At 67.2% G+C, this 114267-nt stretch carries 108 protein-coding genes and 3 pseudogenes (1 of these 111 cut by a window edge); 87 read left to right on the top strand and 24 right to left on the bottom strand.

What is annotated here, in order from left to right:
* The first annotated feature begins 112 nt into the window (after positions 1–112).
* From KME82_RS06590 to KME82_RS06530, 13 genes are all read left to right on the top strand, one after another.
* Positions 113–580, top strand: coding sequence for a DUF4087 domain-containing protein (locus KME82_RS06590; protein WP_215497810.1), 468 nt, complete (start codon positions 113–115; stop codon positions 578–580).
* A 52-nt stretch (positions 581–632) separates the two neighbouring features.
* A complete protein-coding gene (locus KME82_RS06585; RefSeq protein WP_215497809.1) occupies positions 633–1886 on the top strand; it encodes a mechanosensitive ion channel family protein in 1254 nt (417 codons plus the stop codon).
* A gap of 240 nt (positions 1887–2126) precedes the next feature.
* The gene (locus KME82_RS06580; RefSeq protein ID WP_215497808.1) at positions 2127–3560 is read left to right on the top strand and encodes a hypothetical protein; all 1434 of its coding nucleotides are present in this window, start codon (positions 2127–2129) and stop codon (positions 3558–3560) included.
* Between the two features lie 144 nt (positions 3561–3704).
* Positions 3705–4085: a thioredoxin family protein gene (locus KME82_RS06575; RefSeq protein ID WP_215497807.1), complete on the top strand. Its 381-nt coding sequence runs from the start codon at positions 3705–3707 to the stop codon at positions 4083–4085.
* Positions 4086–4273: 188 nt separating this feature from the next.
* Positions 4274–4921 carry a LysE family translocator gene (locus KME82_RS06570; RefSeq protein WP_215497806.1) on the top strand — a complete coding sequence of 216 codons (648 nt, stop codon included), beginning with the start codon at positions 4274–4276 and terminating at the stop codon, positions 4919–4921.
* Positions 4922–5098: 177 nt separating this feature from the next.
* Positions 5099–5815, top strand: a complete 717-nt coding sequence (locus KME82_RS06565; protein WP_215497805.1) for a tellurite resistance TerB family protein — start codon at positions 5099–5101, stop codon at positions 5813–5815.
* Between the two features lie 271 nt (positions 5816–6086).
* Positions 6087–6614, top strand: a complete 528-nt coding sequence (locus tag KME82_RS06560; protein WP_215497804.1) for a hypothetical protein — start codon at positions 6087–6089, stop codon at positions 6612–6614.
* Between the two features lie 710 nt (positions 6615–7324).
* Complete coding sequence (locus tag KME82_RS06555; protein ID WP_215497803.1) at positions 7325–8056, top strand: DUF4829 domain-containing protein; 732 nt, start codon at positions 7325–7327, stop codon at positions 8054–8056.
* Positions 8053–8799: a hypothetical protein gene (locus tag KME82_RS06550; protein ID WP_215497802.1), complete on the top strand. Its 747-nt coding sequence runs from the start codon at positions 8053–8055 to the stop codon at positions 8797–8799. The genes KME82_RS06555 and KME82_RS06550 overlap by 4 nt, the downstream gene beginning before the upstream one ends.
* A gap of 22 nt (positions 8800–8821) precedes the next feature.
* The gene (locus KME82_RS06545) at positions 8822–9292 is read left to right on the top strand and encodes a PIN domain-containing protein (protein WP_215497801.1); all 471 of its coding nucleotides are present in this window, start codon (positions 8822–8824) and stop codon (positions 9290–9292) included.
* A gap of 31 nt (positions 9293–9323) precedes the next feature.
* On the top strand, positions 9324–10148 hold the full coding sequence (locus KME82_RS06540) for an AraC family transcriptional regulator (protein WP_215497800.1): 825 nt from the start codon (positions 9324–9326) through the stop codon (positions 10146–10148).
* Between the two features lie 215 nt (positions 10149–10363).
* The gene (locus KME82_RS06535; protein ID WP_215497799.1) at positions 10364–11338 is read left to right on the top strand and encodes a DMT family transporter; all 975 of its coding nucleotides are present in this window, start codon (positions 10364–10366) and stop codon (positions 11336–11338) included.
* Positions 11339–11666: 328 nt separating this feature from the next.
* Positions 11667–13751: a TonB-dependent receptor family protein gene (locus tag KME82_RS06530; protein ID WP_215497798.1), complete on the top strand. Its 2085-nt coding sequence runs from the start codon at positions 11667–11669 to the stop codon at positions 13749–13751.
* A gap of 234 nt (positions 13752–13985) precedes the next feature.
* Here the strand turns inward: KME82_RS06530 and KME82_RS06525 are convergent, their stop codons facing one another.
* From KME82_RS06525 to KME82_RS06510, 4 genes and pseudogenes are all read right to left on the bottom strand, one after another.
* Entirely contained in the window at positions 13986–16241 is a 2256-nt protein-coding gene (locus KME82_RS06525; protein WP_215497797.1) for a DUF5916 domain-containing protein, read from the bottom strand.
* Positions 16242–16575: 334 nt separating this feature from the next.
* On the bottom strand, positions 16576–17694 hold the full coding sequence (locus tag KME82_RS06520; protein ID WP_252255772.1) for a DUF3734 domain-containing protein: 1119 nt from the start codon (positions 17692–17694) through the stop codon (positions 16576–16578).
* Between the two features lie 1044 nt (positions 17695–18738).
* Complete coding sequence (locus KME82_RS06515) at positions 18739–19524, bottom strand: 3-hydroxybutyrate dehydrogenase (RefSeq protein ID WP_215497795.1); 786 nt, start codon at positions 19522–19524, stop codon at positions 18739–18741.
* A 540-nt stretch (positions 19525–20064) separates the two neighbouring features.
* Positions 20065–20529, bottom strand: a pseudogene (locus KME82_RS06510) (SET domain-containing protein); the annotation flags it as partial.
* A gap of 277 nt (positions 20530–20806) precedes the next feature.
* Here KME82_RS06510 and KME82_RS06505 point away from each other — a divergent pair.
* The 16 genes from KME82_RS06505 (at position 20807) to KME82_RS06430 (ending at position 36903) form a co-directional block, all read left to right on the top strand.
* Positions 20807–21268, top strand: coding sequence for an SUF system Fe-S cluster assembly regulator (locus KME82_RS06505; protein ID WP_215497793.1), 462 nt, complete (start codon positions 20807–20809; stop codon positions 21266–21268).
* A 16-nt stretch (positions 21269–21284) separates the two neighbouring features.
* The gene (gene sufB / locus KME82_RS06500; RefSeq protein ID WP_036110385.1) at positions 21285–22760 is read left to right on the top strand and encodes a Fe-S cluster assembly protein SufB; all 1476 of its coding nucleotides are present in this window, start codon (positions 21285–21287) and stop codon (positions 22758–22760) included.
* Positions 22760–23416 carry a hypothetical protein gene (locus tag KME82_RS06495; protein ID WP_215497792.1) on the top strand — a complete coding sequence of 219 codons (657 nt, stop codon included), beginning with the start codon at positions 22760–22762 and terminating at the stop codon, positions 23414–23416. Before sufB ends, KME82_RS06495 begins: the two co-directional genes overlap by 1 nt.
* Positions 23417–23495: 79 nt before the next feature.
* Positions 23496–24260 (top strand): Fe-S cluster assembly ATPase SufC, encoded by a 765-nt coding sequence (gene sufC / locus KME82_RS06490; protein ID WP_215498994.1) that lies wholly within the window; start codon positions 23496–23498, stop codon positions 24258–24260.
* Between the two features lie 34 nt (positions 24261–24294).
* Positions 24295–25584, top strand: coding sequence for a Fe-S cluster assembly protein SufD (gene sufD / locus KME82_RS06485; protein WP_215497791.1), 1290 nt, complete (start codon positions 24295–24297; stop codon positions 25582–25584).
* A gap of 126 nt (positions 25585–25710) precedes the next feature.
* Positions 25711–26949, top strand: coding sequence for a cysteine desulfurase (locus KME82_RS06480; RefSeq protein WP_215497790.1), 1239 nt, complete (start codon positions 25711–25713; stop codon positions 26947–26949).
* On the top strand, positions 26946–27488 hold the full coding sequence (locus KME82_RS06475) for a GNAT family N-acetyltransferase (RefSeq protein WP_215497789.1): 543 nt from the start codon (positions 26946–26948) through the stop codon (positions 27486–27488). The genes KME82_RS06480 and KME82_RS06475 overlap by 4 nt, the downstream gene beginning before the upstream one ends.
* Before the next feature lie 103 nt (positions 27489–27591).
* Complete coding sequence (locus KME82_RS06470; protein ID WP_036110399.1) at positions 27592–27915, top strand: Rieske (2Fe-2S) protein; 324 nt, start codon at positions 27592–27594, stop codon at positions 27913–27915.
* Between the two features lie 644 nt (positions 27916–28559).
* Positions 28560–30860 (top strand): TonB-dependent receptor, encoded by a 2301-nt coding sequence (locus KME82_RS06465; RefSeq protein ID WP_215497788.1) that lies wholly within the window; start codon positions 28560–28562, stop codon positions 30858–30860.
* 120 nt (positions 30861–30980) lie between these two features.
* On the top strand, positions 30981–31667 hold the full coding sequence (locus tag KME82_RS06460) for a Fe2+-dependent dioxygenase (protein WP_215497787.1): 687 nt from the start codon (positions 30981–30983) through the stop codon (positions 31665–31667).
* Between the two features lie 71 nt (positions 31668–31738).
* Entirely contained in the window at positions 31739–32386 is a 648-nt protein-coding gene (locus KME82_RS06455; RefSeq protein WP_215498993.1) for a PepSY-associated TM helix domain-containing protein, read from the top strand.
* Positions 32387–32418: 32 nt separating this feature from the next.
* On the top strand, positions 32419–32934 hold the full coding sequence (locus KME82_RS06450) for a DUF2271 domain-containing protein (RefSeq protein WP_215497786.1): 516 nt from the start codon (positions 32419–32421) through the stop codon (positions 32932–32934).
* A gap of 122 nt (positions 32935–33056) precedes the next feature.
* Positions 33057–33872, top strand: a complete 816-nt coding sequence (locus KME82_RS06445; RefSeq protein WP_215497785.1) for a DUF4198 domain-containing protein — start codon at positions 33057–33059, stop codon at positions 33870–33872.
* Positions 33873–33966: 94 nt separating this feature from the next.
* Positions 33967–34881, top strand: coding sequence for an FAD:protein FMN transferase (locus KME82_RS06440; RefSeq protein ID WP_430538832.1), 915 nt, complete (start codon positions 33967–33969; stop codon positions 34879–34881).
* Positions 34878–36530, top strand: a complete 1653-nt coding sequence (locus KME82_RS06435; RefSeq protein ID WP_215497784.1) for a sulfite reductase subunit alpha — start codon at positions 34878–34880, stop codon at positions 36528–36530. The genes KME82_RS06440 and KME82_RS06435 overlap by 4 nt, the downstream gene beginning before the upstream one ends.
* A gap of 52 nt (positions 36531–36582) precedes the next feature.
* Entirely contained in the window at positions 36583–36903 is a 321-nt protein-coding gene (locus KME82_RS06430; protein WP_215497783.1) for an Imm1 family immunity protein, read from the top strand.
* A gap of 12 nt (positions 36904–36915) precedes the next feature.
* On the opposite strand, the gene KME82_RS06425 is transcribed toward KME82_RS06430, so the two are convergent.
* Positions 36916–37530 (bottom strand): HutD/Ves family protein, encoded by a 615-nt coding sequence (locus tag KME82_RS06425; protein ID WP_215497782.1) that lies wholly within the window; start codon positions 37528–37530, stop codon positions 36916–36918.
* Between the two features lie 431 nt (positions 37531–37961).
* A complete protein-coding gene (locus KME82_RS06420) occupies positions 37962–38300 on the bottom strand; it encodes a ComEA family DNA-binding protein (protein WP_036110418.1) in 339 nt (112 codons plus the stop codon).
* A gap of 221 nt (positions 38301–38521) precedes the next feature.
* On the opposite strand from KME82_RS06420, the gene KME82_RS06415 reads away from it, so the two are divergent.
* Positions 38522–40015 (top strand): M20 family metallopeptidase, encoded by a 1494-nt coding sequence (locus KME82_RS06415; RefSeq protein WP_215497781.1) that lies wholly within the window; start codon positions 38522–38524, stop codon positions 40013–40015.
* A gap of 77 nt (positions 40016–40092) precedes the next feature.
* On the opposite strand, the gene KME82_RS06410 is transcribed toward KME82_RS06415, so the two are convergent.
* Positions 40093–40932, bottom strand: coding sequence for an outer membrane protein (locus KME82_RS06410; RefSeq protein ID WP_215497780.1), 840 nt, complete (start codon positions 40930–40932; stop codon positions 40093–40095).
* Positions 40933–41261: 329 nt separating this feature from the next.
* Here KME82_RS06410 and KME82_RS06405 point away from each other — a divergent pair, with 329 nt between their 5' ends.
* The 10 genes from KME82_RS06405 to KME82_RS06360 all read left to right on the top strand — a co-directional run bounded on the left by KME82_RS06405 (position 41262) and on the right by KME82_RS06360 (position 49987).
* Entirely contained in the window at positions 41262–42068 is an 807-nt protein-coding gene (locus KME82_RS06405; protein ID WP_215497779.1) for a hypothetical protein, read from the top strand.
* A gap of 130 nt (positions 42069–42198) precedes the next feature.
* Positions 42199–43152: an acyl-CoA desaturase gene (locus tag KME82_RS06400; protein ID WP_215498991.1), complete on the top strand. Its 954-nt coding sequence runs from the start codon at positions 42199–42201 to the stop codon at positions 43150–43152.
* A gap of 1 nt (position 43153) precedes the next feature.
* A complete protein-coding gene (locus tag KME82_RS06395; RefSeq protein ID WP_215497778.1) occupies positions 43154–44458 on the top strand; it encodes an NAD(P)/FAD-dependent oxidoreductase in 1305 nt (434 codons plus the stop codon).
* Entirely contained in the window at positions 44455–45261 is an 807-nt protein-coding gene (locus KME82_RS06390) for a DUF1365 domain-containing protein (protein ID WP_252255642.1), read from the top strand. Before KME82_RS06395 ends, KME82_RS06390 begins: the two co-directional genes overlap by 4 nt.
* Complete coding sequence (locus KME82_RS06385; protein WP_215498989.1) at positions 45261–46541, top strand: SAM-dependent methyltransferase; 1281 nt, start codon at positions 45261–45263, stop codon at positions 46539–46541. The genes KME82_RS06390 and KME82_RS06385 overlap by 1 nt, the downstream gene beginning before the upstream one ends.
* Positions 46542–46554: 13 nt before the next feature.
* Positions 46555–47109, top strand: coding sequence for a DUF2878 domain-containing protein (locus KME82_RS06380; protein WP_215497777.1), 555 nt, complete (start codon positions 46555–46557; stop codon positions 47107–47109).
* 11 nt (positions 47110–47120) lie between these two features.
* Positions 47121–47903 (top strand): DUF1295 domain-containing protein, encoded by a 783-nt coding sequence (locus KME82_RS06375; protein ID WP_215498988.1) that lies wholly within the window; start codon positions 47121–47123, stop codon positions 47901–47903.
* 8 nt (positions 47904–47911) lie between these two features.
* Positions 47912–49069, top strand: coding sequence for an SAM-dependent methyltransferase (locus KME82_RS06370; protein ID WP_215498987.1), 1158 nt, complete (start codon positions 47912–47914; stop codon positions 49067–49069).
* Complete coding sequence (locus KME82_RS06365; RefSeq protein WP_215497776.1) at positions 49023–49562, top strand: lipocalin family protein; 540 nt, start codon at positions 49023–49025, stop codon at positions 49560–49562. Before KME82_RS06370 ends, KME82_RS06365 begins: the two co-directional genes overlap by 47 nt.
* A gap of 179 nt (positions 49563–49741) precedes the next feature.
* On the top strand, positions 49742–49987 hold the full coding sequence (locus KME82_RS06360; RefSeq protein ID WP_036110429.1) for a GlsB/YeaQ/YmgE family stress response membrane protein: 246 nt from the start codon (positions 49742–49744) through the stop codon (positions 49985–49987).
* Between the two features lie 437 nt (positions 49988–50424).
* Here the strand turns inward: KME82_RS06360 and cysN are convergent, their stop codons facing one another.
* Complete coding sequence (cysN, locus tag KME82_RS06355) at positions 50425–52446, bottom strand: sulfate adenylyltransferase subunit CysN (RefSeq protein ID WP_215497775.1); 2022 nt, start codon at positions 52444–52446, stop codon at positions 50425–50427.
* Entirely contained in the window at positions 52446–53354 is a 909-nt protein-coding gene (gene cysD, locus KME82_RS06350; protein WP_215498986.1) for a sulfate adenylyltransferase subunit CysD, read from the bottom strand. The genes cysN and cysD overlap by 1 nt, the downstream gene beginning before the upstream one ends.
* A 377-nt stretch (positions 53355–53731) precedes the next feature.
* On the opposite strand from cysD, the gene KME82_RS06345 reads away from it, so the two are divergent.
* From KME82_RS06345 to KME82_RS06330, 4 genes are read left to right on the top strand one after another with little or no spacing between them, the layout of a single operon-like run.
* Positions 53732–55579, top strand: coding sequence for an assimilatory sulfite reductase (NADPH) flavoprotein subunit (locus KME82_RS06345; protein WP_215497774.1), 1848 nt, complete (start codon positions 53732–53734; stop codon positions 55577–55579).
* Positions 55579–55848, top strand: coding sequence for a hypothetical protein (locus KME82_RS06340; RefSeq protein ID WP_215497773.1), 270 nt, complete (start codon positions 55579–55581; stop codon positions 55846–55848). Before KME82_RS06345 ends, KME82_RS06340 begins: the two co-directional genes overlap by 1 nt.
* Positions 55845–57599 carry an assimilatory sulfite reductase (NADPH) hemoprotein subunit gene (gene cysI, locus KME82_RS06335; RefSeq protein ID WP_215497772.1) on the top strand — a complete coding sequence of 585 codons (1755 nt, stop codon included), beginning with the start codon at positions 55845–55847 and terminating at the stop codon, positions 57597–57599. The genes KME82_RS06340 and cysI overlap by 4 nt, the downstream gene beginning before the upstream one ends.
* Positions 57596–58348, top strand: a complete 753-nt coding sequence (locus tag KME82_RS06330) for a phosphoadenylyl-sulfate reductase (RefSeq protein ID WP_215497771.1) — start codon at positions 57596–57598, stop codon at positions 58346–58348. The genes cysI and KME82_RS06330 overlap by 4 nt, the downstream gene beginning before the upstream one ends.
* Positions 58349–58604: 256 nt before the next feature.
* Here the strand turns inward: KME82_RS06330 and KME82_RS06325 are convergent, their stop codons facing one another.
* A complete protein-coding gene (locus KME82_RS06325) occupies positions 58605–59588 on the bottom strand; it encodes a LysR family transcriptional regulator (RefSeq protein ID WP_215497770.1) in 984 nt (327 codons plus the stop codon).
* A 335-nt stretch (positions 59589–59923) separates the two neighbouring features.
* Between KME82_RS06325 and cysG the strand changes: the two genes are divergently transcribed.
* The 8 genes and pseudogenes from cysG to KME82_RS06285 all read left to right on the top strand — a co-directional run bounded on the left by cysG (position 59924) and on the right by KME82_RS06285 (position 67493).
* On the top strand, positions 59924–61378 hold the full coding sequence (gene cysG, locus KME82_RS06320) for a siroheme synthase CysG (RefSeq protein ID WP_215497769.1): 1455 nt from the start codon (positions 59924–59926) through the stop codon (positions 61376–61378).
* Positions 61379–61409: 31 nt separating this feature from the next.
* The gene (cysK, locus tag KME82_RS06315; RefSeq protein ID WP_215497768.1) at positions 61410–62393 is read left to right on the top strand and encodes a cysteine synthase A; all 984 of its coding nucleotides are present in this window, start codon (positions 61410–61412) and stop codon (positions 62391–62393) included.
* Between the two features lie 668 nt (positions 62394–63061).
* The gene (locus KME82_RS06310; protein ID WP_215497767.1) at positions 63062–64099 is read left to right on the top strand and encodes an aminoglycoside phosphotransferase family protein; all 1038 of its coding nucleotides are present in this window, start codon (positions 63062–63064) and stop codon (positions 64097–64099) included.
* Positions 64096–64824: an N-acetylmuramate alpha-1-phosphate uridylyltransferase MurU gene (gene murU, locus KME82_RS06305; RefSeq protein WP_215497766.1), complete on the top strand. Its 729-nt coding sequence runs from the start codon at positions 64096–64098 to the stop codon at positions 64822–64824. Before KME82_RS06310 ends, murU begins: the two co-directional genes overlap by 4 nt.
* Positions 64825–64907: 83 nt before the next feature.
* Entirely contained in the window at positions 64908–65462 is a 555-nt protein-coding gene (locus tag KME82_RS06300) for an RNA 2'-phosphotransferase (RefSeq protein ID WP_215497765.1), read from the top strand.
* Positions 65463–65507: 45 nt separating this feature from the next.
* A pseudogene (locus tag KME82_RS06295) lies at positions 65508–66060 on the top strand (RNA 2'-phosphotransferase).
* A gap of 14 nt (positions 66061–66074) precedes the next feature.
* Positions 66075–66575 carry an O-acetyl-ADP-ribose deacetylase gene (locus tag KME82_RS06290; protein WP_215497764.1) on the top strand — a complete coding sequence of 167 codons (501 nt, stop codon included), beginning with the start codon at positions 66075–66077 and terminating at the stop codon, positions 66573–66575.
* 342 nt (positions 66576–66917) lie between these two features.
* Positions 66918–67493: a hypothetical protein gene (locus tag KME82_RS06285; RefSeq protein ID WP_215497763.1), complete on the top strand. Its 576-nt coding sequence runs from the start codon at positions 66918–66920 to the stop codon at positions 67491–67493.
* Between the two features lie 140 nt (positions 67494–67633).
* On the opposite strand, the gene hda is transcribed toward KME82_RS06285, so the two are convergent.
* Genes hda through KME82_RS06270 form a run of 3 tightly spaced genes read right to left on the bottom strand, consistent with a single transcriptional unit; the run spans position 67634 to position 70646 of the window.
* Entirely contained in the window at positions 67634–68362 is a 729-nt protein-coding gene (hda, locus tag KME82_RS06280) for a DnaA regulatory inactivator Hda (RefSeq protein WP_215497762.1), read from the bottom strand.
* Positions 68359–69567, bottom strand: a complete 1209-nt coding sequence (locus KME82_RS06275; RefSeq protein WP_215497761.1) for an AI-2E family transporter — start codon at positions 69565–69567, stop codon at positions 68359–68361. Before KME82_RS06275 ends, hda begins: the two co-directional genes overlap by 4 nt.
* A 2-nt stretch (positions 69568–69569) precedes the next feature.
* Positions 69570–70646, bottom strand: a complete 1077-nt coding sequence (locus KME82_RS06270; RefSeq protein WP_215497760.1) for a DUF2066 domain-containing protein — start codon at positions 70644–70646, stop codon at positions 69570–69572.
* 510 nt (positions 70647–71156) lie between these two features.
* On the opposite strand from KME82_RS06270, the gene purM reads away from it, so the two are divergent.
* The 11 genes from purM (at position 71157) to KME82_RS06215 (ending at position 79206) form a co-directional block, all read left to right on the top strand.
* On the top strand, positions 71157–72224 hold the full coding sequence (purM, locus tag KME82_RS06265) for a phosphoribosylformylglycinamidine cyclo-ligase (RefSeq protein WP_215497759.1): 1068 nt from the start codon (positions 71157–71159) through the stop codon (positions 72222–72224).
* Positions 72225–72244: 20 nt separating this feature from the next.
* Positions 72245–72847, top strand: coding sequence for a DUF2238 domain-containing protein (locus KME82_RS06260; protein WP_215497758.1), 603 nt, complete (start codon positions 72245–72247; stop codon positions 72845–72847).
* Between the two features lie 132 nt (positions 72848–72979).
* Positions 72980–73462: a hypothetical protein gene (locus tag KME82_RS06255; protein WP_215497757.1), complete on the top strand. Its 483-nt coding sequence runs from the start codon at positions 72980–72982 to the stop codon at positions 73460–73462.
* 76 nt (positions 73463–73538) lie between these two features.
* The gene (locus tag KME82_RS06250; protein WP_215497756.1) at positions 73539–73979 is read left to right on the top strand and encodes a hypothetical protein; all 441 of its coding nucleotides are present in this window, start codon (positions 73539–73541) and stop codon (positions 73977–73979) included.
* The gene (locus KME82_RS06245; protein ID WP_215497755.1) at positions 73979–74161 is read left to right on the top strand and encodes a hypothetical protein; all 183 of its coding nucleotides are present in this window, start codon (positions 73979–73981) and stop codon (positions 74159–74161) included. Before KME82_RS06250 ends, KME82_RS06245 begins: the two co-directional genes overlap by 1 nt.
* Before the next feature lie 31 nt (positions 74162–74192).
* Positions 74193–74633, top strand: coding sequence for a hypothetical protein (locus KME82_RS06240; protein ID WP_215497754.1), 441 nt, complete (start codon positions 74193–74195; stop codon positions 74631–74633).
* A 68-nt stretch (positions 74634–74701) separates the two neighbouring features.
* Entirely contained in the window at positions 74702–75115 is a 414-nt protein-coding gene (locus KME82_RS06235; protein WP_215497753.1) for a DUF4259 domain-containing protein, read from the top strand.
* A gap of 309 nt (positions 75116–75424) precedes the next feature.
* Positions 75425–75856, top strand: coding sequence for a hypothetical protein (locus KME82_RS06230; protein WP_215497752.1), 432 nt, complete (start codon positions 75425–75427; stop codon positions 75854–75856).
* Between the two features lie 186 nt (positions 75857–76042).
* Positions 76043–76741: an HAD family hydrolase gene (locus tag KME82_RS06225; RefSeq protein ID WP_215497751.1), complete on the top strand. Its 699-nt coding sequence runs from the start codon at positions 76043–76045 to the stop codon at positions 76739–76741.
* Positions 76738–78033, top strand: coding sequence for a DUF5690 family protein (locus tag KME82_RS06220; protein ID WP_215497750.1), 1296 nt, complete (start codon positions 76738–76740; stop codon positions 78031–78033). Before KME82_RS06225 ends, KME82_RS06220 begins: the two co-directional genes overlap by 4 nt.
* A gap of 18 nt (positions 78034–78051) precedes the next feature.
* The gene (locus KME82_RS06215) at positions 78052–79206 is read left to right on the top strand and encodes a TIGR03364 family FAD-dependent oxidoreductase (RefSeq protein ID WP_215497749.1); all 1155 of its coding nucleotides are present in this window, start codon (positions 78052–78054) and stop codon (positions 79204–79206) included.
* Positions 79207–79735: 529 nt separating this feature from the next.
* Here KME82_RS06215 and KME82_RS06210 read toward each other — a convergent pair.
* The gene (locus KME82_RS06210; protein ID WP_215497748.1) at positions 79736–80269 is read right to left on the bottom strand and encodes a hypothetical protein; all 534 of its coding nucleotides are present in this window, start codon (positions 80267–80269) and stop codon (positions 79736–79738) included.
* A 405-nt stretch (positions 80270–80674) separates the two neighbouring features.
* On the opposite strand from KME82_RS06210, the gene KME82_RS06205 reads away from it, so the two are divergent.
* A complete protein-coding gene (locus tag KME82_RS06205) occupies positions 80675–81109 on the top strand; it encodes a hypothetical protein (RefSeq protein ID WP_215497747.1) in 435 nt (144 codons plus the stop codon).
* 84 nt (positions 81110–81193) lie between these two features.
* On the opposite strand, the gene KME82_RS06200 is transcribed toward KME82_RS06205, so the two are convergent.
* The 3 genes from KME82_RS06200 to phnF form a co-directional block, all read right to left on the bottom strand.
* Complete coding sequence (locus KME82_RS06200) at positions 81194–83401, bottom strand: tetratricopeptide repeat protein (RefSeq protein ID WP_215497746.1); 2208 nt, start codon at positions 83399–83401, stop codon at positions 81194–81196.
* A gap of 177 nt (positions 83402–83578) precedes the next feature.
* Positions 83579–85603 carry a hemopexin repeat-containing protein gene (locus tag KME82_RS06195; RefSeq protein ID WP_215497745.1) on the bottom strand — a complete coding sequence of 675 codons (2025 nt, stop codon included), beginning with the start codon at positions 85601–85603 and terminating at the stop codon, positions 83579–83581.
* A 100-nt stretch (positions 85604–85703) separates the two neighbouring features.
* Positions 85704–86570, bottom strand: a complete 867-nt coding sequence (gene phnF / locus KME82_RS06190) for a phosphonate metabolism transcriptional regulator PhnF (protein WP_215497744.1) — start codon at positions 86568–86570, stop codon at positions 85704–85706.
* Between the two features lie 122 nt (positions 86571–86692).
* On the opposite strand from phnF, the gene KME82_RS06185 reads away from it, so the two are divergent.
* The 5 genes from KME82_RS06185 to KME82_RS06165 all read left to right on the top strand — a co-directional run bounded on the left by KME82_RS06185 (position 86693) and on the right by KME82_RS06165 (position 92894).
* On the top strand, positions 86693–87829 hold the full coding sequence (locus KME82_RS06185; protein WP_215497743.1) for an alpha-D-ribose 1-methylphosphonate 5-triphosphate diphosphatase: 1137 nt from the start codon (positions 86693–86695) through the stop codon (positions 87827–87829).
* Between the two features lie 334 nt (positions 87830–88163).
* Positions 88164–90476 carry a TonB-dependent receptor gene (locus KME82_RS06180; protein WP_215497742.1) on the top strand — a complete coding sequence of 771 codons (2313 nt, stop codon included), beginning with the start codon at positions 88164–88166 and terminating at the stop codon, positions 90474–90476.
* A gap of 221 nt (positions 90477–90697) precedes the next feature.
* Complete coding sequence (gene purN / locus KME82_RS06175; protein ID WP_215497741.1) at positions 90698–91381, top strand: phosphoribosylglycinamide formyltransferase; 684 nt, start codon at positions 90698–90700, stop codon at positions 91379–91381.
* Between the two features lie 89 nt (positions 91382–91470).
* Positions 91471–92190: a DUF3108 domain-containing protein gene (locus KME82_RS06170; protein ID WP_215497740.1), complete on the top strand. Its 720-nt coding sequence runs from the start codon at positions 91471–91473 to the stop codon at positions 92188–92190.
* A complete protein-coding gene (locus KME82_RS06165; RefSeq protein ID WP_215497739.1) occupies positions 92187–92894 on the top strand; it encodes a DUF3108 domain-containing protein in 708 nt (235 codons plus the stop codon). The genes KME82_RS06170 and KME82_RS06165 overlap by 4 nt, the downstream gene beginning before the upstream one ends.
* A 332-nt stretch (positions 92895–93226) precedes the next feature.
* Here KME82_RS06165 and murA read toward each other — a convergent pair whose 3' ends face one another.
* Positions 93227–94483, bottom strand: coding sequence for a UDP-N-acetylglucosamine 1-carboxyvinyltransferase (murA, locus tag KME82_RS06160; protein ID WP_046655779.1), 1257 nt, complete (start codon positions 94481–94483; stop codon positions 93227–93229).
* Between the two features lie 113 nt (positions 94484–94596).
* Complete coding sequence (locus tag KME82_RS06155) at positions 94597–94836, bottom strand: BolA family protein (protein WP_046655778.1); 240 nt, start codon at positions 94834–94836, stop codon at positions 94597–94599.
* A 235-nt stretch (positions 94837–95071) separates the two neighbouring features.
* Here KME82_RS06155 and KME82_RS06150 point away from each other — a divergent pair, with 235 nt between their 5' ends.
* From KME82_RS06150 to KME82_RS06115, 8 genes are all read left to right on the top strand, one after another.
* A complete protein-coding gene (locus KME82_RS06150; RefSeq protein WP_215497738.1) occupies positions 95072–96085 on the top strand; it encodes a KpsF/GutQ family sugar-phosphate isomerase in 1014 nt (337 codons plus the stop codon).
* 108 nt (positions 96086–96193) lie between these two features.
* Positions 96194–96742 (top strand): KdsC family phosphatase, encoded by a 549-nt coding sequence (locus KME82_RS06145; RefSeq protein ID WP_215497737.1) that lies wholly within the window; start codon positions 96194–96196, stop codon positions 96740–96742.
* On the top strand, positions 96739–97302 hold the full coding sequence (gene lptC / locus KME82_RS06140) for an LPS export ABC transporter periplasmic protein LptC (RefSeq protein WP_215497736.1): 564 nt from the start codon (positions 96739–96741) through the stop codon (positions 97300–97302). The genes KME82_RS06145 and lptC overlap by 4 nt, the downstream gene beginning before the upstream one ends.
* On the top strand, positions 97283–97810 hold the full coding sequence (lptA, locus tag KME82_RS06135; RefSeq protein WP_215497735.1) for a lipopolysaccharide transport periplasmic protein LptA: 528 nt from the start codon (positions 97283–97285) through the stop codon (positions 97808–97810). Before lptC ends, lptA begins: the two co-directional genes overlap by 20 nt.
* Positions 97810–98529, top strand: a complete 720-nt coding sequence (gene lptB, locus KME82_RS06130; RefSeq protein ID WP_036102299.1) for an LPS export ABC transporter ATP-binding protein — start codon at positions 97810–97812, stop codon at positions 98527–98529. The genes lptA and lptB overlap by 1 nt, the downstream gene beginning before the upstream one ends.
* A 91-nt stretch (positions 98530–98620) precedes the next feature.
* Positions 98621–100057 (top strand): RNA polymerase factor sigma-54, encoded by a 1437-nt coding sequence (locus KME82_RS06125; RefSeq protein WP_215497734.1) that lies wholly within the window; start codon positions 98621–98623, stop codon positions 100055–100057.
* Positions 100058–100485: 428 nt separating this feature from the next.
* Complete coding sequence (gene hpf / locus KME82_RS06120; protein ID WP_036102305.1) at positions 100486–100812, top strand: ribosome hibernation-promoting factor, HPF/YfiA family; 327 nt, start codon at positions 100486–100488, stop codon at positions 100810–100812.
* A 52-nt stretch (positions 100813–100864) separates the two neighbouring features.
* Positions 100865–101329 (top strand): PTS sugar transporter subunit IIA, encoded by a 465-nt coding sequence (locus tag KME82_RS06115; protein ID WP_215497733.1) that lies wholly within the window; start codon positions 100865–100867, stop codon positions 101327–101329.
* A 109-nt stretch (positions 101330–101438) separates the two neighbouring features.
* Here KME82_RS06115 and KME82_RS06110 read toward each other — a convergent pair whose 3' ends face one another.
* Positions 101439–102089: an IS1595 family transposase gene (locus KME82_RS06110; protein ID WP_215497525.1), complete on the bottom strand. Its 651-nt coding sequence runs from the start codon at positions 102087–102089 to the stop codon at positions 101439–101441.
* A gap of 514 nt (positions 102090–102603) precedes the next feature.
* On the opposite strand from KME82_RS06110, the gene hprK reads away from it, so the two are divergent.
* The 7 genes from hprK to ptsP all read left to right on the top strand — a co-directional run bounded on the left by hprK (position 102604) and on the right by ptsP (position 108393).
* Positions 102604–103554, top strand: coding sequence for an HPr(Ser) kinase/phosphatase (gene hprK / locus KME82_RS06105; protein WP_036102310.1), 951 nt, complete (start codon positions 102604–102606; stop codon positions 103552–103554).
* A 95-nt stretch (positions 103555–103649) separates the two neighbouring features.
* Complete coding sequence (rapZ, locus tag KME82_RS06100; protein WP_036102735.1) at positions 103650–104516, top strand: RNase adapter RapZ; 867 nt, start codon at positions 103650–103652, stop codon at positions 104514–104516.
* Positions 104517–104771: 255 nt separating this feature from the next.
* A complete protein-coding gene (locus KME82_RS06095; RefSeq protein WP_252255641.1) occupies positions 104772–105176 on the top strand; it encodes a hypothetical protein in 405 nt (134 codons plus the stop codon).
* Between the two features lie 82 nt (positions 105177–105258).
* On the top strand, positions 105259–105537 hold the full coding sequence (locus KME82_RS06090; RefSeq protein ID WP_215497732.1) for a hypothetical protein: 279 nt from the start codon (positions 105259–105261) through the stop codon (positions 105535–105537).
* Between the two features lie 338 nt (positions 105538–105875).
* Complete coding sequence (locus KME82_RS06085) at positions 105876–106268, top strand: PTS sugar transporter subunit IIA (RefSeq protein ID WP_215497731.1); 393 nt, start codon at positions 105876–105878, stop codon at positions 106266–106268.
* 132 nt (positions 106269–106400) lie between these two features.
* Entirely contained in the window at positions 106401–106670 is a 270-nt protein-coding gene (locus KME82_RS06080; RefSeq protein WP_036102321.1) for an HPr family phosphocarrier protein, read from the top strand.
* A 13-nt stretch (positions 106671–106683) separates the two neighbouring features.
* Positions 106684–108393, top strand: a complete 1710-nt coding sequence (ptsP, locus tag KME82_RS06075; RefSeq protein WP_215497730.1) for a phosphoenolpyruvate--protein phosphotransferase — start codon at positions 106684–106686, stop codon at positions 108391–108393.
* A 106-nt stretch (positions 108394–108499) separates the two neighbouring features.
* On the opposite strand, the gene KME82_RS06070 is transcribed toward ptsP, so the two are convergent.
* The gene (locus tag KME82_RS06070) at positions 108500–109729 is read right to left on the bottom strand and encodes a hypothetical protein (protein WP_215497729.1); all 1230 of its coding nucleotides are present in this window, start codon (positions 109727–109729) and stop codon (positions 108500–108502) included.
* Positions 109730–110101: 372 nt separating this feature from the next.
* On the opposite strand from KME82_RS06070, the gene mgtE reads away from it, so the two are divergent.
* Both mgtE and KME82_RS06060 read left to right on the top strand, forming a co-directional pair.
* Positions 110102–111463, top strand: a complete 1362-nt coding sequence (mgtE, locus tag KME82_RS06065; RefSeq protein ID WP_056117139.1) for a magnesium transporter — start codon at positions 110102–110104, stop codon at positions 111461–111463.
* A 335-nt stretch (positions 111464–111798) separates the two neighbouring features.
* Positions 111799–112491: a hypothetical protein gene (locus KME82_RS06060; RefSeq protein WP_215497728.1), complete on the top strand. Its 693-nt coding sequence runs from the start codon at positions 111799–111801 to the stop codon at positions 112489–112491.
* A gap of 55 nt (positions 112492–112546) precedes the next feature.
* On the opposite strand, the gene KME82_RS06055 is transcribed toward KME82_RS06060, so the two are convergent.
* Positions 112547–112738 carry a hypothetical protein gene (locus KME82_RS06055; protein ID WP_215497727.1) on the bottom strand — a complete coding sequence of 64 codons (192 nt, stop codon included), beginning with the start codon at positions 112736–112738 and terminating at the stop codon, positions 112547–112549.
* Here KME82_RS06055 and KME82_RS06050 point away from each other — a divergent pair.
* Complete coding sequence (locus tag KME82_RS06050) at positions 112737–113465, top strand: prolyl oligopeptidase family serine peptidase (RefSeq protein ID WP_215497726.1); 729 nt, start codon at positions 112737–112739, stop codon at positions 113463–113465. The genes KME82_RS06055 and KME82_RS06050 overlap by 2 nt on opposite strands.
* A 237-nt stretch (positions 113466–113702) precedes the next feature.
* On the opposite strand, the pseudogene KME82_RS06045 reads toward KME82_RS06050, so the two are convergent.
* Together KME82_RS06045 and KME82_RS06040 are read right to left on the bottom strand one after the other, a co-directional pair.
* Positions 113703–113912 (bottom strand): annotated as a pseudogene (locus KME82_RS06045) (alkylphosphonate utilization protein); the annotation flags it as partial.
* A 48-nt stretch (positions 113913–113960) separates the two neighbouring features.
* On the bottom strand, positions 113961–114267 hold the final stretch of the coding sequence (locus KME82_RS06040; RefSeq protein WP_215497725.1) for an aspartate carbamoyltransferase catalytic subunit. Its footprint extends 626 nt past the window's final position; only the last 307 of its 933 coding nucleotides appear in the window; its start codon lies beyond the right edge, outside the window; it ends in the stop codon at positions 113961–113963.

The raw sequence follows: 114267 nt of genomic DNA, 5'->3' as shown, positions 1-114267 counted from the left end.
CGCGACATTTCCCCCGCCATCACACTCCAGCACGAACAATCGCGATGGCGAGGCTCACACCCGGCCGCCTGTCTCGTTACCATCGAAAGACATCGACCCGAAGGACACCGCGATGCCGCACAACGCCCCCGGCCACAGCCCGACCCGTCCGAACCTGCGCGATCCACGCCGCGCGCACCGGCGCGCGATCCTCGGCGCCTGCCTGACGCTCTGGCTCGTCGTACTGCCTGGCACCGTCTGGGGAAAAACCGCTGCGAAGGGCTCGGCCGTCGAGAACCGCTGCGGTTGGTTCGCCAACCCCAGCCCCGGCAATGCATGGCTGACCGATCGCGACGGCGAATGGACCGTAGCGATACAGGGCGGCCATCAGGCCGACGGCGACTGGCCGCCGCCCAGGGCCGAGAAGGAATGGGTGCCGGCCGGCGGCGAAGGCGACCCGCGCGGCTACGGTTACGGCTGCGCCTGCATGAAAGTCAAAACCGACCGTGCACAGATGCTGATCACCCGGATCGTGTCCTCGCAGGGCAAACCCCTGAGCCAATGCCGCCGCGATCGCAAGCTCGTCGAACCGCGCGATTGATCCGCGTCCGGACCTGTCACCCTCTCCGATCGATCCCCCGACCACCGAACCGATGACCGCCGACACCAAGCCCTCCCTGGAGACCGACCCCGAACTGTCCGAGATCGTGTCCGATGCCCTGGACGTGGTGTCCAATCCGACCGACCTGATCATTACCGTGCTGGTGTTGCTCGGCGCGCTGGCGATCGCGGTGCTCATCACGCGCAAGATCAAGGCCAGACTGGGTCATCAACGGCCCATCGTGCTGATCCTGGTCGAGTACCTGTGCATGCCGCTGATCATGCTGCTGAGCCTGGGCGCGATCAGCCTGATCGGCGGCAGCTTCGACAATCCGCTGATCGGCCTGGCCGGGACCTTGCTGTTCTTGTTCGTGATCATCCGCGTAGTCGGCGCGGTGGTGGAACTGCTGTTCCGCCCGACCATGCTGCTGCGGATCATGCTGCGGCTGGCCACGGTGGTGTCGTGGCTGGCCGTGGTGTTCGCCGTGTTCAAGGACCGCAGCGCGCTGATCGCCAAACTCTACTCGGCCAAGCTCAGCTTCGGCGGCATCAACCTGTCCAGCGAGGGCGTGATCCGGGGCCTGGTGGTCGGCGTGGTGATCGCGATCATCGCGCTGTGGGGCGACAAGGCGGTCACCAACCTGCTGCGCCGCAGCCGCACCTTGCAGCCCAATTTCGTGCTGGCGCTGTCGCGGATCTTCAGCGTGGCGGTGTGGATCACCGCGACCGCGGTGATCTTCTCGATCAGCGGCATCAACCTCACCGCGCTGGCCGCGTTCAGCGGCGCGCTCGGCATCGGCCTGGGCCTGGGCCTGCAACGGCTGGCGGCGAGCTACATCAGCGGCCTGATCGTGCTGTTCGAACAATCGGTGCGGGTCGGCGACAACATCGCGACCAACAACATCGTCGGCCGGGTCACCCGCATGACCGTGCGCTACACCATGATCCGCACCCGCGACGGCGTCGAGGCCATCGTCCCCAACGACAGCCTGACCAGCAACGTGATCGTCAACCAGTCCTGGTCCGACCGTAACCTACGCCTGGTCTGCGGGGTGCTGGTCAAGGGCGACGCCGATCTCGACCTGGCGCGCAAACTGTTCGTCGAGGCGATGACCGCGCAATCGCGCGTGCTGCAACAACCGCCGCCGCATATGTACATCACCGGCGTCAACGACAAGGGCATCCAGCTCGACGGCCACTTCTGGATCAACGACCCGGAAAACGGCCAGCACAACGTCATCTCCGACACTTACGACGCGGTGCTGGCGGCGTTTCGCAAGAACGCGGTGCAGTTGGTCGCGCAGTGACGGCGCGGGCGTGGCCCGCTTTTGCTTTGTCCGTCGCGACCGGGCGGCAACGGCGGTCTCCACGCCTGACGCGATGAATCGACGACGCACGGCCTGAGACACGCGAATGGTGCAATAGCGTTCGCCGGCCCAAGCCGGCAGGCGCGGTCATCGCTTGAGCATGCGATGCCGCCCACGCGATGTTCTGCAGCTCGAAAGCCCCCAAACGCAATCAATACCGACTATGGAACGTGCAAGCCCATGAAAAAACGCCCCCTGTCCGCGCTGCTGCTGTCGGCAAGCCTCGCGTTCCAATCCTCCCACGCGGCCGAATTCGTCGACGGCACCTTCGCGTTCATGACCGCCGAGATGTGCTACACGACGCCGGCGGGCAGCGGCTGCTACCGCAACGATCCCGTGCAGGCGCGCAAAGCCGTCAACGCCCTGGCGGATCTGGGCGTTACCAAGTTCCTGCTGCCGCCCACCGACACCCTCGCCGCCGCCCGCCTGATCGCCGCGCCGATCAAGGAGCGCGGCCTGAGCTTCTACACCTACGAAGGTTTCGACTGGTACAGCACCCGCGGCCCGGATGGCGCCGCGGATTGCGCGAGCTACACCCAAAAGCGCATCGACCCGCTGATCGCGCCGCTGCGCGCCGAATTCGGCGATACCTACGCTGGCCTGCATTTCGCCGACGAACCCGCGCTGGACGATATCGCCCGTCTCCAGCAGCAGACCAACTGCGTCAAGAGCGATCCGCGCCTGGTCGGCATGAAGATCTTCGTCAACCTGCTTCCGCTGCACGCCAACGACGCGTCGTTCAACGGCACCGGGCATGCCGGCGCGCTCGCGCCTCACGAGTACGGCGTGGACTGCGCCACGGGCACCATCTCCCAGCCCGCGTTGACCACGGCGATGGTCAACCGCTATTCCAACTACGCCCGCGATGCGGTCGACAAGATCCGGCCGGACTACCTCGCGTTCAACCTGTACCCGTTCGTGCCGTCGCTGCAGAACTGCGCGACCGCGCGCGATCTGCTGATGTCGGAAAACATGTCGATCGTCTCCAACATGGCGCGCAGCCGCGGCCGCACCTCGGTGGCGTACATGCAGAACGTGCGGACCGCCGATCCGGCCAACCATCCCGATCCGTTCGATTACGCAAACTTCAACAGCCTGCGCTGGTCGGCGAGCTGGTTCTATGTGTTCGGCGGCGATGGCCTGGCCAATTTCGCCAGCCACACTCATCGCTACAAGGGCGGGTTCAATAACCTGGGCGGTTGGCAAACCAGCATGCTGGACTGGAACAACGACCCCACCGCCATCGCCGGCGACGCGCTGAACCTGCACAGCTACAGCCGTCAGTTCCAGCGCGAACTCAGCGCCTACGCCTACCGCGGTTTCGTCGACAACGCACTGGGCGTAGGCAGCGGCGATCTGGTCGGTTGGATTTCCTCCAACCAGGTGCTGGCCGGCGAATACGGCAAATCCACCGACACCCGCGCCCTGGTGGTATTCGCCCGCCGCTTCCCGACTGTCTCCGGCACGGCGACGATCGGACTCAACCGCTGGTGGACGCAGATCGAGAAGCTCAACCTCGACACCGGCCTGTGGACGACCGTGGGCACCAGCACCAACCGTATCGATGTCTCGCTGAGCACCGATCCGGGCGCGCTGTATCGCCTGACCCTGTAAGCGGCGGCCGCATCGGGGCGATCGTGTATCGCCCCGATGTCGCCCCTGTTCGGCGGCACCGGGCTTTCCCGGTCCGTCCGGCGAGAACTCCGCGCCGGGCCCGTGTTGGCCGCCGTCCCGCCGCGACTGGAGTAGCATGACCGGGTGACCGAGACCACCCACCCGCGGTTCTTCTGGCAGTTTCCGATGAAGCTGGTGCGCGAGGCGCGCCTGGACGAATTCCTGCCCGACGACGGCCACCTGCGCATCTTGTTCCTGTGGGGCAAGGACTGTCCGAACTGCGATGTCGCCAAGGGCCAGATGTTGCTCGCGCAGGAGCGCTTCAGCTGGCCGGACGTGGAGTGGCTGCACGACAACGTCTACGAAGATCCGGCGATGGGCACGCGTTTCGGCTTGCACGGCATTCCGGCGTTCCTGGTGTTCCGCGGCAGCAAGAAGCTCGGGCGGATCGGTCAGTGGCCCGGCACCGAGGCGTTCGTGTCGGCGATCGAGAAGATCCAGAGTCAGTCGCCGGCGTCGGCCTGACCGTTCGGCCTGCCTGATCGGCCCGACCATTCGAGCCGATCAACCGCGCTGCACGCGACGCTATCCGGACGCCGGCCGGCATCGCCGCAAACACGCAACACACACTCGCGTCGGTGCGATCGCGCGGGACTTGGCGGCCGCCGTCGCCGCGGCGCAGACTGCGGCTCCGCCCTTCGCCCGCCGCCGCCATGTTCGACACCGCCACCCTTACCGCCTACCTGATCGCCGCCGCCGTGCTGGTGTTCATTCCCGGCCCCGGCACCGCCTGGATCATCGCCCAGAGCGCGGCCGGCGGGACCGCGCGCGGGGTGCAGGCGGCGTTCGGGCTGGAAACGGCGACGCTGATCCACGCGCTCGCCGCCGGGCTCGGGTTGTCGGCCTTGCTGGCGACCTCGGCGCTGGCCTTCGAAGTGCTCAAGTACGCCGGTGCGGCGTATCTGATCTGGCTCGGGATCAAGGCCTGGCGCAGCGCGCCGGCGCCGGCCGACGCGGCGGCCGAGCCCATCGCCGAAGCCGTGCCGGCAGCGCGCGTGTCGGCCCGCCATGTCTATCTGCGCTCGGTCGTCACCGGCGTGCTCAATCCCAAGGTCGCCTTGTTCTTCCTCGCTTTCCTGCCGCAGTTCGTGCATCCCGAGCGCGGCATGGTGTGGCTGCAGTTCCTGGTGCTCGGCGCCTTGCTGTCGATGATCGGCATGCTCAACAGCCTGATCCTGAGCTTCGCGGTCGGCCGCTTCGGCCGCCGTTTCGCCGCCGGTGGCGGCCGCTGGAAGGAGCGCCTGACCGGCAGCGTGTTCATCGCCCTGGGCCTGCGTCTTGCGGTGCAGCAGCGCGGCTGAGGGTCGCGCAGCGTCGCGCGAATTCATGGAGCACTGCATCGCGCGAGCTTGAATCGCGGATGTACGTCGTCGCCGTCGCGAGGCGGCGCCGGCCGCGCTCGCCTTGAAGGCCGGCGTCGCGGCCCATAGGTCGTTTGGTCACGACACTCGATCACGACCTCGCTACGGAGCGACCGCATGAAGACTCACGGCTTTCTCGACCAGTTGTTGAAGACCGCGCAGAACAGCCTCGGCGCGGGCGGGCTGGACGGCCTGCTCGGCGGCGGCAAGCCGCCGGTGCGTTATCAGGGCGAGGAGAGGAAAGAGGAAAAGCGCGGCCTGCTCAATGCCGACTTCGGCAAGGGCGCGCTGACCGGCGGCGCCCTGGGCCTGCTGCTGGGCAACAAGAAGCTGCGCAAGCACGCCGGCAAGATCGCCTTGTACGGCGGCGTCGCCGCGGTCGGCGTGCTGGCCTACAAGGCCTATGGCGACTACCGCCGCCAGCAGGGCGACAGCGCGGCCGAGCCGCAGACCGTCGATCGCCTGCCGCCGCCGCAGGCCGAGCTGCACAGCCAGGCCATTCTCAAGGCGCTGGTCGCCGCCTCCAAGGCCGACGGCCACATCGACGCGCGCGAACGCGAAGTGATCGAGGGCGAGTTCACCCGCATCGACGGCGATCCGGAACTGCGCCGCTGGCTGCACGACGAACTGGAAAAGCCGCTGGACCCGGCCGAAGTCGCGCGCGCGGCGACCACTCCGGAGATCGGCGCGGAAATGTACCTGGCCAGCCTGCTGGCGACCGACGATCAGACCTACATGGAACGCGCGTATCTGGATGAACTGGCGCGTCAGCTCAAGATCGACGATGCCTTGAAGGCGCGTCTGGAACAGCAGTTGCGCGACGCGCAGGCCTGAGCGACGCGCAAGCGCTCAGGCGCCGTTGCATGCGCCCGCGTTCCGCGCCGGCGCATGCAGCCGCATCGGCATCCAGGGCCGGCGCCGAATCGGCAAGCAAAGCGATCAGCCCGGTCGGCCAGCCCCGTCATCGCGTCCATGACAGGCTTTTTTGCGACGCTGCGTCCGCTTCATGCCGGCCGATGCCGTCGCCGCTTCCTCCCCATGGCCGACAAACGCTAGCATCGCCTGCGGCCGCAATCGCGCGGCCCCTGCTGGATGGACTACGCCGATGCGCCTGTTGATTCCCGCCCTGCTCGCACTGAGCTTCGCCGGCTGCTCCTGCCAGCGCCAACCCGACCCGGACGCGTCGGTCGCGCCGCCCGCGGCGCAAACGCCCGATGACGCGCAAACCCGCGCACAGGCCGCCGCCGCGCAGCGCGCGCAGGCGCAAAGCCAGCAACGCCTGGACGCGATGACCGAGGCGGTCGACGAACTGCACCAGTACCTGCAGCAACTGGGCAGCGGCAAACGCGAACAAGCCGACAAGCACTGGGCCTATCAACGCCTGCCGCGCGGCAACGAAGAAGCCGACCTGCGCGCGCTCGACAACCTGCGCGCGATCCGCATCGAAAACGACACGCCCAAGCAGCTCGACCAGGAAGCGCAGCCGGAGATGCTGGAGATTCCGGTCGACTTGCGGGTGAGCCTGCAGGACGGCGAGAACCGCCGTTACAAGGGCTGGTACCGGATGAAACGCAATCCGGTGGATCGGCGCTGGGAATTGATCGGGGTGTCGATCGCGGTGGTTTTGCGCTGAGTTGGGATGTGCGCTTTTTTTGTCCGTAAAGGCGCAAAGCAAAAGCAAATCTCCCCTGCCCCCTTTTCCAAAGGGGGGAAAAGCGGTTGCGGAAAGAAAAGTTACGTCGATGGTTGCGGCGAGATTCGATCCGGTAGTGCGATCCTGTCGCGCAATCTTTCGGTGCAATTTTGTTGCGCCGTCCCTCGACGCAATCTTGTCGCGCCAACCTGCGACGCGATACTGCTGCGCCATCCTGCGACGCAATCATATTGCGCAAACTTAAGGCGCAATTTTGTTCCGCCGTCCTGCGACGCAATCTTGTTGGCTATCCCGCGAAGTAATCTTGTTGCGCCGTCCTGCGTGACCCAACGTCGCCGGCCATGCCGCCACGGCCGCCCTGATTCGCCCCCTCGCCCTTGCTGTTCCCCCCTTTGAAAAAGGGGGGCAGGGGGGATTTGCTTTTGCTTTTTTACCTCCCTCAGCACCCACGCGAAACCCGCCCCACAAACCGAACACCCCCTACCGCACCCCAACACGCCGACGTTCGCCCACACACACGCACGCCCAAGTCAGCCCCCGTCCAGCTAGCTGAGTGGCCCCCCGCCCGCCACTTCCGGCACGTCGCCGCCATTACGGCCGCGCCTATACACTCGCCCGATCGCGCACCGTCCCGATCGAACCGGCATGATCGAAAACCAAGCGCGCCTCCAACCACCTCGGACTCCACCATGCGCCCGTCCCGCCCGCTGATCGCCCTGCTCGCCGTCCTGACCTGTCCGCTGTGGCTGATGACGGGCTGCAAGGACAAGGGAACCGCCGCGAACGGCGGCAGCGAAGGTGAGGCCGGCCAATCCTTGCCGACGCCCGAAGGCGCGAACCGCGGCGGCGTGACCGGCATGCCCGACCGGCCCGGCCCCGGCCAGATCGGCCTGCCCGAGGCCGACCCGAACGTACCCCCGGCACTGGACGAAAACGGCAACCCGATCGCGCCGGTCGCCCCCACCGACCCGGCCGCACTGCCGTTCGACGGCACCCTGCCGATCGCCGCGCCGGTCGATCCCAACGCACCGCCCGCCGCCCCCGCCGAGCCCAGCGCCGAAGACGCGGTCGCCGTGGTCCGCGACTACTACGCCGCGATCAACGGCAAGAACTTCGAACGCGCTTACGCGCTGTGGTCCGACGGCGGACGCGCCAGCGGCCAGACCCCGCAGCAGTTCGCCGACGGTTTCGCCGAAACCGCGGGCGTGTCGGTCGAAGTGATGCCGCCGGGCCGCGTCGATGCCGGCGCCGGTCAGCGCCATATCGAAGTGCCGGTCGCGATCACCTCGACCCAGCGCGACGGCAGCCAGCACAAGTACGTCGGCGCCTACACCCTGCGCCGCACCGTGGTCGACGGCGCCAGCGACGCGCAGCGCGCGTGGCGCATCGGCAGCGCCGACATCCGCGAAGTGAAGCAATGAACTCCACCGTTGCGCACGCGGCGATCGCACTGAGCCTGTGCGCGCTGCTGAGCGCCTGCGAGCGGCACGCCGCGATGCCGGCGCCCGCGCCCGCCGCCGCGACCACGCCATCGCCCGCGACCACCGCGAGCGCGCAAACCGCGGCCGCGATCACCACCGAACCCGCGGCCCAAGCGGTGTCCGAGTACGTCCTGCCCGGCGCGCTCGCACCGGACGTCGGACCCGAACGCCTGAAGCAGTTGTTCGGCGCGGCCAATGTCCGCATCGACGATCACCTGCCCGGCCCGGAAGGCGAAGATTTCCGCGGCGTGATCCTGTTCGCCGACGACCCCGGCCGCCGCGCGGTGCTGCACTACCAGGACGAACAACAACTGCGCGGCCTGGCCTTCGTGAGCGTGCGCGAATCGGACACACGCTGGCGCCTCGATAACGGCATCGTCATGGGCATGCGCCTGAGCGAGCTGGCGCGGCTCAACGGCAAGCCGATCCGCTTCAGCGGCATGGGCTGGGATTACGGCGGCACCGTCACCGACTGGAACGGCGGCAAGCTCGCCAGCCGCGACGGCGACCCGGTGATGCGCGGCGCACGCCTGGGCATGGTGCCCGGCTCGTCCACGCAGGCCGACGCGGTGCCGTCCAGCGACGCCGACTATGCCAGCGACGATCCCAAGTTCCCCAGGCAGGGCGAATTGCTGCGGGTCGAAGAATTGAGCGTGTCGTTTCCCGGCGAGGACGATCTTTGAGTCACGCCACGGCCGCCCGCGCATGAGCGCGCAACCGCCGCGCATCGTCCTCGACAGCAACGTCTGCCTGGACCTGTTCGCGTTCCGGGCGCCGGATCTGGCGCCCTTGCTCGAAGCCCTGCGCAGCGGCGCGATCGAAGCGGTCACCGACGCCGAGTGCCGCGCCGAATGGCAGCGCGTGCTCACCTATCCGCAACTCAAGCTCGACCCGGCTGCGCGCGAACGCAGCCTGCTCGACTACGACCGCTGGCTGCGCGTGTTCGAGCACGATGCCGAAGCGCAGACCGTCGCCCTGCCCCGTTGCGCCGATCCGGACGACCAGAAATTCCTCGAACTGGCGTTGGCGGCGAACGCACGCTGGCTGCTCAGCCGCGACCACGCGCTGCTGGTGCTCGGCCGCCGCACCGCGCGCGCCGGGCTGTTCGAGATCCTGACCGCGCACGCCTGGGTCGCCGTGCAGAATTTGCGCGGCGACGCCGCCGCGCCCGCCTGAAGCCCGCGCGGACGCATGCCATACTCGGCGCATGCAAGGCGTACCCGCCCAATTCGTCGATGCCTTTGACGCGGCCGAGTTCCGCCAGCCGGCGCATCGCCGCGGCATCGAGCTGTATCGCGCGCACATCGTCCGCCATGCCTTCGAACCGCACACCCACGAGGCTTACGGCCTGGGCGCGATCGAGTCCGGGGTCGAACGCTTTCGCTACCGCGGCAGCGATCATCTCGCGCCGCCCGATTCGCTGGTGCTGATGAACCCCGACGTGCTGCACACCGGCCGCGCCGAAACCGAGGGCGGCTGGCGTTACCGCATGATCTACGTCGATCCCGACGTGGCCGACGAGATCACCGGCGAAGCCGGCTGGTGGTTCGATCAGGCGGTGCAACACGATCCGCTGCGCGCGCGCCGCATCACCGCGCGCCTGGATCGCTTGTGGCAGGCGCGCGAACCGCTGGATTTCGACAGCCAGCTGCATGCGCTGCTCGACGAGTTCCGCGATCACGCGCGCATCCCGCAGCGCTTGCGCGACGAACCGGCGCATCGCTTCGGCCGCGTGGTCGAATACCTGCGCGCGCATCTGGCCGAGCGCATCACCCTGGACGAACTCGCCGCGATCGCCGGCCTGAGCCCGTTCCATTTCCTGCGCCGGTTCCGCGCGCAGTACCACGTCACCCCGCAGCAGATGCTGATGGCGTTACGCCTGTACCAGGCCAAGCGCCTGCTCGCCGCGGGCGCCACGCCGGCCGGTATCGCCGCCGACACCGGCCTGACCGATCAGGCGCACCTGACCCGCGCGTTCGTGCGACGCTATGGCATTACTCCTGCGCGGTATCAGAAGCAGGTTCGCGGCTGACGGTCGGCGACGACGTTTTCGCAATGGCGCAGTCGCGGCTCGCGCCGCTCCCACACACAGAGCCATTGCATCCGAAGCCCCTGTAGGAGAGGCGCAAGCCGCGACCACGCCACCGCGCACACGACGCCAACCCGCCACGCCCGCGAACCCGCCAAAACCGCCAAAACCGCAATCTGCTACAAGACCGCGCCGCCCTCGCCCGCCACACTGCGCGCATGCTGACAGGAACCCTCTACGCCCTGCTCGCCGGCCTGATCTGGGGCCTGGTCTTCATCGGCCCGCTGCTGCTGCCCGAATACCCGGCCGCGCTGCAATCGGTCGGGCGCTACCTCGCCTTCGGCCTGATCGCCCTGCCACTGGCCTGGCTGGACCGCAGCGCCTTGCGCCAACTCACCCGCGCCGACTGGATCGAAGCGCTCAAGCTGTCGGCGGTCGGCAACCTGCTCTATTACCTGTGCCTGGCCAGCGCGATCCAGCGCGCGGGCGGCCCGCTGCCGACCATGATCATCGGCACCTTGCCGGTGGTGATCGCGATCAGCGCCAACCTACGCGACGGCAAGCGCGACGGCCGTCTGCCGTGGCGGCGGCTGGCGCCGTCGCTGCTGCTGATCGCGCTGGGCATCGCCTGCGTCAACCAGGCCGAACTCGAGGCGCTGCGCGCCGACGCCAATGCCGACCTGCGCCGTTACGCGATCGGCGCACTGCTGGCGCTCGGCGGCGTCGTCTGCTGGACCTGGTACCCGCTGCGCAACGCCGACTGGTTGCGCGCGCATCCCGATCGCAGCCCGCGCAGCTGGGCCACCGCGCAGGGCGTGGCGACCTTGCCGCTGGCCTTGCTCGGCTACATCGCGCTGTGGCTGTACATGAGCGCGAGCGGCGCATCGTTCGCGATGCCGTTCGGGCCGCGCCCGGCGTTCTTCATCGCCTTGATGGCGGCGATCGGATTGCTCGCATCATGGGTCGGCACGCTGTGCTGGAACGAGGCGAGCCAACGCCTGCCCACCGCCCTGGCCGGGCAACTGATCGTGTTCGAAACCCTGGCGGCGTTGAGTTATGCCTTCATCCTGCGCGGCCAGGCGCCCAAGCCGCTGACGCTGATCGGGGTCGGGCTGTTGATTGCGGGGGTGATCTGGGCGCTGCGGGTCAAGCCGGTGCATGCGTCGGCGACGTCGGCAAGCGATACGACGTGAGCGATCGGAACGATCGATCGGTGAGGTTCGCTGTTGAAACGCGGTTCGCGGTCGCGTCGATGCCGGCCGTCGACTACCCGCGTCGTGCGCCGTGGCCGCGTGGCCGCGACTGGTAAACCTAGGAAGTTCCGTGCGACGACGCTCCAGCATCGGAGCGACAACCTCGCCGCCCGCTGCGACAAACGCGGTATGCGCGACAGCTGAAAACGTCAAAGCAACGCCGCAACGGCCATCGCCGGGCATCATGCCCCACTGCGGCGATATGCCGCACTCGCATGCGAAAAACGCCGCCTAAGCTTCCCGGCTTTACGCCTGCGATCACCCCGCCATGCGCATCGTCACACTTCGTATCGCCGCGCTCGCGCTCGCGACCGCCGTTGCCTTCGACGCCGTCGCCTTCGACGGCGTCGCGCAGTCCGATGCCGCGCCGACACCGGACGACGCGCCGGCCAAGACGCTCGGCACGGTCCGCGTCCTCGGTCGCTACGCGCGAGGCCGCGCGGTCGACAGCCCCGAGGCCGCACGCACGCGCCTGGATCAGCGCGCAGGCGCGACCGCGCTGGTCGACGGCGAGTCGTACCGCGACGGCCGCGTCAGCACCTTGACCGATGCGCTCGGCTACGCGCCGGGCGTGTTCGTGCAACCGCGCTTCGGCGCCGAGGAAGCGCGCCTGTCGATCCGCGGCTCGGGCCTGCAACGTACCTTTCATGGCCGTGGCCTGGAACTGCTGCAGGACGGCAGCCCGCTCAATCTCGCCGACGGCGGTTTCGATTTCCAGGCGGTCGAACCGCTGGCCACGCGCTACATCGAGGTCTATCGCGGCGCCAACGCGCTGGAGTTCGGCGCGGCGACGCTCGGCGGCGCGATCAACTTCGTCTCGCCGACCGGTTACGACGCCGCGCCCGTGACCGCGCGCGCCGAAGCCGGCGCCTTCGGTTATCGCCGCGGCCAGATCGCGCTCGCCGGCGTGCGCGGCGACGCCGACGGCTATCTGAGCCTGAGCGGCATCAATCAAACCGGTTACCGCGATCACGCCGAGCAGGAAAATTACCGTTTGTTCGCCAACGCCGGCTATCGCTTCAGCGACACGCTCGATGCGCGCGTCTACCTGACCCACGTCGACACGCGCTCGGCGCTGCCCGGCAATCTGACCCTCGACGAATCGCGCCGCGATCCGCGCCTGGCCGCGCCCGGCAACCTCGCCCTGAACCAGCGCCGCGACTACCGCCTCGACCGCGTCGCCGGCAAGCTGGCCTGGGCCGCGTCCGAGCGCAGCACCCTGACCGTGTCGGCCTATTACGCCGACAAGTCGCTGCATCACCCGATCTTCCAGGTATTGCAGCAGGACAGTAGCGATGTCGGTATCGATCTGCGCTGGCGCCACGAGTCGCAATGGCTGGACCGGCGCAATGTGCTGATCGCCGGCGCCGCCTTCGCTCGGGGCGACATCGACGACGACCGCTACTTCAACGTCGCCGGCCGCGCCGGCGCGCGCAGCAACCGCTTCGATCAACGCGCGCGCAATCGCAAGCTCTATCTGGAGAACCAGACCTGGCTTGCGCCGCAATGGGTGCTGTCGCTGGGCGCGCAGGCGCTCGACGCCGACCGCCGCTCGCGCGATCGCCTGATCACCGGCGGGCGCGACGAGAGTTTCGCCGCCGACTATTCCGGCCTCAGCCCCAAGCTCGGCCTGCGCTACGTCATCGACGAGCATGCCCAGCTCTACGTCAACCTCAGCCGCAGTCTGGAACCGCCGAGCTTCGGCGAACTCAGCGGCGGCCCCGGCATCACCCCGGTCGACAAGCAACGCGCGGACAGCGGCGAAATCGGCCTGCGCCTCAATCGCGACGCGCTGTCGCTGGACCTGGCCGTGTATCGCGCACGCGTCCGCGGCGAACTGCTCTCGCTCAGCGACGGCAACGGCAATCCGCTGGGCACGGTCAATGCCGATCGCACCGTGCATCAGGGCATCGAGCTGGGCCTGGGCTGGAAACCCGCGGCGCAGTGGACCGTGTCGGCGAACTACCTCTACAACGATTTCCGTTTCGACGGCGATCGCGTCTACAGCGACAACGATCTGGCCGGCGTGCCGCCGCAACAACTGCGCGCCGAACTGCGCTGGTCGCCGGGCGAGTATCTCTACCTCGCGCCGAGCGTGGAGTGGACACCGCAGGCTTATTACATCGACCACGCCAACAGCTTCAAGGCGCCGGGCTACACCATCGCCGGCCTGCGCGTAGGCGGCAGGCTCGCGAAACAATGGTCGTGGTTCGCCGATGCGCGCAACCTGGGCGACCGCAAGTGGATCGCCAGCACCAACGTGATCGCCGATGTGCGCGGGGTGGATGGGCGCAATTTTCTGCCGGGCGATGGGCGGGCGGTGTATTTCGGGGTGGAGTGGCGCAAGGATTGAATCCGTCCGCTTCTCGGCCGTCGAATTCGTGCGGCGACGCGGCGTATTGGTCGGTGGCATCGTCGATGCAGTGTCGCGGTCGCGGCTCGCGCCGCTCCTACAGGTAGCCCATGTAGGAGCGGCGCAAGCCGCGACCACGACATCACAAACAACGACGCAACCACCTGCAACAGACTTCGCCCGATACGATCCAATCACCGACCCGCACGAACCCGACCGCCAGCGACCCTCGCCTCAAATCTCGAACCGATACGACAACTTCACCAGCAACTGCTCGCTGTCGCGCAGATCGAACGCATCGCGGAACTGCCGGCCGACGCCGTCGTGCTGCATGCCTTCCTCGAACATCTCGCCGCCGCGCACGTAGGCCACGTACAGGTACGACAGCGGCGCGAGTTCGTAGCGGTAGCGCACCTGGAAGCCGAGATTGCGCACGCGGAAATCCGGAATCTCCTCAGCCACTGCCAGCGCGCGGCCGTCGCTGGCGACCCGGTAGGCCTGGCGCGCGCGCGCATCCACGCCGATGGTTTCCAGGCGCAGCCGCAGTTCTTGCTTGTCGTCGATGAACCACTGCAGGCCGGCGTTGAGCGAGAGGAAATCGGCGCGGAAGCTGGCGACGCGGTTGCCTTGCCGCCACAGCAGCCAGTCCGGGTTGTGGCTGTACTCGACTCCGGCGAACAACAGCATGCGGTCGCTGAACTGGTAGTTCGGCTCCAGATACAGGCGCAGTTCGCCTTCGTCCACGCCGCCCAGCCCTTCGGCGCTGTAGCCGGCCTCGGTGTACAGCGACCACGGGTTGTCGCCCTGGCGCGGACGCAGGCCTTCGTAGGTCATGAACAACTTCGCCGGCACCCGCAGCACGCCGTTGCCGCGGGTGATCAGATCGTCGTGGCCGCTGGTCCACAGCGCCGCCTCGATGAATTCGCGGCCGCCGTTGCGCAGATCGCTGCGGCGATTGACCGCGAACGCATCGGCGATATGCACGCCGTCGTCGCTGTAGCGGCGCGACACCGCGTAATGCCAGTCGTGGCTCGAATACGCCGAATCGTCGGGCAGATCGGTGACGCGCCGGCCCAGGTCGTAGCGCAGGTAGTTGAAGTTGTTGCGTTCCAGATAGCCGAAGTCGTTGAGCATCAGGTCCTTGCCCAGATGCAGGCCGTACAGCTGCTGGCGCCAGCCCTTGCCCATGTCGTAATCGATGCGGACCTGCCCGCCGCTGTCGCGGAAACTGCGCCCGGCCTGTTCGACATCCGAGGCGACCACCGCGCCGCGGATCGACCACTGCGGGTTCGGCGTCCAGCGCTGATCGAATTCGTAGACATTGGCCTGCCGATCCAGAAACGGCCGATCGACCTGGGTGACCATGGCGCCGAGCCCGTAACGGTCGAAATCGCGGGTGACGCGCGCGGCGTAGAAATCGCGGCCGATCTCGTCGCCCTCGCTGGCGGCGAACAGCCCGTAGTTGAAACCCGCCGCGCTGCCGTTGAGCTTGAGCGCCGCGGTCACGTCGCCCGAACCCTCGCCGTCGTCGCGGCCGCCGCCGACGCGGCGGGTGTAGATCAGGCGACTGTTGCTGTTGTACGAACCGAACGGTACGTCGAAGAAGCTCTGGTTCTCGGTGAAGAACGGCCGCTTGTCGCTGAAGAAGGTTTCGGTGGCGCTGAAGTTGACGGTCAGCTCGTCGCTCTCGACCTGGCCGAAATCCGGGTTCAAGGTGGCGCTGAGCTGGAACTTGCCGCTGGGCTTCCAGAACAGGTCCAGGCCGCCGTCGAAATCGCTGCCGTGCTTGACCGCGTCCTGCACGCCGACCACGTACGGCGTGATCGCCAGCAGGGTCTGGCCGTAGGCCGGCATCTGCACGCGGTTGAACGCCGACAGGTAGCGCGCCTGGGTGTAATGCACCGCCGGCCACGAGGTGCGTTCGCCGGTCGAGGCGATCACCCGGTCGAGCTGGATGCCGAGCGTGCGGTTGCCGCCGTCGGCCTTGCGCATCGGCGCGATATGCCACGGGATCAGCATTTCCGCCGACCAGCCTTCCTCGTCTTCGCTGGTGGCGTGGCGCCAGTCGCCGTCCCAGTCGTTGTTGAACTGGTTTTCGCTGGTGATGGTGGCGTCGGTGATGCTGTTGGCCAGGGTCACGGTGAAGTTGTAGCCCATGCGGCCGTCGCCATCGAAGTCGACGTACAGGTTGACCCGGTCGACCGTGCCGTCGCCGTCGCGCTCGGTGTGCTGGCGCAGCCGCGGCACCCCGGCCGGCTGCTGATTGCGGAATGCGATCGCCAAGCCTTCGGGCGTGGCCATCATCCAGGCCTGGGTCGGCTGCGACGCGGCTTCGCGCGATAGCGGCTGGGTCAGGCGGAAATCCTCGATGTGCTGGGCCTGGCTCCATTCCTGCGGATCGATGCGGCCGTCGATCTCCACCGCATGCGCGCACGGCGCGGCCAGTACGGCGCAGGCGGCCGACAACGAAACGAACAGTGGATTGCGCATGCTGCGACCCCGAGGCGGTGAACCGACCCGCGGCGCATCCCCGCCGCGGGTTCGAGTCGCGGCATACGGCACCGCGACGCCGCGCAGACTAGCGGCGTGACGGCCGTGCGCTAAATGGCGTAAGTCATGGCAACCATTGGGCGTTCATGTGCATCCCAGTGCCATGGACCGGTGGTTCAGGTTGCGGCGTGGCCGGCGCATGACAAACCTCAGCGGCAACGGCTGACTTCACGCGCTTTCGCAGGCACGAAGCTTTTTGTGGGAGGGACTTGAGCCCCGACGCTTTTCGATCAGATCCCGGCGCAGTAACCGATCCAGATTGAATCGGCCCCGCTCAAGGCGCAGTGGCATCGTGCGCGACGAACGCCGACTCGCCATGCGGCAGCTGCAACCACTCCGGGTGGCTCAAGGCCCGCGCGATATCGCTCTGCCCCGACAGCCAATGCTCGCGCATCGCCACCCGCCCGAACTGATAGTCCTTGAAATGGCCGATGCGCGCGCGGTCGCGGTAGATCAGATGGACCACGCTGTAACGGCGGTCGCAGGCCAGTTCGGCCGCGTGCTGCGCCCAGGGATTGGTCTTGCGCACGTCCTCGGGGATTTCTTCCAGCAACTCGCGCAGCAGCCGTCGGTAATGCTGGAACACCCGCTGGGTGTCGGTGATCAGGCGGGTGCGGCTGGAGTACTGGATTTCCTTCTGCCGCTCGGCCACGTCGAGCAGGTTCTGCGGCAGATCGCCGCGCGCGTTCCACAGGTCGATCTGGAACACCAGGGTGTCGCGGCGCGGCGATGCGGTCAGCACCTGCGACAAGGGCGTGTTGGACACCAGGCCGCCGTCCCAGTAGAACTCGCCGTCGATCTCGACCGCCGGAAACGCCGGGGGCAACGCGCCCGAGGCGAGGATATGCCGCGCGTCCAGGCGCATCTGGGTGTTGTCGAAATATTCCAGGTTGCCGGTGCGCACATTGACCGCACCGACGCTGACCCGGATGCCGCCGTCGTTGAGCCGGTCGAAATCGACCATGCGCTCGAGCGTGGCGATCATCGGCGAGGTGTCGTAGAAACTCGCCTCCGCCGGCCCCGGCGGCGCGCCGAACAGCGCCATCGGGTCTTGGCCGAGCCAGCTGCGCGGCTGATAGAAGCCGTGCTGGCCTTCGACGATCGCGCGCCAGGCCTCCCAGGTGTCGAGCCAGGCACGGCTGTCGGCGTCGAGCTCGGCGAAGTGCGCTTCCTGGCCGAAGGTGGTCGACGGCAACAGGTAGGGACGCGAGATCGTGTCCCAGAATTCGCGCAACGCCTCCATCCGCCGCTGCGGCGGATTGCCGGCGATGATCGCGGTGTTGAACGCGCCGATCGAAATGCCGGCGATCCAGTTCGGCGCGATGCCGGCTTCGAACAGGCCTTGATAGACCCCGGCCTGGTACGCGCCGAGCGCGCCGCCGCCCTGGAGCACCAAGGCGATGTTTTCGGGCAGGGCCGGTGCGGCGTCGCGGGTTTTAGTCTGGCCAGCGCCGCGGCTGCGACGCGGATCGGCGTTGCCATCGGCGCGACCGTCATCAGCGCGCTTGGCCGCGCGCGAAGTCGCCGTCTTGTCGGGTGTATGCGTTTGCTCGCGCTTTCGATTTTCCGCGTGTGCTGCTTTGGCGGATTCGATCGCCGCGGACGGCTCGCCGGCGGGATCGATGAACGCGGCTTGTTTGGTTGTTTGTTTGATCGCCTGCTTGGGCGTTTGCTTGGTCGCTTGTTTGCTCTTTGCTTGGGTGATGCCGCGCTTGCCCGCCGTTTTCCCGGCGACACGCTTGCGCGTCGCGGGCGCGACCGCCGCCCGAGCCGCATTCGCGGACTTGGGCGGCTCTTTTCGCGCCGGCGCCTTGGCCGGCGGGTCTTTCTTCGCAGGGGTGGCCGGCTTGGGGTCGCGTCTGGCTGGATCGCGACGCGCCGGTTCGCGCTTGGCCGGCTCAGACTCGCTGGCGCGCTTTGCGCCGCCGGTAGAAGCGGCATTGCGCCGGGTCGGAGTGCGCGTGGTTGCCATGCTGACCGCCTTTTACTGTGAAGAGCTGCGGGGTGTCGCTTTCGAAAGTGCTGCTTTTTAAGGAGTGGCTTTTAAAGGTGTCGCGTTTACGTTTAAAGGTACCTGAAGGTACTGCTTGCAGACTGCGGGCTACATGTTCCGACGACAGGCAAGACATCTCGTCGTCCGTCGCCCGATGCTACTGCTCGTCATCCCCGCGAAGGCGGGGATCCAGAGGCTTCAGCGCGAACCATCATCACCGTCATTCCCGCGGACGCGGGAATCCAGTGACTTTCGCCTTGCCGATGACGACGATTCCGACCAACGAAAAGTCGCTGGATTCCCGCGTTCGCGGGAATGACGAGCAAAGGCACTGTGACATTTCGCATTCACAGGCAATGACGAGCAAAGGCGACCCGACATGCCTCATTCGTGGAAATGCCGAGCAAAGCAGGCGCCGCGATCAACTCATCGGCGCGCGCCGCCTTACTGCATATACCACCCATGACTCACCACGAAGCTCTGCCCCGTCAGCGCCGCACTCGGGAACTCGGCCAGGAAGCGCACCGTCTGCGCCACGTCCTCGACCGTGGTGAACACGCCGTCGACGGTATTGCCGAGCATGACCTTCTTGATCACCTCGTCCTCGCTGATGCCCAGTTCCTTGGCCTGTTCGGGAATCTGCTTGTCGACCAGCGGCGTGCGCACGAAGCCCGGGCACACCACGTGGCTGCGCACGTTGTGCTTGGCGCCTTCCTTCGCGAGCACGCGCGACAGGCCGAGCAGGCCGTGCTTGGCGGTGACGTAGGCCGACTTCAGCGGCGAGGCCTCGTGCGAATGCACCGAGCCCATGTAGATCACCGTGCCGCCCTTGTCGCCCTTGTACATATGCGGCAACGCGGCCTTGGTGGTCAGGAACGCGCCGTCGAGGTGGATCGCGAGCATCTTCTTCCAATCGGCGAAAGCGTAGTTCTCGATCGGGTTGACGATCTGGATGCCGGCGTTGGAAATCAGGATGTCGATGCCGCCGAGCTCGGCGACCACCCGCTCGATGCCGGCGTTGACCGCGGCTTCGTCGGTGACGTCCATCGCCACGCCGATGGCGCGGCCGCCGTTGCCGATGATTTCGTCGGCCACCGCCTGGGCGCCGGCCTGGTTGAGGTCGGCGATCGCGATCGCGGCGCCGGCGCGGGCCAGCTCGTGGGCGATTTCCTTGCCGATGCCGCTGGCGGCTCCGGTGACGACGGCGACTTTGCCTTGGATCGAGCTCATGCGGGGGAACTCCTGGAGTGCGAAGCGGGGAAGCGGGAAGGAGAAACGGGAGGAATACGCGGCCCATGCGGGCGAACCGGCAGCCATTGTCGCCGCCCGGTGTTATCGCAGCGTGGCGGCGGATGCATCGCAGTGTCCCGTTGCGGGACGCGAGTGAGCTATCGGACTTTCGTACGCGGTCAATGATTGACCGGCCAGGCCTGCGCTTGCTTGTGCTTGCGCTCTCTCTCCTGCGCCGCAGGAGTGGGCTTCTGCCTGCGCTCCCTCTCCTGCTGAGCGGGAGAGGGCTGGGGTGAGGGCGCGAGCGATAAAGAAGGCTTCACGCAAGCCTGCCGCATGCCCTCATCCGGCCCTTCGGGCCACCTTCTCCCGCACGGCGGGAGAAGGGCATGGCGGGAGAAGGGACGTTCGAGAACCTGGCCCAACCCGGGCTTGCGGCCATAGCGGGCAAAGCCGCCTCCCTCACCCCTTCTTCTTACCCTTCTTGTCCTTCTTCTTTTTCTTGTCCTTCTTCTTGTCTTTCTTCTTGGACTTCTTGTCCTTCTTGGGCTGCAGCATCGTGCCGGTGCAGTTTTCCGAGCCGCAGCGGCATTCCCAGATCTTCTTGAGTTCCTTGGTGTGTTTCTCGGCCAGGGTGATGCCGTAGTTGTACGACAGCTCCTCGCCCGCGGCGATGTCGCGGATCGCCTCGATGAACACCCGGTCCTTGCGGCGGTCGTCGCCGTCGTCCTCTTCCAGCACCGCCTCGCAGCTCGGCGCGCAGCTGTGGTTGATCCAGCGCGCCGAATTGCCTTCGTAATTGGCGTCGATCACGAACTCGTCGTTGAGCGTGAACAGGAAGGTATGGCCGGAATCGGCGTCGCCGGTGTCGCCGGCATCGACCTCTTCGTGGCTGCGGCGGCGGCCCTTGTACTCGATGACGCGTTCGCCCTTGGCGATCGGGGCAACGGCGAAAACACCGTTGCCGTGGATGGCGGAACGACGGGCGGCGATCTTGCGCGGCATGGGGATTCCCAACAATGACGAACGCGCATTCTGACCTGCCGGGGCGGTCGCCGCTATCGGCAGCCGTCGCCTTTCTTCCGCGACCTGCTCCGATCGCCCGGGCATCGTCTGGCCACGGTCCGCAACGCGTCGCCCCGCCGCGGCCCGCGCCGAGGTCGCCGAGCCCACCGCCAGCCCCCGATCAACACCCCGATGAATCGGGCAAAACCACCCCGCTAGCCCGGGCCGACATAAAAACGTACAATTTCGGTACGAATTCACCCCGAGCCTCCCCACGATGCTCCGCGTCACCAAACTCACCGATTACGCCACGGTCGTCCTGACCGTCCTGGCGGCCGGGCCCGATCGCGTGCTGAGCGCGTCGGAACTGGCCGAACGGGCGGGCCTGGAAGCGCCGACGGTCAGCAAGGTGCTCAAGCCGCTCGCCCAGGCCGGCCTGGTCGAAGGCTTCCGCGGCGCCAACGGCGGCTACCGCCTGGCCCGCGCCGCCGACGACATCGGCCTGATCGAGATCGTCGAGGCGATGGAAGGCCCGCTCGGCATGACCGAATGCAGCGTCCACGAAGGCCATTGCGGCCTGGAAAACCAGTGCGGCGTGCGCGCCAACTGGCGCCGCATCAACGACGTGGTCATCGAAGCGCTCAGCAACGTCACCCTGGCCCAAATGCTCGCACCCACCGCCCCCCTTCCTCTCGACACAGCCGCCAAGCGCATCGATCTGCGCCTGGCCGGCGCTTAGACAGTAGGCAGCCGCCATGGCCACCGACATCAAACCGACTCCCGCGCAGGCGGGCGACATCGCCAACAAGGAAATCCACGAGCAGTTGGGTCGCCGCTACGAGGCCGGTTTCATCACCGACATCGAGTCCGACAGCCTGCCGCCCGGCCTGGACGAGGACGTCATCCGCGCGCTCTCGGCCAAGAAGGACGAGCCGCAATGGATGACCGACTGGCGTCTTGAGGCCTACCGCCATTGGCTGACCATGCCGATGCCGCACTGGGCCAAGCTCAACATCGCGCCGATCGATTTCCAGGCGCTGAGCTACTACAGCGCGCCGAAGGCCAAGTACGCCTCGCTCGACGAAGTGCCGCAGGAACTGCTCGACACCTACGACAAGCTCGGCGTGCCGCTGCACGAACGCGCGCGCCTGGCCGGCGTCGCGGTCGACGCGGTGTTCGACTCGGTCTCCGTCGGCACCACCTTCCGCAAGGAACTGGCCGAGAAGGGCGTGATCTTCTGCTCGATGTCCGAAGCGATCCGCGAGCAGCCCGAGCTGGTCAAGAAGTACCTGGGCAGCGTCGTGCCGACCGGCGACAACTTCTTCGCCGCGCTCAACTCGGCGGTGTTCTCCGACGGCAGCTTCGTGTTCATTCCCAAGGGCGTGCGTTGCCCGATGGAGCTGAGCACCTACTTCCGCATCAACGCAGGCCACACCGGCCAGTTCGAACGCACCTTGATCATCTGCGAGGACAAGGCCTACGTCTCGTACCTGGAAGGCTGCACCGCGCCGATGCGCGACGAAAACCAGCTGCATGCGGCGGTGGTCGAACTGGTCGCGCTGGAAGACGCCGAGATCAAGTACTCGACCGTGCAGAACTGGTACCCCGGCGACGAGAACGGCAAGGGCGGCATCTACAACTTCGTGACCAAGCGCGGCGAATGCCGCGGCGCGCGCAGCAAGATCAGCTGGACCCAGGTCGAGACCGGTTCGGCGATCACCTGGAAGTACCCCAGCTGCGTGCTGCTCGGCGACGATTCGACCGGCGAGTTCTATTCCGTCGCGCTGACCCATCACCGCCAGCAGGCCGACACCGGCACCAAGATGATCCACGTAGGCAAACGCACCAAGTCCAAGATCATCAGCAAGGGCATCAGCGCCGGCCGCGGCCAGAACACCTATCGCGGCCTGGTCAAGGTCGAGAAGAACGCCGCCGGCGCGCGCAACCATACCCAGTGCGACAGCCTGCTGATCGGCAAGAAGTGCGGCGCGCACACCTTCCCGTACATCGAGGTCAAGCATCCCGATGCGACGGTCGAGCACGAAGCGACCACCTCGAAGATCAGCGACGACCAGTTGTTCTACTGCCGTTCGCGCGGCATCGGCGAGGAAGACGCGGTGTCGATGATCGTCGACGGCTTCTGCAAGTCGGTGTTCCGCGAGCTGCCGATGGAGTTCGCGGTCGAGGCGAAGAAACTGCTGGAAGTCAGCCTGGAAGGGTCGGTCGGATGATGCGCGTACTCGCTGTGTGCTGCCTGGCCGCGCTGACGGCGGCGTGTTCGAAGACTCCGCAAACGCCGGCCGCGCAAACACCCGCGGCGCAGGCGCCGTCCGCGCAAGCGCCCGCCGCGTCCAAGCCTGCGCCGGCGCCGGCCACGCAAACCGCGGCGGTTTCGAAGGTGCAGTACCTGCTGCCGTTCACCAGCCAAGCCGAAGAAGGCGCTCCCGACGATCCGCGCATCGTGCGTTGGACCGACGGCCCCTGCGGCGCAACCCCGTTCGCGCGGGTGGCCTCGATTCCGCTGGACGACAAATCGCTGCTCGCCGATTACGTGGTCGAGTTCGATCCGGCCGGGCGCGAACTGCGTCGCTGGGGCAAGCCTTACGAAGCCGAGGTGCTCGCGGTGGAAGGCGAATGGCTGCGCGTGCGCGTCAACGACCTTGAGGGCAAGCCGCACGAACTGCGCGTCGACCTCGCCGGCGTCATCGAGCCCATCGCCGATCCGGCGCAAGCCCAGACTCCGGCACAGGCGCTGTCGGAACGCTCGAAGATGATCGACTGCCCGAAGCTGCCGACCTTCGCCGAATCCGATTACGAACAGTGCTACGACGTCACCGACGCAGCCGGCGCGCATCGCCGGCTGGCGTACGAAGGCGTCTGCGCCTGAGCGCGCGAACCCGCCGCCGGGCCGCGAGCCCGCGCGCAACCGCGCATCGACTCATTCCGAATTTCCGATGACCCATTCCATGCTCAAGATCGAAAACCTCCACGTCCAAGTCGCCGGCAAGGACATCCTCAAGGGCCTGTCGCTGGATCTGCAGCCCGGCCAGGTCCACGCCATCATGGGGCCCAACGGCGCCGGCAAATCCACCCTGGGCAACGTGCTGTCGGGCCGCGAAGGCTATGAGGTCACCCAGGGCACGGTCGAGTTCGAAGGCCGCGACCTGCTCGCGCTGGAGCCCGAGGAACGCGCCGCCGCCGGCGTGTTCCTGGCGTTCCAGTATCCGGTCGAAATCCCGGGCGTGAACAACACCTATTTCCTGCGCACCGCGCTCAACGCCCAGCGCAAGGCGCGCGGCGAGGCCGAGCTCGACTCGATGCAGTTCCTCAAGCTGGTGCGCGAAAAGCTCGCCGTGCTGCACCTCAAGGACGAACTGCTGCACCGCGGCGTCAACGAAGGCTTCAGCGGCGGCGAGAAGAAACGCAACGAGATCTTCCAGCTCGCGCTGCTCGAACCCAAGCTGGCGATCCTCGACGAAACCGATTCGGGCCTGGACATCGACGCGCTCAAGGCCGTCGCCCACGGCGTCAACACCCTGCGCTCGCCCGATCGCGCGTTCCTGGTGATCACCCACTATCAGCGCCTGCTCGACTACATCAAACCCGACGTGGTGCATGTGCTCGCCGACGGCCGCATCGTCGAAACCGGCGGCCCGGAGCTGGCGCTGGAACTCGAAGCGCACGGCTACGAATGGCTCAAGGACCGCGTCGCACCGGAGCACGCGGCGTGATGCGCGACCAACGCCGGTTCCCGGAGCGCGCCCGATGAGCGCCCTGCTCGACGCATTCGTCTCGGCCTTCGACGCGCTGCCGGTGCGCGAATCTGCCGGCCTGGGCGCGACCCGCCGCGCCGCGCTCGACGCGGCCCTGCGCGACGGCCTGCCCGGTCCGCGCACCGAGGCCTGGAAATACACCCCGCTGCGCGCGCTGGAACGGCGCGCCTTCGCCGCGGCCGACGCCGCTCCGGCCGCGTTCGACAGCGCCGCGATCGCCGGCATCCCGGCGCCGCGCATCGTCTTCCATAACGGTCGCTACGACGCCGCGCAGTCCGACCTGGCCGGCTTGCCGGCCGGCGTTTCGCTGCAGCCGCTGTCGCAGGTATTGGCGCAAGGCGACGTGCGCGAAGCCAATTTCCTCGCCCGCCGCTACGAGCGCGCCGACGAAGTCTTCGCCCGGCTCAACGCCGCGCTCGCCGACGAAGGCGCGGTGCTGCGCGTGGACGCGGGCGTGCAGGCGCAAGCGCCGGTGCATCTGGTGTTCGTCGGCAGCCCGGCCGCGGGCGATCGCGCCTGGCATCTGCGCCACCTGATCGAACTGCGCGAAGGCGCCAGCCTGACCGTGGTCGAGCATCAGCTCGCCGCCGACAGCCACACCCACCTGAGCAACAGCCTGACCCACGTCCACCTCGCGCCGAACACCCACCTGTCGCATGCGCGGGTGCAGGACGAAGCGCTGGGCGCGACCGTGATCGCGCGTACCGACGCGGTGCTCGCCGGCAACGCGCGCTATCGTCGCATCGACCTGGAACTCGGCGCGGCGCTGTCGCGTCACGAACTCAACGCCGCGCTGCACGGCGAAGCTGCGCAGGTGTACGCCAACGGCGTGCTGCTCGCGACCGACCGCCGTCATCTCGACACCCGTCTGGGCATCGATCACGTCGGCCGCGACACCCAGTGCGAACTGATCTGGCGCGGCCTCGGCGCCGGCCGTTCGCGCGCCGCCTTCCACGGCGGCATCCTGATCCGCGAAGGCGCCGACGGCAGCAACGCCATGTTGTCGAACAAGAACCTGCTGCTCAGCGAAGGCGCCGAAATCGACACCCAGCCGGTGCTCGAGATCCACGCCGATGAAGTGCAGGCCGCGCACGGCGCGACCGTCGGCCAGCTCGACGCCAACGCGCTGTTCTACCTGCGCTCGCGCGGCGTGCCGTCCGAACAGGCGCGCGCCCTGCTGACCACCGCGTTCTGTCGCGAGACCTTGTCGCTGTTCGAAGACAACAGCGCGCGGGCGATGCTGGAAGTGCGGTTGAATCTGGCGCTGGAACGACTGATTTAAGAGCGAGGAACACAGTGGACAGGAGTGAGGAAAGAGTTCGATCGCGCGGTGATGGGTGAGCCAGGCGCCTTTACTCGTTCCTCACTTTTCTCCACTCGTTCCCGCACCATCCAAGGCCCTCACCTCATGAACGTCGCCCACACCCCCACCGCCATCGACTGGGCCGCGGTACGCGCCGATTTCCCGGTGCTCACCCGCGAAGTCCACGGCAAGCCGCTGGTCTATTTCGACTCGGCCAACACCGGCCAGAAGCCCGAAGCGGTGATCGTCGCGGTCGACGATTTCTATCGCCGCCACAACGCCAACGTCAGCCGCGCGGTACATGCGCTGGGCTCGGAAGCGACCGAACTGTACGAAAGCGCGCGCAGCAAGCTCGCCCGCTTCCTCAACGTGCGCGGCGATGAGTTGGTTTTGTGCAGCGGCACGACGTTCGCGATCAACTTGGTCGCTTATTCGTGGGCGCTGCCGCGGCTCAAGGCCGGCGATGCGATCGTGCTCACGCGCATGGAGCACCACGCCAACATCGTGCCGTGGCAACTGGTCGCCCAGCGCACCGGCGCGGTCATCAAGGTCGCCGAGATCGACGAACGCGGCCAGCTCGATCTGGATCAGCTGTATTCGCTGCTCACGCCCGAAGTGAAACTGCTGGCGCTGACCCACGTCTCCAACGTGCTCGGCACGGTCAATCCGGTGCGCGAGATCTGCCGCGAAGCGCGCAAGCGCGGCATCGCCACCTTGATCGACGGCTCGCAGGCGGCGCCGCACCGGCCGCTCGACATCGCCGCGATCGGCTGCGATTTCTACGCGATCACCGGCCACAAGATGAGCGGCCCGACCGGCACCGGCGCACTGTGGGCGCGACGCGAGCACCTCGACGCGATGCCGCCGTTCATCGGCGGCGGCGAGATGATCAAGGAAGTGCGGTTCGAAGGCACCGTGTTCGCCGACGGCCCGCGCCGGTTCGAAGCCGGCACCCCGAACATCGCCGGTTTCGCCGGGCTCGGCGCCGCGGTCGACTATCTGTCGGCGCTGGGCATGGCCAACATCGAAGCGCGCGAGCAGGCCTTGCTAAGCCGTTTCACCGAGGCATTAAAGCAAGTGCCGGGCCTGCGCATTTTCGGCGAGGCCGCCGACAAGGCCGCGGTGGTGAGCTTCCTGGTCGAAGGCGCGCATGCGCACGACCTGGCCACCTTGCTGGATCTGGAAGGCGTCGCGATCCGTTCCGGCCATCACTGCGCGCACCCGCTGATGCAACACTTCGGCGTACCGGCGACCTGCCGCGCCTCGCTGGCCTACTACAACACGTTCGAAGAGATCGACGCCTTCGTGACGGCCCTGACCAAAGTACGCAAACTACTCGCATGACTGACGACACCATCAAATTCCGCGCCGCCACCCCCGCCGACACCGACGCTGTGGTCGCGCTGGTCGAATCGGCCTATCGCGGCGATTCCGGCCGCCGCGGCTGGACCACCGAGGCCGACATTCTCGACGGCCGCCGCACCGGCCCGGACGAAATCGAGAGCGTACTGGCCAAGCCGAAGGGCATGATCCTGATCGCCGAACGCGCCGACGCATCGGGCGAATTGCTCGCCTGCGCGCATATCGCGGTCGAGGACGACGGCAGCGGCTATTTCGGCATGTTCTCGGTCAACCCGAGCCTGCAGGGCGGCGGCATCGGCAAGCGCGTGCTGGCCGAAGCCGAGCGCGTCGCGCGCGAGCAATGGAACCTCACGCTGATCCGCATGAGCGTGATCAACGTGCGCGAGGAGCTGATCGAGTTCTACGTGCGCCGCGGCTACGAGCGCACCGGCCGGTTCGAGCCGTTCCCCTACGGCGACGCGCGCTTCGGTCTGCCCAAGCGCGACGATCTGAGTTTCGAAATCCTGGAAAAGAAGCTTTGATGGCCGGGATTGGGGATTCGGGATTCGGGATTGGCGAAGCCGATACCCCCGCTCTTGCCAATCCTGCATTCCACATCCCGAATTCCGCATAGAGATTGCTGCCATGGGCGATTGGATTTTCGTCTGCGCCACTTCGCAATTGCTGCCGGGCGAATCCACCGTCGCCTGGGACGGCGACACCGCGATCTTCGTCTGCAATTACGACGGCGATTACTACGCGCTGGAAGACCGCTGCTCGCACGAGGACTTCGAATTGTCCTCGGGCACCTTCGACAGCGAGGAAGCGACGATCGAATGCGTGCTGCACGGCGCGCGTTTCGACGTGCGCGACGGCCGCCCGCTGTGCGCGCCGGCCTACGAACCGGTGCCGAAGTTCCCGGTCAAGGTCGAAGACGGCGGGGTGTGGACCCGCGACGATCGCGAGTAGAACGCTCCAGCGCGAACGCATCGTTCGCCTTCTTCCAGCGGCGCCGCTGCGCCGCCTGAAGCCCATCGCTCCCATACGCGCGGCCTTGGCCGCGAAAGTTTTTTGTGGGCGGGGCTCCAGCCCCGACATTCTTCTTTCAGATCACCACGTTGCTTCGCCCCGTGAAGCAAGAAGCAGTGCGCGGCGAGCCGAGACGGAAGCCTCGGAGCTAGCCCTTCCCAGCGCCTCGCAACTAAGGCGACGCTGACATCTGGCGGGATGCGCTGGCGCCGCATTGCGAAGACGAATGGCCCATTGGGCGGAACCTCATGAAGCGTCGAGCAATACGAGCCATGGCACTCCCTTCTCCCGTAAAGCGGGAGAAGGTGCCCGAAGGGCGGATTAGGGCAAGCGCGGCCGAGTCGCCGAGGGAGATTCGGCTTTCAGGCCCTCACCCCAACCCCTCTCCCGCGCCGCGGGAGAGGGGCTCGTCAAACCGCGACCCACCACCCAATCCGCGCCCTCTTTACGTACATCAATGTGACGAAAACGGTTACAGCCGGCCCTTCACATTCACTTTTCGTTGCAAATGAGAATTCATCTCATTAAGATCGCGGCCTGACGCGGCCTCGTACCGCCTTTTTTCCTGCCCCCCAGAGATTCCCATGTCGACCACGAAGTTCGTCGTGTCGCCGCTTGCCGGCGCGCTCGCTCTTGCCCTCGCTCTGCCTGTGTTCGCCGCCCCGGCGCCGGACCCCCAGGCCAAGGACGTCGAAGGCGTCGAAGTCCACGGCCAGCGCGTCCAGAAGGCCAGCAGCGGCAAGTACACCGCGAGCCTGCGCGATACCCCGCAGACGATCACCGTGATCGACCGCAACACCATCGACGGCCAGAACCTGCTGTCGCTGACCGACATCCTCAGCACCCTGCCCGGCATCACCTTCGGCGCCGGCGAAGGCGGCGGCGGCTTCGGCGACAAGATCAACCTGCGCGGCTTCGATGCCAGCAGCGACATCACTGTCGACGGCGTGCGCGACAGCGGCCTGTACAGCCGCACCGATCCGTTCAACCTGGAATCGGTGGAAGTCATCAACGGCGCCAACTCGGTGTACTCCGGCGCGGGCTCGGTCGGCGGCACCATCAACCTGGTGACCAAGAGCGCCGGCCTCAACGAGTTCCACAAGGCCTCGATCGCCGCCGGCACCGACAGCTACGCGCGCGTCACCACCGACAGCAACTTCGTGATCGGCGAAAGCACCGCGCTGCGCCTGAACACCATGGGCCACCAGAACGACGTCCCGGGCCGCGATATCGAAACCAACGAGCGCTGGGGCGTGGCCGCCTCGCTGGCGTTCGGCCTGGGCAGCGACACCACCTGGTCGCTGAACTACCTGCACCAGGAAGACGAAAACACCCCGCAATACGGCCTGCCGTTCTTCAACGGCGACGGCCTGCCGGGCGTGGATCGCGGCAACTACTACGGCTACAGCGACGTCGACCGTCAGGACATCGAACTCGACTCGCTGACCTCGACCATCGAGCATTCGTTCAACGATCGCTTCAAGATCCGCAACCTGACCCGCTGGCAGCAGGTCGACCAATTCTCGCTGGTCGACGCCGTGCAGGGCACCTGGTGCCTGGCCAACAACCGCACCCCGACCGGCACCACCTGCGGCGCGACGAGCCCGGGCAACTACAGCCCGAGCGGCCCGCGCGGCTACGGTCGCGATACGCGCAACACCACGATCTACAACCAGACCGATCTGACCACCACCTTCAACACCGGTGCGATCGAGCACAACCTGGTCGCCGGCTTCTCGATCCTGCACGAGAAATTCGACCTCGACGTCACCAGCGATTTCCGCAATCCCAACGGCACCAACCCGTACATCAACGGGCTGCCGCAGATGAACATCGCGCGTCCGGACCATATCTACAACGGCCCGATCAATCGCACCCTCACCGGCCAGACCGAGGGCGAACTCGACAACCGCGCGCTGTACGTGTTCGACACGCTCAAGTTCAACGAACAGTGGCAGCTGAGCCTGGGCGCGCGCTACGAGCGTAACGAAGGCAAGACCAGCAACGCCGTCGTCGTGCAGGCCCCGACCGTCGTCGGCGGCGCGCTGCCGGCGCAGCCGATCGGCACCATCACCGGTTACGGCGTCCCGTTCAAGAGCAACGACGATCTGTTCTCCTACCGCGCCGGCCTGGTCTACAAGCCGGTCGAGAACGGCAGCATCTACATCGCCTACGGCAACTCCAAGACCCCGTCGAAGGCGTCGGTCAACGGCTCGTGCACCGCGCAGACCTGCTCGGTCGATCCGGAAACCGCGGTCAATTACGAAATCGGCACCAAGTGGGACTTCGCCGACGGCCGCATCGCGCTGACCGGCTCGGTGTTCCGCAACGACCGCAAGAACTACAAGGTCTCCGACCTCGACAATCCGGCCAACCTGTCGGGCCTGCAGCAGCTCGACGGCCAGGCGCGCGTCGACGGCGTCATGCTCGGCGTGTCCGGCCTGATCACCGACCAGTGGGCGGTCTACGCCAACTATGCCTTCCTCGACAGCGAAGTGCTGCAGGGCGTGTCGAACCGCCAGGCCGGCCTGGGCCTGGACTACACCAAGGGCGACCGCCTGACCAACGTGCCGGAGCATTCCTTCAGCGTGTGGACCACCTACGATCTGAACTCGCGCTGGCAGGTCGGCTTGGGCTCGACCTACCAGGGCAAGATCTGGCTGACCCAGCACAGCGCGACCAACGTCAACGGCCCGCTGACCACCTACGGCAGCTACTGGACCCACCGCGCGATGGTCAACTTCAAGATCAACCGCGCCGCCTCGCTGCAGCTCAACGTCAACAATCTGACCGATGAGGAGTACTTCACCCGCATCCGCAACAACGGTTGGGCGACCCCGGGCGACGGCCGCCAGTTCGTGCTGAGCGCCAACTTCGCCTTCTAAGCGCTCGCATCGGTGCGGCGCGCCGCCAGTGGCACGCCGCATCGGGTCACGTTCTAATCGGACTTCCATCGTCCACGCGCGCCGCCCGGGCCCTCCCGGGCGGCCGCATTGAGGAAAACCATGCTGCTGCACGTTCCCAAGGTCCTCACCGCCGAACAGGTCGCCCATTGCCGGGCGCGCCTGGATCAAGCCGGCTGGGCCGATGGACGCATCACCGCCGGCCATCAGTCGGCCAGGGCCAAGGACAACGCGCAGCTGCCGGAAACCGATCCGGTCGCGCGCGAACTCGGGCCGCTCATTCTCGATGCGCTGGCGAAGAACTCGACCTTCTTCTCCGCCGCGCTGCCGCAGCGGGTCTACCCACCGCTGTTCAACCGCTACGCCGGCGGCCAGTCGTTCGGCTTCCATGTCGACAACGCGATCCGCTACGACCGCAGCCGCGGCGGCATGGACGCGGTGCGCACCGATCTGTCGGCGACCTTGTTCCTGAGCGCACCGGATGAGTACGACGGCGGCGAACTGGTCATCGAAGACACTTACGGCACCCACAACGTCAAGCTCGCCGCCGGCGATCTGGTGCTGTATCCGGGCACCAGCCTGCACAAGGTCACGCCGGTCACCCGCGGCGCGCGCATCGCCTCGTTCTTCTGGATCCAGAGTCTGGTCAGCGAAGACGCGCAACGGCGGCTGATGTTCGAACTCGACATCTCGATCCGCCGCCTCACCGCGGACGTGCCCGATCATCCGGCGCTGGTGCAGTTGACTGGCGTCTATCACAACCTGCTGCGGCGTTGGAGTCAGCCGTGAGTGCGATCGGCGGGGAGGATGGGGCGATCGGGGCTGGTTCGGTCAAGGCCGACTCTGGTAAAGCAGGGCGGATCAAAACCGGACCGGTTCAGGCGGCTTCGGGGGCGGTCGATGTTAATCGTCGTTCCTTTTGGCTCAAGACCCTGCACCGCTGGCACTGGATCAGCGCCGCGCTGAGCCTGGTCGCGCTGCTGCTGTTCTCGATCACCGGCATCACCTTGAATCACGCCGCGCAGATCGAATCCGAGCCGCACGTGGTCAACGTCAAGGAAACCCTGCCGGCGAGCCTGCTGCGCAGCCTCAAGAACGAACCGGCAGCCGATGCGCCGCTGCCCGGCGCGGTCAACGACTGGCTCAATGATGCGTTGGATGTGCGCACCGCCGGGCGCAAGGGCGAGTGGTCCGACGCCGATGTCTACGTGTCGTTGCCGCGCCCCGGCGGCGATGCCTGGATCAGCATCGACCGCGAGAGCGGCGCGATCGAGTACGAACGCACCGACCGCGGCTGGATCGCCTGGCTCAACGACCTGCACAAGGGCCGCAACACCGGCGCCGCGTGGCGCTGGTTCATCGATCTGTTCGCGGTGGCCTGCCTGCTGTTCGCGTTCACCGGCCTGTGGCTGCTGCAATTGCACGCGCGCCAGCGCGGCAAGACCTGGCCGCTGGTCGTGGCCGGCCTTGCGATCCCGCTGCTGGTCATCCTTCTTTTCATGCACTGAACATCCGTCTTCAAGCACTGCAGGAGCGATCCATGAAACTGTCGTCGTTCAAGGTCCTGATTCCCGCGCTGGCGCTGCCGCTGCCGGCGTTCGCGGCCGATCTGGAACTCAACATCGAGATTCCGCGCATCAATGCCGCCGAGTACCACCGTCCCTACGTCGCGGCGTGGATCGAAAAACCCGACAACACCGTCGCCAGCAATCTCGCCGTCTGGTACGACCTGGACATGAAGAACGGCGAAGGCACCAAGTGGCTCAAGGACATGCGCCAGTGGTGGCGCCGCAGCGGCCGCACCCTGAGCATGCCGGTCGACGGCGTCAGCGGCGCGACCCGTCCGGTCGGCAGCCACGCGGTGTCGTTCAAGGGCAACAGCAAGCAACTCGCCGGCCTGAGCCCGGGCAGCTACACCCTGGTGGTCGAAGCCGCGCGCGAAGTCGGCGGCCGCGAAATGCTGACGATTCCGTTCGAATGGCCGGCCAAGGCGCAGACGCTGTCGGCCCAGGGCAAGACGGAGCTGGGCAAGGTCGGGCTGGTGGTGAAGCCCTGAAAGGCCGGGAATCGGGAATGGGGCGTCGGGAATCGTAAAGGCCCGCTCCGACCGCTTCCGATCCCGCGATTGCCGCTCTTACGATTCCCGATTCTCGATTCCCCATTCCCGGACCTATTCTCATGAAAACCAAGCTCACCCTCGTAACCGCGCTCGCCCTCTCCACGCTCGGCCTGGCCACCACCGCGCAGGCGCACAAGGCCTGGCTGCAGCCGTCGCAGACGGTGTTCTCCGACAAGGGCTCGTGGATGACGGTCGATGCGGCCGTGTCCAACGACCTGTTCTATTTCAACCACGTGCCGCTGCCGCTGGAGCGCCTGCAAGTCACCGCGCCGGACGGCAGCAAGGTCGAGCCGCAGAACGCCTCGACCGGCAAGCTGCGCAGCGTGTTCGACCTGCAGCTTCAGCTCGAAGGCACCTACAAGATCGCGATGAACAACGAAGGCATGTTCGCCAGCTACAAGCTCGGCGGCGAAGCCAAGCGCTGGCGCGGCAAGGCCAGCGAGTTCGCCACCGGCATTCCCGCCGGCGCGACCGACGTGGAAGCCTCCGAAAGCCTGGGCCGGGTGGAAACCTTCGCCACCGTCGGCAAGCCGAGCACCACCGTGTTCGCCACCACCGGCAAGGGTATCGAGCTGGTGCCGGTGACCCATCCGAACGATCTGTTCGCCGGCGAGTCGGCGACGTTCCAGTTGCTGGTCGACGGCAAGCCGGCCTCGGGCCTGAAGATCGAGATCGTTCCGGGCGCGACGCGTTACCGCAACGAGCAAAGCGAAATCCACGCCACCACCGGCGCGGACGGTAAGTTCGAAGTGAAGTGGGCGCAGCCGGGCATGTACTGGCTGGAAACCGCCAGCGAAGACAAGAAGACCACGCTGCCGCAGGCCAAACAGCGCCGTCTGAGCTACGTCGCCGTGTTCGAAGTGCTGCCGCAGTAAGTCGATGTCGCAGGCCGTGACGCAACCGATGTGGTCGTGGTCGGGCGCCTGGGGCGCTCCGGCCGCAGCTATGCACGAGCTGCGCGGCGTCAGCATGGGCACGCGGTGGTCGGTCAAGTTGATCGCCGCCACGTCTGCCCTGACCGTGCTCGAACGCGGCATCCAGGCGCGACTGGACGAAGTCGTCGCGCAGATGAGCACCTGGGAAACCGATTCGCACATCAGCCGCTACAACCGCGCGCCGGCCGGCAGCGTGCATGTAGTGCCGTTCGAATTCGCCGAAGTGCTGGACGCCGCGCTGACGCTCGCCGCCGATACCGATGGCGCCTACGACCCGAGCCTCGGCGCGTTGGTCGACTTGTGGGGGTTCGGTCCGTCCGGTCCCGCCACGCACGCGCCCGATGCGCGAGCGCTCGCCGACGCGCGCGAACGCGTGGGCTGGCAACGGCTGCGCTGGGATGCGGCCACGCGCGAACTCACCCAACCCGGCGGTGCGTCTGTCGATCTGTCGTCGATCGCGAAAGGCTACGGCGTCGATCGCGTCGCCGATTGGTTGTTGCAGCAGGGCGTGAGCGATTGCCTGGTCGAAGTCGGCGGCGAACTGCGAGGTCATGGCCGCAAAGCCGACGGCAGCGCCTGGCGGGTCGCGGCCGAACAACCCGGCGGCGGCGACAACGAAGCCGCCGCGGTGATCGCCCTGGATGGTTTGTCGATCGCGACGTCCGGCGATTACCGCCGCTACTTCGACGCCGACGGTCACCGTTACGCGCACACCCTCGATCCACGCAGCGGCCGGCCGATCGCCAACGAAGTCGCCTCGGTCACCGTGGCGCATGCGCAGTGCATGCATGCCGACGCGCTGGCCACCGCGCTGAGCGTGCTCGGTCCGCATGCGGGTCTGGCCTACGCCAACCGCAAGCAACTCGCCGCCTTGTTCGTGGTGCGCGATGGCGATGGCTTCGTCACCCGCGCCACGCCGGCCTTCGTCGCCTTGCAACGCTCCGTATGAACTCAGCGCCGTCATCGTCCCGCCGCCGTATCGATCTGAGCCTGATCGGCAACGCGCTGGTCGTGATCGCGTTGATCGCGCTCGCGCTGTGCCTGTCGCAGTGGCAGGCCGAACCCTTGCAATGGTCGTCGCCGGGACGCGGGCGGTTGTGGCTCGCCGCGGCGCTGGTCGCGGCCTACGCCGGTTTCGTCGCCGCGATCGCCTGGTCGCGTCGTCGCCGCGCGCGCGCCTCCGCGTTGCCGGCCATCGTCGAACAACAGCGCGGCGACTGGCTGGTCGCGTTCGCCAGCCAGACCGGTTTCGCCGAACAACTCGCGCGACGCAGCTGGGACGCGTTGCGCAATGCGGGCCTGCGCGCCGACCTGGCCGTGCTCGGCAACCTGGACGCCGCGCAACTGGCGCAATATTCGCGCGTGCTATTCGTGGTCAGTACGACCGGCGAAGGCGACGCGCCGGATTCCTCGGCGCGCTTCGTGCGCCGAGTCATGGCGCACGGCGCCCATCTCGCGGCGATGCGCTACGGCGTGCTCGCCCTGGGCGATCGCGAATACGCCGAGTACTGCGCGTTCGGCCATCGCCTCGAGCATTGGCTGCGCCACGCCGGCGCGCAGCCGCTGTTCGATCTGGTCGAGGTCGACAACGGCGAAGCCGGCGCGTTGCGGCATTGGCAGCATCACCTGGGGCAACTCGCCGGACGCACCGACCTGCCCGACTGGAGCGCGCCTTCGTATCGCCCGTGGCGCTTGAGCGAACGGCGATTGTCCAATCCCGGCAGCGCCGGCGGCCCGGCGTTCCATATCGCCCTGGTCCCGGCCGACGGCGCGACGCTGGAATGGCGGGCCGGCGATATCGCCGAGATCGGTCCGCGCAACAGCGCCGATGAGGTCGCGCAGTGGTTGCGCGCGGTCGGTCACGACGGCGATACCTCGGTGCGGGTCGACGACACGAGCAAGGCCTTGTCCGAATTGCTGGCGCGTTCGCGCTTGCCGGATGCGGGCGGTTTGGTCGGACGCAGCGCTCAGGCGATCGCCGATGCGCTCAAGGCCTTGCCGCATCGCGAGTATTCGATCGCCTCGGTTCCGGCCGATGGGTCGCTGCAACTGTTGGTCCGGCAGATGCACCGCGACGACGGACGCCTGGGCAGCGGCAGCGGCTGGCTGACGGCGCACGCCGCGCTCGATGCACCGATCGATCTGCGTATTCGCAGCAATCCCTCCTTCCATGCGCCCGTCGACGCGCGGCCGATGATCCTGATCGGCAACGGCACCGGCCTGGCCGGTCTGCGCGCCTTGCTCAAGACCCGTATCGCCGCCGGCCACACCCGCAACTGGCTGCTGTTCGGCGAGCGCAATGCCGGCTGCGATCTGCACTATCGCGATGAACTCGAACAGTGGCATGCGCAGAACGCGATCGAACGCGTCGACTATGCGTTTTCACGCGATGGCGCGGCGCGGGTGTACGTGCAGGACCTGCTGCGCGAACGCATCGACTCGCTGCGCGAGTGGGTCGCGCAGGGCGCGGCGATCTATGTCTGCGGCAGTCTGGAGGGCATGGCTCCGGGGGTCGAAGCGGTGCTGCACGAAGCGCTGGGAGTGGACCTGCTGGAGACTATGGCGGCCGATGGGCGCTATCGCCGCGATGTGTACTGATGCTTGAGCGCGATCCGCTATGACCGCGGCCGATCGGACCTGGAGCGACGCCATGAACCACGACCCAAGCGACGCGCGGTATCGGGAAATCTGGGTTGAAGGTCCGTGGGGACAGCAGTTGTGCGCGCTGATCAACGGCGAGCTCGGCTGGCTGATGTACCTGCGCGAACCCGGCGACGCGGGCATGAGTTCGCGCAACCCGGACTATGCCGGTCCCGAGGCGGCGACCATCGACTACCTGCTGGAAAACGGCCAGCGCGATGAGTATCCGGCGAGTTGGGCGCTGCCGGTCGCGACCCTGCAACGCGCGATCGACGCCTTCCGCGCCGACGGCCTGCCGCCCGCGTTCGTCCTGTGGCATCGGGACGATTGAACGGCTCGCGGCCTAGACCGGCGCAACCCGCACCAGCAGCACCTCGCCACCGCCTTCCAGCACATGCCGCAACCGCTCGCTGCCCGCGGCGAGGATCGCGGTATCGCCGGCCTGCAGCGGCGGCAAGCCCGCGTCAGGGGCAAAGCGGGCCTGTCCGGCCAGCAGATGCACCGCCCAGGTCTGATGCGGCTCGGCGAAGATCACCATCGGACCGACCAGCGGCCGGTGCCAGAGTTCGGTGCGAATCCGGTCGCGCTGCCACATCAGGTTGAAATCGTGGGTCACCCCATCGAGCAATTCGCCGCGCACCCCGCGCTCGCCGGCGAAACGCAGTTTGTCGTGCGGCGGCAGCAGTTCGTGCGACTCGCCGTCGTCGAACCGCAGGCGCAGGCCGTTGCCGCTGAGCAGGACCAGTTCGCGGTCGATCCCGGGAAACGCCGAGAACGGCGCGTCGGCCTCGATCTCGGCGATCGACAGGCGCCAGTCCCAGTCCTCGCCGGTCGCCGGACGGTCCAGGCCGTCGCCGCGGCGCATGCGCACGATCTCGCGGGTCCAGCCGAACTGGTTGCGCCAGCGCTCGCGGCGGTATTCGTTGGCGGGGATGGTCCAGGACAGGCTGTCGGACATGGCGCGGGTCGGATCGCGGCGGGATGCTGAGTCTAGTGGCTGGAGGGGGTCAGGCCCAGGGTGGACGCGGGACGGCGGAGTGGACGGGCTAAAAGCAAATCCCCCTGCCCCCCTTTTTCAAAGGGGGGAATACTTCGGGCGGGATATGGAAGGCCCGGAGCCATTGCCGCTTCGGCAAGATTCCCATCGGTGGCGACGTACGCAGCGCGAAACCCGCGCGATTTCGCAACGCCATTCCCGATTCCCGATTCCCGATTCCCGATTCCCGATTCCCGATTCCCGATTCCCAAAAACAGGTGTGCCCCGCCGCAGATCCTTCTGCGGCGGGGCGACGTACTTCCGTGTCCAGGGACCTCCCCCCGAATCCTACCGGGCCTCCTTGCCCGATCAACTGCCAGCTCCGCGTCCTTACGGTGTCCGGCAGACTTGTTTCAGCGCTTGCTGGCAGAGCGCGGCGCCGCGATGGCCCCGGCCGTATTGGTCGGACGGCCTTGCGGCGCGCCACCGACCACGATGCGATCCCGGTTCTTTTCCACCGTCTTCAGACCGATCCCCTTGACCAAGGCCAGCTGTTCGACGCTGCGGAAGGCCCCGTTGGCCTTGCGATACGCGACGATGGCCTCGGCCTTGGACGCTCCGACGTTGAGCAGCACACGATCCAGTGTGGCCGCGTCGGCGCTGTTGATATTGACCTGTTCAGAGGCGAAGGCACTGCCGGCGAGCATCAGCGACAGGACCAGCGACTTGGCGATAAGGGCAAACGATTTCATGATTGAGCTCCTGAGATTTGGATTCCATTCCGAACCGGCGGCCGTACATCCCTGAGTCCTTGTGTCCGCCGGTGGAGACAGTCTCCATGTCTCGACGGGATCAGGTTATCGCCAAGCCGGCCTCAATGAAGTCGGGCAGAGCCGCAGCGCAGGGTAGGAAAAGTCCTACACGGCCCCGGAGGGGTAAACTGGCGCCTTTCCCGTTTCCAAGGCCCCGCCCCATGGACGCCAGCAAGGTCGATCGCTACGTAAGCCAGAAGTGGGACGACGAAATCGTCCCGCAATTGGTCGAATACATCCGCATTCCCAACAAATCGCCGATGTTCGACGCCGACTGGGTCCAGCACGGCTACATGGACGATGCGGTCAAGCTGATGGAGTCCTGGGCCAAGGCCCAGTCGATCCCCGGCATGCAGGTCGAGGTGGTGCGCCTGGAGGGCCGCACGCCGTTGATCTTCATCGATATTCCCGCGGCCCATGGCGGCAGCGACGAAGATTGCGTGCTGCTGTACGGCCACCTGGACAAGCAGCCGGAGATGACCGGCTGGGACGACGACCTGGGCCCGTGGAAGCCGGTGATCAAGGGCGACAAGCTGTACGGCCGCGGCGGCGCCGACGACGGCTACGCCATCTTCGGCTCGCTGGCGGCGATCCTGGCCCTGCAGGAACAGCAGATCCCGCACTCGCGCTGCGTGATCCTGATCGAGGCCTGCGAGGAATCGGGCAGCTACGACCTGCCGGCTTATGTCGATCACCTGGCCGAGCGCATCGGCAAGCCGTCGCTGGTGGTCTGCCTGGACTCGGGCTGCGGCAACTACGACCAGCTGTGGTGCACCACCTCGCTGCGCGGCCTGGCTGGCGGCAACTTCACCGTCAAGGTGCTCAGCGAAGGCGTGCACTCGGGCGATGCCTCCGGCGTGGTCCCGTCGAGCTTCCGCCTGCTGCGCCAGTTGCTGTCGCGGCTGGAAGACGAAACCAGCGGCAAGATCCTGATCGAAGGCCTGTACGTGGACGTGCCCGAAGAACGCCTGGAGCAGGCGCGCCAGGCCGCCAAGGTGCTCGGCACCGCGATCTACGACAAGTTCCCGTTCCTGCCGGGCATGAAGCCGATGGCCGACGATCTGTCGGAACTGGTGCTAAACCGCACCTGGCGCCCGGCGCTGTCGGTCACCGGCGTGGACGGCATGCCGTCGCTGGCCTCGGCCGGCAACGTGCTGCGCCCGCACACTTCGGTGAAGCTGTCGCTGCGCCTGCCGCCCACGCTCGACGGCAAGCGCGCCGGCGAACTGCTCAAGGAAGTGCTGCTGCGCGATCCGCCCAACGGCGCGCAGGTCACGTTGGACCTTGAGAAATCCTCCAGCGGCTGGAACGCGCCGGCGATGTCGTCGTGGCTGTCGAAGGCGATTGACACCTCCAGCCGAGATTTCTTCGGCCAGCCGGCGATGTACATGGGCGAAGGCGGCTCGATTCCGTTCATGGGCATGCTCGGCGAAAAATTCCCGGGCGCGCAGTTCATGATCACCGGCGTGCTGGGCCCGCATTCCAACGCGCACGGCCCGAACGAGTTCCTGCACATCCCGATGGGCAAGCGGGTCACCGCCTGCGTCGCGCGCGTAGTTGCCGAGCATCATCAGGCCAGTCAGCGCGGTGAAACCACCGGCGTGGGCGCGGTCGCCGACAGCGGCGATCGTCATGGCGGGCACGGTTGCTGCTGAGTTTTCGCACCACCGGTTAACGAAGAAGGCGAGCCCGACGGCTCGCCTTCTTCGTTTCGACACGCCGATCGAAGCGATCAGAAGCGATAGGTCGCGGTCAGACGCAGGCTGCCGAATTCGAAATCGCTGTCGCTGCGGCGGAAATCGGTGCCGTTGGCATTGACCAGCAGGAACGGATTGTTGGCCGGCGCCGCGCCGCGCGATACGCCGACGCGGAAATCGTCGTCGTCGACGCGGCTGTACAGGTATTCCAGGCCGAGCGAGAGGTGATCGAGCACCTTGCGCTCGATGCCGACACCGGCCTGCCAGCCATCGACCTCGTCGTCGCCGCGCAACGCGAACGCATTGGCCGCGTTGCTGGTGCTGAAGCGGTGATCGATCTTGGCCCGGACCGCACCGGCGGTGGCGTAGACCAGATAGTCGCCCTGCCCGCCGAAGGTCCAGCCGACCCGGCCGCGCAAAGCGGTGGTGGTGTCGAGATCGCGGGTCATGGTGTAGAACGCCGGCGTGGTGCTGAACGCCGACACGCTGTCGCGCGAATCGCCCTGGGTGTATTCGGCGACCACGCCGAACACCAGCCGGCCACGCTGCCAGTCGTAACCGGCGCGCAGGCCGTAGTCGGCGCCGCCCTTGTCGTCACGGCAGCCCGAAGCCGGCGTGCGTCCGGCCGCGGCGCCGTCGCAGAAGCCCGGCGAGAACGCATCCGCGCCGGCCGCGGTGCGCACCGTATCGCCGTAGCCGCCGTCGAGGTTGTTGTCGAACGAAATCCGTCCGCCGCTGCCGTTGGGTTCGGACGAGCCGACGTTGCCGCCGAAGTAGAAACCGCTCCAGTCCTGCTCGGCCGACTGCGCGTAGGCCGGTGATGCACTGGCCGCCATCACGGCGACCGCGATCGATGCGAGGTATTCCGCTTTCATGATCACTCTCCATGGGTTGTGGTCTTGCCGCGCGGAATGGGGCGCGGATCGCTTGCGAGGGGGCGCTGTCGCGCGGCGACAGCGTCGATGCATCGACGTGGTTTGCTGGCTATACGCATGGCCGCACCGACGGGATGCAGCGAATGGAAATATTTCGACGGATAAACCGACGGCGTTGGCGTTTTCACCCGTATTGCATTTCCTCCGAGCGATCGACGACAACCGCGGCCAAGCCGCGTTCATGCGGTTCAGTCGAGGCCTGCATCCTTCGCCGTCACGCGAACGTATCCATGCGGACACCGGCCAAAAGGCCGCCAAGGCGAGCATTCATGCGTCCAGGCAGGTTGTTGCGCCCCGGCGGGCCGATCGCGATCGCCACGACGGTCTCGCTGTGGCTGCTCGCAACCATCAACAGCGCTTGCGCGGACGAACGCTACGAAGGCGTGGCCCATGCGCCAAACGGCGAACGGGTGCTGTATCGCGAAACCCATTGGCTGTACGCCCAAGGCGGCATTCGACAACGCCTGGTGCTGTATCGCTGTCCTCGCGGCGAAGCGTTCGCGCGAAAAGTGGTCAGCGATTCGCCCAGCGCCACCGCGCCGGACTTCGACTTCGTCGATGCCCGCGACGGCTACGAGGAAGGCGCGTCGACCCGAAGCGGGCATCGTTATGTCTATACCCGCAAGAACGCCGCGTCCGCGCGCAAGCAGACCGCCCTGCCCGAACGTCGCGGCGCGGTCATCGATGCCGGTTTCGATGCGATGATCCGCGACCGCTGGGATGCGTTGTCGGCGAACAAGCCGATCGCGGCGCCGTTCCTGCTGCCCAGTCGCGCCTCGTTCCTGGATTTCAAGATCGAACCGCTCAGGCGGGCGAACGACGCCGCATCGGTGCGCCATCTGCGCATGGCGCTGGACACCTGGTACGGCTTCGCGATCCCGCCGATCGAACTGCGTTACGCGGTCGCCGACCGCCGGCTTCTGGAATTCCGCGGCATCGCCACCATCCGCGACTCCGCCGGCCGTTACCAGAACGTGCGCATCGAATTCGCCGCCCCCACGAAGTCCGACAGCGCCGAACGCCAGGCCGCGCAAACCCAGCCGCTGGCGAACAGCTGCGCAGATGCAAGCCCCTGAGTTTGTCGTCGGCGACACATCGCGAGTGCATCCATCCGCGCGCATCCACCGTAGACCCCGATAACGCATCGCATCGGAGCACGGCATGTCGCTCGACCCCGGCCATACCTCGACACTCGACGAGGTCATCATGACGTCGACGCCCGCGCCGCGCCCGACGCGCTGGCAACGGGCGACCGCGACCGTGCGCCGCTGGATCGATACCGACACCCAGGCGCCGCTCGACGAAGCCCGCGCCGATCGCATCGACTGGCTGCGCACCTCGCCGTTCATCGCCATGCACCTGGCCTGCATCGCGGTGCTGTGGGTCGGCGTGTCGCCGATCGCGCTGATCGTGGCCGCGGCGATGTACGCGATCCGCATGTTCGCGCTGACCGCGTTCTATCACCGCTACTTCTCGCACAAGACCTTCCGTACCTCGCGCGCGATGCAGTTCGTGTTCGCGCTGATCGGCGCCTCCAGCGTGCAGCGTGGGCCGCTGTGGTGGGCGGCGCATCATCGCAATCATCATCGCCATACCGAGACCGCGCTGGATCCGCATTCGCCTGCGGTGCATGGCTTCCTGCGCAGCCATGTCGGCTGGTTCCTCACCCCGCGCGCGTTCCGCACCGAGCTGGAGCGCGTGCCCGATCTGGCCCGGTTCCCCGAACTTCGCGTGCTCGATCGCTACGATACGCTGGTGCCGGTGCTGCTCGCGGCGGCGTTGTTCGGACTGGGCGCCTTGTTGCAGCGCCTCGCGCCGCAGCTCGGCACCAGCGGTTCCCAGATGCTGGTGTGGGGCTTTTTCGTCTCCACCACGGTGCTGTTCCACGCCACGGTCACGATCAATTCGCTGGCCCACCGCTACGGCAAGCGCCGCTTCGAGACCAAGGACGACAGCCGCAACAACCTCTGGCTGGCGTTGATCACCTTCGGCGAAGGCTGGCACAACAACCATCATTTCTATCCGGGCACGGTACGCCAGGGCTTTCGCTGGTGGGAAATCGATCTGACTTACTACGGCTTGCGGCTGATGGCGCTGCTGGGATTGGTGCGCGATCTCAAGCCGATTCCGGGCTGGGTCGCGGCCAGGGCGAGGGCCTGACATGCGCATCGCCATCGTCGGTTCCGGCATTTCTGGCCTGGCCGCGGCCTGGCTGTTGCAGCGCGAGCATGAGGTGACCTTGTTCGAGGCTGCCGACCGCATCGGCGGCCATACCCATACGCACGACATCCGCCTGCACGGCCGCGACTACCGCGTCGATACCGGTTTCATCGTATTCAATCAGACCCACTATCCGCTGCTGTCGCGCCTGTTCGACGAACTGGACGTGCCCTCGCAGGCGACCACGATGAGTTTCTCGGTCCACAGCGAACTTAGCGGCGTGGAGTACAACGCCGGCAGCCTCGACGGCCTGTTCTGCCAACGGCGCAATCTGTGCTCGCCGCGTTTTCTCGGCATGGTCCGCGACCTGTTGCGTTTCTACCGCGAATCGCCCGAGTTGCTCGACAGCGACGGCGCCGGTCCGACCCTCGGCGAATACCTGCACGCGAACCGTTACGGCGACGCCTTCCGCGACGAACATCTGCTGCCGATGGCCTCGGCGCTGTGGTCGACCCCCTCGCAGCGCGTGCTGTCATTCCCGGCGCGGTATCTGGTCCAGTTCATGGCCAATCACCAGATGCTGCAGGTCGCGGGGCGGCCGCAGTGGCGGGTCGTGCAAGGCGGGTCGGATCGCTATGTGCAGGCGTTGCGCGCGCGCTGGAACGTGCATGAACGCATCGCCTGCCCCGTGCGTGCGCTGCGCCGCGACGACGACGGGGTCAGTGTAGTGAGCGACGCGGGCGAGGAGCGCTTCGATCAGGTCGTGCTCGCCTGCCACAGCGACCAGGCCCTGCGCCTGCTCGAAGACGCCGACGACAGCGAACGCGACATCCTCGGCGCGATGCGCTATCAACTCAACGACACCGTGCTGCACACCGACGCGCGGCTGTTGCCGCGGCGGCGCAAGGCCTGGGCGGCGTGGAACGCGCATATTCCGCGCGAGGCGGCCGCGGCCTGCACGGTCAGCTATTGCATGAACCTGTTGCAGGGGATCGATTCGCCGGAGCCGCTGGTGGTTACCTTGAACCGCAGCGAGGCGATCGATCCCGACAAGATCCTGCGGCGCATGCGCTACGAACATCCGGTCTACGACCTGGCCTGCGTCGCCGCGCAACGGCGCAAACACGAAATCCAGGGCCAGCGCCGCACCTGGTTCGCCGGTGCGTACTGGGGCTGGGGGTTTCATGAGGACGGTATGCGCAGCGCGGTGGAAGTTGCCGCCGCGCTCGGCGCCGCCGGCAGCGCGCGCTACGGCCAGGCCAGCCAGCGCATCGTGCCGCAACGCGCCGAGCGGAGGGCCGCGTGAACGCGTCGCGGACCGATTCTGCGGAGACCCAAGCGCCGCTGATCAGCGCGATCTACGAAGGCGTGGTCCGCCATCGCCGGCGTTCGCCGCGGGCGCATGCGTTCCAGTACCGGGTCGCGCAGTTGTACCTGGATCTGGACGAGATCGAACGGGTATTCCGCCGCCGCTGGCTGTGGTCGACCCGGCGCGGCGCAATCGGCCGATTCCGTCGCGAGGACTATCTTGGCCCGAACGAACTGCCGCTGGCCGACGCCGTGCGCGAGCGAGTGTTCCAGCACTGCGGACGGCGCACGACCGGGCCGATCCGCCTGCTCACTCATCTGCGCTACTTCGGCTACGTGTTCAACCCGGTCAGCTTCTACTACTGCTATGCGAACGACGGCAGCACGCTGGACTACGTCGTCGCCGAAATCACCAACACGCCCTGGGGCGAACGTCACGCCTACGTAATGTCCGCCGACACGGCGCGGCCGTGCGGCCGCGCGCTGGAGTGGTCGTTCGCCAAGGCCTTCCACGTGTCGCCGTTCATGCCGATGCAGCGCGACTACGCCTGGCGCTTCACCGCGCCCGGCGAGGATCTGCTGGTGCATATGGAGGTGATGCGCGAGGACCACAGCGAGTTTTCCGCCACCTTGAGCCTGCGCCGCCGGCCCTGCGACGGCGCCGGCTTGGCGCGGGTGCTGTGGCGTTATCCGCTGATGACCGTGCAGGTCATGGTCGCGATCCATTGGCAGGCGCTGCGCCTGTGGCTCAAACGCAATCCCGTCCACGACCATCCGCGCAACGCGCGAGGCCTGCCATGATGCCCAGCGCCGACAAACTCGACGCACGATCCGATACCGCCTACCCGTTGCCCGAACGCTGGCTGCGCCAGCGCCTGATCGCGCAGATGGCGCAGTTGCGAGGCGGCTGCCTGTGCTTGCGTGACGCCTGCGGCGAAGTCGTGCTCGGCGACGCGGCCGGTGCCGATCCGATCGACGTGACGATCCGCGTCCACGACGGCGGCTTTTATCGCGCGATCGCCGCCAACGGCAGCGTCGGCGCGGGCGAATCCTATATGGACGCGCAGTGGGATTGCAGCGATCTGGTCGCGCTGATCCGCTTGCTGGTGCGCAATCGCGATCTGCTCGACGGCATGGAAACCGGGCTGGCGCAGCTGGGCGGCTGGGCGATGCGCGGCTGGAACGCGCTGCGCCGCAATACCCGCGGCGGCAGCCGTCGCAACATCGCCGCGCATTACGACCTTGGCAACGAATTCTTCGCCACTTTTTTGTCGCCGGACCTGATGTATTCCTCGGCGGTATTCGCTTCACCGGATGAGTCGTTGGAGGACGCCTCGTTCCGCAAGCTCGAACGGATCTGCCGCAAGCTCGCGCTGCGACCCGGCGACCGCGTGATCGAGATCGGCACCGGCTGGGGCGGTTTTGCCTTGCACGCCGCGACCCATTACGGCTGCCACGTCACCACTACGACCATTTCGCAGGAACAGCATGCATTGGCCAGCGAACGCGTCGCCGCGGCCGGGCTGGGCGATCGGGTCGAATTGCTGTTGCAGGACTATCGCGATCTGCGCGGCCGTTACGACAAACTGGTCTCGATCGAAATGATCGAAGCCATCGGCGCGCCGTACCTCGATACGTACTTCGGCAAGCTCGGCGACTTGCTCAAACCCGACGGGCTGGCGCTGGTGCAGGCGATCACCATCGAAGACCACCGCTACGCGCAGGCGCTGCGCAGCGTGGATTTCATCAAGCGCCATGTGTTCCCCGGCAGTTTCATTCCTTCGGTCAACGCGATGCTCGCGGCTAAGACCCGCAGCAGCGACCTGGCCCTGGTCCAACTCGACGACTTCGGCCCGTCCTACGCGCTGACCTTGCAGGCCTGGCATCGCCGCTTCGACGCCAAGCTGCCCGAAGTCCGCGCGCTCGGCTACGACGAACGTTTCATCCGCATGTGGACGTTCTATCTGGCGTATTGCGAAGGCGGCTTCCGCGAGCGTTCGATCGGCGTGGTGCAGATGCTGATGGCCAAGCCCGGCCATCGCCGCGCGGCGCGTCTACCCGAAGGCGAGCTGTGCGCATGAACGAGTCGCACGCATGAAGGCGTTCGCGAATTTCGCCGGTTACCAACTGGTATGGTTCTGCGCCGTGATCGCAGCGGGGCACGGCTTGGCTTGGCCGGGCACGCTGGCCGCGGCGGTGTTCGTCGTATGGCAACTCGCGGTCTCCGAGCAACGCGACGCGGATGCGCGCCTGCTCGCGGTGGCGTTGCCGGCCGGTGCGTTGATCGATGGCGCGCTCGCTGCGAGCGGCGCGGCCGCGTACGCGGCGCCGTGGCCGTCGACCGCGTTCGCGCCGGTGTGGATTCTCGGCCTGTGGTGCGCGTTCGCGATGACCTTGACCCACACCCTGCGCTTCCTGCACGGGCGCATCGCGCTGGCCGCGATGTTCGGCGCGATCGGCGGGCCGCTGGCCTATCTGGGCGCGTCGCGTGGCTGGAGCGCGGTCGAATTCGCGCCGCCTCGCTGGCATGCGCTGGCGTGGTTGGCTTTAGGTTGGGGCGTGGCGATGCCGGTGCTCGCGCAGTTGGCGCAACGCTGGCTGCACGTAAACGACATGTCGATGCACAGCAACGCACAGGTGCCGCGATGAATGCCTGGGCGATGGTTGCGAGCCTGTGGGCGCTCGCCGCGGTGGCGATGAGCCTGGGCTGGTGGTGGCAACGTCGCCACGACAACGCCGGTATCGTCGATGCGATCTGGGCCGGCGGAGTCGGGTTCGGCGCGGTGTTCTATGCCACGCTCAGTCCGGGCGACGCCATCGTGCGAGTGGTGCTGGCGTTGTGCGGCGGCGTGTGGGGGCTGCGGCTCGCGCTGCACCTGTGGCGACGCGTGCGCGGCGAACCCGAGGATGGCCGCTACCGGCATCTGCGTTCGCACTGGCACGGCCATCAGGGCAAGTTCTTTGTGTTCTTCCAGTTTCAGGCCGCGCTGATCGTGCTGTTCGCATTGCCGTTTCTGGCGCTGGCGTTCAACGGCCGCCTCGCGCCGATGTGGCTTGCGGCGGGCGTGGCGATCTGGCTGCTCAGCGTGGCCGGCGAAAGCCTGGCCGATCGCCAGCTCGCGCGCTTTCGCGCCGATCCGTCGAATCGCGGCCGCACCTGCCGCGAGGGTTTGTGGCGCTATTCGCGGCATCCGAATTATTTCTTCGAGTGGACTCACTGGTTCGCCTACGTCTGCTTCGCGGTGGGCTCGCCGCTGTTCGGCTGGGCCTGGGCAGGGCCGGTGGTGATGTACGTGTTCCTGCGCTGGATCAGCGGCATTCCCTACACCGAGGCGCAAGCCCTGCGCAGCCGCGGCGAGGACTACCGCGACTACCAGCGCAGTACGCCGATGCTGTTTCCCTGGTTTCCACGCTCGCCCTCCCGAACCGAGACTTCGTCATGAACATCGCCATGGACCGTTCCGATCCGTCTCGTTCCGATCAACACCGCACCGATCCGCCCGACCCCACCGCACCCGGCCTGCTCGGCCTGGCCGAACGCGGCTCGCTGCCCGATGCGCTGGTGCGCCTTGGCATTCGCCGCCTGTGCGCGCAGCGCCTGCGCGAAGAACGCGCCGGCGGCCTGCAGGCGCAGTACGAACGCCACCGCCAGCGCATCGAGCAACTGCGCGACAGCCCGGTCGCGATCCACACCGACGCGGCCAACCGCCAGCACTACGAGTTGCCCGCGCGATTCTTCTTCGATTGCCTCGGTGCGCGGCTCAAGTATTCGTGCTGCTACTACCCGCGCGGCGACGAAACGCTGGATCAGGCCGAAGAAGCGATGCTCGCGCTGTACGCGCAGCGCGCCGAGTTGGCCGACGGCCAGTACATCCTCGAACTGGGCTGCGGCTGGGGCTCGCTGACCTTGTGGATGGCCGAGCGCTATCCCAACGCGCAGATCGTCGCGGTGTCCAACTCGCGGCCGCAACGCGAGCATATCCAGGCCCAGTGCGCCCAGCGCGGCCTGCACAACGTGCTGGTGCTGACCGAGGACGTCAATCGCCTGAACCTCGACCCGATGCGCTTCGATCGCTGCGTCTCGGTCGAGATGTTCGAACACATGCGCAACTACGACACCCTGCTGGGCCGCATCGCCGGCTGGTTGCGCCCGGACGGCAAGCTGTTCGTGCATGTGTTCTGCCATCGCGATCTGATGTATCCGTTCGAAGTCGACGGCCAGGACGACTGGATGGGCCGGCATTTCTTCACCGGCGGCCTGATGCCGTCGGCCGACACCCTGCTGTGTTTCCAGCGTCACGTGTCGCTGGAACAGCGCTGGCTGCTGGACGGACGCCACTATCAACGCACCGCCGAGCACTGGCTGGCGCGCCAGGACAGCAACCGCGACGTGGTGATGGACACCCTGGAAACGGCCTACGGCGAGGCCGCTGCGCCGCTGTGGTTCCAGCGCTGGCGCATGTTCTGGATGGCCTGCGCCGAGATGTTCGGTTACGACGACGGCCAGCAATGGGGCGTCGCCCACTATCTGTTTTCGCGTCGCAATCTGCTGGAGAACGGCCATGCTGCTGAAACGTCTGTCGCTGCTGCTCGCGTTGCCCTTGCTTAGCTGCACGGGCAACGCGCGGCCCATCCCGCCGGTGGCGCAGGTCGACCTGCCGCGCTTCATGGGCGACTGGTACGTGATCGCGCACATCCCCTCGCGTCCGGAACGCGAGGCGTTCAATGCGATCGAGTCGTACAAGCTCGACGAGCGCGGCCGCATCCGCACCACGTTCCGCTATCGCGACGGCAGCTTCGACGAGCCGGTCAAGACCATGCACCCGGTCGGCTATGTGCGGCCCGACACCCACAACGCGATCTGGGGCATGCAGTTCGTCTGGCCGATCAAGGCCGAGTACGTGATCGTCTACGTCGACCCGGCGTACCAGCAGACCATCGTCGGACGCAGCAAGCGCGATTATGTGTGGATCATGGCCCGCACGCCGAGCATCCCCCAGGCCGACTACGACGCCCATGTCGAACGCCTGCGCAGCCTGGGTTACGCGCTCGACGGCCTGCGCAAGGTGCCGCAGCAATGGCCGGAAAAAGCATCGCCCTGACGAACGGCGTATCGCCCGCGAAACATTCCGGATCAACGCACCGTCGCACCACGCCTGGATCGGCGACGCGCGCGGCTTAACCGCGGACCGGCGTCCGCAGCCGGCCCTCACGCGGCGCCGACGCCCGCGCTCACATGATCCAGCCGCACCAACACCCCGTCCCTCAGGAGGACAACACCATGCCCGGCGGCATCATCTACACGATCATCATCGGCGCGGTCATCGGCATCCTTGCGCGCTTCTTCAAACCCGGCGCCGACCCGATGGGCTGGATCCTCACGATCCTGCTCGGCATCGCCGGCGCTTACATCGGCAGCCTGTTCTATGCCGGCGGCGGCTTCATGGGGATCATCATCTCGGTGGTCTGCGCCATCGTACTGTTGTTCCTGTACGAGATGATCCGCAGCAAGACGGCGAAGAGTTAGTTTCTTCTTCGCTCGCGGATCGTCCGGATCCGGACGATGGAAAAGCGGACGCCCCGGCCCAGGCCGGGGCGTTTTTGTTTTTGTGGCCCCGCCGCGACCACCATGGCCTACCTGTAGGAGCGGCGCGAGCCGCGACCGCGAATCCTCAACCACCACGCAAACTCGATCGAGCGAACAATCTCGAAAGAGGCCATACGCACTGTCGCAACCCGCATGGCCTACCTGTAGCAGCGGCGCAAGCCACGACCGCGAAGTTTCAACTGCCGCGCAAGCCAGATCGCGGATGATTTCGAAAGACGCGTACGCCAACACCCTGGCCACGTCAGACACAGGCGAACGCGTGGATAAGCGCCGCGAAACAAATGCGGCGCGGCGAGTTCGAGGTTCGCGGTCGCGGCTTGCGCCGCTCCTATAGGTAGGCCATGCGAGTTGCAGACTCAATCGCGCAGGTAATCGATCACCCGCTGCGCCAAGGTCTGCGCGTCTTCGTCCAAGGTCGTCAGGCGCAGCTCCGGCGCCTGCGGCGCTTCGTAGGGCGAATCGATGCCGGTGAAGTTCGGGATCTTGCCGGCGCGCGCCTTCGCGTACAGGCCCTTGACGTCGCGGCGCTCGGCCTCGGCCAGCGGCGTGTCGACGTGGACTTCGACGAATTCGCCGTCTTCGAACAACTCGCGCGCGAGCTGGCGCTCGGCGCGGAACGGCGAGATGAAGCTCACCAGCACGATCAGGCCGGCGTCGGTCATCAGCTTGGCGACTTCGGCGACGCGACGGATGTTCTCGACCCGGTCGCCATCGGTGAAGCCCAGGTCCTTGTTGAGACCGTGGCGCACGTTGTCGCCGTCGAGGATGAAGCTGTGGTGGCCCAGCGCATGCAATTGCGCGTCGACCAGGTTGGCGATGGTCGATTTGCCCGAACCCGACAGGCCGGTGAACCACACGCAACGCGGCCGCTGCTGTTTGCTGCGCGCACGCGCGGCCTTGTCGATGTCGACCGCCTGCCAATGGATGTTGGCGGCGCGGCGCAAGGCGAAGTCGAGGGTGCCGGCGGCGACGGTGGCGTTGGTCTGGCGGTCGATCAGGATGAAGCTGCCCAGTTCGCGGTTGTCGCGATAGGCCTCGAATGCGATCGGTTGGTCCAGGCCGAGATTGCAGTACGCGACTTCGTTGAGTTCGAGCTGCTTGGCCGCCAGCTGCGCCTGGGTGTTGACGTCGATCTTGTGCTTGATCTCGGTGATGCTGGCGCTGACCGTGCGCGCGCCGATCTTCAGCCAATAGAAACGGCCCGGCAGCAGCGGCTTGCTGTCCATCCACAGCAGGTGCGCGGCGAACTGATCGGCCACTTCGGGCGGCTGCGCCGCGCCGGCGATGATGTCGCCGCGGCTGATGTCGAGTTCGTCGTCCAGGGTCAGGGTGATCGCCTGGCCCGCGACCGCCTGGGCCAGATCGCCGTCGGCGCTGACGATGCGCTGCACCCGCGAACGCCGCCCCGAGGGCAGCGCGACGATCTCGTCGCCGGGCCGCACCGATCCGGCGGCGAGGGTGCCGGCGAAACCGCGGAAATCCTGATGCGGGCGGTTCACCCACTGCACCGGCAGGCGCAGGCCGAGCGCGGACGCGTCGCGCGCGACATCCACCGATTCGAGGTGTTCGAGCACGCTCGGCCCGCGATACCACGGCGTCGCGGCCGACGCGGCGATCAGGTTGTCGCCGTTGAGCGCCGACAGCGGGATCGCCTGCACGTGGTCGATGCCGAGTTTTTCGGCGAGTTCGCGGTATTCGCCGACGATGCGCTCGAACACGGCCGGGTCGAAATCGACCAGGTCCATCTTGTTGACCGCCAGCAGCACATGGCGGATGCCGAGCAGCGACACGATGTAGCTGTGCCGGCGGGTCTGTGTCAGCAGGCCCTTGCGCGCATCGACCAGCACCACCGCGAGGTCCGCGGTCGACGCGCCGGTCGCCATGTTGCGGGTGTACTGCTCGTGGCCCGGGCAGTCGGCGACGATGAACTTGCGCTTTTCGGTGCCGAAGAAACGGTAGGCCACGTCGATGGTGATGCCCTGCTCGCGCTCGGCGGCCAGGCCGTCGACCAGCAGCGCGAAATCGACCTCGCCATTGCGGGTGCCGTGACGGCGGCTGTCGGCGTCGAGCGCAGCCAGCTGATCGGCGAACAGCAACTGGGTGTCGTGCAGCAACCGCCCGATCAGCGTGCTCTTGCCGTCGTCGACGCTGCCGCAGGTGATGAAGCGCAGTTGGCTTTTGTGTTCGTGTTGGTGCAGGTAGCTGGCGACGGCCGATGGCCGGGAATCGGGAATCGGGAATGGGGAATCGGCCTTGCTGAAGGCGAGCACGGCACTTGCATTGCCCTTCGAATGACCCACGTCGTCGCGCTCCGCTGTTTCGATTCCCAATTCCCGATTCCCGATTCCCGCTGCACCACTCGCGATTCCCGCGCCCATCAGAAGTACCCTTCCTGCTTCTTGCGTTCCATCGAAGCACCCGGATCGTGATCGATCACCCGCCCCTGGCGTTCGGAGGTGGTGGCGACCAGCATCTCGGCGATGATCGCCTCCAGCGTGTCGGCCTGCGATTCGATCGCGCCGGTCAGCGGGTAGCAGCCCAGGGTGCGGAAGCGGACCTTGCGGGTTTGCGGGGTCTCGCCGTCGCGCAGCGGCAGGCGCTCGTCGTCGACCAGGATCAGGCTGCCCTCGCGTTCGACCACCGGACGATCGGCGGCGAAATACAGCGACGGCACCGGGATCTTCTCGCGGTAGATGTACAGCCACACGTCCAGCTCGGTCCAGTTCGAGATCGGGAACACGCGCACGCTTTCGCCGCCGTGGATGCGGGTGTTGTACAGGCTCCACAGTTCCGGCCGCTGGTTCTTCGGGTCCCAGCGGTGCTGCGGGTTGCGAAACGAAAAGATGCGTTCCTTGGCCCGCGACTTTTCCTCGTCGCGGCGCGCGCCGCCGATCGCGGCATCGAATTTGTTCCAGTCCAGCGCCTGCTTGAGGCCCTGGGTCTTCATCACGTCGGTATGCACCGCGGCGCCGTGAGTGACCGGGCCGATGCCCTGGGCCAGGCCATCGGGGTTGATGTGGACGCGCAGGTCCACGCCGGTCTCTCGCGCGCGCTGGTCGCGGAAGGCGATCATCTCGCCGAACTTCCAGCCGGTGTCGACGTGCAGCAGCGGGATCGGCGGACGCGCCGGGTAGAACGCCTTGAGCAGCAGGTGCAGCAGCACCGAGCTGTCCTTGCCGACCGAATACAGCATCACCGGGTTGGCGAACTCGGCGGCGACCTCGCGCAGGATGTGGATGCTCTCGGCTTCGAGCCGGTCGAGGTGGCTCAACGCCCGCGCCGACAGCGGCCCCACGGATGGCGGCGGCGGTGCATCGGCGGCGGGGTCGAACGGCGGGCTCAGTTCGGGTGACGCACTCATCGGGCAACGGACTCGGTGCAGGGCCGCGTATCCAGGGCAGGCTGGACGACGCGGCGGCGTCCAGTCGGAAGCGGTGAACCCGGTCCTTGCAACGCGGCTGGAGCACCCCGCGGACCCTTCCTGGAAGGCCCCGCGGACGTCCATCGAACCACATCCGGACCGGCCGTTCGATGGGGCCATTAGAAATCCCCCCGGATTCGGGGAGAAATGAGCGCAGGTCATGAACGCATAACCGAGCATCCTTTCCGCGCTGGCCCGGTCGGCTCGTAGCCTGCAGTCTCCCAAGCCAGACGCCGACCGCCGTGCCCGCCGCCGCCACCCCGCTCGCCGCCCCCGCTCTGCTCGCCAGCCCGCTGCCCGCGGACCGGCTCGACTCGCTCGCCCGCCTGACCGACGGCCTCGACAACAACAGTCTGTGGTGGTTGTCGGGCTATGCCGCCGGGCTCGCCCGCTCCGGCGCGGCCCTGGCGCCCGCTGCCACCCCCATCGTCGAGAGCAAGACCGGCGAGCGCCTGAGCATCGTCTACGGCAGCCAGACCGGCAACGCCAAGCGCCTGGCCGAACAGCTCGCCGGGCAGGCCGAGGCGGCCGGCCTGTCGGTGCGGCTGGTCCGCGCCGACGCCTACCCGACCCGCGAACTCAAGACCGAGCGGCTGCTTTATGTCGTCATCAGCACCCAGGGCGACGGCGATCCGCCGGACGACGCGCGCGGCCTGGTCGAGTTCATCGCCGGCAAGCGCGCGCCCGAACTCAAGGGCTTGAGCTTCGCCGTGCTCGGCCTGGGCGATTCGAGCTATCCGCAGTTCTGCGCGATCGGCGCGCGGCTCGACACCCGCCTGGCCGAACTGGGCGCGACCCGCTTGTTCGCGCGCGGCGAAGCCGACCTGGATTTCGAAACCGTGTCCACGCCGTGGCTGCAGCAGGCGCTGGGCCACGCCCGCGACGCGCTCAAGCCGACCACCGCGCATCTGGCCACGGTCACCCCGCTGCGCCCGCTGCAAGCCGCGCCGGCCTTCCACCGCGACGCGCCGTTCGCGGCCGAACTGATCGCCAACCGCCGCCTGATCGCGCGCGGCTCCAGCGCCGCCGGCGCGGTCGGCTTCGACAAGGACATCCGCCATATCGAACTGTCGCTGGAAGGCTCCGGCCTGCATTACCAGCCCGGCGACGCGCTCGGCCTGTGGCCGCGCAATCCGCCCGCGCTGGTGCAGGCGGTGCTCGACACATTGGAACTCGACGGCGATGCCAGCGTCGGCCACGGCGGCCAGACCCTGCCGCTGCGCCAATGGCTCAGCGAGAAGCGCGAACTGACCAAGCTGGCGCGGCCGTTCGTCGCCAGCCATGCCGCGCATGCGCGCAGCGAGGAACTCAACCGCCTGCTGGCGCCCGATCAGAACGTGCAACTGGCCGAGCTGTTGTCGCGCACCCAGGTCATCGACCTGCTGCAACGCTTCGATGGCGATTGGTCGGGTGAGGAACTGGTCGCCGCGTTGCGCCCACTGACCCCGCGGCTGTATTCGATCGCCTCCAGCCAGAAAACCGTCGGCGATGAAGCCCACCTCACCGTCGCCCATCTGGAGTACGCGACCGATGCCGGCCTGCGCTGGGGCGCGGCCTCGCATCTGCTCGCCACCGCCGAAGAAGGCGAGCGCCTGCCGGTGTTCATCGAACACAACGACCGCTTCCGCCTGCCGAGCGATCCCAGCCGCGACATCGTCATGATCGGCCCGGGCACCGGCGTCGCGCCGTTCCGCGGTTTCGTCCAGGACCGCGCCGCCGACGGCGCCGCCGGCCGCAACTGGCTGCTGTTCGGCAACCCGCATTTCCGCAGCGATTTCCTCTATCAAGTGGAATGGCAGGCGGCGTTGAAGGCCGGCCAGTTGCATCGCCTGGACCTGGCGTTCTCGCGCGACCAGGCGCAGAAGATCTACGTCCAGCATCGCCTGCGCGAACACGGCCGCGACCTGTACGACTGGCTGCAAGGCGGCGCGCACCTGTACGTGTGCGGCGACGCCACCCGCATGGCCAAGGACGTGCATGCCGCGTTGCTGGCGGTGATCGCCGAACACGGCGGCAAGAGCCCCGAAGCCGCCGAAGAGTATCTGAACGAATTGCAGCAACAGGGCCGCTACGCCCGGGACGTTTACTGATGCACGCGCAAGGCCATCGCCCTTCGCAACGACACATCAACGAGCGGCACTTCATCGAATCGGGCCGCGCGTCGCAAGTCGCCACCTGCATGTTCGTGTCTACTGATCGCGACGGAACGCCAGTTGCCCCGGCAGTCCGGATGGAACGCGGAAACGACACTGCCCCGAGCGCACGCACCGACAAGAGCGCGGCCTCGTCGGCGGGCCGCGTTCTGTTCGGGCTGCATCCGTTCGCGCCGCATCGCTCGCCGCGCGGAGCGCGCGCATGAGCGCGCACTCGGTCGAGGACATCAAGCACAACAGCGCGCGCCTGCGCGGCACGCTGCTGGAGAGCCTGGCCAATCAGGTCACCGGCGCGCTCAACGACGACGATCAGACCCTGATCAAATACCACGGCAGCTACCAGCAGGACGATCGCGACGTCCGCGAAGAACGCCGCCAGGCGCTGCTGGAACCGGCCTACAGCTTCATGATCCGCACCCGCACGCCGGGCGGCGTGGTGTCGCCGCGCCAGTGGCTCAAGCTCGACGCGATCGCGACGACCTATGCCGAACGCGGCCTGCGCATCACCACCCGCCAGGCGTTCCAGTTCCACGGCGTGATCAAGACCGAGCTCAAGTCGACCATGCAGGCGATCAACGCCGCGCTGATCGACACGCTTGCCGCCTGCGGCGACGTCAACCGCAACGTCGCGGTCGCCGCCAATCCGCAGGTGTCGGCTTCGCACGCGCAGGTGTTCGCCCAGGCCGCGGCACTGTCGGAGCATCTGCTGCCGAACACCCGCGCCTATTACGAGATCTGGCTCGACGAAGAAAGAGTCGACGGCAGTGGCAGCGAGGACGAGCCGATCTACGGCAACGCCTACCTGCCGCGCAAGTTCAAGATCGGTTTCGCGATTCCGCCGTACAACGATGTCGACGTGTTCGCCCAGGACCTGGGCTATATCGCGATCATCGAAGACGGCGAGCTGCTGGGCTACAACGTCACCATCGGCGGCGGCATGGGCGCGACCCACGGCGATGCGGAGACCTATCCGCGGGTCGCCGATGTGATCGGCTTCGTGACCCCCGATCAAGTGATCGACATCGGCGTGGCGGTGGTGACGGCGCAGCGCGATTTCGGCAATCGCGCGGTGCGCAAGCGCGCGCGCCTGAAGTACACCATCGACGATCGCGGCCTGGAGTGGTTCAAGGCGGAAGTCGAACGCCGCGCCGGTTTCCCTCTCCGTCCGGCGCGGCCGTTCGCCTTCCGCCATAACGGCGATCGTTTCGGTTGGGTCGACAGCGACGGCGATGCGGGCCTTGACGATGTCGCCCATCTGACCCTGCGTATCCCGGCCGGCCGCATCGTCGACGGCGCGCTCGATGGCCTGGGCGAAGCGGTCACGCACCTGAGCGGCCTGCGCGAAATCGCGCAGTTGCTCGACGGCCACGATGACGCCGAATTCCGCATGACGCCGAACCAGAACCTGGTCATCGCCGGCGTGCCAGCGGCGCTGCGTGCGCAGGTCGATGCATTGGTCGCGCAGCATGGCCTCGACGGGCATGTGCGGGCCAGCGCGGTGCGGCTCAATGCGCTGGCCTGCGTCGCCCTGCCAACCTGCGGCCTGGCCATGGCCGAAGCCGAACGCTACCTGCCCGATTTCGTCGGCGAAGTCGAAAAGCTGCTGGCCAAGCACGCGATCGCCGATGCCTCGATCAACCTGCGCATCAGCGGTTGCCCGAACGGCTGCTCGCGTCCGTACCTGGGCGAGATCGCCCTGGTCGGCAAGGCGCCGGGCCGCTACAACCTGATGCTCGGCGCCGACCATCGCGGCCAGCGCTTGAACACGCTGTACCGCGAAAACATCGCCGAACCCGAGATCCTCGCCGCGCTCGATCCGCTGTTCGCCGGCTACGCCAGCGACCGCGACGGCGAGGAAGGTTTCGGCGATTACCTGGTCCGCCGCGACGTCGTATCCGTCCCCTATCCCACTCCCACCGGCATTCCGGTGGTCCTGGTCACCGAGGCCCACGCATGAGCGCTCCCACCGATCCCGTCACCGCCGCCGAATCGCCGCGCGCGCTGGCCGAACTCAACGCCTGGCTGGGCACGCAGTCGGCCGAACAGCGCGTCGCCTGGGCGCTGGAAAACACCGCCGGCGAGCACGCGCTGTCGTCGAGTTTCGGCGCGCAGTCGGCGGTGTCGCTGCACATGGTCACGGTGCAGGCGCCGCAAATCCCGGTGATCGTGGTCGATACCGGCTATCTGTTTCCAGAAACCTACCGCTTCATCGACGAACTCGGCGACCGGCTCAAGCTCAACCTCAAGGTGTATCGCCCGCAGATCGGCGTGGCCTGGATGGAAGCGAAGTTCGGCCGCCTGTGGGAACAGGGGCTGGAAGGCATCGAACGCTACAACCGCATGCGCAAGGTCGAGCCGATGCAGCGCGCCTTGAACGAACTGGGCGTGCGCACCTGGATCGCCGGGCTGCGCCGCAGCCAGTCGGGCAGCCGCGCCAACCTGGATTTCCTGCAGATCAAGGACGGCCGCTGGAAACTGCATCCGCTGGCCGACTGGAGCGATCGCGAGGTCTGGCAATACCTGCAGGCGCACGATCTGCCGTATCACCCGTTGTGGCACGACGGTTATGTGTCGATCGGCGACATCCACACCACGCGTCGTCTGGAACCGGGCATGCGCGAGGAGGACACGCGGTTCTTCGGGCTCAAGCGCGAGTGCGGGTTGCATTTCGATAGCGAGCCGGCTGCTGAGAACAAGGCGGCTTGAAGATTTCGCAACGCGAATGACGAGCCCTTCTCCCGCGCAGCGGCGACCGAAGGAAGTGCAGGGCTGAGAAAGTGGCCCGAAGGGCCGGATGAGGGCGCGCGGCCAATCCGATTGTCGTGAAGGCTTGTCGCAGATTCGACTCAAGACCCTGAGACAAAAACAGCGGCCGTGGATTCGCTCGCCCTCTCCCCAGCCCTCTCCCGCAAGCGGGAGAGGGAGCGAAAGCGAACAGCAGTGGCCATGGCAGTAAGCGCGATCAGGAACTGATCGGCTGCGTCAACTCAACCCAGGTCGGCGCCGTCGGCCATTGCGGCTCCAGATTGCCTTCCAGCACCCGGCGCAGATCGCGCCGGTCGATCTGCGGCGCCAGCCCGTGCAACAGTTCCAGCGCGTAGTCGCGCAGCACGCGCGCGCGCGGGATCACCGCCCAGGTGATGCACTCGGGAAACGCGTCAGGCGCGACCAACGCCTTGAGATCTTCGTCGCGCGAAGTCACCGCCATCTCGGCCAGCACGCCCACGCCCAATCCGGCGCGCACATAGGTCTTGATCAGGTCCGCGTCGCGCGCGGTCATCGCCAGCTGCGGCTCGTGCCCGCCGGCGGCGAAGGCGCGGCGCAACGAGGATTCCGGCCGGGTCGAGGATTCGTAACTGATCAACGGTTGCGACGCGAGATCGGCCAGGGTCGGCGCGCGATCGAGCTTGGCCAGCGCATGCGTGCGCGGCACCAGCACCACCCGGCGCCAGCGGAACAACGGCACCGCCAGCCCGCCTTCAGGCGCGGCGCCGGCGGTGCTGATCACCGCCAGATCGGCGTTGCCGTGCGACAGATGCGACAGCACTTCGCCGTCGGCCGCGGCCTGCAGATGCACGCTGACCTGCGGGAAGTCGCGCTTGACCTGGGCGATGATCGGCGGCAGCACATAACGCGCTTGCGTATGCGTGGTCGACAGCACCAGGCGGCCGGCGTGCTGGCCGCGTTCGTTGGCGGCGTAGGCGCGGATGTTGCCGGCTTCTTCGAGAATGCGGCGCGCGTGTTCGAGCACGCGCTCGCCGGCCGGCGCGATCGCTTCCAGGCTGCGGCCCTTGCGCACGAACAACAAGAAGCCCAGTTCGTCCTCGAGCTGCTTGAGCTGCTTGGACAGACCGGGCTGGGTGGCGTGGACGCGCTCGGCGGCCAGGGTGATGTTGAGGCCGGAATCGGCGATGGCGACCAGGTAACGCAGTTGAGTCAGGGTCATGGCGAAACTATCCGTAAAAGAGGACCGCGATGGAGGCGATGGGCAGCGCGCTGTCGGCACGGGCGACAACAACCCGCGTCGTTCCGTTTCCGGACGACCGGGGCCGAAGCCGGTGCGCGGGACATTCGCTGACGGGTCGCGTCCACGTATCTATCGCTCTATTCGGATAAAAGGATTTATAGGCTAGCCGGCGTATGGTGGCTTTGTCCAGTATCCGCACCGCAACGCTGCGACTCATTACGTGACGGCATGAGCAAAGGCGGCGGCGTCATTTCCGGTCGCCCGGCGGCGGCCTTAGGGTCGTTCCATCGTCCCCGGATCAACGCCCCGCCGCCATGACCAGCCTCCTGTTCCCGCTGTTTGCCGATCTGCGCGAGCGTCTCGTGCTGGTGGTCGGCGGTGGCGCGGTGGCGCAGCGCAAGGCCGCGGCGCTGCTGGACGCCGGGGCGCGGGTGCGGGTTGGAGCGCCGGAACTGTCGGCCACGCTCGCGGCCTGGGCCGGACAAGGCCGGATCGAACACCTCGCCGGCCCGTTCGTGCCCGAATGGCTCGACGGCGCCTGGCTCGCGATCGCCGCGACCGACGATGCCGCGGTCAACCGCGCCGTCGCCGACGCAGGTTTAGCGCAGCGGGTCTGGGTCAACGTGGTCGACGATGTCGACGCCTCCAGCTTCCACGTCCCGGCGCGGGTCGAACGCGGCCCGGTGCAGATCGCGATCTCCAGCGGCGGCGGCGCGCCGATGCTCGCGCGCCATCTGCGCGAAACCCTGGAAACCCAATTCGACGAATCGCTCGGCGCGCTCGCGAGCCTGCTGACCCGCGAACGCGCGCGCATCCGCAAGCACTACCCCGACATGGGACTGCGCCGTCGTTTCTTCGACCGCGTGCTGTCCGGCCCGATTCCGTCGCTGTTGCGCGAAGGCCGCATCGACGAAGCGCAGCGCGCGTTCGGCGTGGCCTTGATCGACGACAAGCCCGACGCGCCGCAGTCCGGCACGGTCGCGCTGGTCGGCGCGGGACCGGGCGATGCGGGCTTGATGACCTTGCGCGGTTTGCGCGTGCTCAACGAAGCGGACGTAATCCTGCATGATCGGTTAGTCAGCGCCGACGTGCTGCGGCTCGCGCGCCGCGACGCCGAGCTGATCGAAGTCGGCAAGCAGGCCGGCAATCATCACACCACCCAGGATCGCATTCACGAACTGATGCTCGAACACGCCCGCGCCGGCAAGCGCGTGGTGCGGCTCAAGGGCGGCGATCCGTTCGTGTTCGGCCGCGGTGGCGAAGAACTCGAAGTGCTGGCCGATGCCGGCATCGCCTTCGAAGTCGTGCCGGGCATCACTGCCGCATTGGCCTGCGCCGCCTACGCCGGCATTCCGCTGACGCATCGCGAGCATGCTCAATCGCTGCGAGTGGTCACCGCGCACCTGAAAGATTCCACTGACGCACTCGACTGGCAGGCGCTGGCCCAGGAAAAGCAGACGCTCGCGGTGTACATGGGCGTGTCCGGCCTGGACGTGCTGCGCGACAAGCTGATCGAACACGGCCGCGCCGCGAGCACTCCGTTCGCGCTGATCGAAAACGGTTCGCGCCGCGAACAACGCGTGGTCACCGGCACCCTCGCCGATCTGGCCGAGCGCGCGCGTGGACATAAGGTGCAGTCGCCGGCCTTGTTGATCGTCGGCGAGGTCGCCGCGCTCGCCACGCGACTGCACTGGTTCGGCGATGCGCCGTTGACCGATGTTCGTGCTTACGAAATTTCCAGCGACACCGCGTTCGCCGCGGCCGCCTGACCTCATCACCCACGCCACGGGAGACCTTCCAATGCCTTTGTACGACAGCATCCTCGACACCATCGGCAACACCCCGATCGTCAAACTGCACCGCATCGCGCCCAAGCACGTGTCGCTGTACGCGAAAGTCGAATCGTTCAATCCCGGCGGCTCGGTCAAGGACCGTCTGGCCCTGGCGATCGTGCTCGACGCCGAACGCAGCGGCGCGCTCAAGCCCGGCCAGACGATAGTGGAAGCGACCTCGGGCAATACCGGCATCGCGCTGGCCCTGGTCGCCGCCGCGCGCGGCTATCCCTTCGTCGCGGTGATGACCGAAACCTTCTCGATCGAACGGCGCAAGCTGATGCGCGCATACGGCGCGAAAGTGATCCTGACTCCGGCCGCCGAACGCGGCACCGGCATGGTCCGCAAGGCCGCCGAACTGGCGGAAAAACACGGCTGGTTCCTGGCCCAGCAGTTCGAGAACCCGGCCAACCCGGCCTACCACCGCAGCACCACCGGCCCGGAAATCCTGCTCGATTTCGCCGGCAAGCGGCTGGACTTCTTCGTCACCGGCTGGGGCACCGGCGGCACCCTGACCGGCGCAGGCCAGGTGCTCAAAGCCGCGCGTCCGGAGCTGAAGATCATCACCTCCGAACCGGCCGGCGCGTCCCTGCTCAGCGGCGCCAACTGGCAGCCGCACAAGATCCAGGGCTGGACCCCGGACTTCGTGCCCGGCGTGCTCGATCGCGGCGTCGCCGACGAGATCCGCCCGGTCGACGACGTGACCGCGCGCGACACCGCGCGCCGGCTCGCGTCCGAGGAAGGCTTGTTCGTCGGCATCTCCGCTGGCGCGACCGTGGCCGCCGCGCTGCAGGTCGCCGAAAGCGCGCCGGAAGGCTCGGTACTGCTGGCGATGCTGCCCGACACCGGCGAGCGCTATCTGTCGACGTTCCTGTTCGAAGGCGTAGCGGACGGATCGGACGACGAATGGCTGGCGTCCCTGGATAAAACCCAGGAGCCGGTCGCGGCCTAGCAACAGGCGGGGCGAGGCCGTGCGCGACGGTACCGCGTACACGTGCCGCTACGCGCGAACCGGCCCCGCGCCGGCCTCGCCCCGCGCTTTCATTGGATGTGATCGGTTTTTGTATGGTTAGTTGTCCCTAGGTTGTTGGTTGCAAAGCGGTCGATGCTGAAAGACGCAGTTGTTCTCCTTGAGTGTTCTCCTTGAGTTGTTCTCCTAAGTTTTTCTCCTAAGTTTTTCTCCTTGAGCGGTTTTGATTGATGCAGCTGTACCTGTAGGGCGGGGTTCTCGGCGCAGGAAATCCGAAGGCAGCGGTGGCGACTGCGTTGGAGGAACCTGCGGCAAGAGCTCCGCCCTACTTCTATCCGTGAGACCCGGCAGCGCGATGCGAGCGTGTCTGCCCTCACCCAACCCTCTCCCGCAAGCGGGAGAGGGCTTCTCCTGTCCCCCTCTACCGCGCGAGTGGGAGGGCGCGTCTTGTCCCCTGTCCCACCAGAGTGAAAGGGCTTGTCTTGCCCTCTCCCACAAGCATGGAAGGGCTTGTCTTGCTCCCTTCTCCCGCTTGCGGGAGAAGGTGCCCGAAGGGCGGATGAGGGGCCTTCGGCCACCACAACGTTCACCCGTGGCCCACGGACGTTTACCCTGTGCATCCGCGACCGCCCCGGCCGCATGGAGCACGCATGACCCAGCCGCACCCCACCGACCGCGACGACGCCCGCCTGGCCTGGGCGCGCGCCGCGACCGGCGACGCCCGCCTCGCTCTGACCCGCGCCTCGTTCGACGCCGGTTTCCGCAGCTATTGGCGCGGCTTGGCCGACGCCGGCGGCGCGGCCGAGCGCAGCGTCATCGTCATGGACTCCCCGCCCGAGCTCGAAGACGCCCGGCCCTGGCTGCGCATCCGCAAGATGCTGCTGGCCGGCGGCGTGCGGGTCCCGCAGGTGCATGCGCAGGACATGGAACTGGGGTTCCTGCTGCTCGAGGACCTCGGCCAGCAGACCTTCCTGCAGGCCTTCGAGGCAGGCGAAGCCGACGCCGATGCGCTGTTCGACGCCGCCTTCGACCAGTTGCTCAAGATCCAGGCGCTGCCCTGCCCCGACGACCTGCAGCCCTACGACGAAGCCTTCCTGGCGCGCGAACTGCGCCTGTTCGACGAATGGTTCCTCGGCCGTCATCTCGGCCTGAGCTTGGACTGCGGCGACCTGGAAAACCTCGACCTGGCCTATCGCCGCATCCTCGACAACGTGCTCGCCCAGCGCCAGGTGTTCGTGCATCGCGACTACATGCCGCGCAATCTGATGCCGGTCGACGGCGGCGTGGCGGTGATCGATTTCCAGGGCGCGCTGCGCGGGCCGATCGCCTACGACCCGATCAGCCTGTTCCGCGACGCCTTCGTCAGCTGGCCGGAGCCGCGCATCGACGGCTGGCTCGCGCGCTACCACGCGCGCGCGACCGCCGCCGGCATCCCGCTGCCCGACTTCGCCCGTTTCCGCCGCGACGCCGACTACGCCGGCCTGCAACGCCACATCAAGATCCTCGGCCTGTTCGCGCGCCTCAATCACCGTGACGGCAAGCCGAAGTACCTGGCCGATGCATCGCGTTTTCTCGCCTACCTCGACGTGGTGCTGCCGCGTTACCCCGAACTCGCTCCGCTGGCGCAGATCGTCGAGCGCTACGTGCGCCCGGCGCTGGCCTCCACCACCGCGACGCAGCCGGCATGAAGGCACTGATCTTCGCCGCCGGTCTGGGCGAGCGCATGCGCCCGCTGACCCTGCACACGCCCAAGCCCCTGCTCGCGGTCGGCGGCAAGCGCCTGATCGAATGGCATCTGGAAAAACTCGCCGCGCTCGGCGTGCGCGAGGTGATCGTCAACACCTCGTGGCTCGCGCCGCAGTTCGCCGACACCCTCGGCGACGGCGCGCACTGGGGCCTGCGCCTGCGCTATTCCTACGAAGGCACCACCCCGCTGGAAACCGGCGGCGGCCTGCTGCACGCCTTGCCGCTGCTGCTCGACGGCGCCGATCCGCGGGCGCCGTTCCTCGTCGCCAACGGCGATATCTGGACCGATTACGACTTCGCCGCGCTGCCGCGCGAATTCAACGGCGACGCGCATCTGGTGCTGGTGGACAATCCTTCGCAGCATCCGCGCGGCGATTTCCAACTCGATGACGGCGGCCTGCTGCACAACGACGGCCCGTCGCGGCTCACCTACTCCGGCATCGGCCTGTACCGCGCGAGCCTGTTCGATGCCTGGCGCGACATACTCGGCGACGCACCCGGCGCGCAGTTGCAACCGCCGCGCTTCAGCACCGTACCGCTGCTGCGCGCCGCTGCTGCGCGCGGCCGCATCAGCGGCGAACACCATCGCGGCCGCTGGACCGATGTCGGCACCCCGGAACGATTGCAGCAGCTCGACGCGGCGCTGGCCGCCGCGGCGAACGGCTGAGCATCGCCTTACTTCTTCCTTCGCGCGACGCGACCGGCGACACCGCCCGATCGCGCCGCCGCCCTTGCCAAATTGGAACCGCCATGAGCTCCGTCAACCTCACCAAGACCAGCAAATTCCTCAGCCTCGTGCTGCGCCACGAACCCGAAGCGATCGGCCTGACTCTCGACGCGAACGGCTGGGCCGACCTCGACGAACTGGTCCGCCTGGCCAACGCCGACGGCAAGCCGATAACCCGCGAACTGATCGAACAGGTCGTGCGCGACAGCGACAAGCAGCGCTTCGCAATCAGCGAAGACGGCGCGCGCATCCGCGCCAACCAGGGCCATTCGATCGAAGTCGACCTGGAACTGGCGCCGCTGCCGCCGCCGACCACGCTGTACCACGGCACCGCGACCCGCTTCGCCAAATCGATCCGCAACCTCGGCCTGGTCAAGCAAAGCCGCCAGCACGTGCATCTGTCCTCCGACGAAGCCACCGCGACCAAGGTCGGCAGCCGCCACGGCAAGGCCCTGGTGCTGACCATCCGTGCCGGCGACATGCATGCGCGCGGATTGAATTTCTATCAATCGGCCAACGGCGTATGGCTGACCGACGCCGTCGCGGCCGAATTCATCGATTGGCCCGAACAACCCTGAGCCGCGGCGCCCGCACGCGGCGCTTGCGAGCATTCACGGAAGATCATGAGCGACAAACTCAAAAGCAAAAGCAAGTTCCTCAGCCTCATCCTGCGCCATGAACCCCAGGCCATCGGTCTGAAACTCGACGACAACGGTTGGGCGCTCATCGACGATCTGATCCGTCAGGCCGGCATGCACGGCAAGCCGATGTCGCGACGGATGATCGAGGAGATCGTGCGCGACAACGACAAGCAGCGCTTCAAGATCAGCGACGACGGTCGACGCATCCGCGCCAGCCAGGGGCATTCGATCCAGATCGACCTGGCCTTGACGCCGTTGCAACCGCCCGCGTCGCTGTACCACGGTACCGCGACGCGCTTCGCCGACTCGATCCGTGCGCAGGGCCTGACCCGGCAAAGCCGCCAGCACGTGCATCTGTCCTTGGACAAGGGCACCGCGGTCAAGGTCGGCAGCCGTCACGGCAAACCCGCTGGTCCTGCACATTCGCGCCGGCGCGATGCACGAGCGCGGGATGGCATTCTTCCGAGCCGACAATGGCGTGTGGCTGACCGACGCCGTCGCGCCCGAATTCATCGATTGGCCGGAACACGACTGATACAGGACGGATCCATGCAATTGCGCGCGATACAAGGCGACATCACCCGGCTGGCCCTGGATGCGATCGTCAACGCGGCGAACTCTTCGCTGCTCGGCGGCGGCGGCGTGGACGGCGCGATCCATCGCGCGGCCGGGCCGGACCTGGTCTCCGAATGCCGCTTGCTCGGCGGCTGCAAGACCGGCGAGGCCAAGCTGACGCGCGGCTATCGCCTGCCGGCGCAGTACGTGATCCACACCGTCGGCCCGGTGTGGCGTGGTGGCGATCAGGGCGAGCCGGCGTTGTTGGCTTCGTGTTATCGGCAGTGTTTGCAGATCGCCGCGAAACGCGGGCTCAGGCGTATCGCGTTTCCTTGCATCAGCACGGGTATTTTCGGCTATCCGCCGCAGGCGGCGGCCGAAGTCGCGGTTGGAACGGTGCGCGATTTCGCCGCGCATGACGCGTCGATCGACGAAGTAGTTTTCTGTTGTTTTTCTGGGGCGGATCTGGCGATTTATCGGAAGTTGCTGGCTTAGTGCGCAATTCCGCTTTAGAACACGCTATCGCGCTCAGCGCGGTCATGGCATGCCGCATCGGCTTTTCAACCGCGGAGTCATTTGATCCAAGCCCCGTTTTCGTTCGCTTGGGCTCCGCCTTTGGCTTTGGCTTTGGCTCAATGATTGAAGTCGCGCAGTTCATCCAGCGCTGCGAATCGACTAACTCGCGTTAGCAAACGCACACCCGGAGGGCGGCGTGCAGGATGCACGCCGTGCGCTACCGGGACATGGATGTCCCGTGTGGCGCATGCCTGCGCAAGCACCGATCGTGCGGCTCTTTATTCGAAACAGGAACGCCTTTTTCTTTGGTGACTTTCTTTTGTGGCTCTGGACAAAAGAAAGTTACCCGCCGCTTTAGTAGCGGAAGCTTTTGATCCTGCTTGCAGCTTTAAAGGCTTCAAATCTTTGAAGCGTTTAAGAGCCTTTGAAGCCGAAGGCAAGATCAACAGCTTTCGTCCGCAAGCGGCCGAGTTACTTTCTTTTGTCAAAAGCGACAAAAGAAAGGTAACCAAAGAAAAACGCTTTTCTTTGAATCAATTGCCCGCACGATCGGTGCCGACGCGGGCATGCGCCACACGAGACATCCTGTCTCGGTGGCGCACGGCGCACATCCATGTGCGCCGCCCTCCGGGTGTGCTTTTGTTCTCGCGAGTTAGAGCCGTCGCAGCGCTGGATGAACTGCGCGACTTCAGACTCAAGCAAAAGTCATATGGCCTACCTGGAGGAGCGGCGCAAACCGCTACATCGTTCGGGCAGATAGCGAAGATCGTCGCGATCGGAACGAAAAGCGTCGGGGCTGAACCCCCTCCCACAAGAAATTCCGTAGCAGCGAGGTCTGTTGTGGGATGGGGTTATAGCGAAGATCGTCGCCATCGGAACGAAAAGCATCGGGGCTAAAGCCCCTCCCACAAAAGATTTCGTCGCTACGAGGTCTTTTGTGGGAGGGGCTTTAGCCCCGATGCACTTGGCTCAGATAGCCACGTAATCCAGGCTCGACATCAACGCGATATCCGCGCTGCGAGACAACCAAACGACCGTCAGTTATCCAACTCGAGCGTCTGCCGCAAAAACGGCACCGTGATGCGCCGCTGCGCCGCGAGCGAAGCGCGATCGAGCTTGTCGAGCAGCGCGGTCAAGCCGCCCAGATCGCGGTCGACCCGCTTGAGCATCCAGTCCAGCGCCGCCTCTTCCAAGGCCAGACCACGCCGCTGCGCGCGCTGACGCAGCACCTCGCCGCGACCGGCGTCGTTCAGCGGGCTCAGCACGATGCGCGTGCATTGCGACAGGCGCGAGCGCAGGTCGGGCAGCACCAACGCCAGTTCGTCGGGGTTCTCGCGCGCGGCGTAGATGATCGCGATGCCGGCCTGGCGCGCGCGGTTGTGGGTGTCGAACAAGGCGACTTCGTCGTCGCGGTGGCCGGCGATCGCTTCGATGCCATCGAGCGCCAGCAGATCGTTGCCTTCCAGCGCGTGCAGCGCTTCGCGCAAGCGCCCGGCCGCGGCGGCCAGCGGCACGTAGGCGGCGCGGCGTCCGGCCGCTTCGGCCGCGGCGCAGGCGCCGAGCAGCAGGTGGGTCTTGCCGACGCCGGCCGGACCGGCCAGGTACACCCAGTCGGCGCCGGTCGGATCGGCGTAACCGGCGGTTTCGTGGGTGTGCCTCGCCAGCGCGCGCAGTTGCGCGATCGCGCCGGCGGGCGCATCCACATAGGTGTCCAGGCTCTGATCCGGCGGATAACGCAGGGTCAGCGGCAACTGCGGAACGCTCACTGCGGCGCGCGCTCCGTGGACGCGTCGGCGGCGGGTGCCGCGCGGCTGTCGTTGCTCGGCGCCGGTTCGGCGGCGCGCGGCGATACCGGGTTGGCGGCCGGGTCGAGCAGGATGGTCGGATGATCGCCGGCGTACAGGCGGCTGTGGGTGTAGCGCTCCTGCGCGTAGCGCAGCAGCACGTTGGCCACCGCCGCCACCGGCAGCGCCAGCAGCATGCCGAGGAAACCGAACAAGGTGCCGCCGGCGAGCACGGCGAAGATCACCGCGACCGGATGCAGGCCGATGCGGTCGCCGACCAGCTTCGGGGTCAGCCAATAGCTTTCGATCACCTGGCCCACGCCGAACACGGCGAGCACGCCGGCCACGTACTTCCAGTCGCCGTACTGCACCAGCGCGGCGACCACGCCGAGGATGATGCCGCTGGCCGGGCCGAGGTAGGGCACGAAGGTCAGCAGGCCGGCGATGATGCCGATCAGGATGCCCAGGTCCAGGCCGACCGCCCACAGGCCGATGCCGTACATCACGCCGAGCGTGATCATCACCAGGAACTGGCCGCGCAGGAACGCGCCGAGCACGTCGCTGGAGGCCTTCGCCAGGCGGCTCGCGGTGGCCAGGTGATCGCGCGGGATCAGCGAGGCGACCCGGTCGACCAGCACGTCCCAGTCGCGCAGGAAGAAGAACGTCAGCACCGGCAGCAGCGCGATGTTGGCGATCATCGCCATCACCGCGAAGCCCGAACGCGACAGATAGCCCAGCATCGTGGTCGCCACGCCGCCGGCGCGCTCCCAGTTGCTGCGCACCAGTTCGATCAGGTGGTTGAGGTCGAGCCAGGCGCTGATCTCGAAACCGGTGCGCTGCTCCAGCCACGGGATCGCGGTGCCGGTGAACCAGTCGCGGTAGCTCGGCAGCGACACGATCAGGGTGGTGATCTGGCGCTCGATCAACGGCACCAGGATCAGCAGCACCAGCACCACCAGCAGCGCCATCAGGGTGAACACCAGGATCACCGAGGTGTTGCGCGAGCGGCCGGTGCGTTCGAGCCGGTCGACCAGCGGATCGCCGAGCCAGCCGAGCATCGCGGCGACCACGAACGGGGTCAGCACCGGGGCCAGCACCCACAGCAGCCAGCACGCGCCGACGCCGAGCGCCGTCCATTGCAGGCGCCGCAGGAACAGCGCGATGTCTTCCAGAGGGGTGCGGTCCATGGTCAGTGCAACTGGAACACGGGCGGCTGACCTTCCAGGCCGTCCAGCTGCACCAGGGTGTCGCCGGCGTCGGTCATGCGCTTGAGGCCGGGCAGGCCGGACAGCAGTTCCAGGTCGTACTCCAGGGTGTCCGGGGTGGCGCGGATCGGGGTGATCTTGCGGATCACCGCCAGGCCTTGCAGATAGCCGGCCAGGCGGATGTAGTCGTCGGCGCTGCGCACGCCGCTGAACACGACCCGGTAGGTGCCCGGCGGACCGGCCACGCTGCGCTTGGCGTAACGCTTCATCAGCGCATCGGCCGCGCCGTCGGCGCCGCCGCTCATGACCTTGCGCGCGTCGGGATCGCTGTTGGACCAGCTGCCCAGCACCTTGCCGCCGTCGACGAAGCTCCAGTCGCCTTTCCAGCCGCCGCTCTTGACCCGGTAGATTTTGCCGATCAGCTGCATCGGCGGGCTGTAGCGCGCCGAGGCGCGGGCGACCGCGGCGGCGTCGCCGCGCCAGATCGCGCCGACGCTGGCCTGTTCGGCCGCGCTGCCGGTCGGCAGGCCCAGCTTGTAGCCGCGTTCGATCGCGCGATTGAGCGCGGCGCGCGCGGCGTTGGCCTGCGCCAGGCCGACCAGGCGCGGACCGCTGCCGTCGTCGATCGCCATCCACAGCACCGGCTTGGGCCGCGGCTGCGGCCAGATCGGCAGGCCGAGGGTCGAGGCCAGGCCGTCGACCTTGGCCTGGTCGAAATTGACGATCAAGGTGGTCTGGAAGGTCGGCGCCCCGGTGGCCTGGGACACGCCCTCGTCCTGGCGGTAGTCGTAACCGGTGACGTAGTCCTTGGCCCGGCGCAGTTCCTGGCCGACGCCCGGCCGCCCGGCCGCGCCGCGGTCGCCCGACAGCTTGCCCAGCACCTGGGCCAGCGCGCGCGCCATGGCGCCGTTGCGTTCGGCCTCGCCCTGGCCGGCCACCGGCACTTCGGCCGAGTAGGCGCCGTCGGCCTGGGCGCGATCGCCCTCGACCCGCTGGGCGGCCGCGGCGAAACTCGCCAGCAGCAACGTTGCGACCATCAAAACCCGGATTGCCTTGCCCATCGCCATCCCTAACTGTTGTTGAAAAGCGCGCATCCCGCCCGCGTCCCAGGTCGCGGGTCGGCCACGGCGCGGATCGTCCGCGTGCGTTGCCCACCCGTCACCGGATGCGGGGACCGCCGCCATCGCGACCGTCCCCGCCCCGCCGCCGCGTCCTGCGTCGGTCCGGCGGTCGCGCATGCGCGGCGCCGACGGTGCTCAAGGTTCGAAATGGTGCCGCAGTGGCGTCGGCGCGTCCATTCGCACGCCTGAACGGCCGAATGGACGGCGCATGGATGCGGCGATGGGGGCGGGATTGCGCGAAACCGGGGCCACGGACCTGGGCGTCGCTGTGCTGAGCTGTTGAAGCATTTGTGGAATATCGGCGAATTGTGTGCCGGTGCTGGCGTGCCGGGCCGGTCTGCAGGGAGCCCGGATGGGTTCTGGTTTCCAAGACGACCGGGCGGGTGTGACGGCCTGGCTGCGGTTGCCTGCTAAAATCTCCCGTTTCCTTCCGCGACCGCCGGGGCCGCCGTGACCGCATCTTCTTCCGACACCACCCCCAAGCCGCTGACGTACCGCGACGCGGGCGTCGACATCGACGCCGGCAACGAGGTGGTCGAACGCATCAAGCCGCTGGTCAAGCGCAGCTTCCGGCCCGAGGTGATGGGCGGCCTGGGCGGCTTCGGCGCCCTGTTCGACCTGTCCGGCAAGTACCGCGAGCCGGTGCTGGTCTCGGGCACCGACGGCGTCGGCACCAAGCTCAAGCTGGCCCAGCAGCTCAATCGCCACGACAGCATCGGCATCGACCTGGTCGGCATGTGCGTCAACGACGTGCTGGTGCAGGGCGCCGAGCCGCTGTTCTTCCTGGACTACTTCGCCACCGGCAAGCTCGACGTGGACACCACGGTCGCGGTGGTCGGCGGCATCGCGCGCGGTTGCGAACTGGCCGGCTGCGCGCTGATCGGCGGCGAAACCGCGGAAATGCCCGACATGTACCCGCCGGGCGAATACGACCTGGCCGGCTTCACCGTCGGCGCGGTCGAGAAGTCGCAGATCCTCGACGGCTCGCGCGTGAGCAAGGGCGACGTGCTGATCGGCATCGCCTCCAGCGGCCCGCATTCCAACGGCTATTCGCTGATCCGCCGGATCTTCGACCGCGCCGGCCGGCCGGGCGACGTCGCCGTCGGCGGCGTGCGCCTGATCGACGCGCTGATGGAACCGACCGCGCTGTACGTCAAGCCGATCCTGGAACTGCTGCGCGCCAACGGCGGCGAGCACCGCATCCACGCCATGGCCCACATCACCGGCGGCGGCCTGACCGAGAACATCATCCGGGTGATCCCGGCCGGGCTCGGCCTCGACATCCGCACCGCCACCTGGCAACTGCCGCCGGTGTTCGACTGGCTGCAGCGCGAAGGCGCGGTGCCGCGCGAGGAAATGTGGCGCACCTTCAACTGCGGCATCGGCTTCGTGCTGGTGGTGCCCGAGGATGCGGTCGCCGCGACCCAGGCCGACCTCGCCCGCCTGGGCCTGTCGCATTGGCGCATCGGTGAAGTCGTCGCCCACGGCGGCGAAGGCGAGCGCGTCCACATCGGATGACCACCGCCACGCAGGGACGCATGAGTCCGACCAAGAAGGTCGCCCTGGGCATCGTGCTGACGGTATTCGCCGTCAGCTGGATCGCGCCCAAGAGCCCGTTCGAACAGGCCATGCACAGCGTGCTGACCGTGATCGGCCTGCTGTGGCTGTGGCGGCACGACCGCCGCTGGCCGATGCGCGACGGCCATTTCGTCGCGATCTGCGGGTTCATGACCGCGCACTGCATCGCCGCGCGCTGGCTGTATTCGTACGTGCCCTACGATCAGTGGATCCAGTGGCTGACCGGCGGCTGGTCGCTCGACCAGGCGTTCGGCTTCAAGCGCAATCACTTCGACCGGCTGATCCATTTCCTCTACGGCGTGTGCTTCGCGCCGGCGGTGCGCGAGTACTTCCGGCAACGCTGGCCGGCGCTGTCGCCGCGCCAGGCCTTCGTGCTCGCGGTCGCGGCGATCATGTGCACCAGCCTGATCTACGAATGGTTCGAATGGGCCATCGCCCTGACCATGTCGCCGCAGGACGCGGAGTCCTACAACGGCCAGCAGGGCGACGTCTGGGACGCGCACACCGACATGTTCCTGGCCACGCTGGGTTCGCTGGCGGCGTGGCCGCGCGGCCGTCGCTGAACACGCCGGCCGCATCGGCCTGACTCGACGCACGCCGCGGCTTGGCGCAGCATGGCCGCGAGTCGTGCGCGGCCCGGCCACGCCGCCAGGCCGGCGCACCCGCACCGCGCCCCACAGGAGATCCACCGCGTCATGGACCACGCCCCTATTCCACCCGCGCCGTCCGAGCCGCCCGCGCTGTCGGCGCCGGCCACCGTCGCGCCGTCCGGACAGGACCTCGCCCATCTCGACACGATCGGGATTCTCTACTACGTCCTCGCCGGCATCACCGCGGTGTTCGCGCTGTTCCCGGTGATCCACCTGATCGTCGGCATCGGCATGCTCGCGCTCCCGGCGCAGCCTGGACAGCCCGGGCAGGAGGCCGTGCTCGTCGGTTGGCTGTTCATCGGCGTGGCGGTGTCGCTGATTGCCTTCGGCATGACCTTGGCGGTGCTGTTCGCGATGGTCGCGCGCCGGCTGCGGCAGCGTCGCGGCTATATGTTCTGCGTGGTCGCCAGCGCCGTGAGCTGCCTGTCGATGCCGTTCGGCACCGTGCTGGGCGTGTTCGCCCTGATCGTGCTGACCAAGGCGCCGATCAAGGCGCTGTTCGAATCCGCGCCAAGCCGCGCGGCGTGAATCCTGATACCGGCGCTCGACCACGCGTCGCGCGCCTTCCGCGTTTCCATCGACCATCCAATAAAGGGACTCCGTGATGTCCGATTACAGCCCCATCCCCGCGCAGTCGCCGCCGGCCGCCAGTTCCGAGGACGCCTCGCACCTGCAGATCCTGGCCATCTTCTATTACGTGTTCGCCGGGCTCAACGCGCTGTCGGTGGTAATGATCGCGGGCTACGGCCTGCTGATGGGCGTGGTGTTCAGCACCGCGCCGCCGTCGGGATCGAGCGCCGAAATGACCGCCATGCTCCCCATGATCATCGGCATGTTCACTTTGGTCATCGCGCTGAGCCTGCTGTTCGGCGTGCTGCACTTCATGGTCGGCCAGCGCCTGCGCCAGCGCCGCGGCCACAAGTTCTGCCAGATCGTCGCGGTGCTGACCTGCCTGTCGATTCCGTTCGGCACCGCGCTGGGCGTGTTCACCCTGATCGTGCTCAATCGTCCGTCGGTGCGCGCCTTGTTCGGCGAGCGCCGCTGATGAGCGACGGCGCGCCCGTCGCCATCGCATTGTCCGACGGGCAGTTGCGCGCATGGGTGGAGCAGGACAACGCGATCCACATCAAGGCGCTGACCGCGGCGGGCGATCCGGTCGAACTGTCGGATCGCGAGGTCGCCGCGCTGGTCGATTTCCTGCAGGCGTACCTGCGCCATGCCGATTGATGCCGCGCCTCGATCGCGACTCGCCCCTTCAATGAACACTGCGACCTTCATGAACCCCGATCCGATAACGGCGCAAGACCCGCGCGATGCGTCGCAACTGCGGACGCTGAGCGTCCTGTATTACGTTTTCTCCATGTTCTACCTGGTGCCGCTGATGATCGGCGCGCTGTATGCGTTCATGGGCGTCGGCCTGCTCAACGGCGCCTTGCCCGGCAATACCGCGACCCAGGACAGCGCATCGGGCTGGGTGCTGCTGGGCCTGGCCGTGGCGATGTTCTTCATCGCGATCCTTGGCGGCGCGCTGACCTTGCTGGTCGCCCGGCGTTTGAGCCAGCGACGCAGCCTGACCGTGTGCATCATCGTCGCGGCGGTGTCGTGCATGCAGATTCCATTCGGCACCGCGCTGGGCGTATTCACCCTGATCGTGTTAAACCGACCGTCGGTGAAAGCGATGTTCGCAGGGTGGACCTGAGCCCGGGACGATCACCGTTTCATCTTCCGCCGAGGGCGGAATGCATTATTCATAGAGAGGATTACACGATGGGCGCTTGGGGTTTCACCACATTCGACAACGACGACGCGGCCGACTGGCTGGACGAACTGGGCGATCACCAGAGCCTGGCGCTGGTGCGCGAAACCATCGCCGCGGTGCTGGAGGTCGAGGCGGATGAAGAAGTGGACGCGCCCCTGGCGTCCGCGGCGCTGGCCGCGAGCGAACTGATCGCCGCCGCGATCGGCCGGCCTTCGGGCGCGGCGCGCAAGCAGGAAGAACTGATGATCTGGATCTCGAAGATGCGTCCGTCGCCCGATGCGGCGCTGATCGCCGATGCGCTCAGCGCGATCGACCGCATCCTCGGCCCGCACTCGGAACTGCGCGCGCTGTGGGAAGAAAGCGACGACTACGCGGCGTGGACGGACGATGTGACGCAGTTGCGGGCGCGCTTGGCGTTTTGATGCGACGGGCATCGTCGATGCCCGGTTTCGTCGCAATCGCAGGTCCGTGGATTTCCGCGAAGTCGTGGATTTCCGCGAAATAGCCTGAGGTCTTTTGTGGGAGGGGCTTGAGCCCCGACGCTTTTCGATCAGATCGAGTTGCTTTTGCGACGTCCCCTGACCCCGCTACGCGGCGATCGGAGCCGAAAGCGTCGGGGCTCAAGCCCCTCCCACAACAGCCCGGTCGCCGGGCGGCGGCGCAACACGATCGGCACGCCTTTTGCCCGACGCTTCGATCCGAGCATCCGATCTGAGCCAACGGAGACCTCAATGGACTCAGTGATCCTGTACTTCGGCCAGGCCGATTGCGAACAGATCGAAGCGACAGTCCGTGCCTTCGAATTCAACCGCGACGGCTCGAGCGAAACCATCCGCTCGGGTGAACGATATTGCTATTTCTGGCGCTACTCGGAACAAGAACAGCTTGCCGAATACGAACCGGCCGAACGCGAAGCGGTGGTGGCCTTGCTCGGCACTACACCGCGCAGCGCGTTCGGCCTGAGCTCACGTCACGGCCCGAATGCGCGTCTGGCGTTGGAAGTCGCGAGCGACTTGATGCAACGCTTCCAGCCCAGCGTGCTCGACGACGATCACGACGGGCTGTGGCCGGCGTCGACGGTAAGCGCATGCCTGCGGGCCAGCGCCACGTCCGATCTGTTCGACCTGCCGCGGTTCGGCGCCCTGTCGCGCGGCGAGGACTGATTCGGGGTCGTCCGACCGCCTGCCTGGCCGCCCCCGCCCGCTCGCGCCGGCGCCCCAGCGGCGACGATGACTCCGGTTCCGGTTCCGAGGCACTAGACAGGTTCACCCACTTGTCCCCGCGCTGTAATAACCGGGTTGCGCACGCCGCCCATGCTGGACGCCTGTTCCCCAGTGCGTCCCGCCGCGATGACCTTCCGCCTTGCCCTGTTCGATATCGCCGGCACCACCGTGTCGGACCCCGGCTTCGTCGCCCAGGCGTTCGTCGGCGCGATGAGCGCCGCCGGCCATCCGATCGACCACGAGGCCTGCCGGCCGCTGATGGGCTATCCCAAGCCGCTGGCGGTCGCACGCCTGCTCGGTGTGCAGGCCGACGACCCGCGGATCGCCTCGATCCACGCCGACTTCGTCCAGCGCATGCTGGTGTGCTATCGCGAATGGCCCGGCATCGAACCCTTGCCCGGCGCCGAGTCGGTGTTCGCGATGCTGCGCGCCAACGGCATCCAGGTCGCGCTGAACACCGGGTTCTCGCGCGATATCGCCGACGCCATCGTCGAACGCCTGCAATGGTCGCGGCGCATCGATGCGCTGATCGCCAGCGACGAAGTCGCGCAGGGCCGGCCGGCGCCGGACATGATCCACGCGCTGATGCAGCGCCTGCGCATCGACGACCCGGCCCAGGTGGTCAAGATCGGCGACACCGAAGTCGATATCGGCGAAGGCCGCGCGGCCAAGGTCGGCCTGGTGGTGGCGGTCACCACCGGCGCGTTCACCCGCGCCGAACTCGAGCCCTACGCGCCCGACCGCATCATCGATGGCCTGTTCGAACTGCCGGCCCTGCTGGGGCTGGATGGGTCCGACCGCAACGCGCGCCACGCCGCGGCATGAACGCGTCGCGCGCTCCATCCAGCGAACGTGCGCGGCAGTGGCAGGTAACCTTGCTCGCCGGCGGCGCGGCGCTGGTCACCTACGCGTGCATGTATGCGTTCCGCAAACCGTTCGCGGCCGCGTCGTTCGCCGGGCATCCGCTGTTCGGCGTGGACTACAAAGTCTGGCTGGTGGTCGCGCAGATCCTGGGCTACATGTGCAGCAAGTTCGTCGGCATCGGCGTGATCGGCGGGCTGCGCCGCGAACACCGCGCGCGCCTGCTGCTGAGCCTGATCGGCATCGCCTGGCTGGCGCTGCTGGGGTTCGCGCTGACGCCCGCGCCCTGGAACATCCCGTTCCTGTTTCTCAACGGCCTGCCGCTGGGCATGGTCTGGGGCCTGGTGTTCAGTTACCTGGAAGGCCGCCGCACCACCGAAGCGATGGGCGCGATCCTCGCTTCGAGTTTCATCATGGCCTCGGGCGTGGTCAAAAGCGTAGGCAAGTGGTTGCTGCTGTCGGGCGTCAACGAATTCTGGATGCCGTTCGTGACCGGCCTGCTGTTTCTGCCGCTGCTGCTGATCGCCGTGCATTTTCTCGAACGCGTGCCCGAGCCCGATGCCGACGACCGGCGCGAACGCAGCGAGCGCCAGCCGATGAGCCGCGCCGAGCGCCTCGCCTTCGTGCGCAGCTTCCTGCCGGGACTGGTGCTGATGATCGGCTGCTATGTCGCGCTGACCGTGGTGCGCGATTTCCGCGACAACTTCGAAGCCGAATTGTTCGCCGACCTGGGCTACGGCGGCAATGCCGGCGTGTTCGCCTTGATCGAGACGCCTATTGCGCTGGCGGTGCTGGCGTTGACCGCGGGGCTGACGTGGTTCCGCGACAACCTGCGCGGCCTGATGGCCTTGCACGGGCTGATGTTCGCCGGCCTGGCGGTGGCGGGCATCAGCACACTCGCGTTCCGCGCCGGCGCGTTGCCGCCGCTGTGGTGGCTGGCGCTGGTCGGCTTCGGCCTGTACCTGGCCTACGTGCCGTTCAACTGCGTGTTCTACGAGCGCTTGATCGCGACGTTCCGGGTCGCCGGTAACGTCGGTTTCCTGATGTACCTGTCCGACGCCTTCGGCTATCTGGGCAGCGTCGCGGTGCTGCTGACCAAGGAGTTTTCCGGCGTGCAGCTGTCGTGGACCCAGTTCTTCGCCCAGATCGTGCTGGCGCTGGCGCTGATCGGCGGCGCTTGCCTGATCGCTTCGGCGCTGTACTTCCATCATCGCGTCACCCGTCGCGTCGCCGCGGCGGCGCTCGCGCCTGTCTGAGTCTTTCGAATCCATCGCATGAATGCTCCTTCCGCTCTCGTCATCGGCGCCGGCATCGTCGGCCTGTCCATCGCCCGCGCGCTCGCCGTGCGCGGCCACCGCGTCACCGTGCTGGAGCGCTTCGATCGCGCGGTCGGCGCGTCGGTGCGCAACTTCGGCATGATCTGGCCGATCGGCGTGCCCAACGGCGCGGCCTACGAACGCGCGCTGCGTTCACGCGCGATCTGGCGGGAGCTGATCGAGGACGCGCGGCTGTGGCACGACCCCTGCGGTTCGCTGCACCTGGCCTATGCGCAGGACGAATGGGAAGTGCTGGAACAGTACGAACATGCCAATCGCGCGATGCGGCCATGCAGCCTGCTCGATCGCGAGGCGGCCCTGGCGCGTTCGCCGGCCTTGGTCGGAGAGGGTCTACGCGGCGCGTTGTTCAACCGCGACGAGATGATCGTCGATCCGCGCGAAGCGCTGCGCACGATCCCGGCGTATCTGCACGAACGCCACGGCGTCGAATTCCATTGGCGCACGCCGGTGACCGCGGTCGACACCGGCCGCGCCTGGTCGGGCACGCGGCGTTTCGACGCCGATCAAGTGTTCGTGTGCAGTGGCCCGGAATTCGAACAGCTCTATCCGCAGTTGTATGCCGCCGCGCCCCTGACCCGCTGCAAGCTGCAGATGATGCGACTGGCGCCGCAGCCCGACGGCTTCCGCCTGGGCGCGGCGCTGTGCGGCGGCCTGTCGCTGGTGCATTACGCCGGTTTCCAGCAGGCCGCCGACGTGGCGCCGCTGCGCGCGCGCTACGAAGCGCAATTCGGCGACCTGATCGAACTGGGCATCCACGTGATGGCGGCGCAGAACGGCCGCGGCGAGATCACCGTGGGCGATTCGCACGCCTACGCCCACACCCACGACCCGTTCGACGAACACGCGATCAACACCAAGGTGCTCGATTACCTTGCCCGCTTCGCGCGCCTGCCCGACCCGCGCGTGATCCAGACCTGGCACGGCATCTACCCCAAGCTGACCGACGGCAGCAGCGAATTCGTCGCCCAGGCCGCGCCCGGCGTGACCATCGTCAACGCGATCGGCGGCGGCGGGCTGGGGATGACGTTGAGTTTCGGTCTGGCCGAGGAGATCGTCGAGGGCCGCTATGGCGGGTTGCGTCGGGCTGCTTGAGGTCGCGAGTGGCGGCCCGGGAATCGGGAATCGGGAATAGGGAATGGGGAATCGGAAGAGCGGTTCGCCGTCGACCGGGAGGAAGCATCGGAATCCAGGCACGTCGGCTCCGGCTTCAACCGATTCCCGACTCCCGATTCCCCATTCCCGTCCCCAACCATCCAAACGCGGGCTATGGCGTCCTGATCCGCCATAGCCCGCTGCGCCCGATCCGCTGGCTCCCCCAACCGGACCAGCCGCTCCCCGCCAGCGGCCGCGCGTGGCGCGGCGCTACCGACCGCCTCGACATCCGTATCGAAGCGGGGCGGGCGGCATTTCCCTATGCCTTTACCGGTCCGTTGCGCTGGCGCCCGGCCTCCGTCCGTGAGGCCCACAGGGGAGCCACGGAACGCCTGCGCCTGGCCCAACGGACCTGAACCTCGTTGCGAACCTCGGCGACAGCGCGCCGCCGGGTCCGCGGATCCACCGCACCGCGCCACGACCGGGAGCGTGCCGTTCGTAGCGCGATGCGGTGGAAATCTCCAGCGGCTCAGCGGCCGCCGGCTTGACCTTCGACGATCGCGCCGGGCATGGCCTCGATGGTCTTGATCAGCAATTCCTGTTCGCGGTTGAACTCTTCGATCCGGTAGCGCTCGCGCAATTCGCGCACGCCGACTTCGTAGTTGCGCACCGCTTCGGTCGACCAGTTCTGGTTGACCCCGGTGCCGGCGCCGCCCGGGTTGGCGATGGCGTGGCCGTAGAAGCCCGCATGCGGCTGGCACAGGCCGATGCCGGGATTGGGATTGAACTGCCAGCCCTGGCCCTGCAGGCCCATGTACATGCGCATGCAGTCGGCCTGGCTGTAGGCGATGATGAAATGGAAGTCCCACTGGCCGGTGGTCGAATTCCAGCGGCGCAGATAAGCGCTGTAGCCGTAATAGCCGCCCCAGGGACCGGGCGAGGTCACCGGCGGGCTGGAGGTGTCGATGGTGACGCCCCCGAGCATGCGCGCCGAAGCGGGCGCGGTGGGAATCGCGAACAGCGCGGTGACCAGCGCGGCGGACAGCAACCAGTGGCGAATCATCGGAATGGCGACCTCGTGAGATGGATCGACCGCGCCGGCCGGCGCAGGTGCTCAAGGCCCCTGCGCGCCGACGCGCCCCTGTCGACGATGCCCGCCGCCCGGTCCGTCGCGGCGGCCGGGAGGGGCCGAGGGCGGCGAACGATGCAGCGGGGACGCATTCCATTTACCGCCCTGGCGCGCGGATTTGCGAGGAACGATCCGGGACGGAACCGGGACACGGCGGGAACATTTCGCCGCGCCGCGGCCCGGCCATCGCGGTCGACCGCCAAGTCGATCACAACTCAATCGGGCCTGCGTCTGATTCGGGCCGAAACGTTCCCGCTTTGTGCCCGTGAATTGCTTGGACCGCGTGCCGCGCGATTCGTAGGCTGGCCGCTCCTGATGCACTCGCCACAGGGGGCGATCATGCGTACGACACTCAAGACTTTGGTTCTGGCCGCGGCATTGGCCTGCGGCAGCGCGGCCGCGCACAACACCGACGGCACCTGCGGCGTGGAAGGCGCGCAGATGGTGGTGGTCGGATCGTTCAAGTTCACCTCGCGCGAACTGATCGCCTACGCCGAGCAAAGCCAGGCCGGCGGCGGCGTGTGTACGCCCAAGAGCTGCGGCATCGTCGACGATCACTGGTCGGTCGCGACCAAGCGCGCGTTCGACTACTGCGAGCAGATCATGCCGGGCAGCGTCGCGCAGGTGACCTCGCCGGCCAGCTACAACGACCCGCTGCTGCACCACACCGCCTACAGCTTCGGCCCGGGCCAGCCCGATCTGCAGGGCGTGTGCGTGATCTGCAAGCTGCCGCCGCGCAGCACGCCGATCAAGCTGCCGGCCCGCAGCCCGTAACGAGCGGCCCGCGAGACGGGCCGCCACCGAGCAAACCGCGCCGCCACCCGCTGGTGGGTCAACCGCTGTCGGGGCAGGGAACGCTCACACCAGCGCGTGGCGTCGCGTATAGGCCAGCACGGCGTCGACATGGCGCTGCAACTCGCCGCGCACCGATTCGTCCAGGGTGCATTCGGCCAGCACGTAGTAGCCCGAACGCAGCACGTCGCGCCAACGTGGTTGCCGCGGCAGCTTGGACAGGCTCAGATAGCGTTCCATCGCACGCGCGCGCAGGCGGCCGTCGTCGACGGTGACCCGCCAGATCCGGCTTTTCTCGGCCAGTTCCAGCCGGCCCTGGCCGGTGCTGCGTTCCCAGGCTTCGACCACCGCGAGCATCAGCTCGACCAGCGCGCGCCGGAACGACTGGCGCAGCTCGTCGTCGTCGGCCAGCGCCGGCGTTTCCACGCTCAGCGGTTCGTGCTCGGCGCCGTCGGCCACGGCCGAGGCGACGCCGGTGGCCGAGGCCGCCGGCTTGAGGCCGAGCACGATCAGGCCTTCGCCCTGCCCGCTTTCGCTGAGCTGAGCGCTCAGGGCATCGCGCCGGGCGCCGAGGCGGAAGTCGAAGCGCTGCGAGGCCGAGGATTCGTCCAGCCGTTCCAGCGCCTGGGCGAAGCGGTGCGCGCCCGATTCGTCGAGCAGTTCGCCGAACGCGCGTCCCGACAATGCGCTGGCGCCGGGGTGCTGGAGCAATTCGCCGGCGCTGCGGTTGGCCGCGAGCACATGCCCGGCGACGTCCAGGATCAGCACCGCGTCGTCGCGGCTGTCCAACGCGGCCTGCAGGCGGGCGCGATCGACGCCCAGATCGGCGGCGGCGCGGCGGTAGTACTCGACCTCCTCGGCCAGGCGCGCGCGCCGCGCCGCTTCGGCCACCCGCACCCGATGCTGGCGGCGCAGGAAGAACACGGTCAGCCCGAGCAGCGCGGCCAATGCCGAGACCACGGTCAGCCACAGCGCCAGGGTGCGCTGCTTCAGGCTCAGCGCGCGGACCTGGTTCTCGGTGGCCAGCGCGGCGATGGTGCGGTCGCGCTCGGCGGTTTCGAAGCGCAGTTGCAGCCACTTCATCTCGCGGTCGTAACGCGCTTCGCGCAGGCCGCGCGCGGTGGCTTCGGAATCGCGCAGCGCGGCCAGCGCGCGCGGCCATTCGCCCTGGGCCTCGAAGTCGTCGGCCAGTTCGGCCAGCAAGGCCGGACGGTCGCTGTCCTGCGGCGCCAGCGCGGCCAAGGCGGTCTGCACCCGCGCCTGCGCGGCGTGCGCCTGCCCGCGCAGGCGGTCGCCGCGCGCGGCCTGCAACTGCAGCGGCGCCGGCACCGCGGTGCCGGCCTGTGCGGCGATCGCCAGGCCGCTGTCGGTCCAGCGCTTGGCCTGGGCCAGGTCGCCGCGGGCGATCGCGGCGCGGCCGAGTTCGGCGTGTACGCGCAGCAGGTAGGTGCGATCGCCGGCCTTGTCGAGTTCGCCGCGCGCCTGTTCCAGCAGGGTCTGGCCGCGGCCGATCTGGCCGGCGTCGAGCGCCAGCACGCCCTGGCTGGCGAGCACGTGCGCCGCTTCGGTGGTGTTGCCGGCGCGCAGGAACTCGGCGCGCGCCTGATCGTAGTGACGCACCGCGGCGTCGGTGTCGCCGAAGTCGCGGTATAGATCGGCGATGTTGTTCAAGGCCGGGCCCGAATCGCGTTCGGGCAGGCTGCGCTGCAGTTCCAGGCTCGACATCAGCGCCTGCAGCGCGCCACGGTAATCGCCGAGCCGGCGCAGGGTCGAGCCGATGTTGTTCCAGATCTTCGACTGCGCCGGGCGGTCTTCGCTGTGCTGGGCCAGTTGCAGCGCCTGCTTGAACTTGGCCAGCGCCTCGACCTGGCATTCGTTGCGGTAATCGATCACCCCGCGACGCCGCAGCAGCTCGTATTCGAGCGCGCCGCCGGCGCGGCCGCCGGCGCTGGCCTGGGCGCAGTCCAGCGCCGCGGAGGCCTGGACGAAATCGCTGCGATGCTGGAATTCGATGCTGCGCGCGTACAGCGTTTCCAGCACCGACGCGTCGCCGGTGCCGGGCTGGATGCCGAAACGGCGCTGACATTGCGCCGGCGCGGGCAGCGCCGCGGCGGGCGCGGGCAGGCAGCGCGACGACGAATCGACGGGCGCGGCGGCACCGGCGCCGGACGCCGCTACGTCCGCACTCGCCGCGGGCCCCATCGCCGCCACCGCCAACGACCAACTCCCTGCCCACACCGCAACCACCCAACGCTTCGCCCTGTGTTCGCCCACGCCCCGCTCCCGGCTGCCGCAGAGCGCAGCTTTGCCGATCCTGGCGCGGAGCGAAAGCGAGGGTTGCGCTTGTTCACATTCGACCGCCGATCCCGACCGACCAATCCGCGCAGGCCGTCACAATGCGACGGCCTGCGCGAGCGGTCCGGACCGGGCCGATCCGGACCCGTTGCGGCTTCAGCGCTCCAGGCTCAGACGCACCCGATCGGCGTACGCGTCGCCGTTCGCATTGGCGTGTTCGAAACGGATTTCGACCTGCGCCCATTGCGCGTCCTTCGGCACCGCGCCGGTGAGTTCGTAGTTGCGCAGCGCGCCGCTGCCGCCGGCCGGCGCGAGTTCGAACGCGCTGCCGGCGTACAGCGCCTGCAGGCCCGGCCAGTTCGATGCGTTGATCGCGGCCGGATAACCGGCGTCGGCGCGATCGAGCACGCGGTCGTAACGCAGATACTCGCCCGGCTTGAACAGATACGACTTGCCGCTGGCGAAATTCAACGCGCCCGACCAGTACGCCGGCCAGTAACCCGTGCCCGGCCAGGTGCTTTCCGACAGATACGCCGGGTAATAGGCATCGGCGCGATCGCTGTCGAGGTTGTAGCGGATGTACTGATCGCCCTTGAAGAAATACAGCTTGCTGCGGCTGACGAACATCGCCGCATCGAGATCGCGCGCGCCGCCGGCGAATTTCTCCAGGCCCGGCCAGTTGCCGGCGATCGGCAAGGGATAGCCCGGATCGGCGGCGCCCGCGGCGAGGTCGTAACGCAGGTATTGCGCGTCCTTGAAGAAATACACCTTGCCGTTGCCGGCCTCGAACGCCGCGTCGAGATCGCGCGCGCCGCCGGCAAAGCGATCCAGCCCCGGCCACTGCGTCGCGATCGGCTGCGGGTAACCGCTGGCGACGCGATCGGCGGCGATGTCGTACTTGTAGTAATCGCCACCGCGGAACACATGCCCGGTGCCGCCGGCGCCGAAACTCGCCATCCCGCGCAGATCGTAGAAACGCAGCAGCACCCGCGCCTTATGACCGCTGGCGGCGCCGAGGTCGGCCGACAGCTTGAAGCGCGCCTGAGTCAGATCCAGGCCACGCAGATCCACGCGCTGGCTCAGCGTATTGCTGTTGCCGGTATCGCGGCCGATGAACACATTGCGACCGCCGCCGGCCAGCGGCGCCGGCAGCCACGTGTAGCGCGCGTACTCGACCACCTGCCCACCGCGGCCCTTGCGCCAGCCCGGAACATCGCTGTCGTAGCTGCGATCTTGGCGGCCGACGGAGTACTCCGCATCGCCGTTGGCGAGCAGATCGACGCCGAACGCCGGCGCGGCCTCGCGCGCGGGACGCTGCATCGGCCGGCCGTCCAGGCCGGCGGGAATCGCCAATCCCAGATGCGCGAGGATGCTCGGCGCGACATCGACCTGGCGCGGCGCCAAGCGCAGCGGCTCCAGACCGAGCTTGGGCACCGACTCGCCGCTGAAGGCGATCAGCGTCTTGCGGTCTTCCGGCGTGTTGTGGCCGTGGTGGATCGAACCGCCGTGATCGGTGCCGACGATGATCAGCCAGTCTTCGTTGGCATAGTTGGGTCGCGCGCGCAGCGCGGCCATCAGCTTGCCGATCGAAGCATCGATGCCGCGGATCGCATTGGTGTAGCCGCTCGCATCGCGATTGAAATAGGTGCCGGCATGGCCGGCGCCGTCGGGTTCGTTGAAGTCGAGCAACAGCACGTCCGGACCGGCGGCCTGGCCGAGCAGTTGCAGCGCCTTGCTCAGCACATTGGCGTCGCTGCCGGCATCGTAGACCGTGTCCACGCCGGTCCACGGCAGTTGCGTCGCCAGCGGCGACCACGCCAGCGCGACCGCGGTGTTCTTGTTCGGCGCGACGCACTCGATGCGGCTGAGCACGTCCGGCCAGTCGGTGTAGTTCTTGCCGCTGAAACTGTTGTCGTACACGCCGTGCTTGTCGCGCTCCACGCCGGTGAACAGCGACGACCAACCGGTGCCGCTGATCGCGGTGTCGGCGGTGAGGCCTTCGCGGCCGAGATAGCCGTCGGCGACCAGCGCATCGAGATTCGGCGTGGCGACCGTGCCGTAGACATCGCCGCGAAAACCGTCGGTGCCGATGAACAACACCTTGGGCGTCTTCGCCAGGGCCGGCGCCGCCAGCGCGCAGGCCAGGGCCAAGGTGGTGAAACGCAAACTGCGACGGGACATGGGAACGCTCCTGCGGTGAAAGGAGCCGCGAGCCTAGGCCACGTCTGCGCGCACGCATGTGACCCAAACCGCGCAACGCGCGCGGCCGGGCCGCTACCTGTCACGTTTCGGTCATCACCATCAACTGCACCCAATCGCCGGCGAACGAGGTCACCCCGAACTGCACCGGCACGCCCTGCGCATCGACATTGAGCGAATGCACGCACAGCACCGGCCGCCGGGTCGATTGGCCGAGCACGCGCGCGACTTCCGCGCCGGGCAGACGCGCCATCACCGAAGTGTGCTTGCGCAGATAATCGTGAACGCCGAACTCGGCCAGAGTACGCGTCACCGACAACTGTTCGGCGAACACGCGATCCAGACCGGGAAAGCGCGAGGCCGGAAACCACGCTTCGCTGTGATCGACGGTGCGTCCCTCGACTTCGCTGGAATAGACCACGCGATGCACGCGTTCGCCCGAGATCAATCCCAGCGAACGCGCGACCTGGCGCGGCGGCGTCTGCAGGCCGGTTTCGATCAGGCGGTAACGGCTTTCGACGTTAAGATCGTGCATCGCCTTGCCGAAGCGCGTGCGGCGGCCGATCGGGTAGTGATACGGGTGTTCCTGGACGAAACTGCCGCGTCCGGTTTCGGTGCGCAGGAAGCCGCGTTCCTCCAGCGCTTCGATCGCGCGCCGCACGGTGTGGCGGTTGACGCCGAAACGCTTGGCCAGATCGAACGCCGACGGCAGCCGGTCGCCTTCGCTGAGCGCGCCGGAGCGGATCTGCTTGAGCAAGGCGGTTTCGATCTGCTGCCACAGCGGTTGCGCGGCGTCGCGTTGGGTCAGGCTCTCGATCGGGCCGGTGGGCGTCGCGTCGGCATCGGATGGATCGACCGACGCAGTCGCAGCGTTGCCTGCCTTGTCCGGGCGCGCCTGCTTGAGGCCGGCCTGCTTCGACCCAGTGTGTTTGAACCCAGTGGCTGTCACACAACCTCCATCTGCGCTTGCTTGACTAGACAGGTCGAGTACCGCACCCGTGGCCATGAGAGCGCGTGCGCGTTGCACGGCCATGACAAATCCCGCCCTTCCGCTACCGGATACCTGCCGCGATGCCCGACCTGTTGCTGGACAACGCTCGCCTAGTCCTTCCCGACGCGGTCGTGCATGGCCATCTGCGCATCGCCGACGGTGCGATCGCGCAGATCGGCGAAGGCCGGATCGCCCGCGCCGCGGCGATCGACTGCGACGGCGATTACCTGCTGCCCGGCCTGGTCGAGCTGCACACCGACAATCTGGAAAAGCACCTGCTGCCGCGTCCCGGCGCACATTGGCCACCGGCCGCCGCGCTGCGCGCGCACGATGCGCAACTGCTCGCCGCCGGCATCACCACCGCGCTCAACGCGATCTCGGTCGGCGAAGAGGACGCCGAGGAAGCGGTCGATCCGCGGCAAGTGCTGACCGCACTCGCCGATGCGCGCGCCGCGGACAGCCTGCGCATCGAACACGCGGTGCATCTGCGCTGCGAACTGCCCTGCCCCGATCTGGCGGAGCGTCTGCAACCCTTGCTCGCAACGCCGGCGCTGCGGCTGTTGTCGCTGATGGATCACACCCCGGGCCAGCGCCAGTTCCACGATCTGGAGCGCTATCGCGCCTACAGCGCGCGTCACGGCAACGCGCGCGACGACGAGCAGTTCGATGCGCGCGTGCGTCATCTGCAGGAGCTGCAACGCCGTCACGCCGACAGCAACCGGCAGCGGGTGATCGCCCTGGCGCTCGAACTCGGACTGCCGCTGGCGAGCCACGACGATTCGGAGTTGATCCACATCGCCGAAGCGGTCGAGGCGAATGCCCGCATCGCCGAATTCCCGGTCAACCTCGCCACCGCGGTCGCCGCACACGCGGCCGGGTTGCAGGTGTTGGCCGGCGCACCGAACCTGGTCCGCGGCGGTTCGCACAGCGGCAACGTCGCCGCGGCCGACCTCGCCCGCGCCGGCGTGCTCGATGCGCTGTCGTCGGATTACGTCCCCGGCAGCTTGTTGCTGGCGGCGTTCCAGCTTGGCGGCTGGGAATCGATCGGCCTGGCGCGCGCGGTGGCGATGGTGACGCGTACGCCGGCGCGGGCGATCGGTTATCGCGATCGCGGTGAGTTGGCTGCGGGGCAGCGTGCGGATTTGCTGCGCGTACGCGTGGTTGATGGGTTGCCGCAGGTCGAGGCGGTCTGGGTGCGGGGCGAGCGGCGGTACTGAGTTCCCACCATCTGCACCGCCCCGCTTGTCTCCCTCTCCCGCTTGCGGCGACCGAAGGAAGTGCAGAGCTGAGAGGGCCGGGGTGAGGGCACGAAAGCTGCCGATGCCCCAACCGCAACTCGCACACCCTCACCCTAACCCTCTCCCGCAAGCGGGAGAGGGAACTGGTCGGAGACGTTCGAACCAAGCTGACGAAACAACCTGAACCCGCCTCCCCGAACGAGCCACTAGACAGGTACGCCGCGCGGTCCGTCCCGCGCGCGCAAGCCTTCATCTGCGGCCGTTGTAATGCCGCCATCACGCCGCACCGTGGCGCGCACTGCACGAGACCCCGATGAATACCCCGATCCGCACGCCCCTGGCGCTGGCCCTGCTCGCCGCGCTGTCGATGACGACGCTCGCGCCGATCGCGCAAGCCGAAACCTCGCCGGCCGCCGATGCCGCCGCGCCCCACGCCAGCGATACCCCCACCTCCGCCAGCCTCGCCGCCAGCGGCGCGCCGCTCGACAGCGGCGCAGGCGACCCGGCCACCCTCGACACGATCTCGGTCGTCGGCCATCGCGAAACCCGTCAGGTGCAGCGCATCGGCAAGGCCGAACTGCAGGCCGTCGCGCTCGGCACCAACCCGGTCAAGGTGCTGGAAAAACTGCCCGGCGTGCATTTCGTATCGTCCGATCCGTGGGGCAGCTACGAATGGTCCAATCGCATCGCGATCCGCGGCTTCGCCCAGAACCAACTCGGTTACGCGCTCGACGACATCCCACTGGGCGACAACAGCTACGCCAACAACAACGGCCTGTCGCCCAATCGCGCGATCCTGCCGGAGAACATCGCCGAACTCGAACTCGCCCAGGGCGCCGGCGCGCTGCGCATTCCCTCGACCAGCAATCTCGGCGGCGCGCTGTTGCTGCATTCGTCCGATCCGCAAAGCCAGTTCGGCGCGCGCACCAACTTCGCCTACGGCGACAACGCGACGATGCGCGCCTTCGTCCGCGTCGACACCGGCGAGCACAACGGCTTCAGTGCCTACGTGTCGGGCATGAACAGTCAGGCCGACCGCTGGAAAGGCGCCGGCGTGCAGGAACAGCGGCAGTTCAACGGCAAGGCCGTGTATCAATGGGACAGCGGCCGCATCGCGGCGTGGCTGTCGACCTCGCGCCGCAACGAAACCGACGATCCGGATCTGTCGCTCGACCTGATCCGCCGCTGCGGCTACGACTGGGACAACTACGCGCCCAACTGGCAGCGCGCGCTGGCCGCCGCCAACGGCAAGTTCAGCGGCTGCGTGACCACCAAGGACGACGCGTATTACCTCGCGCGCGGCTTGCGCAACGACGATCTGGCCAGCCTCTCGGGCGAATTCGATCTCAGCGAAAAACTGCGCGTGGATGCGACCGCCTACTACCACCGCAACGAAGGCCAGGGCCACTGGTTCACCCCGTACATCAGTTCGCCGACGATTCCGATGGCGCTGCGCATCACCAGTTACGACATCGAACGCAGCGGCGTGAACGCGCGCGCGACCTATCAGTTGGAACACCACACCCTCGAAGGCGGCGTGTGGTTCGAAGACAGCGTGCACGGCGCCGGCCGCAGTTTCGTCAACATCGACGGGCCGATCGACGATGAGCGTTTCTTCGATCGGTCCGAATTCGCCCAGCGCCTGTTCCGCCAACGCTTCGACACCCGCACCCGCCAGTGGTTCGTGCAGGACACGATGCGCTGGTTCGACGAACGCCTGACCGTCAGCGCCGGCTTCAAGGGCCAGGACGTGGTCACCGACGGCACCGTCGTGGTCCCCGGGCGCGCCGGGGGCAGGTTGAGCGCACGCGACAGTTTCCTGCCGCAGCTCGGCGTGGCCTGGAGCTTGAACGAACACAGCGACGTGTTCGCCAACTACGCCGAAAACCAGGCCGCGTTCCGGCCCGGCGTCAACGGCGCGTGGTCGCTGACCCAGGCGTCGTTCGACCTCAGCCGCGCCAGCGCCAAGCCCGAACAGTCCAAGACCCTGGAGCTGGGCTGGCGTTACGGCGACGACCATTACCAGGTGTCGAGCACGTTGTACGGCGTCAATTTCGACAATCGCCAACTGGTGATCGTGCCCTGCCCCGGCGTGGTCAGCTGCCCGAACCAGTTCGCCAACGTCGGCAAGGCGCGCACGCTCGGCGGCGAATTCGCCTTCGTGTGGACGCCGACCGCGCAGTTCCGCTGGCTCGCCAGCTACGCCTACAACGATTCGCAGTACCGCTCGAATTATCTGAGCAGCGGCAAGCTGGTCGAGGTGCGCGGCAAGCAGATGGTGGATACGCCGAAGCAGTTGTTCGCGACCGAAGTGAGCTACGGCGTGGGCGAGGTCGAGTTGCGCCTGGGCGGCAAGTACACCGGCCAGCGTTACTACACCTACAGCAACGACGCCGGCACCGACGCGTTCTGGCTGTGGGACGCGGGAGTGAGTTGGCAGCGCAAGGACGTCGGCCAGATCCAATCGCTGCGGGTGGGGCTCAATGTCTACAACCTGCTCGACAAGACCTACATCGCCACGCTCGGCAGCAACGGGTTTCGCGATTACGATCCGAAAGGGACGTTCCAGACCTTGCTGACCGGCGCGCCGCGGCAGTGGTTCGTTTCGGTGGAGGCGAAGTTCTGACGACGAGTTCGGGTTGAACGAGTTTGGGAGAAACGCTTGCGCCAGCCTGCCGCTTGCCCTCACCCCAACCCTCTCCCACAAGCGGGAGAGGGAGAAAAGCCAAAACCCGATCGCCCGGCTTAAGCCCCTCTCCCGCTTGCGGGAGAGGGGTTGGGGTGAGGGCCGGCATCCGCGCGACCCAGATCGCCTAAAATGCAGCTCCGCCCCATCGTCCGGCCCGCATGCCCCAGCCGCTCCCCCGCATCGCCGTCCTCGCATCGGGCCGCGGCAGCAACCTGCAGGCCGTGCTCGACGCCATCGCCGCCGGCACCCTCGCGGCCGAAGTGGTCGGCGTGTTCTCCGACAAACCCGGCGCGGCCGCCCTGCAACGGGTCGCGCCGCCGCTACGCTGGTCGGCCAGCCCCAAGGCCTACCCCAACCGCGAGGCCTTCGACGCCGATCTCGCGCAAGCGGTCGCGGCCGTGCGTCCGGACTGGATTTTGTGTGCCGGCTACCTGCGCATCCTCGGCACCGCGTTCGTCGAACGCTTCCGCGGCCGCACGATCAACATCCACCCCTCGCTGCTGCCCAAGTTCCGCGGCCTGCACACCCATGCGCGGGCGATCGAGGAAGGCGAGCGCGAACACGGCGCAAGCGTGCATTTCGTGATCCCCGAGCTCGATGCCGGCGGCGTGATCGCACACGCCGTGGTCACGATCGATGCCGGCGATACCGCCGAATCCTTGTCGGCGCGTGTACTGGGTGTGGAGCATCCCTTGTTGCTGGCGGTGATGAGACTGGCCGTCGGCGGCCGCCTGGCTGAACACGGCGCAACCGTGGCCCTCGACGGTCATCCGCTATTTACGCCGCTGCGTTTAGATTTCGCCGGCCGATTGACCCATCCGGCGACCGGCATCGCGGCCTGAACGCCGCGGCCCGTGCGCCGAATACGTCGGGTTCCACACCGCATTCCTACCCTTGCGCCTAGCGCGCCCCAGGACTCGCCCGCGTCGTCATGAAGTCCCTCCTGCCCCTGTTCCTGGCCACGCTGACCGGCGCGGCCCTTCCCGGCAGCGCGTTCGCGCTCGAGCCGTTCGTGGCCAACTACCAAGTCTTCAACGGCGGCAAGGCGCTCGGCGACGCGACCATGCAGGTCAAGCCCGAAGGCGGCCACTGGCGCATCGACCTCGACATCCGCGCCGAGCACGGCATGATGGGCCTGACCGGCGCGGCCGCGCAGCAGAGCACGCTGTTCGACCTGGTCGGCGAGACCTACCGGCCGCTAAGCCAGACCATGGTGCGCAAGGTGTTGTTCTCCAAGCGGATCATCACCGGCAACTACGACTGGACCCAGCATGCGGCGCAATGGACCGGCGACATCAAGGAGCACCGGCGCAAGCCGATCGCGCTGCAGGACGGCGACATGAGCGGCCTGCTGATCAACCTGGCGGTGGTCCGCGACGCCCAGCCCGGCAAGACCTTGAATTACCGGTTCGTGGATTCCGGCCGCCTGCGCCCCCATCAATACCTGGTGAGCCAGGACCTGGAAGGCGTCAAGGTCGACGATATGAGCTTCAACGCGATGCGCGTCAACCGCGTGCAGAGCGGCAACGAGGAAACATCCATTTGGGTGGTCGACGGCGTTCCCACCCCCGTGCGCATCCTGCAGCGCGAAGATGGCCAGGACACCTACGATTTGCGCCTGGTCGAATACAAAGGAGTCAACGGATCATGAGCCACACCACCGACCGCACCGTAAAGGCCCGCACCTTCAAGACCGGCCTGGCCGTGCTCGCCGCGGCCCTGGCCGTCGTCAGCGCGCCCGCGCTCGCGGTCAAGCCGTTCAGCGCCGACTACTCGGCCAGCTACATGGGCATGCAGGGCAACGGCCGCATGACCGTCGCCGCCGAGGGCAACCGCTGGAAGTACAGCCTGTCGATCACCAGCCCGCTGGCCGACCTGCAGCAGTCGACCGTGTTCGAGGACAGCAACGGCCAGTTGCGCCCGGTCAGCGGCAGCGATTCGAGCAAGGTGCTGACCAAGAAGAAGGCCATCAACGCCAGCTACGACTGGTCGCGCAGCGTGGCGACCTGGACCGGCGACATCAAGCCCGAGCGCGCCGGCCCGATCAAATTGCAGAGCGGCGACCTCGACGCGCTGCTGATCAACCTGGCCCTGGTGCGCGACGCCAACGCCGGCAAGCCGATGAGCTACCGCATGGTCGAGGACGGCCGGGTCAAGGAACTGAGCTACACGGTGGTCGGCAAGGAAGCGATCACGGTCGGCGGCAAGTCGCAGCAGGCGACCAAGGTCTCGAGCAAGAACGGCGACAAGGAAACCATCGCCTGGGTCGTGCCAGGCATGCCGGTGCCGGCGCGCATCCTGCAGCGCGAGAACGGCAGCGATGCGATCGATCTGCGGGTGCAGGCGGTGCGTTGATCGGCGCTTGTCGCCGCAGATAGTCGATGCTTGCCGTCGATGCACGCTGGAAACAAAAAGCCCCGCAGTCGCGGGGCTTTTTTATTGGCGCAAACGCAGGTCCGCTCAATCACATCAGCGCTCACCCAAGCAAGCGAGCTACAGGCTCCCTCTACCGTTTGCGGCGACCGAATGAAGTGCAGAGCTGAGAGGGTCGGGGTGAGGGAATGAGCGCCGCAGGCACGAATGCTGTCGCCGTTTCTAAAGCAAGAGCGCCCTCACCCTAGCCCTCTCCCGCAAGCGGGAGAGGGAAGATTACGCACAAGGGTGGTTGTCGCGCGTGTCGCGCGGCATCAACCCACGCGCCGAATCTTCGCACCCAACCCCGACAGCTTCTCCTCGATGTTCTCGTAACCGCGATCGAGGTGGTAGATGCGATCAATCGTGGTCTCGCCCTGCGCCACCAGGCCGGCCAAAATCAGCGAGGCCGAAGCGCGCAGGTCGGTCGCCATCACCGGCGCGCCGCTGAGCCTGGCGGCGCCGCGGATCACCGCGGTATGACCGTCGACGCGGATGTCGGCGCCCAGGCGCAGCAGTTCGTTGACGTGCATGAAACGGTTTTCGAAGATCGTCTCGTTGATCACGCCCACGCCCTCGGCGATGCAGTTGAGCGCCATGAATTGCGCCTGCATGTCGGTCGGGAACGCCGGGTACGGCGCGGTCACCAGGTCCACCGCGCGCACGCGGCGGCCGCCCATGTCCAGGGTGATGCGATCGCCGTCGACTTCGATCGTAGCGCCGGCGTCGCGCAGTTTGTCCAGCACCGAATCGAGCGTGTCGGCGCGGCTGCGGGTGGTGGTGACGCGGCCGCCGGTCATCGCCGCGGCGACCAGGAAGGTGCCGGTTTCGATGCGGTCGGGCAGCACGTCGTGGCTGCCGCCGTGCAATTTTTCCACGCCGTGAACGATGATCCGGCCGCTGCCGGCGTGCTCGATGTTGGCGCCGAGCGCGTTGAGGCAATCGGCCAGATCGACGACTTCCGGCTCCATCGCCGCGTTCTCGATCACGCTGGTGCCCTCGGCCAGCGCCGCGGCCATGAGCACGTTCTCGGTGCCGGTCACGCTCACCACGTCGAAGACGAAGCGCGCGCCCTTCAGGCGGCCGTTGCGATGAGCCTTGATGTAGCCGTTCTCGACCGAGATCTCGGCGCCGAGCGCCTGCAGGCCCTTGATGTGCTGGTCGACCGGACGCGAACCGATCGCGCAGCCGCCGGGCAGCGACACTTCGGCCTGGCCGTACTTGGCCAGCAACGGGCCGAGCACCAGCACCGAGGCGCGCATGGTCTTGACCAGTTCGTACGGGGCGACATGGCTGTTGACCGTGGTCGGATCGACCGTGATCGTCGCGCCCTCGCTGGTCACGCCGGCGCCGAGTTCGCCCAGCAGCTTGGCCGTGGTCAGCACGTCGTGCAGGCGCGGCACGTTGCGGATCGTCACCGGCGCGTCGGCCAGCAAGGTCGCGCACAGAATCGGCAGGACGGCGTTCTTGGCACCGGAAATCTGGACTTCGCCGTTGAGCGGCTGGCCGCCTTCGACCACGATTTTTTGCATTGTTTGGGAGCCGGGAATGGGGAATGGAGAATCGGGAATGGTAAAAGCGGATCGATCAGGTTGAATGAGGTCGCGGTGAAGTCGGAGAAGCGACGAAGCCGATTCCCGATTCCCTATTCCCGATTCCCGGCTTCTTCCGGCGTCAACGTCTTCAACGCCAAAGCATGAATCTCGCCGCCCATGCGCTCGCCCAGGGTCGCGTAGACCAGGCGGTGGCGGGCCAGCGGCAGCTTGCCGCGGAAGGCTTCGGCCACGACCGTGGCCTCGAAATGGACGCCGTCGTCGCCCTGGACCCGCGCTTGCGCGCCGGGCAGGCCGTTTTCGATCAGGGTGCGGATGGTTTCGGCGTTCACGTATCGGGAGCCTTTGTACTGACGTACCGGCGGGGCCGGACGGTGGGCGGAGCGGCGAGCCGGCCGGCACAGACGCGCTGGACGGGACGGAAGCCGGCTGAATGGGCGATGCCCCGGTCCGGCGCGGATCTGCCGTGGGGCACGGCGCTGGACGGGCGAACCGCTTAGAATTGACGGATTAGCCTAGCGGAAAGCCCTCCGGTCCGAAATGGCGACCTTCGAAACGGCGATTTCTATGATCAGTCCCGCACCGTCCCTGCTCGATCCCAGCGGCGCCACCGAGGCCGGCCTGGCCGTCAGCGGCCGGCGCGTGTTCGAGATCGAGGGGCAGGCCCTGGCCGCGGTCGCCGCGCGCATCGACGGTGATTTCACTGCTGCCTGCAAGCTGATTCTGCGTGCCAAAGGCCGCGTGGTCTGCACCGGAATGGGCAAGTCGGGCCACATCGCGCGCAAGATCGCCGCGACCCTGGCCTCGACGGGCACGCCCTCGTTCTACGTCCACCCGGGCGAAGCCGGCCACGGCGACCTGGGCATGATCACCGACACCGACGTGGTCCTGGCCCTGTCCTACTCGGGCGAGAGCGACGAAGTGCTGATGCTGCTGCCGGTGCTCAAGCGCCAGGGCAATGCGGTGATCGGCATGACCGGGCGGCCGCAGTCGACCCTGGGCCGCGAATCCGACGTCCATCTCGACGTCAGCGTCCCGGCCGAAGCCTGCCCGCTGGCGCTCGCGCCGACCTCCAGCACCACCGCCTCGCTGGCGATGGGCGACGCGATCGCGGTCGCGCTGCTCGAGGCACGCGGCTTCACCGCCGACGACTTCGCCCGTTCGCACCCCGCCGGCGCGCTCGGCCGGCGCCTGCTGCTGCACATCACCGACGTCATGCACGCCGGCGACGAGGTGCCGACGGTCGGCGCCGACGCCAGCGTCAGCGAGGCCCTGGTCGAGATGAGCCGCAAGCGCCTGGGCATGACCGCGGTGGTCGACGATGCGCGGCGCCTGATCGGCCTGTACACCGACGGCGACTTGCGCCGCACCCTCGACGACCCCGGCGTGGACCTGCGCACGACCCGCATCAATGAGGTCATGACCCGCTCGCCCAAGACCATCGGCGCCGACGCGCTCGCCGCCGAAGCGGCGCAGATCATGGAAACGCACAAGATCAGCGGCCTGCTGGTCGTGGACACTGAACGCCGCGTGGTCGGTGCCCTGAACATTCACGACTTGTTGCGGGCCAGAGTGGTTTAAGGGCCGGGATTGGGGAATCGGGAATCGGACAGCGGTTCCTCGCGATCTCTCCGCTCGCCGGCAAACGCTCTCCGATTCCCTACTCCCCATTCCCTATTCCCGAACCCAGTGCCCTACAGCCACCTAAACGACTACCCCGCCGCCATCCGCGAACGCGCGCAGCGCATCCGGCTGGCCTGCTTCGACGTCGACGGCACCTTGACCGACGGGCGGCTGACCTTCGACAGCACCGGACGCGAATACAAGAGCTTCCACGTCCAGGACGGCCAGGGCCTGGCGCTGCTGCGCAAGGTCGGCATCGCCGTGCATTTCGTGACCGCGCGCGGCGGCGCCATCGCCGCCCACCGCGCCGCCGAACTCGGCGCGACCTCGCACGGCGACGTCAAGGACAAGCTGGTCTGCGTCAAGCTGATCGCCGAAAGCCTGGGGCTCACGCTGGAACAGGTCGCCTTCATGGGCGACGACCTCGCCGACCTGCGGATCCTGCCGCACGTCGGCCTGGCGGTCGCGCCGGCCAACGCGCATGCGTGGGTGCGCGAGCGGGTCCACTGGCGCACGGTGGCGCGCGGCGGTGAAGGCGCGGCGCGCGAACTGTGCGATCTGCTGCTGGCCGCGCAAGGTCACGCCGAAGACGCCCTGGCCGGAGCGCTGGGATGAGCTGGCGCGGCATGCTCACCCTGATCCTGCTCGCCGCCGCCGCGCTCAGCGGCTGGGCGCTGTGGTCGCAACGCGAAAAACCAGTCTCCGGCCCGGCCAGCGCGCGCCCGGACTACGTGCTCAACGATTTCGAAGTGGTCGTGCTCGACAAGCTGGGCAAGGAATCGTTCACCCTGCGCGCGCCGAAGCTGACCCGCGACCCCAACGTCAAGACCATGGACATCACCACGCCGGTGTTCCTGATCCCGGCCAAGCCCGGCGCCAACGGCGGGCCGTGGGAAGTCAAGTCGCAGCGCGGCTGGGTCAGCGCCGAGGCCGACGAAGTGCGCCTGCGCGGCCAGGTCCATGCCGACAGCACCAACGCCGAAGGCAAGCCGATCAACATCACCAGCGAGGAACTGAACGTGTTCCCCGACGCGAACAAGGCCACCTCGGCCGTTCCGGTCAAGATGATCCAGCCGGGCATTATAATGAACGGCTCGGGATTGCAGGCCGATCTCGAAACCAAGAACGTCATCATTCCCAACGTCAAGGTCCGCTATGAAGCGAAAGCTCGCTAATTTGCTGGCGCTGTGCCTGGTCGCCGTAGCACTGGCGCCGGCGGCCGCGCTCGCGCGCTCCTCGGATCGCAATCAGCCCACCGACATCGATGCCGACAGCAGCAACTGCTCGGTCAGCAACGACACCGCGCCGTGCGTGATGACCGGCAACGTCAAGATCGTCCAGGGCACCCTGGTCATCAACGCCGCCAAGGCCGACCTCAAGCGCAGCAACGGCGAGGTCACCTACGTGACCATGACCGGCTCGCAGGTCACCATCAAGCAACAGCTCGACGACGGTTCGCCGTTCGCCGGTCGCGCCAACAAGGTCGACTACGACATGCCCAAGGAGATCATCATCCTGACCGGCAATGCCTTCGTCGACAAAGCCGGCGACACGATCAAGAGCGAACGCATCGTCTACAACTCCAAGACCGGCCAGATCGAGAGCGGCGGCACCGGCGGCCGCGTCAACATGCGCCTGCAGCCCAAGAGCAAGACCGCCGCGCCGGCCAAGGGAGGCGGCTGATGCTGGTCGCTCAAGGCCTGCGCAAGGCCTACCGCCAGCGCGAAGTCGTGCGCGACTTCGGCCTGACCCTCGACGCCGGCGAAGTGGTCGGCCTGCTCGGCCCCAACGGCGCCGGCAAGACCACCTGCTTCTACATGATCGTCGGCCTGGTGCCGGCCGATGCCGGCTCGATCGTGCTCGACGGCAAGGACATCACCGCCGAGCCGATGTACGCGCGCGCCAAGTACGGCGTGGGTTATCTGCCGCAGGAACCCTCCGTGTTCCGCAAGCTCAGCGTCGCCGACAACCTGCGCTTGGTGCTGGAACTGCGCGACGACCTCGACCGCGCCGGCATCGAACGCGAACTGGGCAGCCTGATGGACGAACTGCAGGTGACCCATGTCGCCGACCAGCTCGGCGCCAGCCTGTCCGGCGGCGAACGCCGTCGTGTGGAAATCGCGCGCGCTTTGGCTGCACGCCCGCGCCTGATGCTGCTGGACGAACCCTTCGCCGGTGTCGACCCCATTTCGGTCGGCGAGATCCAGCGAATCGTGCGCCACCTCAAGAATCGTGGGATCGGTGTCCTCATCACCGACCACAACGTGCGCGAAACCTTGGGCATTTGCGATCGTGCGTATATCCTGAACGACGGCGGCGTGCTCGCGCAGGGGGCTCCGGACGCGCTGCTGGCCAATCCCGATGTCCGTCGCGTCTACCTGGGCGAAACGTTCCGCTTGTAACCTGTTGGTTGCCGGGCGCGTAACGACGCCCGCGACGCGCGACTCGGCCGCCGTCTCAGGTCGCCTATTCAGGTCGCGTCTGCAATCGATGATGAAGCCCCGCCTCCAAGCCTCACTCGGACAACAGCTGGTGATGACGCCGCAATTGCGGCAGGCGATCCGCCTGTTGCAATTGTCGGCCGTGGAACTGGAGGCCGAGCTCGCCACCGCCGTGGAAAGCAACCCGCTGCTCGACTGGACCGAGCCGTCCGCGGCCGAGGACGAGCCGCGCGTGGTCGTGCCCAGCGGCGAGGAAGGCGGCGGCAGCGAGGCCGGCAGCAGCACCGAGGCGCCGGTCGCCGAACCCGAGTGGACCCTGGACGACGGCGAGACCTGGTACGAACGGGTCGGCCCGTCCGATCACGACGAAGACTCGCCCGCGGCCGAACAGGTCGCCGACGCCGAGACCCTGCTCGATCACCTGCTGTGGCAATTGCACCTGAGCCCGCTGTCGCAGCGCGACCGCAGCATCGGCGTGGCGCTGATCGAGGCGATCGACGACGACGGTTACCTGCGCGAACCGCTCGACGCGATCGCCGCCTCGCTCGCGCCGGAGCTCAGTGTCGGCGAAGACGAAGTCGCCACCGTGTTGCATCAGGTGCAGCGCTTCGATCCGGTCGGCGTGGCCGCGCGTTCGCTCGGCGAATGCCTCAACCTGCAACTGGGCACCTTGCCCGACGACACGCCGGGCAAGGCGCTGGCCGCGCAGATCGCCAGCGGCCCGCTCGAGCGCCTGCCGCGCGTCGGCGTGGCCGGGCTGGCCAACGAACTCAAGCTCGACACCGCCCAGGTCGACACCGCGGTGCAGTTGCTGCGCTCGCTCGACCCGCGTCCGGGCGCGCAGATGGGCGCGATTTCCACCGACACCTACGTCACGCCCGACGTGGTGATCTGGCGTCAGCAGGGCCTGTGGCGGGTCGCCTTGTCGGATGCGATGCGTCCGCGCATTTCGATCCATCGCGGCTACGAAGGCATGATCCGCCACGCCAGCGCGTCCGACGCGAGTTACCTGCGCGGCCATCTGCAGGAAGCGCGCTGGCTGCTCAAAAGCCTGGAAGCGCGCGGCGATACCTTGCTGAAAGTGGCGCGCTGCCTGCTCAAGCAACAGGCCGCGTTCCTTGAATTCGGCGACAGCGCATTGCGGCCGCTGACCTTGCGCGAAGTCGCCAACGAAGTCGGCCTGCACGAATCCACGGTCTCGCGCGCGATCGCGCGCAAGTACGCGCGCACCCCGCGCGGCACCATGCCGCTGCGCGCGTTCTTCGCCTCGGGCATCGACACCGGGTCCGGCGGCGAAGCGTCCAGCACCGCGATCCAGGCGATGATCCGGCGCCTGATCGAAGCGGAGAATCCGCGCAAGCCGCTGTCCGACGCGCGCCTGGCCGAAACCTTGAAGGCCACCGGCGTGCCGGTCGCGCGCCGCACCGTCGCCAAGTACCGCGAAGCGATGAGCATTCCGTCCTCGCAAGATCGCGTGCGCATGGCCTGAGGCCACCGCGCGCGACCGTTTTCGCGCATCCCTAACGCCAACCCATCGGGATATCCCGCCGAGCGGGCCTTGCGTCTTTCGCGCTTGGCCGTTGTCGCGCGTGCGGCGAAAAACTGCGCAATCTTTATCCGCCAAGGGCTGCAGCGCTCACTCACCCGATCTCACCGGCCCCGCGCAAACCTCCGGCCTTGCCGACTTGAGCCATTGCGAAACTTTTACATCTCGTGGAAATACTTGGCCGATCAAGCATTTCCGCCCGGGATAAGACCAAAGGCCTAACCCAGCCCCTTGCGCCGCAGGCTCAGCATGCGATGCTGGACTCCCTGGTCGGTTATTCGCGGTCAGGGCGTCACCCGGTTCCGTTTCGGTCCGGCAAGACCGGTCGGAACACGTTTCTGCATTCACCCGCGACGTGAAGGAGGTCCCCGATGCGTATCGAAACCCACGGCCAGCAGATTGAAGTCACCGCTCCGCTGCGTGATTACGTTGAAACCAAGCTGGCCCGTCTGCAACGCCACTACGACCAACCCTTCGACGTGCGAATCCAGCTCAGCCTCGACAAGCCCGACCATCGAGCCGAAGCCACCGTCCTGATCGCCGGACGCACCCTGCACTGCGACGCCGCCACCATCGACATGTACGCCGCCATCGATCTGCTCGCCGACAAGCTCGACCGCGCATTGATGAAGCACAAGAGCAAGCAGGTCGATCACCATCGCGGCGAAAGCCTCGCCCGCAGCGGCGAATTCGGCTGACCCTTCCCGTCCTTCCGCGCCCGCTTTCCGCCAGCCACTCAAGCACACCGCCATGCCGCTTTACGAATTGTTGAGCGCACAGCGCGTTGTCATCCTGGAACACCCCGGCGATCGCAATGCAGTGCTTGATACCGCCGCGCATCTGCTTTGCGAAGGCCATCCACGGATGACCGCCGCGCTCAGCCAAGGCTTGCAGGAACGCGAAACACTGGCCAGTACCGCGATAGGCCATGGCGTGGCCATCCCACACGGCCGCACGCCGCTGTTCGAACACAGCCGTGCGGCCTTTTTGCGGCTCGCGCAACCGGTGGACTTCGGCGCGACCGACGGCCAGCCGGTGGACCTGGTGCTGGCGATGGCGGTGCCCGAGCATCACGTGCAGCAGCATCTGCAACTGCTGGCCGAACTGGCCGAACGCTTCGCCGACGAGGCGTTCCGCGACCGACTGCGCGCCGCGCCGGACTTGGCCGAGTTGAGTTATCGGTTGCTCGATTATTGCCGGCGCAGCGCGGCTTGAGTTGCAGGCAGCTCAACGCTCGACAAGATCGCCTCGTCCCCACCTGTCGACCCCCCCTTTGTAAAAGGGGGCCAAGGGGGATTCGCTTTGGGGCTGTCCTAGATAAGGGTTATAGCCCAACCCAGTCCCGCAGCGTGTTGAGCTGCTGACGGGGCGTCCCATAGTTGAAACGGAACTCGCACTCTTTCAGGAACAAGAAGAAATTCTTGCGCGGAATGCCGTTGTACTTGCGCAAGATCCGCTTGGACTGATTCCAGAAGTTCTCGATGCCATTGATGTGGTTCCCACGACGGGTCACGAACTCATGCCGGTGATTCACCCGGCGATGCTTGAAGCCCGACACATCCAGGATGTTGTAGCTGGCCAGGTGATCGGTGTAGACCACCGAATGGGCCAAAACCCGGGTTTTTAAGGCCGTCAGCAAGGTCTGGCTGCGGGTGTCGGCAATCGGCAAGGCATACACCTTGCCGTCGCGCTTGAGGATGCCGAACACGCAGACCTTGCCCGCGGCGCCTCGTCCTCGCTTGCCTTTACGCGCTCCGCCGAAGTAACTCTCGTCGCACTCGAAGACCGCCATTTCCGGCTCGACTTCGGCCATCTGAGCGGCAATGCATTGGCGCAGCTTGTGGAAGTACAGCGCAGCGGAGTTGCGATGAATTCCCACCAGGTCGGCCGCGGTACGGGCGGTCGCTTGGGCCACGAACAACTCGACCAGCCTGAGTTGGTCTTTTTTCCTTATCCGACAGCGACTTATCGCCATTTCTCATCCTAGATCGAATTCTTATCTAGGACAGCCCCTTTGCTTTTGCACTTGCCCGGCGACTGTTCGAAGAGCAAAAGCGAATCCCCCGCGCTGAGGAACCGCTCGACTTCGAACCTGCGCCGGGCGCTCGCCCCCTTTTACAAAGTGGGCATGAGTAGCGCGCACGAGCGGCGAAGCGTTGGCGTGCATCGCAGCGCGAAATGACGTACCGGTTCTTCTTCCTGCCACCAAATCGCTTCGCCCCCGCCTACCGATTCCCCCCTTTGAAAAAGGGGGGCCAGGGGGGATTTGCTTTTGCTTTTGCTTTTGCTTTTGCTTTTGCTTTTGCTTTTGCTTTTGCTCTTGCTTAGCCACTCACCCGAAAGCAAAAGCGAATCCCCCGCGCTGAGGTATCGACTCGACTTCGCCCCCCGGGCGCTCGCCCCCCCCCCTTTTACAAAGTGGGCAGCGCTAACGCATACGGGCAGCGCCCCAGTGCGACACCACCGCCCTTTGCTCGTAAACTTCCCCCATGAGCAAAAGCATCCGTGCAGGCGAACTGTTCGAACAGCAGCGCGACCGCCTGGCGCTGCGCTGGTTGGCCGGCCAACGCGGCGACGGGCGGCTGGTCGAGGCGGTTAATACGGTCGCGCGACGGCCGTCGCTGGCCGGTTATCTCAATGCGATCTACCCGAACAAGGTCCAGATCCTCGGCACCGAGGAGCTGACCTGGCTCGACGGGCTGGATTCGCGGCTGCGCTGGGAAACGATCGAGAAGATCATCCAGTTCCGGCCGCTGGCGCTGGTCATCAGCAAGGACCAGCCCTGCCCCGAGGACCTGCGCATCGCCGCGGAGGAAACCGACACGCCGCTGTGGGTGTCGCCGCGGCGCGGCCACGAGCTGCTCAATCACCTGCAATACCACCTGGCCCGTGCGCTGGCGCCACAGATCACCCTGCATGGCGTGTTCATGGAGATCTATTCGATCGGGGTGCTGATCACCGGCGAATCGGGATCGGGCAAGAGCGAACTGGCGCTGGAATTGGTGACGCGCGGGCATCGCCTCGTCGCCGACGACGCGCCCGAATTCACCCAGATCGCCCCCGACGTGCTCGACGGCACCTGCCCGGACATGCTGCAGGACCTGCTGGAAGTTCGCGGCCTGGGCGTGCTCAATATCCGCCAGATGTTCGGCGACACCGCGGTCAAGAACAACAAGTACCTGCGCCTGATCGTGCACCTGACCAAGCCGATGAGCGAACCGAAACCGGCCGGCATGGAGCGCCTCACCGGCGACAGCGGCCTGCGCCGGGTGCTCGATCTGGATGTGCCGATGATCACCCTGCCGGTCATGCCCGGCCGCAACCTCGCGGTGTTGACCGAAGCGGCCACGCGCCTGCACAGCCTGCGCATGAAAGGGCTCGACCCGGCCGCGGCCTTCATCGCACGGCACAGCAACTTCCTGGAGCGCGGCGAATCGTGAGCACGACCTCATCCCATGGCGCCGGTCCGCACGCGCCGACCGAACCGCAGCAGCGCGAGTCCGACGCGCTCGAACCCAGCCTGCTCGAACCGAGCATGTTCACCCTGGTGATCGTCAGCGGCATGTCCGGCTCGGGCAAGTCGGTGGCGCTCAACACCTTCGAGGACCTGGGCTTCTACTGCGTCGACAATCTGCCCGCCGAGTTGCTGCCGCAGTTCGTGCAGAACGTGATCAAGGCCGAGGACGGCATGCCGACCAAGCTCGCGGTCGGCATCGACGTGCGCAACCGCCACAGCGATCTGGCGAATATTCCCGAGTGGTTGTCGGCGGTCGGCGCGCTCGGCGCGGACCCGAAGCTGGTGTATTTCGAATCCAGCGACGCGGTGCTGCTCAAGCGCTACGCCGACACCCGCCGGCGCCATCCGCTGAGCCAGTTCGGACTGGCCCTGGCCGATGCGATCTCGCTCGAACGCCAGGTGCTCAAGCCGCTGCGACAGATCGCCGATGCGATCGTCGACACCAGCGAGCTCAACATCCATCAGCTGCGCCGCCACGTCATCACCGAATTCGGCCTCGGCGGCGAAGCGGGCATGTCGCTGCTGTTCGAATCCTTCGCCTACCGCCGCGGCGTGCCGGCCGATGCGGACTTCGTGTTCGACGCGCGGGCGTTGCCCAATCCGCACTGGAATCCGGCGCTGCGCCCGCTGTCGGGCCGCGACGGCGGCGTGCGCGACTACATGGAAGCGCAGGCCGACGTGAATCTGTACGTCGAGCAGATCAGCCAGTTCCTCGACACCTGGCTGCCGCGCCTGCAGGCCGACAGCACCCGCAGCTACGCGACCATCGCCTTCGGCTGCACCGGCGGCCGCCATCGCTCGGTGTATCTGGCCGAACGCCTGGCCGAGCACGCGCGCACGCGCGGCTGGAACGAAGTCGCGGTGCATCATCGCGAGCTGGATTGAGGTCAGGCGCAATCGCGCTGCCGCGATCGCGCTGTCTGCCCCATCGAGCGGATCACGCATATCGCCTGCACGGCGATGCGCGTAGTCATGCACGAACACGACGCCGGACTGAACCATCCGTAAGCCGGTTCGCGCATCGCACGGCTCGACTTACGAAATTTTCCCATCGCCATGCCGCGATGCTTGCATCCGTCCACGTAGGGTCGAATCGCACGGAGACCAATCTCCGGCCTTCCACCGCTACGGAGCCGCGACATGAACCCCATGACCCGCAGCCTCAGCCAGACACTGAGACCGCTACTGAGCCCCATGCTGCTCGCCGTTGCGACGCTGAGCCTGAGTGCGACCGCGTTCGCGCAGCACAGCCCGACCACCCCGCCCGGCACGTCGATGCAGCGCACCGAGCCGCCGGTCAACGACCAGCGCGGCGACAGCCGCACCCCGCCGGCGCCCAACGATGCGATCGGCCCGGCCACCTTCGCCGAACTCGACGCCAACGGCGACGGCAAGATCAGCCGCGACGAAGCCGCGCTCGACGCGCGCCTGGCCGCCAATTTCTCGATCCACGATCTCAACGGCGACGGCGCGCTGTCGCAGACCGAGTACCAGGCCGGGCAGAGCAAGCCGACCGAGCGCGGCAAGGTGGTCGACGAAAAATAAACCCGCGTCGTAAACCTGCCGCGACGCCCCGTCTCCCACACAGCGCTGATCCGATCAGCAAAGGATTCCGATGAACATTCCCATGCCCCGTCCACGCCCGCTCGCCGCGATCTTGAGCGCGTTGCTCGCCGCCGGATTGCTGAGCGCCTGCAACAAGCCCGCCGAGCCGACCGCCGCCGGCCCGGCCCCGAGCGACACGACGGCTCCGGCCACCACGCCGCCGGCCGACACCCCGCCGCCGGGCGAACTGCCGCCACCGGCCGACACCCCGCCCAACGACATGCCGCCGGCCAACCCGCAGCCCACCGATCCGAACGCACCGCCGCCGCCGGCCGACAGCCAGACGCCGCCCAAGCAGTAAGCAGCGGTCCGATCCACCCCACGGGCAGCCGCGCGGCTGCCCGTTTTTCGTGCCCGCCCCAACCACTCGCGAAATACCGCATGCGGGAAACCAAGCGGGATCGCGGGGCGCCGTCCCCATTGCGCACCCCATTGCGCATGACTCGCCTATCCAACCCGCGCGCATCCGACACGCTGTTCCAGTGGCGCAACAACGCCATCGGTTCGCCCGGAAATCCCGCAATCGCCACGCGCCACGGCGCATTCACCGGACCGGCGCCCGATCGAGAACGCGGCCGGACGCGCAAACGCCGCACAGGGAGCTTCCGGCCTGTCACCGTGCTCTGCTAAGTTGGAGCCATGTCCGTCGGCGTCCTTCTCATCACTCATTCCGGTATCGGCAGCGCGCTGCTGTCGGTCGCCCAACGCCTGTTGAATCCGCTGCCGCTGCGCACCGAGGCGCTGGAGGTGCCGTTCGACGCCGATCTGGACAGCCTGCTGCCGGCGGCGAGCGCGGCCCTGCGCCGGGTCGACGACGGCGACGGCGTGCTGGTGCTGACCGATCTGTACGGCGCCTCGCCGAGCAACCTGGCCGCGCGGGTCGCGCGCCTGGGCACGCCGGTGCGGCGCGTATCGGCCTTGAATCTGCCGATGCTGCTGCGGGTCATGAACTACGCCGAGCTCGAACTGGACCGATTGCCCGCGGTCGCCGCGGCCGGCGCCCGCAACGGTGTGATACTCGACGATGCCTGAGCGCAAGCCCCCCGATCACCACACCGCTGGAACCCCCTGTTTGGAAGACCTGAAACCGCACGACGCGACCGCGACAACGCACACCCGCACCGCCACGCACGATGCGTTTGACCATTGCCTGAGGACCCCGACATGATCGAACGCGAACTCACCGTTTCCAACCGACTGGGCCTGCACGCCCGCGCCACCGCCAAGCTGGTGCAGGTGCTGTCGGGTTTCCGCAGCAACGCCACGCTCACCGCCAAGGGCCGCGAGGTCAACGCCAAGAGCATCATGGGCGTGATGCTGCTCGCCGCCGGCCAGGGCACCCACGTCAAGCTGCGGGTCGAGGGCGAAGACGAAGCCAACGCCGCCGAGGCGGTCACGGCGCTGTTCGATCGTCGCTTCGACGAAGACAGCTGAGCCGGGGGCGCGCATGCGGCAGCTATTCCAAGGTCACGGCGCATCCAGAGGCAGCGCGCTCGGTCGCGCCCGGGTCCGCCTGCCGCACGCGCTGGAAGTCGCCGAGGAGCGCATCGGCGCCGATCAGGTCGAAACCGAACTCGCGCGCCTGCACACCGCCATCGACATCGTGCGCAGCGAGATGCACGCGCTGCGCGACCGCCTGCACGGCGCGCTCGCCCACGAAGTCGGCGAGTTCCTCGACCTGCACACGCTGCTGCTCGACGACCCCGAACTGCTGCAGGGCCTGGACGAACTGATCCGCACCGGCCACTACGCCGCCGATTACGCCCTGCGCCTGCAGCGCGACCGCATCGCCTCGGTGTTCGAGGCGATGGACGACGCGTATTTCCGCAGCCGCGTGGACGATATCGATCAGGTGATCGGGCGCATCCATGCGGCCTTGCATCGCCGCGATCACGATACCTCGGGGGTTGCCGGCGAGATTTTGGTCACCGACAACGTCGCCCCGGCCGAACTGGCGCAGTTGCAGGCGCAGGGGGTCATGGCGATCGTCACCGCCGCCGGCAGCACCCTGTCGCACAGCGCGATCCTGGCGCGCAGCCTGCATCTGCCGCTGATCGTCGGCACCGCGCACGCGCTGCTGAAGATCAACGACGGCGATGCGCTGGTGGTCGACGGCAGCACCGGCACGGTGATCCTGGAACCCAACGCCGAAGACCTGCGCGCGCACCGCGCACGCACCCGCGAGCTGGCGCGCGAACGCAAGCAACTGCACCGCCTGCGCCGCGAACCCACCCGCACCCTCGACGGCGTCGACATCAAGCTGTACGCCAACGCCGAATCGCGCGAGGACGTGGCTGAGGCGCATGCGCTCGGCGCGGCCGGCGTGGGCCTGTACCGCACCGAATTCCTGTTCCTGCAGCGCAACGAATTGCCCGACGAGGACGAACAGTTCCGCGTCTACCGCGACGTCGTGCTCGGCATGACCGGCCGCACCGTCACCATCCGCACCCTCGACCTGGGCGCCGACAAGGCCGACAAGACCGGCCTGGCGCTGCGCGACGAACCCAACCCGGCGCTGGGCGTGCGCGGCGTGCGCCTGTCGATGGCGCGCGAGGGCCTGCTCGAAACCCAGTTGCGCGCGATCCTGCGCGCCTCGGGCTACGGCCCGGTGCGGGTGCTGGTGCCGATGGTCAGCTCGACCGAGGAAGTGAGCACGGTCCGCAAGCTGCTCAAGAAAGTCGCCGCCGACCTGCGCAAGCAAGGCCACGAGATCGCCGAGCACACGCCGCTGGGCGCGATGATCGAAGTGCCGGCCGCGGCGATCGCCCTGCCCGGCTTCATCGGCCTGATCGATTTCCTGTCGATCGGCACCAACGACCTGGTCCAGTACCTGCTCGCGGTCGATCGCAACAACGAAGCGCTCAGCGATCTGTACACCCCGCTGCACCCCGCGGTGCTGCGGGTGATCCGCGACGTGATCCGGCTGGCCAAGGCGCGCGGCAAGCCGGTGGCGGTATGCGGCGAAATGGCCGGCGATTCCAACTTCGCGCCGCTGCTGCTGGCGCTGGGCCTGGAGGAATTCAGCCTGCATCCGGCGACCTTGCTGGAACTGCGCCGCGCGATCCGCGGCCTCGACCTGGAATCGCTGCGCAAGCGCGCACCCGCGCTGTTGCGGGCCAAGGACCGCGCGGGCATCGAAGCCTGGCTCAAGGCCTGAGCCCGCCGCCGCGCGATGCGCGCGGCCCTCGCACCACACACGACAACCGCCGCAAACGAAAACGGGCCCGAAGGCCCGTTTCCGCCGCATCCCCATACGTCGGCGCTTATTGCCAGGTCACGTTGAGATTGCTGAAGTACACCGAGTAATCGGCCTGGTCCATCGTGGCCTGGACCATGAAATAACCGGTATCGGCGGCCGGGAAGCCGTAACCCGGCGCGGTGAACAAGGTGTTGCCGTTGACCACGTCGCTGGCGACCTGGGCGATGACCATGCCGCTCGGGCTGATGCTGTGCACGGTGTAGCTGATCATGCCCGCGTCGGTGACGGCGATGCGGAAACGGTAGGTCTGGTTGCTGAGCAGGTTGCCCTGCCCGTTGCAGGCCGACAGGCTGTTGCCGGTGGGCCAGAACGCTTCGACCCGCACGTTGATGCCGCACGACGAGGCGCCGATGATGACGCCCAGCGCATGATGGTTGTTGGCCGGGTTGGATGCGTTGTCGATATTGCCCAGATCGATGTTCCAGTGCCCGTGCAGGCCGATCGCGATGTGATCGGTCTGGCCGGCGGCGAAATAGTCCGGGGTGAACAGATCGAAGGTCATGACCTGGGTGGTCTTGCCGGCCGGCTTGGTGGTCGAGTTGACGAACTTGTAGCCGTTGTAGCCGTTGCGGAACGAAGCGCCGCCCGGGCACGGGCCGCTGGGGCCGCAGCGCCGGGTCATGACGTGGCCGCCGGTAAAGGCCGGATAGCCGCCGAGGAACTGCGCGTTGACCGTCCAGCGGGGCACGTAGCCCTCGACGTGGTCGAAGCTCCAGCCATCGGCCATCAGCGTGTTCTTCTCGGTCTCGGAGATGGTGAACTTGTGCTGCAGATCGTTGTTGTTGCCATTGAACTTGGCCAGGCGATACAGCGGGACCATTCCGCCGAGCAACTGCGGCGCCAGATTGTCGACCAGCGACTTGGGATAGATGTAACCGGCGATGCCCTGGTAGGTGTAGCCGGCGCTGGTGACGTTGACCAGGTCCTGCGGGTATTGGTCGGGCGTGATGTAGACGTGCTCGGTGCTCGGCGCGCCCTTCCAGTAGCGGTGCAGCGGGATCGTATGCGCCTGCGGGGTCTGTTCGATGTAGAACGGCATGCCCTGGCTGGTGTAGCCGTTGGACAGCGAGGCATAGGACTCGGGGTAGTTGGTCGTATAGAGATAGTCGGTGATCGTCGGGTTGTAGGTCTGGTACACCCCGGCATACGACGGCCGCGGCACATACGCCGTCGCCGAGGCGAGCAGCGGAGCCCCGAGCAGCAAAGCGGCGGCGATCAACAAAAGCTTGTTCATGACATCGTCCTTAGGCAGTGATTCGAATCGGCGACCAGCCGGTCCGAGATGGATGAGCAGGTGTCTTCAATGACGGTGAACAACGGGGCGGTTCCCTCCCGGGCAAGGCCTCATCGGCGGCGCGCATCTGGGCTGCCTTACAAGACTCGGAAAAGCACGCCGGACCGGCTCATCGTTCGCGCACATGCAACCTGAAGCGCCCGACCACGACGCCCTGCGCGAGCCACATACGCGTCCGTGCGTCGTCACTGCGCATAGCGCGCCGGGCTTCTAGACTGGGCTTTGACAGCGGCACAAGAGATAATGGCGGGGTGATCGTCTGACCCCCGCCGGCTTCGTGGCCGCGTCCGTCACCCGCCAGGAAGTACCGCATTGGCCGAAGCCGTCCGCCACGACAAGACCGCACGTCAGCTGCGCCTGCTTTCCGACGCGCTCGACAGCGGTCGGCTGGGTCCGGTGCGGCGGCTGGTCAACACCCTGTCGCCGGCCGAGATCGGCAACCTGCTCGAATCGCTGCCGCCGGGCAAGCGCGTCATCGTCTGGGGCCTGGTCGATCCGGAGGACGACGGCGAGGTCCTGGTCCACGTCGGCGAGGAAGTGCGCGAGAGCCTGCTCGCGGACATGGACACCGACGAAATCGTCGCCGCGGTCGAAGACCTCGACATCGACGACCTGGCCGACCTGGTCGAAGACCTGCCCGACACGGTCATCGACGAAGTGCTCAAGTCGATGGATCGCGAGAACCGCGAGCGGCTCGAGCAAGTCCTGTCCTACCCGGAAGACACCGCCGGCCGCCTGATGAACCCGGACGTGGTGACGGTGCGCGCCGACACCACCATCGACGTGGTGCTGCGCTACCTGCGCCTGCGCGGCGAACTGCCCGAGCACACCGATCACCTGTACGTGGTCAGCCGCCGCCATCAATACCTGGGCCGCATCGCCCTGGCCGCGCTGCTCACCCACGAACCGGGCAGCGCGATCAACAAACTGATCGACGACGAACAACCCGCGATCGACGTCGGCGAAACCGCCAGCGAAGTCGCGCGCCAGTTCTCCGATCACGACTGGATCAGCGCCCCGGTCGTCGACGACAACAACATCCTGCTCGGCCGCATCACCATCGACGACGTGGTCGACATCATCCGCGAAGAGGCCGAACACCAGGCCCTCAGCGCGGCCGGCCTGGACGAGGACGAAGACCTGTTCAGCCCGGTGCGGCGCGCGTTCCGCCGTCGCCTGATCTGGCTGTCGATCAATCTATGCACCGCGTTCCTGGCCTCCAGCGTGGTCGGCCAGTTCGAAGACTCCATCGCCAAGCTGGTCGCGCTGGCCGCGCTGATGCCGATCGTCGCCGGCATGGGCGGCAACGCCGGCACCCAGGTGCTCGCGCTGATGATCCGCGGCCTCGCCCTGGGCCAGATCGGCGCCTCCAACCTCGGCGTGCTGCTGCGCAAGGAACTGGCGGTCGCGCTGATCAACGGCCTGGTGCTGGGCATCATCCTCGGCGTGGTCGTGCTGATCTGGTTCCGCCAGCCCGGCCTGTCGCTGGTGATCGGCGCCGCGCTGACCATCAACATGCTGACCGCCGCCGCCGGTGGCGTGCTGGTGCCGATCACCCTCAAGCGGCTGGGCTTCGACCCGGCGCTGGCCGGCGGCGTCATGCTGACCACGCTGACCGATGTGATGGGGTTCCTGAGCTTCCTGGGGTTGGCGACGTTGATCTTGTTGCATTGAAGCATCAGGCCCGGGTCGTAGGCGCATCGCGCAGTGTGCGATCCGCAACCGCTTGATCCTGGCCCGTCGCCTCCAAGCAGGTCATCTTCAAGCTCAGCATTTTCGAGCTCAGCATCTTTGAACTCGTAATCCCGAAACCGGTCATCCCCAAGCTCGTCATCCCCGCGAAGGCGGGGATCCAGGGCTTCATCCAGGCATGACGCTGAAGTCTCTGGATCCCCGCCTTCGCGGGGATGACGGTTGTGAGGGCGGCCGAACCATCGCCCCAACCCCAGCCGCTCATACCCGGACCGGCGGCATCGCCGCCCGCAAACCCGCGCACTAAGCTTGCGCGCATGTTTCAACCCGCAACCCTCGAACACGCCGTAGACCTCCAGGCACGCAGCTACGCGCTCCTGCGGTGGATGGCCGACGGCATCCAGCGCGGCTTCATCGCGTTCGAGGCCGCCCACGCCTATGCCGACGATCCGCGCGCGGCCGCCGCATGGATCGAACGCCACTACGCCGAATTCCCGCCCGAGGCGCGTCCGCAGCGCGAGCATTTGACGGAGTTCTGCAACCTGTTCGCCAGTTACCTAAGCGACGGCCATCGCCTGGTCGCCGAGCCGGCCCTGCGCCGGTATTCGCCGGATGCGCACTGCTTCTGCCAGATGTGCAGTTGGTTCATCCATGCACCGAGTCTGCGCTCGCGCCCGCTCAGCAACGGCGACCAGCGCCGCGCCGACCGACGCATGCGCGATTGCCTCGATGCACTGGCGCTCGAACACGAGCGCCTGCTCGAAGAATCGCAAGTCGGCACGCTGATGCGCGACGCCGAGGTGCGCGAAGCGCTGGCCCTGTACGCCTACACCGAAACCCTGCTGCGCCGTCTGCAAGGCTGGAGCGTCGAAAACGGCGTGCCGCTGGCGTTGTGGCGTCGTTTCGCCTGGAACGCGAACAGCGCGCCGAAGCGCAAGTTCCAACTCAGCGCCGAAGCGATCCTGGCGGCGCAGCAGCGGTTGCATGAACGTCTCGCCGCATTGACCTGAACCGGCCCGCATTGTTGCGAATCGTGGCGCCATCGTCCCAATGTGCAAGCGACGGTCAACCGGCCCGCGCTTGAATCGTTGACGGCTGCAACCGATGATGCGGACAGTCCGCCCGGAGGATGCCGATGCGCCGTTGCCGCCCGCTGCGATTCGCCGCCGCGCTGTTGTGGTCCGCTTCGATCGCGCTGATCGCCGCGTGCAGCCATGCGCCGTCGCGGCGAACCCCGCCTCCGGAGTCCTCCGCCATGACCGATTCACGCGAACACGGCCGTTTCCTGAGCCGCGAACTGGTCCTCGACCACGGCGTCGTGCATCGCTATCAGGTGTTCGTGCCCTCGCTCAAGGCCGGCGGCGAACGGCCCGCGTTGATCTTGTTCCTGCACGGCTCGGGCGAACGCGGCGACGACAACCGCAAGCAGGTCGCGGTCGGGCTCGGCCCGATCATCCGCGAACGCATGGACGACTTCCCGGCGATCGTGGTGTTCCCGCAGATGCACACCGACCAAATCGATGCCGACCGTTTCGCCGGCACCGCGCTGAAGATTCTCGACCGCGCCCAGGCCGAGTTCAACGCCGATCCCAAACGCATCGTGCTGACCGGCCTGTCGATGGGCGGTTATGCGAGCTACGAACTGGCCTTGATGCAACCCGAACGCTTCGCCGCGGTGGTGCCGATCTGCGGCGGCTACGACCCGCCGAAGGCCTACGACGCCGAACGCATCGCCGCACTGGGCGGCGCCTTGAGCCTGGACGCCGCCGCGCAGAAAATGCGCGGCATCCCGTTCTGGATTTTCCACGGTGCGCAGGACGACGTGGTCCCGCCGCGCTACTCGCGCGACATGAGCACCGCGCTCAAGCGCGCCGGCGCCGACGTGCGCTACACCGAATTCCCCGATGCCGACCACAATTCCTGGGACCCGGCGTATGCGACGGCGGAGTTGTGGCCGTGGGTGTTTGCGCAGCGCAAGCGGTGATGTCGGCCGGGGACTGAAAAGCAAATCCCCCTCGACCTCCCTTTTTCAAAGGGGGAAGTCTTCTCGGAAATCAGCTGTCACCGGGTAGCTTCACCGGCTCGACCGACGGACGTCTGCGACACACACCTGTAACCCGTGCTTGTCCTCCCCCTTTGAAAAAGGGGGATTGAGGGGGATTTGCTCCTGCCTTGCCTCGCCACGCGCAACCGCACGCAGGCGCGCCCCCACTCAAACCATTCAAGCCTTCTTCAAAAACTCAGTCCGCAACACCAGTCCCTTGACCTTGTCGACGTTGCACTCGATCTCGTCTTCCTCATCGGTCAGGCGGATGTTCTTGCACAGCGTGCCGCGCTTGAGCGTCACCGAGGTGCCTTTCACTTTCAGGTCCTTGATCAGCAGCACCGAATCGCCATCGGCGAGCACGGTGCCGTTGCTGTCTTTCACGATCATGTCGATATCCAGGTAAGCCGCCGCATCAACCCGACGCGACGAAAATCAGCCCTTGAGCAGGGTTTCCAGCACCGCCATGCGCACCGCCACGCCGTTGGCGACCTGGGTCAAGATCAACGACTGCGGGCCGTCGGCCACTTCATCGGTGATCTCGACTCCGCGGTTCATCGGCCCGGGATGCATCACCACCGCGTCGGCGGCGGCGCGGCGCAGGCGCGTCGCGGTCAGGCCGTAGTCGCGGTGGTAGTCGTCCAGCGAGGCGACTAGGCCTTCTTCCATGCGTTCACGCTGCAGACGCAGCATCATCACCGCGTCCACGCCATCGAGCGCGGCATCGAAATCCTGGGTGACC

Source organism: Lysobacter capsici (genome assembly GCF_018732085.1).
Lineage (GTDB): Bacteria > Pseudomonadota > Gammaproteobacteria > Xanthomonadales > Xanthomonadaceae > Lysobacter > Lysobacter capsici_A.
This window is presented reverse-complemented; position numbering and strand designations above follow the sequence as displayed.

Coding starts and splice junctions, on each gene's coding strand:
- KME82_RS06590 (WP_215497810.1), top strand. CDS start 113: ATGCCGCACAACGCCCCCGGCCACAGCCCGACCCGTCCGAACCTGCGC.
- KME82_RS06585 (WP_215497809.1), top strand. CDS start 633: ATGACCGCCGACACCAAGCCCTCCCTGGAGACCGACCCCGAACTGTCC.
- KME82_RS06580 (WP_215497808.1), top strand. CDS start 2,127: ATGAAAAAACGCCCCCTGTCCGCGCTGCTGCTGTCGGCAAGCCTCGCG.
- KME82_RS06570 (WP_215497806.1), top strand. CDS start 4,274: ATGTTCGACACCGCCACCCTTACCGCCTACCTGATCGCCGCCGCCGTG.
- KME82_RS06565 (WP_215497805.1), top strand. CDS start 5,099: ATGAAGACTCACGGCTTTCTCGACCAGTTGTTGAAGACCGCGCAGAAC.
- KME82_RS06560 (WP_215497804.1), top strand. CDS start 6,087: ATGCGCCTGTTGATTCCCGCCCTGCTCGCACTGAGCTTCGCCGGCTGC.
- KME82_RS06555 (WP_215497803.1), top strand. CDS start 7,325: ATGCGCCCGTCCCGCCCGCTGATCGCCCTGCTCGCCGTCCTGACCTGT.
- KME82_RS06550 (WP_215497802.1), top strand. CDS start 8,053: ATGAACTCCACCGTTGCGCACGCGGCGATCGCACTGAGCCTGTGCGCG.
- KME82_RS06545 (WP_215497801.1), top strand. CDS start 8,822: ATGAGCGCGCAACCGCCGCGCATCGTCCTCGACAGCAACGTCTGCCTG.
- KME82_RS06540 (WP_215497800.1), top strand. CDS start 9,324: ATGCAAGGCGTACCCGCCCAATTCGTCGATGCCTTTGACGCGGCCGAG.
- KME82_RS06535 (WP_215497799.1), top strand. CDS start 10,364: ATGCTGACAGGAACCCTCTACGCCCTGCTCGCCGGCCTGATCTGGGGC.
- KME82_RS06530 (WP_215497798.1), top strand. CDS start 11,667: ATGCGCATCGTCACACTTCGTATCGCCGCGCTCGCGCTCGCGACCGCC.
- KME82_RS06525 (WP_215497797.1), bottom strand. CDS start 16,241: ATGCGCAATCCACTGTTCGTTTCGTTGTCGGCCGCCTGCGCCGTACTG.
- KME82_RS06515 (WP_215497795.1), bottom strand. CDS start 19,524: ATGAGCTCGATCCAAGGCAAAGTCGCCGTCGTCACCGGAGCCGCCAGC.
- KME82_RS06505 (WP_215497793.1), top strand. CDS start 20,807: ATGCTCCGCGTCACCAAACTCACCGATTACGCCACGGTCGTCCTGACC.
- sufB (WP_036110385.1), top strand. CDS start 21,285: ATGGCCACCGACATCAAACCGACTCCCGCGCAGGCGGGCGACATCGCC.
- KME82_RS06495 (WP_215497792.1), top strand. CDS start 22,760: ATGCGCGTACTCGCTGTGTGCTGCCTGGCCGCGCTGACGGCGGCGTGT.
- sufC (WP_215498994.1), top strand. CDS start 23,496: ATGCTCAAGATCGAAAACCTCCACGTCCAAGTCGCCGGCAAGGACATC.
- sufD (WP_215497791.1), top strand. CDS start 24,295: ATGAGCGCCCTGCTCGACGCATTCGTCTCGGCCTTCGACGCGCTGCCG.
- KME82_RS06480 (WP_215497790.1), top strand. CDS start 25,711: ATGAACGTCGCCCACACCCCCACCGCCATCGACTGGGCCGCGGTACGC.
- KME82_RS06475 (WP_215497789.1), top strand. CDS start 26,946: ATGACTGACGACACCATCAAATTCCGCGCCGCCACCCCCGCCGACACC.
- KME82_RS06470 (WP_036110399.1), top strand. CDS start 27,592: ATGGGCGATTGGATTTTCGTCTGCGCCACTTCGCAATTGCTGCCGGGC.
- KME82_RS06465 (WP_215497788.1), top strand. CDS start 28,560: ATGTCGACCACGAAGTTCGTCGTGTCGCCGCTTGCCGGCGCGCTCGCT.
- KME82_RS06460 (WP_215497787.1), top strand. CDS start 30,981: ATGCTGCTGCACGTTCCCAAGGTCCTCACCGCCGAACAGGTCGCCCAT.
- KME82_RS06450 (WP_215497786.1), top strand. CDS start 32,419: ATGAAACTGTCGTCGTTCAAGGTCCTGATTCCCGCGCTGGCGCTGCCG.
- KME82_RS06445 (WP_215497785.1), top strand. CDS start 33,057: ATGAAAACCAAGCTCACCCTCGTAACCGCGCTCGCCCTCTCCACGCTC.
- KME82_RS06440 (WP_430538832.1), top strand. CDS start 33,967: ATGGGCACGCGGTGGTCGGTCAAGTTGATCGCCGCCACGTCTGCCCTG.
- KME82_RS06435 (WP_215497784.1), top strand. CDS start 34,878: ATGAACTCAGCGCCGTCATCGTCCCGCCGCCGTATCGATCTGAGCCTG.
- KME82_RS06430 (WP_215497783.1), top strand. CDS start 36,583: ATGAACCACGACCCAAGCGACGCGCGGTATCGGGAAATCTGGGTTGAA.
- KME82_RS06425 (WP_215497782.1), bottom strand. CDS start 37,530: ATGTCCGACAGCCTGTCCTGGACCATCCCCGCCAACGAATACCGCCGC.
- KME82_RS06420 (WP_036110418.1), bottom strand. CDS start 38,300: ATGAAATCGTTTGCCCTTATCGCCAAGTCGCTGGTCCTGTCGCTGATG.
- KME82_RS06415 (WP_215497781.1), top strand. CDS start 38,522: ATGGACGCCAGCAAGGTCGATCGCTACGTAAGCCAGAAGTGGGACGAC.
- KME82_RS06410 (WP_215497780.1), bottom strand. CDS start 40,932: ATGAAAGCGGAATACCTCGCATCGATCGCGGTCGCCGTGATGGCGGCC.
- KME82_RS06405 (WP_215497779.1), top strand. CDS start 41,262: ATGCGTCCAGGCAGGTTGTTGCGCCCCGGCGGGCCGATCGCGATCGCC.
- KME82_RS06400 (WP_215498991.1), top strand. CDS start 42,199: ATGACGTCGACGCCCGCGCCGCGCCCGACGCGCTGGCAACGGGCGACC.
- KME82_RS06395 (WP_215497778.1), top strand. CDS start 43,154: ATGCGCATCGCCATCGTCGGTTCCGGCATTTCTGGCCTGGCCGCGGCC.
- KME82_RS06385 (WP_215498989.1), top strand. CDS start 45,261: ATGCCCAGCGCCGACAAACTCGACGCACGATCCGATACCGCCTACCCG.
- KME82_RS06380 (WP_215497777.1), top strand. CDS start 46,555: ATGAAGGCGTTCGCGAATTTCGCCGGTTACCAACTGGTATGGTTCTGC.
- KME82_RS06375 (WP_215498988.1), top strand. CDS start 47,121: ATGGTTGCGAGCCTGTGGGCGCTCGCCGCGGTGGCGATGAGCCTGGGC.
- KME82_RS06370 (WP_215498987.1), top strand. CDS start 47,912: ATGGACCGTTCCGATCCGTCTCGTTCCGATCAACACCGCACCGATCCG.
- KME82_RS06365 (WP_215497776.1), top strand. CDS start 49,023: ATGCTGCTGAAACGTCTGTCGCTGCTGCTCGCGTTGCCCTTGCTTAGC.
- KME82_RS06360 (WP_036110429.1), top strand. CDS start 49,742: ATGCCCGGCGGCATCATCTACACGATCATCATCGGCGCGGTCATCGGC.
- cysN (WP_215497775.1), bottom strand. CDS start 52,446: ATGGGCGCGGGAATCGCGAGTGGTGCAGCGGGAATCGGGAATCGGGAA.
- KME82_RS06340 (WP_215497773.1), top strand. CDS start 55,579: ATGCACGCGCAAGGCCATCGCCCTTCGCAACGACACATCAACGAGCGG.
- cysI (WP_215497772.1), top strand. CDS start 55,845: ATGAGCGCGCACTCGGTCGAGGACATCAAGCACAACAGCGCGCGCCTG.
- KME82_RS06330 (WP_215497771.1), top strand. CDS start 57,596: ATGAGCGCTCCCACCGATCCCGTCACCGCCGCCGAATCGCCGCGCGCG.
- KME82_RS06325 (WP_215497770.1), bottom strand. CDS start 59,588: ATGACCCTGACTCAACTGCGTTACCTGGTCGCCATCGCCGATTCCGGC.
- cysG (WP_215497769.1), top strand. CDS start 59,924: ATGACCAGCCTCCTGTTCCCGCTGTTTGCCGATCTGCGCGAGCGTCTC.
- cysK (WP_215497768.1), top strand. CDS start 61,410: ATGCCTTTGTACGACAGCATCCTCGACACCATCGGCAACACCCCGATC.
- KME82_RS06310 (WP_215497767.1), top strand. CDS start 63,062: ATGACCCAGCCGCACCCCACCGACCGCGACGACGCCCGCCTGGCCTGG.
- murU (WP_215497766.1), top strand. CDS start 64,096: ATGAAGGCACTGATCTTCGCCGCCGGTCTGGGCGAGCGCATGCGCCCG.
- KME82_RS06300 (WP_215497765.1), top strand. CDS start 64,908: ATGAGCTCCGTCAACCTCACCAAGACCAGCAAATTCCTCAGCCTCGTG.
- KME82_RS06290 (WP_215497764.1), top strand. CDS start 66,075: ATGCAATTGCGCGCGATACAAGGCGACATCACCCGGCTGGCCCTGGAT.
- KME82_RS06275 (WP_215497761.1), bottom strand. CDS start 69,567: ATGGACCGCACCCCTCTGGAAGACATCGCGCTGTTCCTGCGGCGCCTG.
- KME82_RS06270 (WP_215497760.1), bottom strand. CDS start 70,646: ATGGGCAAGGCAATCCGGGTTTTGATGGTCGCAACGTTGCTGCTGGCG.
- KME82_RS06260 (WP_215497758.1), top strand. CDS start 72,245: ATGAGTCCGACCAAGAAGGTCGCCCTGGGCATCGTGCTGACGGTATTC.
- KME82_RS06255 (WP_215497757.1), top strand. CDS start 72,980: ATGGACCACGCCCCTATTCCACCCGCGCCGTCCGAGCCGCCCGCGCTG.
- KME82_RS06250 (WP_215497756.1), top strand. CDS start 73,539: ATGTCCGATTACAGCCCCATCCCCGCGCAGTCGCCGCCGGCCGCCAGT.
- KME82_RS06245 (WP_215497755.1), top strand. CDS start 73,979: ATGAGCGACGGCGCGCCCGTCGCCATCGCATTGTCCGACGGGCAGTTG.
- KME82_RS06240 (WP_215497754.1), top strand. CDS start 74,193: ATGAACACTGCGACCTTCATGAACCCCGATCCGATAACGGCGCAAGAC.
- KME82_RS06235 (WP_215497753.1), top strand. CDS start 74,702: ATGGGCGCTTGGGGTTTCACCACATTCGACAACGACGACGCGGCCGAC.
- KME82_RS06230 (WP_215497752.1), top strand. CDS start 75,425: ATGGACTCAGTGATCCTGTACTTCGGCCAGGCCGATTGCGAACAGATC.
- KME82_RS06225 (WP_215497751.1), top strand. CDS start 76,043: ATGACCTTCCGCCTTGCCCTGTTCGATATCGCCGGCACCACCGTGTCG.
- KME82_RS06220 (WP_215497750.1), top strand. CDS start 76,738: ATGAACGCGTCGCGCGCTCCATCCAGCGAACGTGCGCGGCAGTGGCAG.
- KME82_RS06215 (WP_215497749.1), top strand. CDS start 78,052: ATGAATGCTCCTTCCGCTCTCGTCATCGGCGCCGGCATCGTCGGCCTG.
- KME82_RS06210 (WP_215497748.1), bottom strand. CDS start 80,269: ATGATTCGCCACTGGTTGCTGTCCGCCGCGCTGGTCACCGCGCTGTTC.
- KME82_RS06205 (WP_215497747.1), top strand. CDS start 80,675: ATGCGTACGACACTCAAGACTTTGGTTCTGGCCGCGGCATTGGCCTGC.
- KME82_RS06195 (WP_215497745.1), bottom strand. CDS start 85,603: ATGTCCCGTCGCAGTTTGCGTTTCACCACCTTGGCCCTGGCCTGCGCG.
- KME82_RS06185 (WP_215497743.1), top strand. CDS start 86,693: ATGCCCGACCTGTTGCTGGACAACGCTCGCCTAGTCCTTCCCGACGCG.
- KME82_RS06180 (WP_215497742.1), top strand. CDS start 88,164: ATGAATACCCCGATCCGCACGCCCCTGGCGCTGGCCCTGCTCGCCGCG.
- purN (WP_215497741.1), top strand. CDS start 90,698: ATGCCCCAGCCGCTCCCCCGCATCGCCGTCCTCGCATCGGGCCGCGGC.
- KME82_RS06170 (WP_215497740.1), top strand. CDS start 91,471: ATGAAGTCCCTCCTGCCCCTGTTCCTGGCCACGCTGACCGGCGCGGCC.
- KME82_RS06165 (WP_215497739.1), top strand. CDS start 92,187: ATGAGCCACACCACCGACCGCACCGTAAAGGCCCGCACCTTCAAGACC.
- murA (WP_046655779.1), bottom strand. CDS start 94,483: ATGCAAAAAATCGTGGTCGAAGGCGGCCAGCCGCTCAACGGCGAAGTC.
- KME82_RS06150 (WP_215497738.1), top strand. CDS start 95,072: ATGATCAGTCCCGCACCGTCCCTGCTCGATCCCAGCGGCGCCACCGAG.
- lptC (WP_215497736.1), top strand. CDS start 96,739: ATGAGCTGGCGCGGCATGCTCACCCTGATCCTGCTCGCCGCCGCCGCG.
- lptA (WP_215497735.1), top strand. CDS start 97,283: ATGAAGCGAAAGCTCGCTAATTTGCTGGCGCTGTGCCTGGTCGCCGTA.
- lptB (WP_036102299.1), top strand. CDS start 97,810: ATGCTGGTCGCTCAAGGCCTGCGCAAGGCCTACCGCCAGCGCGAAGTC.
- KME82_RS06125 (WP_215497734.1), top strand. CDS start 98,621: ATGAAGCCCCGCCTCCAAGCCTCACTCGGACAACAGCTGGTGATGACG.
- hpf (WP_036102305.1), top strand. CDS start 100,486: ATGCGTATCGAAACCCACGGCCAGCAGATTGAAGTCACCGCTCCGCTG.
- KME82_RS06115 (WP_215497733.1), top strand. CDS start 100,865: ATGCCGCTTTACGAATTGTTGAGCGCACAGCGCGTTGTCATCCTGGAA.
- KME82_RS06110 (WP_215497525.1), bottom strand. CDS start 102,089: ATGGCGATAAGTCGCTGTCGGATAAGGAAAAAAGACCAACTCAGGCTG.
- hprK (WP_036102310.1), top strand. CDS start 102,604: ATGAGCAAAAGCATCCGTGCAGGCGAACTGTTCGAACAGCAGCGCGAC.
- rapZ (WP_036102735.1), top strand. CDS start 103,650: ATGTTCACCCTGGTGATCGTCAGCGGCATGTCCGGCTCGGGCAAGTCG.
- KME82_RS06095 (WP_252255641.1), top strand. CDS start 104,772: ATGAACCCCATGACCCGCAGCCTCAGCCAGACACTGAGACCGCTACTG.
- KME82_RS06090 (WP_215497732.1), top strand. CDS start 105,259: ATGCCCCGTCCACGCCCGCTCGCCGCGATCTTGAGCGCGTTGCTCGCC.
- KME82_RS06085 (WP_215497731.1), top strand. CDS start 105,876: ATGTCCGTCGGCGTCCTTCTCATCACTCATTCCGGTATCGGCAGCGCG.
- KME82_RS06080 (WP_036102321.1), top strand. CDS start 106,401: ATGATCGAACGCGAACTCACCGTTTCCAACCGACTGGGCCTGCACGCC.
- ptsP (WP_215497730.1), top strand. CDS start 106,684: ATGCGGCAGCTATTCCAAGGTCACGGCGCATCCAGAGGCAGCGCGCTC.
- KME82_RS06070 (WP_215497729.1), bottom strand. CDS start 109,729: ATGAACAAGCTTTTGTTGATCGCCGCCGCTTTGCTGCTCGGGGCTCCG.
- KME82_RS06060 (WP_215497728.1), top strand. CDS start 111,799: ATGTTTCAACCCGCAACCCTCGAACACGCCGTAGACCTCCAGGCACGC.
- KME82_RS06050 (WP_215497726.1), top strand. CDS start 112,737: ATGACCGATTCACGCGAACACGGCCGTTTCCTGAGCCGCGAACTGGTC.
- KME82_RS06055 (WP_215497727.1), bottom strand. CDS start 112,738: ATGGCGGAGGACTCCGGAGGCGGGGTTCGCCGCGACGGCGCATGGCTG.